The 115343-nt window shown below is 32.0% G+C and carries 97 protein-coding genes and 1 pseudogene (2 of these 98 cut by a window edge); 10 read left to right on the top strand and 88 right to left on the bottom strand.

Annotated elements, in window-relative coordinates; all coding sequences use genetic code 11:
- From glpX to BUA21_RS01705, 14 genes are all read right to left on the bottom strand, one after another.
- A protein-coding gene (gene glpX, locus BUA21_RS01640; RefSeq protein WP_072742778.1) for a class II fructose-bisphosphatase crosses the window boundary here: on the bottom strand, nucleotides 1–700 show its 5' portion. 269 nt of this gene lie to the left of the window's left edge; only the first 700 of its 969 coding nucleotides appear in the window; its start codon is at nucleotides 698–700; its stop codon lies off the left edge, out of view.
- Between the two features lie 11 nt (nucleotides 701–711).
- Entirely contained in the window at nucleotides 712–1359 is a 648-nt protein-coding gene (fsa, locus tag BUA21_RS01645) for a fructose-6-phosphate aldolase (RefSeq protein ID WP_072742779.1), read from the bottom strand.
- 11 nt (nucleotides 1360–1370) lie between these two features.
- The gene (locus tag BUA21_RS01650; protein ID WP_072742780.1) at nucleotides 1371–2222 is read right to left on the bottom strand and encodes a class II fructose-1,6-bisphosphate aldolase; all 852 of its coding nucleotides are present in this window, start codon (nucleotides 2220–2222) and stop codon (nucleotides 1371–1373) included.
- A gap of 45 nt (nucleotides 2223–2267) precedes the next feature.
- Nucleotides 2268–2912 (bottom strand): hypothetical protein, encoded by a 645-nt coding sequence (locus BUA21_RS01655; RefSeq protein WP_072742781.1) that lies wholly within the window; start codon nucleotides 2910–2912, stop codon nucleotides 2268–2270.
- Nucleotides 2913–3043: 131 nt separating this feature from the next.
- Nucleotides 3044–3787, bottom strand: a complete 744-nt coding sequence (locus BUA21_RS01660) for a sugar isomerase domain-containing protein (RefSeq protein ID WP_072742782.1) — start codon at nucleotides 3785–3787, stop codon at nucleotides 3044–3046.
- Nucleotides 3788–3790: 3 nt separating this feature from the next.
- On the bottom strand, nucleotides 3791–5083 hold the full coding sequence (locus BUA21_RS01665) for a PTS ascorbate transporter subunit IIC (protein WP_072742783.1): 1293 nt from the start codon (nucleotides 5081–5083) through the stop codon (nucleotides 3791–3793).
- 23 nt (nucleotides 5084–5106) lie between these two features.
- Nucleotides 5107–5394 carry a PTS sugar transporter subunit IIB gene (locus BUA21_RS01670; RefSeq protein ID WP_072742784.1) on the bottom strand — a complete coding sequence of 96 codons (288 nt, stop codon included), beginning with the start codon at nucleotides 5392–5394 and terminating at the stop codon, nucleotides 5107–5109.
- 13 nt (nucleotides 5395–5407) lie between these two features.
- Nucleotides 5408–5854: a PTS sugar transporter subunit IIA gene (locus BUA21_RS01675; protein ID WP_072742785.1), complete on the bottom strand. Its 447-nt coding sequence runs from the start codon at nucleotides 5852–5854 to the stop codon at nucleotides 5408–5410.
- A gap of 13 nt (nucleotides 5855–5867) precedes the next feature.
- The gene (locus tag BUA21_RS01680) at nucleotides 5868–7832 is read right to left on the bottom strand and encodes a BglG family transcription antiterminator (protein ID WP_072742786.1); all 1965 of its coding nucleotides are present in this window, start codon (nucleotides 7830–7832) and stop codon (nucleotides 5868–5870) included.
- Between the two features lie 175 nt (nucleotides 7833–8007).
- Nucleotides 8008–8820 carry a 3-keto-5-aminohexanoate cleavage enzyme gene (kce, locus tag BUA21_RS01685; protein ID WP_072742787.1) on the bottom strand — a complete coding sequence of 271 codons (813 nt, stop codon included), beginning with the start codon at nucleotides 8818–8820 and terminating at the stop codon, nucleotides 8008–8010.
- 25 nt (nucleotides 8821–8845) lie between these two features.
- Nucleotides 8846–9229: a 3-aminobutyryl-CoA ammonia lyase gene (gene kal / locus BUA21_RS01690; protein ID WP_072742788.1), complete on the bottom strand. Its 384-nt coding sequence runs from the start codon at nucleotides 9227–9229 to the stop codon at nucleotides 8846–8848.
- A 67-nt stretch (nucleotides 9230–9296) separates the two neighbouring features.
- Nucleotides 9297–9872, bottom strand: a complete 576-nt coding sequence (locus BUA21_RS01695; protein ID WP_072742789.1) for a TetR/AcrR family transcriptional regulator — start codon at nucleotides 9870–9872, stop codon at nucleotides 9297–9299.
- 15 nt (nucleotides 9873–9887) lie between these two features.
- Entirely contained in the window at nucleotides 9888–12941 is a 3054-nt protein-coding gene (locus BUA21_RS01700; protein ID WP_072742790.1) for an efflux RND transporter permease subunit, read from the bottom strand.
- Complete coding sequence (locus tag BUA21_RS01705; RefSeq protein WP_072742791.1) at nucleotides 12938–14068, bottom strand: efflux RND transporter periplasmic adaptor subunit; 1131 nt, start codon at nucleotides 14066–14068, stop codon at nucleotides 12938–12940. The genes BUA21_RS01700 and BUA21_RS01705 overlap by 4 nt, the downstream gene beginning before the upstream one ends.
- A 167-nt stretch (nucleotides 14069–14235) precedes the next feature.
- Here BUA21_RS01705 and BUA21_RS01710 point away from each other — a divergent pair, with 167 nt between their 5' ends.
- From BUA21_RS01710 to BUA21_RS01720, 3 genes are read left to right on the top strand one after another with little or no spacing between them, the layout of a single operon-like run.
- Entirely contained in the window at nucleotides 14236–14940 is a 705-nt protein-coding gene (locus BUA21_RS01710) for an ABC transporter ATP-binding protein (protein ID WP_072742792.1), read from the top strand.
- Between the two features lie 3 nt (nucleotides 14941–14943).
- Nucleotides 14944–17385 (top strand): COG1361 S-layer family protein, encoded by a 2442-nt coding sequence (locus BUA21_RS01715; protein WP_072742793.1) that lies wholly within the window; start codon nucleotides 14944–14946, stop codon nucleotides 17383–17385.
- Complete coding sequence (locus BUA21_RS01720; RefSeq protein WP_072742794.1) at nucleotides 17378–18727, top strand: ABC transporter permease; 1350 nt, start codon at nucleotides 17378–17380, stop codon at nucleotides 18725–18727. The genes BUA21_RS01715 and BUA21_RS01720 overlap by 8 nt, the downstream gene beginning before the upstream one ends.
- A 28-nt stretch (nucleotides 18728–18755) precedes the next feature.
- On the opposite strand, the gene BUA21_RS01725 is transcribed toward BUA21_RS01720, so the two are convergent.
- Nucleotides 18756–20360, bottom strand: a complete 1605-nt coding sequence (locus BUA21_RS01725; protein ID WP_072742795.1) for a CTP synthase — start codon at nucleotides 20358–20360, stop codon at nucleotides 18756–18758.
- 188 nt (nucleotides 20361–20548) lie between these two features.
- Between BUA21_RS01725 and BUA21_RS01730 the strand changes: the two genes are divergently transcribed.
- The gene (locus BUA21_RS01730) at nucleotides 20549–23536 is read left to right on the top strand and encodes a hypothetical protein (protein WP_072742796.1); all 2988 of its coding nucleotides are present in this window, start codon (nucleotides 20549–20551) and stop codon (nucleotides 23534–23536) included.
- A 13-nt stretch (nucleotides 23537–23549) separates the two neighbouring features.
- Here BUA21_RS01730 and BUA21_RS01735 read toward each other — a convergent pair.
- Nucleotides 23550–24662 (bottom strand): annotated as a pseudogene (locus BUA21_RS01735) (HD-GYP domain-containing protein); the annotation flags it as partial.
- 17 nt (nucleotides 24663–24679) lie between these two features.
- Complete coding sequence (locus BUA21_RS15030; RefSeq protein WP_072742798.1) at nucleotides 24680–25279, bottom strand: hypothetical protein; 600 nt, start codon at nucleotides 25277–25279, stop codon at nucleotides 24680–24682.
- A 274-nt stretch (nucleotides 25280–25553) separates the two neighbouring features.
- Here BUA21_RS15030 and BUA21_RS01745 point away from each other — a divergent pair, with 274 nt between their 5' ends.
- The 4 genes from BUA21_RS01745 to BUA21_RS01760 all read left to right on the top strand — a co-directional run bounded on the left by BUA21_RS01745 (nucleotide 25554) and on the right by BUA21_RS01760 (nucleotide 29177).
- Nucleotides 25554–26411 (top strand): BglG family transcription antiterminator, encoded by an 858-nt coding sequence (locus tag BUA21_RS01745; RefSeq protein ID WP_072742799.1) that lies wholly within the window; start codon nucleotides 25554–25556, stop codon nucleotides 26409–26411.
- A 116-nt stretch (nucleotides 26412–26527) separates the two neighbouring features.
- Nucleotides 26528–27928 carry an N-acetylglucosamine-specific PTS transporter subunit IIBC gene (nagE, locus tag BUA21_RS01750; protein WP_072742800.1) on the top strand — a complete coding sequence of 467 codons (1401 nt, stop codon included), beginning with the start codon at nucleotides 26528–26530 and terminating at the stop codon, nucleotides 27926–27928.
- Between the two features lie 27 nt (nucleotides 27929–27955).
- Nucleotides 27956–28678 (top strand): sugar isomerase domain-containing protein, encoded by a 723-nt coding sequence (locus BUA21_RS01755; RefSeq protein WP_072742801.1) that lies wholly within the window; start codon nucleotides 27956–27958, stop codon nucleotides 28676–28678.
- Nucleotides 28679–28691: 13 nt separating this feature from the next.
- Nucleotides 28692–29177, top strand: a complete 486-nt coding sequence (locus tag BUA21_RS01760) for a PTS sugar transporter subunit IIA (RefSeq protein ID WP_072742802.1) — start codon at nucleotides 28692–28694, stop codon at nucleotides 29175–29177.
- A 57-nt stretch (nucleotides 29178–29234) separates the two neighbouring features.
- Here the strand turns inward: BUA21_RS01760 and BUA21_RS01765 are convergent, their stop codons facing one another.
- The 49 genes from BUA21_RS01765 to BUA21_RS02005 form a co-directional block, all read right to left on the bottom strand.
- Entirely contained in the window at nucleotides 29235–29975 is a 741-nt protein-coding gene (locus tag BUA21_RS01765; RefSeq protein WP_072742803.1) for a GntR family transcriptional regulator, read from the bottom strand.
- Between the two features lie 130 nt (nucleotides 29976–30105).
- Nucleotides 30106–30903 (bottom strand): Cof-type HAD-IIB family hydrolase, encoded by a 798-nt coding sequence (locus BUA21_RS01770; RefSeq protein ID WP_072742804.1) that lies wholly within the window; start codon nucleotides 30901–30903, stop codon nucleotides 30106–30108.
- Nucleotides 30904–30943: 40 nt separating this feature from the next.
- Entirely contained in the window at nucleotides 30944–32389 is a 1446-nt protein-coding gene (gene pyk, locus BUA21_RS01775) for a pyruvate kinase (RefSeq protein ID WP_072742956.1), read from the bottom strand.
- A gap of 34 nt (nucleotides 32390–32423) precedes the next feature.
- A complete protein-coding gene (pfkA, locus tag BUA21_RS01780; protein ID WP_072742805.1) occupies nucleotides 32424–33383 on the bottom strand; it encodes a 6-phosphofructokinase in 960 nt (319 codons plus the stop codon).
- A 155-nt stretch (nucleotides 33384–33538) separates the two neighbouring features.
- Entirely contained in the window at nucleotides 33539–34711 is a 1173-nt protein-coding gene (nagA, locus tag BUA21_RS01785) for an N-acetylglucosamine-6-phosphate deacetylase (protein WP_072742806.1), read from the bottom strand.
- A gap of 18 nt (nucleotides 34712–34729) precedes the next feature.
- The gene (gene nagB / locus BUA21_RS01790; protein ID WP_072742807.1) at nucleotides 34730–35470 is read right to left on the bottom strand and encodes a glucosamine-6-phosphate deaminase; all 741 of its coding nucleotides are present in this window, start codon (nucleotides 35468–35470) and stop codon (nucleotides 34730–34732) included.
- A gap of 74 nt (nucleotides 35471–35544) precedes the next feature.
- Complete coding sequence (locus BUA21_RS01795; protein ID WP_072742808.1) at nucleotides 35545–36267, bottom strand: sugar isomerase domain-containing protein; 723 nt, start codon at nucleotides 36265–36267, stop codon at nucleotides 35545–35547.
- 157 nt (nucleotides 36268–36424) lie between these two features.
- A complete protein-coding gene (locus BUA21_RS01800; protein ID WP_072742809.1) occupies nucleotides 36425–37093 on the bottom strand; it encodes an HAD family hydrolase in 669 nt (222 codons plus the stop codon).
- Nucleotides 37094–37096: 3 nt separating this feature from the next.
- The gene (locus tag BUA21_RS01805) at nucleotides 37097–37801 is read right to left on the bottom strand and encodes an N-acetylmannosamine-6-phosphate 2-epimerase (RefSeq protein ID WP_072742810.1); all 705 of its coding nucleotides are present in this window, start codon (nucleotides 37799–37801) and stop codon (nucleotides 37097–37099) included.
- 77 nt (nucleotides 37802–37878) lie between these two features.
- Nucleotides 37879–38700 carry a PTS system mannose/fructose/sorbose family transporter subunit IID gene (locus BUA21_RS01810; RefSeq protein ID WP_072742811.1) on the bottom strand — a complete coding sequence of 274 codons (822 nt, stop codon included), beginning with the start codon at nucleotides 38698–38700 and terminating at the stop codon, nucleotides 37879–37881.
- Nucleotides 38700–39476, bottom strand: coding sequence for a PTS mannose/fructose/sorbose/N-acetylgalactosamine transporter subunit IIC (locus BUA21_RS01815; RefSeq protein WP_072742812.1), 777 nt, complete (start codon nucleotides 39474–39476; stop codon nucleotides 38700–38702). Before BUA21_RS01815 ends, BUA21_RS01810 begins: the two co-directional genes overlap by 1 nt.
- Before the next feature lie 31 nt (nucleotides 39477–39507).
- The gene (locus BUA21_RS01820; protein WP_072742813.1) at nucleotides 39508–40008 is read right to left on the bottom strand and encodes a PTS system mannose/fructose/N-acetylgalactosamine-transporter subunit IIB; all 501 of its coding nucleotides are present in this window, start codon (nucleotides 40006–40008) and stop codon (nucleotides 39508–39510) included.
- 38 nt (nucleotides 40009–40046) lie between these two features.
- The gene (locus BUA21_RS01825; protein WP_072742814.1) at nucleotides 40047–40457 is read right to left on the bottom strand and encodes a PTS sugar transporter subunit IIA; all 411 of its coding nucleotides are present in this window, start codon (nucleotides 40455–40457) and stop codon (nucleotides 40047–40049) included.
- Nucleotides 40458–40565: 108 nt separating this feature from the next.
- Nucleotides 40566–43421 (bottom strand): sigma 54-interacting transcriptional regulator, encoded by a 2856-nt coding sequence (locus BUA21_RS01830; RefSeq protein WP_072742815.1) that lies wholly within the window; start codon nucleotides 43419–43421, stop codon nucleotides 40566–40568.
- A gap of 24 nt (nucleotides 43422–43445) precedes the next feature.
- Complete coding sequence (locus BUA21_RS01835; protein WP_072742816.1) at nucleotides 43446–44744, bottom strand: neutral/alkaline non-lysosomal ceramidase N-terminal domain-containing protein; 1299 nt, start codon at nucleotides 44742–44744, stop codon at nucleotides 43446–43448.
- A gap of 77 nt (nucleotides 44745–44821) precedes the next feature.
- Nucleotides 44822–45697: a DMT family transporter gene (locus BUA21_RS01840; RefSeq protein ID WP_158281629.1), complete on the bottom strand. Its 876-nt coding sequence runs from the start codon at nucleotides 45695–45697 to the stop codon at nucleotides 44822–44824.
- Nucleotides 45698–45749: 52 nt separating this feature from the next.
- Nucleotides 45750–46541 carry a response regulator transcription factor gene (locus BUA21_RS01845; RefSeq protein ID WP_200796491.1) on the bottom strand — a complete coding sequence of 264 codons (792 nt, stop codon included), beginning with the start codon at nucleotides 46539–46541 and terminating at the stop codon, nucleotides 45750–45752.
- Nucleotides 46531–48243 carry a sensor histidine kinase gene (locus tag BUA21_RS01850; RefSeq protein WP_072742817.1) on the bottom strand — a complete coding sequence of 571 codons (1713 nt, stop codon included), beginning with the start codon at nucleotides 48241–48243 and terminating at the stop codon, nucleotides 46531–46533. The genes BUA21_RS01845 and BUA21_RS01850 overlap by 11 nt, the downstream gene beginning before the upstream one ends.
- A gap of 101 nt (nucleotides 48244–48344) precedes the next feature.
- On the bottom strand, nucleotides 48345–50000 hold the full coding sequence (locus tag BUA21_RS01855; RefSeq protein WP_072742818.1) for an ABC transporter permease: 1656 nt from the start codon (nucleotides 49998–50000) through the stop codon (nucleotides 48345–48347).
- Nucleotides 49984–51099 (bottom strand): ABC transporter ATP-binding protein, encoded by a 1116-nt coding sequence (locus BUA21_RS01860; protein ID WP_072742819.1) that lies wholly within the window; start codon nucleotides 51097–51099, stop codon nucleotides 49984–49986. The genes BUA21_RS01855 and BUA21_RS01860 overlap by 17 nt, the downstream gene beginning before the upstream one ends.
- A 20-nt stretch (nucleotides 51100–51119) precedes the next feature.
- Nucleotides 51120–52163, bottom strand: a complete 1044-nt coding sequence (locus BUA21_RS01865) for an ABC transporter substrate-binding protein (RefSeq protein ID WP_072742820.1) — start codon at nucleotides 52161–52163, stop codon at nucleotides 51120–51122.
- 259 nt (nucleotides 52164–52422) lie between these two features.
- The gene (locus BUA21_RS01870) at nucleotides 52423–53070 is read right to left on the bottom strand and encodes a rhomboid family intramembrane serine protease (RefSeq protein WP_072742821.1); all 648 of its coding nucleotides are present in this window, start codon (nucleotides 53068–53070) and stop codon (nucleotides 52423–52425) included.
- Between the two features lie 24 nt (nucleotides 53071–53094).
- Nucleotides 53095–53901 carry a pyrroline-5-carboxylate reductase gene (gene proC / locus BUA21_RS01875; RefSeq protein WP_072742822.1) on the bottom strand — a complete coding sequence of 269 codons (807 nt, stop codon included), beginning with the start codon at nucleotides 53899–53901 and terminating at the stop codon, nucleotides 53095–53097.
- A gap of 102 nt (nucleotides 53902–54003) precedes the next feature.
- On the bottom strand, nucleotides 54004–55080 hold the full coding sequence (locus tag BUA21_RS01880; RefSeq protein ID WP_072742823.1) for an SIS domain-containing protein: 1077 nt from the start codon (nucleotides 55078–55080) through the stop codon (nucleotides 54004–54006).
- A gap of 1 nt (nucleotide 55081) precedes the next feature.
- Nucleotides 55082–55564: a PTS sugar transporter subunit IIA gene (locus BUA21_RS01885; RefSeq protein ID WP_234973665.1), complete on the bottom strand. Its 483-nt coding sequence runs from the start codon at nucleotides 55562–55564 to the stop codon at nucleotides 55082–55084.
- Entirely contained in the window at nucleotides 55539–57395 is a 1857-nt protein-coding gene (locus BUA21_RS01890) for a BglG family transcription antiterminator (RefSeq protein ID WP_072742824.1), read from the bottom strand. Before BUA21_RS01890 ends, BUA21_RS01885 begins: the two co-directional genes overlap by 26 nt.
- 32 nt (nucleotides 57396–57427) lie before the next feature.
- Nucleotides 57428–57736 carry a PTS fructose transporter subunit IIB gene (locus tag BUA21_RS01895; protein WP_072742825.1) on the bottom strand — a complete coding sequence of 103 codons (309 nt, stop codon included), beginning with the start codon at nucleotides 57734–57736 and terminating at the stop codon, nucleotides 57428–57430.
- A 21-nt stretch (nucleotides 57737–57757) separates the two neighbouring features.
- Nucleotides 57758–58780 (bottom strand): PTS fructose transporter subunit IIC, encoded by a 1023-nt coding sequence (locus BUA21_RS01900; RefSeq protein ID WP_072742826.1) that lies wholly within the window; start codon nucleotides 58778–58780, stop codon nucleotides 57758–57760.
- 84 nt (nucleotides 58781–58864) lie between these two features.
- Complete coding sequence (locus BUA21_RS01905; RefSeq protein WP_072742827.1) at nucleotides 58865–59083, bottom strand: hypothetical protein; 219 nt, start codon at nucleotides 59081–59083, stop codon at nucleotides 58865–58867.
- Between the two features lie 103 nt (nucleotides 59084–59186).
- Entirely contained in the window at nucleotides 59187–60662 is a 1476-nt protein-coding gene (locus BUA21_RS01910) for a glycoside hydrolase family 1 protein (protein ID WP_327198025.1), read from the bottom strand.
- Nucleotide 60663: 1 nt separating this feature from the next.
- The gene (locus tag BUA21_RS01915) at nucleotides 60664–60966 is read right to left on the bottom strand and encodes a PTS sugar transporter subunit IIB (protein ID WP_072742828.1); all 303 of its coding nucleotides are present in this window, start codon (nucleotides 60964–60966) and stop codon (nucleotides 60664–60666) included.
- A gap of 18 nt (nucleotides 60967–60984) precedes the next feature.
- On the bottom strand, nucleotides 60985–61320 hold the full coding sequence (locus BUA21_RS01920; protein ID WP_072742829.1) for a PTS lactose/cellobiose transporter subunit IIA: 336 nt from the start codon (nucleotides 61318–61320) through the stop codon (nucleotides 60985–60987).
- 20 nt (nucleotides 61321–61340) lie between these two features.
- Nucleotides 61341–62441 (bottom strand): DUF871 domain-containing protein, encoded by a 1101-nt coding sequence (locus tag BUA21_RS01925; RefSeq protein ID WP_072742830.1) that lies wholly within the window; start codon nucleotides 62439–62441, stop codon nucleotides 61341–61343.
- A gap of 25 nt (nucleotides 62442–62466) precedes the next feature.
- Nucleotides 62467–63759, bottom strand: a complete 1293-nt coding sequence (locus BUA21_RS01930; RefSeq protein ID WP_072742831.1) for a PTS sugar transporter subunit IIC — start codon at nucleotides 63757–63759, stop codon at nucleotides 62467–62469.
- Between the two features lie 76 nt (nucleotides 63760–63835).
- A complete protein-coding gene (locus tag BUA21_RS01935; protein WP_072742833.1) occupies nucleotides 63836–65788 on the bottom strand; it encodes a BglG family transcription antiterminator in 1953 nt (650 codons plus the stop codon).
- Nucleotides 65789–66059: 271 nt separating this feature from the next.
- Nucleotides 66060–67262, bottom strand: coding sequence for a hypothetical protein (locus tag BUA21_RS01940; RefSeq protein ID WP_072742835.1), 1203 nt, complete (start codon nucleotides 67260–67262; stop codon nucleotides 66060–66062).
- Nucleotides 67263–67277: 15 nt separating this feature from the next.
- Nucleotides 67278–68408: a M20 family metallopeptidase gene (locus BUA21_RS01945; protein ID WP_072742837.1), complete on the bottom strand. Its 1131-nt coding sequence runs from the start codon at nucleotides 68406–68408 to the stop codon at nucleotides 67278–67280.
- A gap of 26 nt (nucleotides 68409–68434) precedes the next feature.
- The gene (locus tag BUA21_RS01950) at nucleotides 68435–69787 is read right to left on the bottom strand and encodes an amidohydrolase family protein (RefSeq protein WP_072742839.1); all 1353 of its coding nucleotides are present in this window, start codon (nucleotides 69785–69787) and stop codon (nucleotides 68435–68437) included.
- 89 nt (nucleotides 69788–69876) lie between these two features.
- Nucleotides 69877–71493 (bottom strand): PucR family transcriptional regulator, encoded by a 1617-nt coding sequence (locus tag BUA21_RS01955; protein ID WP_072742841.1) that lies wholly within the window; start codon nucleotides 71491–71493, stop codon nucleotides 69877–69879.
- Nucleotides 71494–71551: 58 nt separating this feature from the next.
- Nucleotides 71552–71689, bottom strand: coding sequence for a hypothetical protein (locus BUA21_RS14625; protein WP_158281626.1), 138 nt, complete (start codon nucleotides 71687–71689; stop codon nucleotides 71552–71554).
- Nucleotides 71690–71935: 246 nt separating this feature from the next.
- The gene (locus BUA21_RS01960; RefSeq protein ID WP_072742843.1) at nucleotides 71936–73009 is read right to left on the bottom strand and encodes an AbiH family protein; all 1074 of its coding nucleotides are present in this window, start codon (nucleotides 73007–73009) and stop codon (nucleotides 71936–71938) included.
- 109 nt (nucleotides 73010–73118) lie between these two features.
- Entirely contained in the window at nucleotides 73119–73406 is a 288-nt protein-coding gene (locus tag BUA21_RS01965) for a hypothetical protein (protein ID WP_072742845.1), read from the bottom strand.
- A gap of 796 nt (nucleotides 73407–74202) precedes the next feature.
- Entirely contained in the window at nucleotides 74203–75747 is a 1545-nt protein-coding gene (gene murJ / locus BUA21_RS01975) for a murein biosynthesis integral membrane protein MurJ (RefSeq protein ID WP_233242574.1), read from the bottom strand.
- 62 nt (nucleotides 75748–75809) lie between these two features.
- Nucleotides 75810–76958, bottom strand: a complete 1149-nt coding sequence (locus BUA21_RS01980; RefSeq protein WP_072742847.1) for an acyltransferase — start codon at nucleotides 76956–76958, stop codon at nucleotides 75810–75812.
- Between the two features lie 30 nt (nucleotides 76959–76988).
- Nucleotides 76989–77909: a sensor domain-containing diguanylate cyclase gene (locus tag BUA21_RS01985; RefSeq protein WP_072742849.1), complete on the bottom strand. Its 921-nt coding sequence runs from the start codon at nucleotides 77907–77909 to the stop codon at nucleotides 76989–76991.
- Between the two features lie 6 nt (nucleotides 77910–77915).
- Nucleotides 77916–78530, bottom strand: coding sequence for a chemotaxis protein CheC (locus BUA21_RS01990; RefSeq protein ID WP_072742850.1), 615 nt, complete (start codon nucleotides 78528–78530; stop codon nucleotides 77916–77918).
- Nucleotides 78531–78532: 2 nt separating this feature from the next.
- Nucleotides 78533–78892, bottom strand: coding sequence for a response regulator (locus BUA21_RS01995; RefSeq protein ID WP_199228942.1), 360 nt, complete (start codon nucleotides 78890–78892; stop codon nucleotides 78533–78535).
- A 70-nt stretch (nucleotides 78893–78962) separates the two neighbouring features.
- A complete protein-coding gene (locus tag BUA21_RS02000) occupies nucleotides 78963–79739 on the bottom strand; it encodes an S-layer homology domain-containing protein (protein WP_072742853.1) in 777 nt (258 codons plus the stop codon).
- A gap of 43 nt (nucleotides 79740–79782) precedes the next feature.
- On the bottom strand, nucleotides 79783–81825 hold the full coding sequence (locus BUA21_RS02005; protein WP_072742855.1) for a methyl-accepting chemotaxis protein: 2043 nt from the start codon (nucleotides 81823–81825) through the stop codon (nucleotides 79783–79785).
- Nucleotides 81826–82020: 195 nt separating this feature from the next.
- Between BUA21_RS02005 and BUA21_RS02010 the strand changes: the two genes are divergently transcribed.
- Nucleotides 82021–84039 (top strand): methyl-accepting chemotaxis protein, encoded by a 2019-nt coding sequence (locus BUA21_RS02010; RefSeq protein ID WP_072742857.1) that lies wholly within the window; start codon nucleotides 82021–82023, stop codon nucleotides 84037–84039.
- 30 nt (nucleotides 84040–84069) lie between these two features.
- Here the strand turns inward: BUA21_RS02010 and BUA21_RS02015 are convergent, their stop codons facing one another.
- The 10 genes from BUA21_RS02015 to BUA21_RS02060 form a co-directional block, all read right to left on the bottom strand.
- A complete protein-coding gene (locus BUA21_RS02015; protein ID WP_072742859.1) occupies nucleotides 84070–84402 on the bottom strand; it encodes a PTS lactose/cellobiose transporter subunit IIA in 333 nt (110 codons plus the stop codon).
- Between the two features lie 129 nt (nucleotides 84403–84531).
- Entirely contained in the window at nucleotides 84532–85446 is a 915-nt protein-coding gene (locus BUA21_RS02020; protein WP_072742861.1) for a pseudouridine-5'-phosphate glycosidase, read from the bottom strand.
- Nucleotides 85440–86528 carry a carbohydrate kinase gene (locus BUA21_RS02025; protein ID WP_072742863.1) on the bottom strand — a complete coding sequence of 363 codons (1089 nt, stop codon included), beginning with the start codon at nucleotides 86526–86528 and terminating at the stop codon, nucleotides 85440–85442. Before BUA21_RS02025 ends, BUA21_RS02020 begins: the two co-directional genes overlap by 7 nt.
- A 129-nt stretch (nucleotides 86529–86657) precedes the next feature.
- A complete protein-coding gene (locus BUA21_RS02030) occupies nucleotides 86658–87920 on the bottom strand; it encodes an FAD-dependent oxidoreductase (RefSeq protein WP_072742864.1) in 1263 nt (420 codons plus the stop codon).
- Nucleotides 87921–88130: 210 nt separating this feature from the next.
- On the bottom strand, nucleotides 88131–89375 hold the full coding sequence (locus BUA21_RS02035; protein ID WP_072742866.1) for an FAD-dependent oxidoreductase: 1245 nt from the start codon (nucleotides 89373–89375) through the stop codon (nucleotides 88131–88133).
- Between the two features lie 2 nt (nucleotides 89376–89377).
- Nucleotides 89378–90412 carry a helix-turn-helix domain-containing protein gene (locus tag BUA21_RS02040; RefSeq protein ID WP_072742868.1) on the bottom strand — a complete coding sequence of 345 codons (1035 nt, stop codon included), beginning with the start codon at nucleotides 90410–90412 and terminating at the stop codon, nucleotides 89378–89380.
- A 127-nt stretch (nucleotides 90413–90539) separates the two neighbouring features.
- Nucleotides 90540–90827, bottom strand: a complete 288-nt coding sequence (locus tag BUA21_RS02045) for a hypothetical protein (RefSeq protein WP_132995630.1) — start codon at nucleotides 90825–90827, stop codon at nucleotides 90540–90542.
- Complete coding sequence (gene hydG, locus BUA21_RS02050; protein ID WP_072742872.1) at nucleotides 90802–92301, bottom strand: [FeFe] hydrogenase H-cluster radical SAM maturase HydG; 1500 nt, start codon at nucleotides 92299–92301, stop codon at nucleotides 90802–90804. The genes BUA21_RS02045 and hydG overlap by 26 nt, the downstream gene beginning before the upstream one ends.
- 301 nt (nucleotides 92302–92602) lie before the next feature.
- Nucleotides 92603–93457 (bottom strand): SDR family NAD(P)-dependent oxidoreductase, encoded by an 855-nt coding sequence (locus BUA21_RS02055; RefSeq protein ID WP_072742874.1) that lies wholly within the window; start codon nucleotides 93455–93457, stop codon nucleotides 92603–92605.
- Nucleotides 93458–93472: 15 nt separating this feature from the next.
- Nucleotides 93473–95416 carry an NAD(P)/FAD-dependent oxidoreductase gene (locus tag BUA21_RS02060; RefSeq protein ID WP_199228941.1) on the bottom strand — a complete coding sequence of 648 codons (1944 nt, stop codon included), beginning with the start codon at nucleotides 95414–95416 and terminating at the stop codon, nucleotides 93473–93475.
- A gap of 143 nt (nucleotides 95417–95559) precedes the next feature.
- On the opposite strand from BUA21_RS02060, the gene BUA21_RS02065 reads away from it, so the two are divergent.
- Nucleotides 95560–97113: a PucR family transcriptional regulator gene (locus BUA21_RS02065; protein WP_072742878.1), complete on the top strand. Its 1554-nt coding sequence runs from the start codon at nucleotides 95560–95562 to the stop codon at nucleotides 97111–97113.
- Between the two features lie 58 nt (nucleotides 97114–97171).
- Here BUA21_RS02065 and pcp read toward each other — a convergent pair whose 3' ends face one another.
- From pcp to BUA21_RS14630, 12 genes are all read right to left on the bottom strand, one after another.
- Nucleotides 97172–97813 carry a pyroglutamyl-peptidase I gene (pcp, locus tag BUA21_RS02070; protein ID WP_072742880.1) on the bottom strand — a complete coding sequence of 214 codons (642 nt, stop codon included), beginning with the start codon at nucleotides 97811–97813 and terminating at the stop codon, nucleotides 97172–97174.
- A 12-nt stretch (nucleotides 97814–97825) separates the two neighbouring features.
- Entirely contained in the window at nucleotides 97826–98056 is a 231-nt protein-coding gene (locus BUA21_RS02075; protein ID WP_327198026.1) for a 5-oxoproline transporter, DUF979 family subunit, read from the bottom strand.
- 136 nt (nucleotides 98057–98192) lie between these two features.
- The gene (locus tag BUA21_RS02080) at nucleotides 98193–98864 is read right to left on the bottom strand and encodes a Crp/Fnr family transcriptional regulator (RefSeq protein ID WP_158281623.1); all 672 of its coding nucleotides are present in this window, start codon (nucleotides 98862–98864) and stop codon (nucleotides 98193–98195) included.
- A 114-nt stretch (nucleotides 98865–98978) separates the two neighbouring features.
- Nucleotides 98979–100019 carry an ABC transporter ATP-binding protein gene (locus BUA21_RS02085; protein WP_072742882.1) on the bottom strand — a complete coding sequence of 347 codons (1041 nt, stop codon included), beginning with the start codon at nucleotides 100017–100019 and terminating at the stop codon, nucleotides 98979–98981.
- The gene (locus BUA21_RS02090; RefSeq protein WP_143147117.1) at nucleotides 100003–101565 is read right to left on the bottom strand and encodes an ABC transporter permease; all 1563 of its coding nucleotides are present in this window, start codon (nucleotides 101563–101565) and stop codon (nucleotides 100003–100005) included. The genes BUA21_RS02085 and BUA21_RS02090 overlap by 17 nt, the downstream gene beginning before the upstream one ends.
- 175 nt (nucleotides 101566–101740) lie before the next feature.
- Complete coding sequence (locus BUA21_RS02095) at nucleotides 101741–102838, bottom strand: ABC transporter substrate-binding protein (protein WP_072742886.1); 1098 nt, start codon at nucleotides 102836–102838, stop codon at nucleotides 101741–101743.
- Between the two features lie 190 nt (nucleotides 102839–103028).
- Nucleotides 103029–106472: a 5'-nucleotidase C-terminal domain-containing protein gene (locus BUA21_RS15035; protein WP_072742888.1), complete on the bottom strand. Its 3444-nt coding sequence runs from the start codon at nucleotides 106470–106472 to the stop codon at nucleotides 103029–103031.
- A 188-nt stretch (nucleotides 106473–106660) separates the two neighbouring features.
- Nucleotides 106661–107695: an S-methyl-5-thioribose-1-phosphate isomerase gene (gene mtnA / locus BUA21_RS02105; protein WP_132995616.1), complete on the bottom strand. Its 1035-nt coding sequence runs from the start codon at nucleotides 107693–107695 to the stop codon at nucleotides 106661–106663.
- 109 nt (nucleotides 107696–107804) lie between these two features.
- Entirely contained in the window at nucleotides 107805–108551 is a 747-nt protein-coding gene (locus BUA21_RS02110) for a hypothetical protein (RefSeq protein ID WP_072742892.1), read from the bottom strand.
- Nucleotides 108552–109129: 578 nt separating this feature from the next.
- Nucleotides 109130–113158: a S8 family serine peptidase gene (locus BUA21_RS15275; RefSeq protein WP_072742894.1), complete on the bottom strand. Its 4029-nt coding sequence runs from the start codon at nucleotides 113156–113158 to the stop codon at nucleotides 109130–109132.
- A 25-nt stretch (nucleotides 113159–113183) separates the two neighbouring features.
- Nucleotides 113184–114536, bottom strand: coding sequence for an S-layer homology domain-containing protein (locus BUA21_RS02120; protein WP_072742896.1), 1353 nt, complete (start codon nucleotides 114534–114536; stop codon nucleotides 113184–113186).
- Nucleotides 114537–114789: 253 nt separating this feature from the next.
- Nucleotides 114790–115343 carry part of the coding region annotated (locus BUA21_RS14630; RefSeq protein ID WP_159429083.1) for a hypothetical protein on the bottom strand (this coding region is incomplete at its 5' end). 651 nt of the annotated region lie beyond the right edge of the window, so 554 of the 1205 annotated nt are shown.

The following is a 115343-nucleotide window of genomic DNA, read 5'->3' on the forward strand; positions in this document are numbered from 1 at the left end:
GTTTTCCTTGAAATTCGCCTTCCATACACTTTAGAGCTGCTGCTGCCAAAACCCCTTCAGGAGCTCCTCCTATACCCATAAGTACATCTACACCTGAATGTTCAAAGCATGTAGCTATAGCTGCTGCTACGTCCCCATCGCCAAATAGCTTTATTCTAGCTCCAGCACTCCTCACTTGTTTTATGAGTTCTTCATGTCTAGGTCTATCTTGGATAGTCACTGTCAAATCAGAAATATCTTTATTTAAAGCCTTTGCAATATTTCTTAAATTTTCCTCAACCGTAGCATTTATATCTACTGTACCTTTAGCTCTTGGCCCTACTGCAATTTTTTTCATATACATATCTGGTGCATGAAGTAAGCATCCTCTAGGTGCTACTGCTACTACAGATATAGCATTTGAGAGTCCTTTTGCAACAGATGTAGTTCCGTCAAGAGGATCTACAGCTATATCTAATTTTGGCGAATCTCCTACTGCTTTTCCTATTTGTTCTCCAATGTAGAGCATAGGAGCTTCATCCATTTCTCCTTCTCCTATAACTACAGTTCCGTCAATACTTAAAGTATCGAACATCTTCCTCATTCCATCTACAGCTGCTTGATCTGCTGCTATTTTATCTCCTCTACCTAAATATCTGGCACTTTCAAGAGCTGCTGCTTCTGTAACTCTGACTAAATTCAAGGCTAGATTTCTATCCATTTTTTCCCTCCTTATTTGTTTATTAATCCTTCCCAATCTTTTAAAAACTTTTCAATACCTAAATCCGTCATAGGATGTTTAACCATTTGAACAAATACACTATAAGGTATAGTTGCTATATCAGAACCTGCTTTTGCAGCTTGAATCACATGCATAGGATGCCTAATACTAGCTGCAATTATCTCAGTAGATATATTGTAGTTTTCAAATATCTCCTTTATATCTTTTATAATTGCCATGCCCTCATTTCCTATATCATCCATTCTTCCAACAAAAGGACTGACATAGCTTGCTCCAGCTCTTGCTGCAAGTAACGCTTGACTAGGAGAAAAAACTAAGGTTACATTTGTCTTTATGTTTTCCTTAGATAGTACACTTACTGCCTTTAAACCCTCTTTTGTCATGGGAATTTTGATTACAATATTTGGATGGATTTTAACTAGTTCTTTTGCTTCTTTAACCATTCCATCACATTCAAGAGATATAACTTCTGCACTAATAGGTCCATCTACTATACTTGTTATTTCACTTATGACTTCTTTAAAGTCTCTCCCTTCTTTTGCAATAAGGGAAGGATTTGTGGTTACACCACATATCACTCCCCAATCATTTATCTCTCTAATTTCATCAATATTGGCAGTATCAATAAAAAATTTCATATTTCCCCTCCCTATGCTCTTCCAACTGAGCCAAATACCTTCATCTTTTCCATAACTACTTCTTTCATGGACATTCTTGCTGGTCCCAAAATTTTCCTTGGATCTATATTATCTGGATTTTCTTTTAAGAAATCTTTTACAGCTTGTGCAAAAGCTGCTCTTATGTCAGTATCAATGTTTATCTTGTTTATTCCTAAGCTTACAGCTTTTTCTAAACTTTCATATGGAACTCCACTAGAACCATGAAGTACAAGTGGCATATTTGTCTTTTCTTTTATGATCTTTATCCTATCAAAATCTAATTTTGGTTCACCTTTATACACTCCATGAGCAGTTCCTACAGCTATTGCCAATGAATCTACTCCTGTTTCCTTTACAAATCGTACAGCTTCATCAGGATCTGTAAAAGTAGCTTCTCTTTCATCTACAACAATATGGTCTTCTACTCCTCCAATCTTGCCTAGTTCTCCTTCTACTGAAACATCTACTGAATGAGCTATATCTACTACCAATTTAGTTATTGCTATGTTTTCTTCTATTGGATGCTTTGAGCCATCAACCATTACAGATGAAAATCCATGTCTTATACATTTGATTACTTGATCAAAATCTGTGCCATGATCAAGATGTATAGCTACTGGAACTTTGGCCTTATGAGCAGCAACTTTTGCTAATGCTTCTATATATTCTATTCCAGCATATTTTAAACCACCTTGACTAGCTTGTAAAATAACTGGAGATTTTGTTTCTTCAGCAGCTTCTATTATAGCTTGTATTATCTCCATGTTATTTATATTAAATGCACCTACTGCATACCCATTTTTATGAGCATCTTCTAGTATTTCTTTACCTGTAACTAACATTTTTCCACTCTCCTTATTATTTTCTCATTTTATATTATATCATTTTTATTGTTCTTTGCCATTACTTCTCTTCACATCTTTAATTCTTTCTGCTATTGAATCTATATAAGAAATATTGTGAGCCTTAAGATGTATTTCCTCTTTTTTAAGTAATACAGCCAAATCTTCTTCTGTTTCTGTATAAATTATCTGTACACTTTTGCAATTCTCACATATAAGCTCTATTCTGTCAGAGAACAATTCCACCCTCATTTTATCGTTCCCACAACCACAAATAATCTTACCTTCTTCATTTAATTTTTCAAGTCTTTCTAAAGATGATAGGAGTATCTTGAATTTTTTTAAATAATTGTTAAATTCATCCTCGTCTTTAAGAACTGTCTCCTCATCATATCCTTTATTTTCTATAAAACAATTTTTATATTCATGTATGTTAGACCAATTGTCATCTTTAAGCATATTTTTTAAGCTATATCGATATATATGTGTACTTCCACATATAGGACAATGAGACTCTATAAAATAAGTTTTATAATCAAGAGTTTTTATGAAAACACCAGTACTATTAAAAGAAGATTTGTATTCAATTTTTTCTCCTTTAGAAATATTAAATAAATTTATATTATAAGTTTCAATTCTTCCACATATCTCACATCGTATAAGTAGAGTTTTCTGTACGGAAACTACCATATCTTGGCACCTCCCCTTCCTTCTCTACTATTCTTATTCTCCAAAAATTTATTAATTCCTTCAATTTGTCGAAAAATTTATGCTAAAAAACCCTATCTTAACTTCAAGAAATTAAGATAGGGTTTTCCAATCTACATATAAAATATTCTGTCTTTATATTTTTCTAGCATTTTCTTATTGAACTCATCCCCACCATCTACATTGGCGCTATGAAATATTGGTGGTTCTATTCCTTTTTCATACAATATACTTGAAGCTTTAACCACGATAGCATTTCCAATGGCTGCTCCTGCTATAGTAGATGTAGGACCTACTTTTTGTTTAAATCCTTTCATTTCAATTGCTGCATCTTCAAAATCCCCACAATTATCTATTACCAAATCAGACACTTCAAAGAGTCTCTTCCCACTGGAGTGCCTAGAAGTAACTAAAGTTGAGTACTTCATATTTGTTATTGCTATTACATAAGCATTTTTTTCTTTTGCTTTTATAGCTACATCAATCGTTACGGGATTCCTCCCAGAAACTGAATGAATGATTATAACATCTCCTTCACTTAATGGACTCTCTTGTATGATATCTCTTCCAAATTCCTCTAGCCTCTCAGCTTTAGAAGTCATAGTCACAGGTCTAGTATTTAGCATAAGCGTTGGATTAAATATAGGATTTATAAGAGCAAATCCACCAGTTCTATAAAACAGTTCTTCAGATACTATGCCTGCATGGGAACAGCCAAATACAAAAATACTATTCCCTTTCTCCACAGCTTCTGCTACTTTTTGAGCAGCATTTTTTATATTTTCATATTGAGTATCTTGAATTTTTTCTATTATTTTTTTTGCATATTCCAAATATTCAAATCCATAATCAGTCATAAGCTATGCTCCTAATCCAAATAATTTTGCAATACTTCCAGCAACTATAGACCACAATGAAAAATCATTCCCTCCAAATATAAGAATCCAATCAGATGCAGTATGTGCCAAGAATGGTATTGAAAATCCAACTAAGAATATCATCAAAACTCCTGCAACCGCTGACCCTATTATAGAGCCTCTTAATCCTCCAGTACCATTTCCTATAACTGCTGCAGTACCTATTTCAAAGAAACAAGTTATTGTCAAAGGCATTATTGCATATGAGAACAAGCCTGATTTACCCAAAATCATTATTGTAATAACAGAAGTAATCATGGATACTACAAATCCAATCAATACAGCATTTGGTGCATATGGAAATATAATTGGACAGTCAAGAGCTGGTATTGCATCAGGTATCAATTTGTCTGATATACCCTTAAATGCTGGTATGATTTCTGCAAGCATCATCCTTACACCTGACAAAAGCACAGTAAGCCCTGCTCCAAATAAAACTCCTTGCATCAATGAATATACTACTATGTTTTTATCTGTAGCAAATACTTCTTTAGCTTGACCACCCATCATTGCTCCAACTATAAGATAAACTATAAACATTACCAATGATGAAGTAACAGTTATTTCTCTTAAAAAACCCCATTTTTCACTTATTTGTAAATCTTCTGTTGAACGTTCTTTATTTCCAAAAATCTTTCCAAGAATTCCTGAAACTAACGAAAGTATTACTGTTGGATGGCCTAAAGTAAAAGAGTCATCACCCGTTACAGCTCTAACATAAGGTCTGATAATGGCTGGTGCAATAATAATGTAAATTGATAAAAATATTGTACTGAATAAAACAAGGCTACCACCTGTAAGACCTGCTTCTACACCTACAGCTACAAATATAAATGCAAACCAGAATAAATGATGTCCTGTCAAAAATACATTCTTAAATCTTTTATTCTTTACAAATTTGGCAAAGAAAACATTAACCAAAAAAGCCAAAAGCATAGCAAGTCCTATTTCCGAACCAAATTGTGAAATAATTTGATCCGCCCCCATAGGATTTAGAGCTGCCTCATCATTCAATCCATATAATACATTGAATCCATTGCTAAGAGGCCCCATTGAGTTGACTAAAATAGATGTACCCTGTGTTAATATAACAACACCTAAAATTGTTTTAAAAGTCCCTTGAAAAACTTCAGAAGCAGATTTTCTTTGTAATAGCAAGCCTATCAATGCAATAAGGCCTAAAAACAAAGCAGCTTCTCTAAAAATTTCGTTTATAAGAAACATTAAAAACTTCACTTATAAAACCTCCCTTTAATTTATTAAAGCAAACTTCTTATTGCTTCTAATCCACTTTCTTCAATTTCTTTTTTGTTTATAAAGTTTTTAATCCCTATAACTGGAACATTAACTTTTTCCTTAATTCCTTTTTCTAATTCTTTTGATGTGAAAATTATATCTGCTGGAGTTGAACTCGCACTTCCTACATCTGCAGTTAAAACAGTAGCATTAATATTATTTTCCTTTAATACCTCCTCTATTTTCATCTTTAGAATCATCGATGAACCTACTCCAAATCCACACACAGCAAGTATTTTTATTTTTTTCATAAAATTTTCCCCCTTAATTTTTATTTAGTAAATTATATACTTCATTTATATCTTCAGTATTTCTTAGTATATGAATATTTTCTCCATCTTCTAGCACTTTTGCCAAATGCTCCAATGCTTTTAGGTGAGATTGTTGAGACTTAGCACATAATGAAAAAACTATATCAACCGGATCATTTTCTTTGTTCCCAAACTTAATCGGTTTTTCTAAAATTGCCAAGCTCATACCATCTTTCAAAACGTCATCACTTGGCCTTGCATGGGCAATGGCTATATGAGGCGATATAACTATATAAGGTCCTAAATTTTCTACAGCCTTTATCATATCCTCAATATACTTGTTCTTAACATAGCCATTTTCTTCTAAAATCCCTCCTGACTTTCTTATAGCTTCTTTCCAATCATTAGCTTTAACCTTCAATTTAATGTTTTCTATATTCATAATTTTTTCTTCTGCCATTTAATCCCCTCCATCAATTTCTCAAATACATAATTTCTTCATAGCTATCTGCATTTATCAATATATCAGCTGCTGCTTCTTGTTCTAAAATTTCCACCAATTTCACTAGTTTTTCCATATATAATTCTGGATTCAGACTAGCTAGAACTATTATTATCCTTACTTCCTCATTTCCTTTATCTCCGAATTTTATATTTTCTTTTAATGTAAGTAAACTCATAGAATCTTTCAAAACTCCATTGTGATTAGAGGCATGAGTAAGAGCTACCTGTGGAATAAAAACCATATAAGGTCCCAATTCCTCAACTGCTTTTATCATAGCGTCTATATAATCCTTTGTAATACTTTTTTGTTCTATAAGAGGTTTACTTGCCAAATGAATTGCTTCTCTCCAATTCTCACAGTCAACTTTCAAATTAACTTCTTCACTATTAAGAAGCTCTCCTAGATAATTCACTTTTCTATAAGCATTTGCTCCATTTATATCAGATATATAATCTAGTTGTTTTCTAACAGTATTCTTAAATATGAGAGTTTTCAATCTGCTTAAATCTTCATTGTCAAGAAGAGGATTTATTCTTATAACTTCTATTCCAGAAATTTCTAATGGACTAGTACTAATTACAAAATCTACATTATTCTTTTTTATGCATTCATCTACTTCATGGGCAGAAACCGGCCCCATATATTTCAGTTCTGGCAACATAATATTCAATCTAGTCTTTAAAAGATTTGAAGTCGCAAAACCACTTCCACAAACTAAAAGTACATTTGGCATAAAACTCGAACTTTTATTTCTTTCAAAAGCTGCTCCAATATGCATTGCCACATAAGCTATTTCATCATCTATCAACTTTCCTCCCAAAAATGTTTTGTGCTTATTTAATATTTTTCTCGACATTTCAAATATAAAAGGGTATCTATATTTAATCTGATCCGTAAGAGGATTTTCTATTGTCAAATTATTGCTAATTCTATAGAAAGCCACTTCAAGATGAGTTCTTAGACCATTTATAACCTCCACATCCTTTTCAAGATCTATACCTAAATATTTTTTTACATCTTCAACTATTTCTTGAACAATAATATTCACATTTTCATTTTCATACTCTCCTGGAAAACTTATAGAATCTCTGATTTTTGCTCCTTTAAATATTTTATCTAAATAGTTAATTTCATTTTCATCAAATACAATGTCATCAGCCTTTTCGATTATTTCCAAGGCCTTTTTTGTAGTAGCATAGCCTCTATTATCTTTATCTAAATCGTAGACACATTCTATACTTTTGCCTTTTTTAACTCTTTTTATGGCAACAGCTATATTAACAATTAACTCTTTTATGGATTCTTCCGTATAAGAAATCTCAAGAAAATTTTCTTTTTCTTTAATTGCTTTTAATATTAGAGCTTTATCTATATCTTCGAATAAATACTCAATTTCATAGCTACTCAATAATCCTTTCTTTAGCCCTTTACCTATCAATTTAGAAGTTTCATTTCGTATAGAGCTTTCTTTCCCCAAAAACTTTATTCCATAATAAGTTTTCCTATCAAGTGAAATTTCGCTTTCATAAAACTCTTCCTCTATTTTGTCTAAATCAGAAATAATAGTATTTTTGCTAACCTTTATAATTTCAGAAATGTCTTCTAATGTAATATAATTTGCCGATAAAAAAAGTAAAAGCTTTATATGAAATTGTCTTTCCTCGGCTGAGTAATCAATATTTTCTAAACTTGTCAATTCATTTAATATCTCATGTGCATTTTTGTTCCCTAAATCAATCCCAACTCCCAATCTAGGTTTTCTAATTAAATCAACATTTTTTTCTTTTAACCAAGCTTCTATAATATCTAAATCATAGCGAATAGTTCTTTCGCTGACATTAAAAATCAAAGCAATTTCTTTGATAGTAGAGTTTTCTTTGATTTTTAATAAATAATGAATTATATCTTTTTGTCTCTTTCCCAAGGTAACCATAAATATCACCTTCAACCTTCCCACTTATTATTATATATAAAAAATCATATTATTATAATTCCAATCTAGTTCTATACAATGTGGCAACAATTTAAATAATGTTTATTAATCAAAAAAATAAAAAACCCCTTCCAGAATTCTATGTTTTTTTGAACTCTGAAAAGGGTTTTCCAATCTATTTAAGACCTAATATTTTTCTTGCTTCATCTGGTGTAGCTACTTCTCTTCCTACTTCTCTTGAGATTCTAGCAACTTTTTCTACCAATTCAGCATTGGATTTAGCTAAAACACCTTTTGATAAGTAAACATTGTCCTCAAATCCTACTCTAGCATGACCGCCCATGATGATTGCTGCCACAGCCATAGGAATCTCATGTCTGCCTACTCCAGCTACCGTCCATGTAGAACCTTCTGGCAAACTATGAACCAAATAAGCTAAATCTCTCACTGTTGCATCCATTTGTACTCCAAGTACAAAATCAAAATGCATAGGGGCTTTTATAAATCCTTGTTTATGATACCTTATAGCTAAGTCTACCATTCCTTTGTCAAACACTTCAATTTCTGGCTTAACGTTCTTTTCATTCATAACGTTTGCAAAATTTTTGATAGTGTTCTCAGTGTTTACGAATATTTCATCTCCACCAAAGTTTAATGTACCACAGTCAAGAGTTGCCATTTCAGGATTCAATTCAACTGGTTGAAGTCTTTCTTCATCAGTCATTCCAACTGCTCCACCTGTTGAAGGTTGAACGATTACATCAGGACATCTCTTCTTTATTTCATCAATACAAGCTTTAAATCTTTCTTTGCTTTGAGTAGGAGTTCCATCGTCTTCTCTTACATGTAAATGTATGATGCTAGCTCCAGCTTTGTATGCTGCTTCAGCTTCTCTACCTATTTCTTCTACTGTATAAGGTACACTTGGATTGTTTTCCTTTGTAACTTCCGCGCCACATATAGCTGCTGTAATAATTAATTTTTCCATAAATATCACCTCAACTTTTTAAATATTACTTTCTTTGTTTATCCTTTGGAACTACACAAGTTCCCACAGCTCTACAAACTACTATAGGTTCTTCCAATACATCACACGCTGAATCATTGATATCTGGTCTTGGAGCTATAACCTTTCTAGCTTCAAATTCCATTTTTCTTGAGCTATTTCCAGTCTTAACTATTTCTCCAACAGCTTCAATATAATCTCCCGCAAAAACTGGAGCTAAAAATTCAACCTTTTCATAACCTGCAAATAAACCTTCATCTCCATCATTTCTTATAAGCAATTCTGTAGCTACATCTCCGAACAATTGTAGCATCTTTGCACCGTCTACAAGATTCCCACCATAATGGGCATCTCCTGCACTCATTCTTACTCTGATAATAGCTTTTTCCATGGTCCATACCTCCAATTCATTAGTTTTCCTTTACAGCCAATATTATATCATACCCTTCAATATTTAGCTATATATATCCTTTAAAGAGGATTTCCACCATAGGTTCTGGAGAAATCTCATCATAGCTATAATTATCAAAAAATACTTTTTTCCCATAAAATTGACTTATAGAGCCTGCTATAGAAAGAGTAACCAATTCTTCATCTAAATCATCTCTAAGTTCTCCATCTTTTTTGCCTTGTTCTATCATTTCCTTTAGCATAGAAAACAATTTCATCTTTTCCTTTAGCATTTCTTTCCTCAATTCCTTGGGAAATACTGCTTGTTGATTTATAAAAATCTGAGCAATATCTATATATTTGGTCAAAAACTTTCCATGATATTTAAACAATTCTATAGTCTTCTCTTTCACACTACCCTTTCCCTTAAGGACCTTTTCCATTCCTTCTTTGTACTCTTCTATTCCATATTTAAGTAGTTCATGAAAAAGTGCTTCCTTGCTATCAAAATATCCATATACTGTACCCTTTCCTATTCCTGCTTGCTTTGCTATATCCTCCATTTTAGCTGCATAAAATCCATTTTTAGAAAATACAATAGCTGCTGCTTTTAGTATTTCTATCTTTTTTTCTTCTCTAGTCATCTATTTCACCTACTCTTAATTGTTTCTATTTCTCAAATTGTCAAACATTATATATAAAACAGGTTCCAGTACTAGTGTAAGTAGAGTAGAAAGAATAAGTCCTCCTATTACAGCTATAGCCATAGGGCTTTGTATTTCAGAACCTTCTCCTCTTCTAATAGCCAAAGGCAAAAGTCCCAATACAGTTGTAAGGGTAGTCATAAGTATTGGTCTCAATCTAGTAGGCCCTGCCTTTCTCACCGCCTCGTCTTTTTCCATACCATTTTTCCTCAAAGTATTTATATAATCTACCAATACTATAGCATTATTAACCACTATTCCTGCCAATACTATTCCCCCCACTATAGCTGGAACGCTCAAACTCTTTCCTGAAAGCAACAAAAATAGTGCTGCCCCAGAAAAAGATAGTGGAACACTTAGAATAATAATGAAAGGATATATAAAAGATTCAAATTGAGATGCAAGTATTATAAATACAAATACCACAGCAAGTATTAGGACCAAAGTCAAATCCCTATAAGCTTTAACTAGTTGTTTATGCTGTCCTTCAAAACTATAGCTATACCCCCTAGGCATATGATAATCTTTTAACTTTGCTTCTATATCTTCTATAGTGCTTTCCATATCTCTATCATAAATTTGACTAGTCACACTGACCACTCTAGATTGATTTTCCCTATATATATTTACAGGCCCCTTCTCTACTTGAATATCCGCTATTTCTAAAAGAGGAACACTACTTCCCAAAGGAGTTGGTATGTTTAAAGATTTGAGTCCTTGAATAGTTTCATCCTTTGAGCCTTCCTTTTTCACGACTATATCTATTTCTGAACCTTCATATTTGTATTTACTAGCTACAACTCCAGAAAGATTTCCCCTCACTGAATTAGCTACTTGATAAGTACTGAGCCCAAATTGGCTAGCCATATCTCTATGGAGAACTATCTTTACTTCTGGTATTCCATCTTCATAATTTGACTTTACTTCTCTAGTACCAGGTACAGTTTTCACAATTTCCTTAAAATCTTCTCCAATACCTTTTAATGTATCTAAATCATCTCCCTTAATAGAAATATTTACAGGATCTCCACCGAGACCTCCCATCAACTCTGAAGACACATCTACACTTATATCTGCCCCTGCAATATCCTTTTTTATATTTCTCACTTCATCAGCTACTTGGAAGGTGCTTTTATTTCTTTCATTTAAAGGCTTCAAAATAACGGTGATACTTCCTTTGTTGGAATTGGTACTACTACTTGACGTAGACACAAGAGAACCTGCACCAATAGTTGAAAATACTGTATCAACTTCTTCAATATTTCCAATTTCACCTTCAAGTCTTCCAAGAACTTCATTTATGTCTTTAAAACTAGAACCTTGAGGAAGACTTATGTTTACCACAAATACTCCTTCATCAATTGGGGGGAAAAATTCTCCTCCTATAAGAAATAGTGGAGTAAGAGTAAATATAAATATTAAAACTGCAATGCATACTGTCCATCCCTTATGTCTAAGAGCCCAATCAAGTATATTTTTATATTCCTTCTCTACTTTTCCATAAAATTTATAGAAGATATCTTTTCTCTCAATTTTCTTCTTTTTTCTTAAAGACCTAGAAGAGAGCATTGGAATGAGCGTTAGAGAAACCAACAGAGATATCAAAAGTGAAAATACAACTGTATAGGCCAATTCTTTAAATATAGTAGCTGTAAAACCACGAACAAATACCATAGGCAAAAATACTACTATAGTAGTAAGAGTAGAAGCTATAACAGCCATACTCACTTCTTTTGCCCCTTCTATAGCAGCTGTATCAGAAGGTTCTCCTCCTTCACTCATTCTATATATATTTTCAAGCACTACTATAGAATTGTCTACAAGCATTCCTACTCCCAATGCCATTCCTCCCAAAGTCATGACATTAAAAGTTATATTTCTAAAATATAGCAATATAAAAGTTGCAACAATAGAAACTGGTATAGAAACAGATATTATCAAAGTAGTCTTTAAATCCCTCAAAAATATATATAGGACAATTATGGCAAATGCAGCACCCATCAAAGCATTTTTAAATACATTGATGATACTGTCCTTTATATATTTTGCCTGATCCAATACAATTTCCATTTCCAATGAAGGATATTCTTTTAGTATTTCATTTAATTCTTTATTTATCTCTTCACTGACTCTAACAGTATTGGCCCCAGATTGTTTTTGAATAGACATATTGATGCCATCTTTTCCATTTATTCTAGAGATAGTGTTTATTTCCTTATCTTCAAGAGAAATTTGAGCAATATCTTCTAAATGAATAACTCCCCCTGTAACAAGAGGTATGGGAAGAGCCTTTATTTGTTCAATGGAACTAAACTCTCCTGAAGTCTTCACTGTAAGCTTTTTACCCCCACTATGCACCTGACCTCCAGGAAGATTTAAATTTTCAGCCCCTATTGTCTGAGTAATTCTATCCATACTCAGCCCATATCTTTCAAGTTCTCCTTCATTTACAACTATAGCTACTTCCTTTTCATTTCCTCCGGTCACCGCTACACTAGCCACTCCTTCGATTCTCTCAATTCTTGGTTTTATTATTTCCATAACCTGAGATTGAAGTTTTCCCAAATCCTCGTCACTATAAAAGGCCAATTGCAAAATAGGCAATGCATTGGGATCTACTTTGACCACCATGGGATTTGAAACTTCTCTAGGAAGATATCCCTTTACCAAATCTATTTTTTCCCTCATCTCAAGATTGGCAAAATCCATATTTGTACCAAAATTAAACTCTATCACTACAAGAGAATTTCCATCCATAGAAATGCTCTTTACATTTTTCACACTTCCTACAGTAGCTACAGCCCCTTCAATAGGCTTTGTCACCAATTTTTCAATTTCTTGAGGCCCTGCCCCTTTATAACTTGTAGATACTACGGCTATAGGAATTTCTATTTTAGGAAGAAGATCCAATGGAATTCTAGTCAAAGAAACTATACCAACAATTAAAATTACCAATGTAATCATCAAAATAGTGATAGGCTTTTTTACAGAAAAACTATATAGATTCATTTACCTTCACCTCTCACTACTTTGACTGTAGTACCATCTGATACATAATATTGTCCTTTAACTATGAGTTTTTCTCCACCCTTAAGTCCACTTTTTATCTCAACATTATCTCCTCCATCCAATCCCTTAACTACTTTTACTTTCTTGGCTTTCCCATTTTTCACTATATAAACTACGCTTTCATCATCTATATCCAATACTGCATCATTTGGAATAGTTACGACATCTTCTCTTTTGTCCGCTTTTATCGTGACTTTTCCCAATGCTCCAATGGGAATATTTAAATCTTTCGTATCAACAGTTATTTTTATTGGATAAAGACCAGTTTTTACATTTGGACTCAAAGCCATGTATTCAATCTTCCCCACGACATTTTTCTTATCTAACGATGGAATATCTACAAATACCTCATCATCTTTTTTTATTTTGTTCAAAAGCTTATCAACTACATTTATTTCCACATACATATTGTCAAAATCTGATATCATCATGGCAAGTTCACTATTTGTAGCAAATCCACCTTCCTTAATATTTACAGAAGAAACTACTCCATCTGTTGTAGCTCGGACTTTTAATTTTTCTAAGGTATCCTTGGCTTGTTTGTATCCATTTTCTACTTCTGAAAGCTTGCCATCCAATTCTTTTGAAAGCTTATCTAATTCTTCTTTTTTCCCTTCAATCTCCACCATTTTTTTAGTCCTTTCCTCATTTGCTCCATCAACTACATTGACAGATGGAAGTTGGGACTTGGCCTTTTCAATTTCATTTTTCTTTGACTTCAAATCATCTAAGGCCTCTTTTGCCATATTTACCTGTTTATCTACTTCTTCATTTTCAATGACAAATAGTAAATCTCCACTTTTCACTTTGTCCCCAGGCTTCACTTCTATACTCTTTATTTCCCCTGGAATTTGAGGAAGAACAATAGAGTCTTTTTCTGAAAAAAACCTACCTGAAATGCTTATTTCATCATATATTTCTCCAAGAGAAACATCTTCTACTTCAACAGGTATGTACTCTTCTTTTTTGGCTTCTTCAACTTTATTTTTCTGAAAAGGTGAAGTACATCCTGAAAAAGCAATGGAAAGTACAATACTTAAAGCTAAAATACATGCCTTTTTCTTCATTTTTAAACCTCCAATGCTATTGACTGACCAGTCGGTCGGTAAGATTATTCTAATTTATACGAAAAGATTTGTCAACAAGAACAAATATTATTGTAACTATTTTGTTCCTTTTGAATACACTTTTTATATGGTAAAATGTAGATACATAATTGTAGGGAGGTGAAAACATGGACCCGCTTATCAGCTTAAACCATGTGAGAAAAGTATATAAAATGGGAGATGAAAAAATAATAGCTCTAAATGATATAAGCCTCCAGATAAGTAAAGAGGAATTTGTATGCCTTTTAGGTACTTCTGGCTCTGGAAAGAGTACTCTTTTAAACATAGTTGCTGGCCTCGAGAAGCCTACAAAGGGCGAAATCATTATAGATAACCATCATATAGAAAAGATGAATGAAAAACAGTTGGCCAAATTTAGACAATTGTACATAGGATTTGTTTTTCAGTCATACAATCTAATTCCTACTCTTTCTGCTCTGGAAAATGTCAGTCTCCCCCTTACCTTTCGTGGAATTCCAAAAGGTACGAGAGATAAAAGAGCAAGAGAAATGCTTAAAGCAGTAGGCCTTGGAAATAGGCTGAATCACAAACCTTCTGAAATGAGTGGTGGGCAACAGCAAAGAGTGAGTATTGCAAGGGCTTTTGTAGGAAAACCTAAAATAGTATTTGCAGATGAACCTACAGGAAACTTGGATACAAAGACTACCATGGAAGTAATGGATCTCATGACTTCTATGGCAAGAGGATACAATCAAACCCTTATCATAGTCACTCATGATGTTGAAATATCTGATTACACTCATAGAATAGTCTATATAAGAGATGGAAGTATTGAAAAAATAGTAGAAAATACAAATAAGGGGGACTCATAAGAAATGAAACGTAAATTTAGCTTTTTGCTTATAATGATTTTAATATTAGCACAAATACCAAGTATTAGTTTAGCTAATAATTCTACACCAAATACAATAAACGAAAGAGATATCATCATTAGTTCTGTAGATACAGGTTCAAAAAACATATATGAAGGTGAAAAATTCAAAGCTACTATCACCTTAGAAAATAACTCCAATGCAGATTTAGAGGATATAACTGTCATGGTAGAAAAATCTTCCTCCTTTATTTTAGTTGGTACAGGCTCAAAGAAAAATGCAAATCCCAATAGTCTTAAACCATCAGAAAAAGCAACTGTTGAATTTGATCTGTCCTATACAGGTGGAGAAGATATTCAAATTCCTATTACAATATATTATAAAAAAGATACAAACAACTCTAGCTTATCTGATTATATAGGTGTTAATAATGCAATGCCAAAGAGCAAAGAACCAAAACCAGAACCCATAGATACGACAAAACTTATACCTAAATTATCTATAGTCAGCTCAAAATCTATACAAGGTGAAGCAGGTCAATATGTATCAGTACCTATCTCTATTAAAAATACCAGCCAATATACAGCAACAGATATAACTATAACTTCTGAATTAGATAGTGGTGATAATAGCTATTTATCCTTTGATGATTCTGGCTATTCCAACAATATATCAAGAATCAGAAGGGGCAAAACTGAAGATATAGATTTGAAAATTTATATTGACCCACAGGCTCAAGAAAAAAGTTATCCTATAAAATTACATTTTCAATATTATAATGAACACGGTGATCCTGCACCAGTGTCATCAGATGTAGTTTATGTAAAAGTCTCGAACAATAATACTCTTCCTATACTATCAGTAAATAAGGTAGACATTACACCACAAACCATAGAGGCTGGTAAAAAAACTACAGTAGGTTTTGAGATAGAAAATAAAGGCAGTATAGATGCAAAAGATATAAAATTATCTCTTGACGGTTTAAGTGGTGACACTTTTATTCTTGCTTCCGGAGCAAATAACAAGTATATAAACAAATTAAAGGGAGGTCAAAAATCTTATATCTATTTTGAACTCCAATCTTCAAACAAACTAGCAGGCGGCAGCTATGGCTTAGAACTAAAATTAAATTACAAGGACATGAAAAATCAACCTTATGAAGATTCTAACAAATTTTTCTTAACAGTAGCCTCAAAAGAAGGAAAGGCTTCTAATATAATTATAGAAAATTTAACTTATCCAGAAAATGAAGTAAGTTTAAATAAAGATTTTAATATTGGATTCAAATTAAAAAATATAGGTAAAATGGATGCAAAAAATATAAAAGTGACTGTAGAAAGCTCAGAGCCAAATGCAGTTGTACCTAAAACTGCAAGTATCAAAAAAATTAATTCCATTGCTCCAGGAAAATCCCAAAATCTTAGTTTTTCATTTTTAGCAACAAAAGATGCAACAACTAGAAATTATCCTATAAACATAACTGTAGAATATGAAGATGAATTAAATGCTGGAAAAGAAAAATATACCCTTACCCAATATGTAGGAGTATATGTGGTAAAACCCGGAGAAGAAATAAAAACAACGCCAAAATTAATCATAGACAAATATAGTTTTGAACCTGCATTAGCAAAAGCAGGAGAAAATTTCACCATGAATTTATCCTTTTTCAATACAAATGCAAAAAAAGCTGTAAAAAACATAAAGATTTCCCTTGTTGTAGATGAAAAAACAGAAGAAACAGGAAATGTATTCACTCCTGTAGGTAGCAGTAACACCTTCTATATCGATTCCATTCCACCAAAGGGAAGAGTAGAAAAAACTATAACCATGTTTACAGTACCTGATGCAAAAGCAAAATCCTACAATATCACTGCAAACTTTGAATATGAAGATTCTAAAGGTGAACAATATACTGCCACAGAACTCATAGGTGTACCTGTAGTACAACAGTCAAAATTAGAAGTAGGAGAACTAAATATTCCTACTGAAAACTACGTAGGACAACCTATACCTATAATGGTAGATTTCTACAATATGGGAAAAGTCACATTATATAATACTATGGTTAATATTGAAGGAGATTTTCAAACTGAAAACGGAAACTACTATGTAGGAAACTTTGAATCTGGAAATAGTGAAACTTTTGAAGGCACAATCATACCTGATGCTCCTGGAGAAATAAATGGAACCTTGGTGTTTTCCTATGACGATACTTCTGGTGAACATGTGGAAATAAGAAAAGATTTCAAATTAAATGTAGAAGATGCTCCACCTATGGACGAATTCCCAGACGATATGAATCCAGATATGAATAAATCTAAAGGAATTTTAAAAAGTAAAAAATTCTGGATAATATTAGTCCTAATTGTTGGTGGGGGAATAGGTGGAATCAAATTCTACAAAAATAGAAAAAAGAAAAAGGAAGGTATGGCATTAGATGAATAGCAAAGACTTAGTTTCCATGGGAATTAAAAACCTGTGGAGAAGAAAGCTTAGAACCTTCTTGACAGTACTTGGTGTAGTCATAGGAACAAGTTCCATCATTGTCATGCTTTCTCTAGGATTTGGAATGAAAGAAGCCTTCAAACAACAAATAAGTGAAATGGGAAGCTTAAATATCATCACTGTAAGTCAAGGATATCGTGGATATGCAGAACCAAATATGAATGCAGCAAAAAAGCAAGAAGAACTAAATGAAAAATCTTTAATCTCCTTCTCAAAAATAGAAGGAGTAAAAGCTGTAACTCCTATTGTAGAAACTTCCGGCAAAATAGTAGATGGAAAATACTCATGCTATTTATCCATTAGAGGTGTAGACCCTAAAAACATGGAAGACTTCGACTATAAATTAGCAGATGGAAGACTTCTAAAAAGTAGTGATGATTTAGCAGTAGTATATGGTGGAGAAGTAAAAAATATGTTTTATAATGAAAACAGTTCAGGATACAACTACAAGGAACCAAAAATAGACTTGATGAAAGATAAACTCATTTTCACATTTGACATGGAATATGGGTCTAAAAGAAAGGGACCTCAAATTCCTCAAGAAAATTCAAAAAAGCCGAATTATAAGACCTATAAGTTTAAAACTGTAGGTGTACTGGCTGAGGGAGATTATGAAAAAGGATATTATGCCTATATGCCTATTGATCAAGTAAAAAAACTTATACAAGAAAAAAACAAAGCTGAAGGAAACAAAATAAGTCCTGAAGAAAGGAAAAGGCAGAGAGGATATCAGACAATCCTCGTTAAAGTAGATGATATAAACAAAGTTCAAGAAGTTCAAACTCAAATAAAAGACATGGGATACAATGCCTATAGTCTTTCTGATTATCTAGAAAGCATGAAGAAGACCTCCAATACAATTCAAGCAATACTTGGAGGAATAGGAGCAGTATCACTTCTTGTAGCCGCTATAGGTATTACAAATACTATGGTCATGAGTATATACGAAAGAACCAAAGAAATTGGAGTCATGAAAGTTATAGGAGCATCCCTTAGGGATATAAAAAGACTATTCTTATTTGAATCTGGAATGATAGGCTTATTGGGAGGAATCATAGGCGTAGGACTTAGTGAATTGTTGTCCTTTGTCATAAATAAAATAGCTCCTAGTATGGGTGGAGATATTGTAGGCCCTATGGGAGTTACAAAGATAAGCATCATCCCAGTATGGCTCATACTTGCCGCCATGGCCTTTGCCACATTTGTAGGACTATTATCAGGATACTATCCAGCAAAAAGAGCCATGAATTTAAGTGCCCTTGAAGCTATAAAGACAGAATAGGAAAGAGGAGCAATTGCTCCTCTTTTTTCTAACAACTATATTCTTTACATGCCTTTATAAAATCTCTGAATAGTGGATGACATCTAGTTGGTCTAGATTTAAATTCTGGATGAAATTGTACTGCTACAAACCAAGGATGATCTTTAAGCTCAACTATTTCCACAAGTCTTTCATCAGGACTTATTCCACTTATAACAAGTCCATTTTCCACTAATGTATCTCTGTATTCATTGTTGAATTCATATCTATGTCTATGTCTTTCATATATGAGTTCATCTTTATAAGCTTCAAAAGCCTTTGTCCCTTCCTTAAGCTTACATGGATATAGTCCAAGCCTCATAGTTCCACCCAATTCATCTATATCCCTTTGTTCTGGCATAAGATCTATCACTGGATAATTGGTATTTGGATTTAACTCTGAACTATGAGCATCCTTTAACCCTGCTACATTCCTTGCAAACTCTACTACTGCCAATTGCATTCCCAAACATATTCCTAAATAAGGCACATTGTTTTCTCTTGCAAATCTAGCAGCACAAATCTTTCCATCAATTCCCCTATCTCCAAATCCACCTGGAACAAGTATTCCATCTACACCTTTTAGAACCTCACAGCAATTTGATTCATCCAAATCTTCAGAGTGAATCCATTTAATATCAACATCTAAATCATTTTCAATTCCACCATGTTTCAAAGATTCAGCTACTGAAATATATGCATCCTTAAGTTCCACATATTTCCCTACAAGAGCTACTGTCACTTTTCCCTTTGGATTTTTTACTTTTTCTACAATACCCTTCCATTCTGCCAAATCCAATTCATTGCATTCAAGTCCCAGATGATCAATGACAAGCTCTGGAAGTCCTTCTTCTTCAAGCATAAGTGGTACTTCATATAGAGTTTCTGCATCTAAATTTTGGATAACTTCTGATGGCTCTAAATCACAAAATAATGCTATTTTGTCCTTTAGATCTTCTGAAAGGGGTCTTTCTGTTCTACAGATAAGAACGTCTGGTTGAATTCCAATACTTCTAAGTTCCTTCACACTGTGTTGGGTAGGCTTTGTCTTTAATTCTCCAGCTTTTGAGAGATAAGGAACTAGTGTCACATGAATATACATGACATTTTCTCTTCCTATGTCAGTTTTAAATTGTCTTATAGCTTCTAAAAAAGGTAAACTCTCTATATCACCAACAGTTCCACCTATTTCTGTGATGACTACATCCACTTCTTTTTCTTTTCCCGCTCTTTTAATTCTCTCTTTTATTTCGTTGGTAATATGAGGAATAACTTGTACTGTTCTGCCTAAGTATTCCCCTTTTCTCTCTTTGTTGAGAACTGACCAGTAAATCTTTCCTGTAGTCGTATTGCTATTTTTACTCAAATTTATGTCTATAAATCTTTCATAGTGACCTAAGTCCAAATCTGTCTCTCCACCATCATCCGTAACAAATACTTCTCCGTGCTGATAAGGACTCATAGTTCCTGGATCTACATTTATGTATGGGTCAAATTTTTGAATAGTCACTTTGAGTCCTCTACTCTTTAATAGTTGACCTAAACTTGCAGCTGTAATACCCTTGCCTAGTGATGATACTACACCGCCCGTAACAAATATATACTTAGTTGGCATCCCAAAAAACCCTCCTTATTTTTAGTACATTAACTATAGTATTCTATCTCAATGGTCTTTATATGTCAATAAAATTTAGGTAGTTTTCATAGTCTAAAAGGCCTAAAGTAACCTTATTGTAATATTTAAATCAACCTATTTGTAGTATAATCTAATTAAATAAAGATTATGAAAGGGGAGAAAAAATAATGAAAAAATCAATAGCATTAGTACTATCTATCGTACTAGTATTACTTACTTTAACTCCAGCATTAGCTAATTCTACTCAAGATGAACTATACAACCAATGTGGAGAAATACTTGGTTCTTCAAGAATACTTCAAGGAAATGCTAGTGGAGATCTCATGTTAGAACAAAAACTCAAAAGACAAGATATGGTCGTTTTAGTTAGCAGACTATTTAGAGAAGAAGATAAAGCAAGATATAGCAAAGCCGAAGTTCCTTTCAAGGACGTGACAAATCCTTTCTACAAATCATATATAAATTGGTCAATGAACAAAAAACTAATAGAGGGAAAAACTCCAACTAAATTTGGATTCAATGAAATTGTCACTGTTCAACAACTTCAAGCAGTTCTTTTAAGAGCACTTGATTACAATGAAGAAGCATCAAAATGGGGAAAAGTTCCAGATGAAGCTACTAAACTTGGGATCATGAACAGTATAGAAGCCATGCCAGCAAACAAAGAAGTTGAAAGAGGCCTTATGGCTGTTATGACCGTAAATGCCCTCAGGATAAACAAAAAAGGTACCAACACTACATTAGCTGAATTTTTAAATATGAGTATTCCTGATGCCTTCACTGTAGAAAATAAAGTTATAGTAAACAGAGACGCAGTTCAAATAGAAGGAATAGCTACAGGAGTTAAAACACTCAAATTAAATATAAAACCTGTATCTTCAAATATCACCACAGGTGAAAAAATAGTAGATGTACCGCTTGATAGCAATGGAAGATTTTCTGTAGAAGTCAAAGGACTACAAAGTGGAAACTACAACTACAGATTTTCAAATGGCAACTCTTACACTAAATATGAAAGTTTCACTATAAAAGAACTACCTTTTGAACTATCAGATGTAAAAGGGGACAATCTAAAAGAAATAAAATTGACTTTCACAAAAGCTGTAGATAAAAACACTGCACTATTTGCAAGCAACTACTACACAAATGCAGGAACCATAAAGAAAGTAAGACTTGAAGATGGAGACAGACAAGTAATTTTAACTCTTGACAACAATATAAATATGACAAATCAAAAGAACTATAAAATATCTATATACAAGATAAAATCAGAAAGTGGAGAAGATATATCTATTAAAGATAAAGAGTTCACAGCATTTGACAACAAAGTGCCTGATATAGTAAAAATAAAACAATTAGGAAACAAAGTAATTAAGGTATATTTTTCTGAACCTATAAAACCTGCAACAAACTCTAATTTTAAAATTGATGGAAAAAGATTTTCAGGTTCAGTAAGAACTGAAGACCATATAGTATATTTGACATTCTTTACTTCACAAAAAGAAGGCAAATATGTTCTCACAACTACAAATATAGAAGACTATTGTGGATATAAAGCTATTGAAAAAGATACACCTTTTGAAATAGTTTTAGATAAAGAACCTCCAAAATTAGTAAATGCAAGAGCTACTCTAGAAGAAGTAGTACTTAAATTTGATGAAGACATAAATCCAGATACTTGTTCAAAAAATAACTTTTATTGGCAATATGGATCTATGAAAAGATATCCAACACAAGTAAGAGTATGTGGCGATGAAGTAATACTGGATTTCTCAAACAACAGGCTTTTAGCAAATGTAGAAACTACTATATATGTAGATGGAGCAGAAGATTATTCAGGAAACAAAATAAGAAATGAACAAACCAAAATAACTCCCGTAATTGATATGACTACACCAGAAGTTGTAAGCATAAAAGTTTCTAATGATGGAAAAGACATTACTGTATATTATAGCAAAAGTGTAGTAGGAGATAATAAAAATTTTTATACTATAAAAGATAGAAATAATAAAATTGTAAATATAAAGGAAGTAACAGGTTCAGGTAGAGAATATACTATAAAACTATTTACTCCATTGCCAGTAGACACAAATAGTTTAAATATACAGGGAGTATATGATACTACTACTCTAAAAAATACTATTATACCTTATTCAACAACTATAGAGATGAAAGACCTAACGAGACCAAAAATAACTAGCTATTCAGGTAATGGTAGACAAATCATGCTACAATTTAGCAAAAAAATGGATATAGGCACCCTTGTAGATCCAAACAACTATCTGATTTCTTTAGGAAACTATAAAACTTATATGCCAAAAGATGCTGAATTTAACCCATTAAATGATGGGCAGACATTAGTCATACTCTTACCTGAGAAAATTGATGGGAAAGATGTAAATGTAGGTTTACGTGGAAACTTGACCGAGCTACAAATAATAAGATTAGCAGATCCAATTGGAAACTATATAGAACCAGATGTAGTCAATTTGACATTTGATTATAATACTAGCGGAAAAGCAAAAGTTGTAGATTTCATAGAATATCCAGGTTATCAAGGTCTAATGACTGAATCAAATAAAATCCAAGTTAGATTTTCTGAACCTATAGTTTCTGCTTCACCATATGATTTCAAAATATATGGCAGAACTATCTATGATGTACAAACAGATGGCACAGATGTAGTCACACTGCTATTAGATGATACAAATGATACTGCAAGCCCAAATTCCTTGACTGTAAATAGCAGAAATGATATAAAAACATTTATAGGAAATGAAGTGCAATATGGTGGAATTACTGTAAAAGACAAAGTTTCACCACATCTTAAAGATGACAATTACAATTTGACAATATACAGAAATACAATAGAATTAACTTTTAGTGAACCTCTTGAAAGCAAAGTAGAAACGCTATTTGCTAATGATTTAATCATCACAAGCGAAAGTACTAGAAAACCTCTTTCACCATCTGAATATGAAACTAAGTTGAAAATGGGTAATCCTGATACTATAGTCATCACAATAAAAACAAGAAGAGCAGACTCTTATTCTATAATGTTGGCAAGTGAACCAAAATATATAATGGACAAAAGCGGAAATATCATAGAATCTAGCGGGCAAGTATTTTACACAAATACAATAACTAGTTACTAATATAAAAATCCCCTCAATTTAGGGGATTTTTATTTGCGCTACACATCTTCCTAAGTTCAATTTGTTTTTTGAACAATTGCCTAAATATCTTATCTCTTTTGAAATCCGGTATATTCCTATACTGAAAATCACAATAGTATCTATGACCCAGTTTATAAGTCTTCGAAATAGTTCCAGTTATATCTACTGTATAATCAGAAAACAATATATCCAATCTTAACATTTTATTTTTTAGACTACCAAATATATCAGACTCATCTGAAGAAAAACGTAGTTGATCTCCACCTATTTGCAATATATTTACTGACATTTCATGGTTTGCTATAGGAAGATACAATATCCCCTCCAGATTCCAGAGTAAATTAAAACCGTCAGGAGATTCTTCCAACTCAATAGATGATATGTAAAATTTGTTATCCTTAATATCAGCTATTTTAATTTTATAATCAAACACAGTTGTAGAATCTTTTACAGCCATCTCACATGAAATTATCTTGCCTAGTTCTATTTTTGCCGCCTTTATCTCATCATTTGGGCTAAAAATATAATAGTTTCCATTTTTAGTCAATATTCCTTCAAATATATAAACATCCTCTTCATAATTGACCATCAAATGGCACAAACTTAAATGACTATCAAGTAAAGACTTATATTCATTTTGAACCTTTGACAACATATCAATCATCACATCAACCAATTTTGGATGAAATTGCTTTCCTCTATTTATCTGCAATTCTCTAATTACTTTTTGAACACTGTATCTCTTTTTATATGGTCTTTCTGAAAGCATGGCATCTACTGCATCACAAATAGATATTATACAACTATAAAATGGTATTTCCTTTTCTTTTAGCCCTTCCGGATACCCTTGCCCATCATATCTTTCATGATGATATTTAATGACCTCAGCTATGCCACTAAGTTCCGAATACTCATCCAATATTTTTCTTGTCATATTGTAGCTATATAGAGAATGTTGTTTAACCACTTCATATTCTTCCATAGTTAACTTTCCATTTTTATTTATAATAGAATCATCAATAAGAGCCTTACCCACATCATGAAGTAAACCCGCTATATAAAGTTTTATTATTTCATTTCCATCAAGATTTACCTCATTTCCAAGTCTCTTACACCAATTAGCTACATTGTAGCTATGAGAAAAAAGTGTATTGTCTTTTTTTCTAACACCATCATCAGCACATGAATAATATTGATCATAGCACGTGCATTTTTCCCCTCTACAATTGAATGATCTAAAAGAAAGGACATGTTGGAAATATATTCATAAGACTGGACTTTTTTAGATAATGTATCAAGGTCAAAATCTATATTTCTATAAGTGCCAAAATAAAGGCAGCCAATCAGCTCCATGGTTTTATCTTTTGAGCTAAACAATGGTACATATATAGCTTTTTTAATTCCAGCAAATAGACATCTACTATTGTCTTCATGAAAATATTCTATTATTTCCTTGTTCTCTATTAGATCATTAAAGAGATAATTTGAATTCTTTTCAAAAAAAATCGAGTGAGGAATTTTCTCATTAAATTTCTCTACATCTTTTAAATAATAGCTTTTAGTAACTGCCACATTTCTATTAGAATTGAATTGGAAAACTATATAAATATCATAATCAAGAATTTTATCTATCTCTTTAAGATAATTTTTCAATTTATCCTCAACAGAACCTCCTTGACACTTTAAGAATTCATTGGTATCCCTTTCTATCGTAATAGACATAGACAGACCCTCCTTTGCCAAATTAAGTCCCAGTTTTTTATAGTCCATTGGGCCTATATTCGACATTCGACAAATCTCTTGGAAATCCTTCAAAGAAAGCAAAGATTTTAAAACAACGTTTTCACTATTGACAAAGCTATATTTCTATGTTAAACTTTTGTTGATTAAATTAATATTGATGGTGTGTTACTGATAGTTTTTCAGGCATTAACCAAGATAAAACTCATGGCATGAGTTTCATTCTTGGTTTTTTTATTTATTGGGAGGGCTAAAAATGTTTTCTAATGGTGTTCAATGCAAAATAATTAAAATATTAAATAACAATTCTATATTAGCTTATGATATGGACAAAGATCAGGAATTGATCATAATAGGTAATGGCATAGGATATGGACACAAAAAAAATGAAATATTTGCACTATCCAATAACGAAATAGAAAAACTGTTTGTTACTTATGACAAAAAATTTAAAAATCAATATTATCAGCTAATAAATTTCCTAGATGAAAATGTGATGAGGGTCAGTGAAGAAATCATATCTATGGGAGAAAAAAAATTGGGTTCTTTAAATCCCCATATTCATATAGCTTTAACTGATCACATTGGTTTTTCTATAGAGAGATTGAAACAAAATTTAGAAGTAAACAACCCGTTTCTAAATGAAATCAAGCTTTTATATCCTGAAGAATATGAAGCCAGTATAGAGGCAAGCAAAATTATAAAAAAAGACCTAAATGTGGCTATCCCCGAATCGGAAATCGGTTTTATAGCATTGCATTTTCACTCTGCTAGGCAAAACAAAGAAGTAGGCGAAACCGTTAAATATACTTTTTTAATCAAAAACCTTATTCAAATTGTAGAAGAAGAATTAAATATTAAATTTGATTCTTCAGATTTAAGCTATATAAGACTAGTAAGCCACTTCAGATTTGTAATAGATAGACTTGAAAGAGGTAAAACTGAAATAAATCCAATTCTAAATAGAATAAAAAACGAGTATAGAGATTCTTTTGAAATATCTAAAAAAATTGGAGCATGTATAGAAGATACTCTCTCACTACCTGTTAGTGATGATGAACTTGGATATATAACTATACATATCCAAAGAATAAAATTCAATATAGACAAATAATATTGAGCGTGTTACTGAGTAAAATCAGGCATAAGCTTATGAGGACAACAATCCTTGTAGCCTTATGCCTTTTTATTTATAAAAATATTTATAATTTAAAAGGAGGATTTGCAATCATGAAAAAACTTTTTTTCAGGCTTCAAAGAATTGGTAAAGCATTGATGTTACCAATCGCAGTATTACCAGCGGCTGCACTGTTATTACGTTTAGGTGCAGAAGACCTATTAAACATACCTTTTGTTAACCAAGCAGGTGCCGCAATTTTTGATAATTTAGCATTATTATTTGCTATTGGAGTAGCTGTTGGATTGTCTTTTGACAACTCAGGGGCTGCAGGTCTTGCAGGAGCTGTAGGATATTTTGTTATAACAAGAGGTACACAAACTATAAATCCTGATATAAATATGGGAGTTCTAGCAGGAATTATAGCAGGTTCTGTAGCAGGACATTCGTACAACAAATTTTATGATATCAAACTACCAGATTTTCTTGGATTCTTTGGTGGTAAAAGATTTGTTTCCATTGTCACAGGTGGTATTTGTATAGCATTGGCAGCAATATTTGGTTTTATTTGGCCACCTATTCAAAATGTAATATTCAAATTTGGTGAATGGTTGACTACATCCGGTTCAGTAGGACTAGGTATATATGGAATATGTAATCAATTGCTAGTTCCTACAGGACTTCATCACATTATCAACAGTTTAGTTTTCTTCGTATTTGGTTCATTCACCGATGCAGCAGGTCAATTGGTAACAGGAGATTTATCACGTTTCTTTGCTGGAGACCCAACTGCAGGAGCATTTTTGGGAGGTTTCTATCCAATATTTATGTTTGGTATGCCAGCAGCAGCTTTGGCAATGTACAATACAGCTAAAAAAGAAAATAAAAAAGAAGTTGGTGGAGTACTTTTAAGTTCAGCTCTAACCTTTGCCCTAACAGGTATAGGAGAACCATTGTTGTTCAGTTTTTGTTTTGCTTCACCACTTTTATACCTTATTCACTCAATATTGACAGGTTCATCGCTAATTGTTTGTAATCTACTTGGAATAAAACACGGTTTCGGCTTTTCTGCAGGTTTAATTGACTATGTATTAAACTTTGGATTAGCAACTAAAGCCATACTTATAATCCCAGTAGGAATAGCTTATTTCTTTATTTACTACTTTGTATTTAAATTCTTCATACTCAAATTAGATCTAAAGACTCCTGGAAGAGAAGACTTTGATTTAGATGATGGAGGTGCAGCAATATCTACAGCTTCTTCTAGTATTTCAGATTCTGAAAAAGCTCAAAAATATATAGAATATTTAGGTGGAAAAGAAAACTTAGAAGTTGTTGAAGCTTGTATAACTCGTCTTCGTTTAAAACTAAAAAATCCTGAATTGATAGATGAAAAAGGATTGAAAAGCTTAGGCTCAGCTGGAGTTTTAAAAGTTGGAAGCAGTATTCAAGTAGTAGTAGGAACTAAAGCTGAACAAATAGCTGGAGACATTAAAAAAGAAATGAAAAAATAAACAATAAATAAAATGGAGGTATAAAATATGTCAAGTTCAAATTATATTGATGCAGTACAAAATTTAATAACTGAAATCAAAGAAACACAAAGTGAAAACATTGCAAAAGCAGCAGAAAAATTTGCAGAAGCAGTAAAAAATGATAAAATAATTCACGTATTTGGGACAGGCCACTCCCATATGATAGGAATAGAAATGTTCGTAAGAGCAGGTGGACTAGCAAATGTAGAAGCAATGCTAGACAACACAATCCTAACTAATTTTGGAGCTAGAAAAAGTGGAAATATAGAAAGATTAAGTGGACTAGCAGAAGTAATCTGGAATGACTATGAAATCAAACAAGGTGATATCATGGTTATAGTATCCAACTCAGGAAGAAACGCAGTACCAATAGAAATGGCAATGCTTGCAAAAGAAAAGGGAATATACCTAATAGCTTTAACTTCCTTAAAACATTCAAAGAACTGTGAATCAAGACATGAAAGCGGCAAGAGATTGTTTGAATTGGCAGATTTAGTTATAGATAACTGTGCTCCAAAGGGAGATGGACTACTAGATTTTGACGGAATACAATCAGGGGCTAGCTCAACTATAGCAGGTTCTGTGATAGTAAATAGTATAGTTGCTGAAACATTAAGCATGTTATCCAAAGAAGGATACAAAGCACCTGTATATGTAAGCCAAAATGTTGATGGCTACAACAACGATGATATATATGCAAAATATGAACATAGAATAAAACATATTTAAAGGGAGATATCTTATGTTTAAATTTTTTACCCACAAAAAAGTCACAATTAAAGCTCCTATATCTGGAATAGTTTCAGAATTAAGTGAAGTACCAGACGATGTATTTGCTCAAAAAATCGTAGGAGACGGTATTGCTATAAATCCAACAGATAACACATTATATTCTCCTGTAAAGGGAAAAATAGTACAAATATTTCCCACTCTTCACGCACTAGGAATTGAAACTGAAGAAGGACTTGAAATATTAATTCACTTAGGAGTAGATACAGTTGAGTTAAAAGGCGAAGGGTTCACTTCCTTTGTAGAGAAAGATCAACAGGTTGATGTAGGAGATAAATTGATTGAAATTGATTGGAATTCAATAAAACATAAGGTTCCATCTATAATGACCCCTATACTCATTACAAATATGGACAAAGTAGACAAAATAGAAATACTAAAATCAGGAGAAATAAAAGCAAAAGAAGATTTATTGTCTGTAACCATTGAAAGAGCTTAATAAGTGTAAAACCCCTTTACAATATGTAAAGGGGTTTTACATGAAATTTATTTATAATCATCTTTTCAAGGTGTACTCCAGCTTATATATATCACTTCTATAAATAGATTTTGTATACTCAATTGCTTCATCATCTTCACTATAAGTAATTCTTTCAAACAACAAACCTAAATTGTTGTCCTTGAGATTTATATTCATCAAATCTCCTTCATAAGATGTCAAAACTACAGGTTGTATACTTTGCTTGCCATAAGACAATTTAATCCCATATTTTTTCTCTATTAGCCCATATAGGGAATGTTCTTCAATATCTTTTCTTGCCAATCCAGGTACAACCTTTTCAGGAATATGAGCCATTTCAATGGCAAGAGGTAGACCATCAACTATTCTGAGTCTCTTTATTACATATATAAGATCTATAGAATTGTCAATCTCTAAGATTTCAGATTCCCTTTTATTTGGAACTTTTTTCTCAAACAACAATATCTGATTGTCAACTTGTTTGCCATTGGCCTTCATCTCTTCCGTAAAACTCAGAAGTTGAAACACATTTCTTCTTTCTTTCGGATAAGCAACATAAGTTCCCTTGCCCTGTTCCTTATATAGCAGCCCTTGATAAACAAGATCTTGTATAGCTTTTCTTGCAGTCATTCTACTGACATTATGATATTGACACAATTCCATTTCAGTAGGAATAGCTTCCCCAGGTTTTAATTCTTCATTTTCAATCATTTCTCTTAATATTTCTTTTAATTGATAATATTTGGGAATAGGGCTGTCCTTGTTGATCTTTTTCATTTAATTCACCAGCCTCGCTACATATTGTAAATCTTCAATGCACTAGGTATATTTATCATTTTAACCCTAAAACCTATTTTATAAAACATTTCAGCTTATGTCCATATAAAAAGTTAAATATATGAACAAACTATAGAATGAACTTTTCAATAGCTTCTTTTACGCCCTCTTCGTTGTTTGAGTTTTGAGTCACATAATCGGCATGAAGTTTTACATCATCAGGTGAATTTTGTATTGCTATACCTACATTAGACATCTTAAACATCTCTACATCATTGTAATAATTCCCTATAGAAATAATTTCTTCTTTCCTAAAGTTTAATTTATCAGCCAATATTTCCAACGCATTTCCCTTGTTCACATTTTCACCCATTACATCTATACTTTCTTTATCTGAATTTGTAAAACTAACTTTCATATTATTCTTCACAATAAATTCTGATATTTTGTCAACTTTTCCTATACCAACTAAATTTATAATATCTATATCCTCTATTTGTCTAGCATCCCTTATTATATTGGGATGTATATTCTGTTTTTCAACAAATTCTTTTACAGCTTCATCCATAAAATTTATTCCCCAATAAGTTCTGCCAAAGACATGGAGAGGAAGTTTTTCTCTTATACATAAATCCACTATCTTCTGAGCAGCTTCCTTTTCCATAGCCTTTGAAAAAATCTCTTCATTATTTTTTAAATTCACAATTAATGCTCCATTAAAACATATCAAATAGCAATCAAAATCATATTTATCTATAACCCTTAAAGCATTGAAAAAGGCTCTTCCTGTAGCAATAGCTATTGTTGTATTCTTTTCGCTTGCTTTTTTGAGACTTTTGAGATTCCCTTCCGTTATATTCCCATTATCTGTTAACAGTGTACCATCTAAATCTATTGCCAACAATTTTTTACAATCACAATTTATCATATAAATATTAACTCTCCTTTTACAAGAAAATAATTTTGAATTATAAAGTATTGGTTCTGCCCTTATATATCAATCCTGTAAGGCTGTTTACAGTTATCATTTCATCATCTTTAAGTATTCTAGTTGCACCATTTGCTCCTATAATCGTTGGAATTCCAAGATTTATTCCGATTATTGCAGCATGAGATGTAAGCCCACCTTGCTCAACAACAATAGCAGAAGCTTCCTCAATGTATTTCATCATGTCTCTATCTGTAGCAACGCTTACCAATATATCATTCTTTTCAAATTTTCCCTCAATTTCCTTTGGACTACTTCCAACACATACCTTTCCAGTCACTGCACTATTTCCTATACCTATACCTTTCAAAAGAACTTCTCCCACTGTATGAACCTTTATCAGATTGGTTAAGCCAGAAACTCCTACTGGCACACCCGCCGTAATAACTATCAGATTTCCTCCCTCAATATAGCCTTTCTTCAATGCTCCATGTATAGATAAATCAATTACCTCATCTGTAGAATTGCTTTGAGCTATCAAAACAGGACATACTCCCCAAATTAATGATAGTCTTCTCATGACTTTCTTTGATGTAGTTGCCCCAACAATAGGTGCCCTTGGCCTAAATTCAGATACTGCCCTAGCCGTATAGCCAGATGAAGTCACAGAAATAATAGCATCAGCTCCCAAATCTTTGGCTATAGTACAAGTAGCTCTACTGATAGCACCTGTAGTAGTATTTTCCTTTTCTACACCTTTAGAACATAAAATTTCACTATAGTCTAAAGAAGCTTCTGTCCTTAAGGAGATATTGGACATGGTCTTTACAGCTTCTACAGGATATTTTCCTATAGTAGTCTCTTCTGAAAGCATCAATGAATCACTTCCATCTAAAATAGCATTTGCCACATCAGTTGCCTCAGCCCTTGTAGGTCTTGGGTTTCTTATCATAGAATCTAACATTTGAGTAGCAGTGATCACTGGCTTTCCTGCTTTGTTGCACTTCTTTATAATATTTTTTTGAAGAATAGGTATCTTCTCTGTCATTATTTCTATTCCTAGATTTCCTCTTGATATAATTATTCCATCAGAAACATTGATTATTTCATCTATATGGTCTATCCCTTCTTGATCCTCAATTTTAGATATTATCCATGTATCTCCAACTTCATTTTCTTCAAGTACCCTTCTTATTTCCAATACATCTGAAGCTTGTCTGATAAAGGAAGCAGCAATAAAATCTACACCATTTTCAATTCCAAATTTTATATCATCTACATCCTTTATATCCAACATTATCCCTATTGGGCAATCCACTTCTTCCCTTATCTTTTTTATAGTATCTATTCTCTTTTTGTGATTTTCTTGATCTTCACACGAGAAATCAATTCGTGCAATGTTTAGACCATTATCTATCAATTCCCTCAATACCTCTTCTGTTTCAGAAGCAGGCCCTATAGTACAAACTATTTTAGTTTTTTTCATAGCTTCACTCCCTTTTCCATACTCATAAAACCTACTATATGGATAATACTTTCGCCATTTCATACATTTCATTGTTAAAAACTCTTTCAGTTGAAAGGGCTTCGTCTAAATCAAAATCAACTATTTCGTTTTCCCTTATCCCAATAGCTCTTTCTGTTTTCCCTTGAAGTAGCAAATCTACCGCCTTGTTTCCCATCTTACTTGCCATCACTCTATCAAAAGTACTAGGAGTGCCTCCTCTTTGTATATGACCCAATACTGTAACTCTAGTTTCTGTCCCAGTTTTTTCTTCTATATTTTTAGCTACTTCATATGCATTGCCAACACCTTCAGCAAGAACTATAATACTATGAAGTTTTCCTCTGTTCTTTCCCTGTATAAGACGTTTACAAACATTGTCTATATCAACTTCTACTTCTGGAATTATGATACTTTCTGCTCCTCCTGCAACCCCTGAATAAAGAGCAATATCTCCACAATTTCTACCCATTACTTCTACAATATTAGCTCTTCCATGAGAAGTTGAAGTATCCCTTATTTTGCTTATTGAATCCACTACTGTCTCCACTGCTGTAAAAAATCCAATTGTATAATCTGTATAGCCCATATCATTGTCAATAGTACAAGGAATACATACCGTTGATATACCTCTATCACTCAAACATTTTGCTCCTTTAAAAGACCCATCTCCACCCAAGATTACTAGTCCATCTAAATCAAATACATTTAAAACATTAAGCGCCTTCTCTAACCCTTCTTCTGTAGCAAACTCATCACATCTTGCAGTTCTAAGAATAGTTCCACCTCTATGAATAATATCAGCTACACTAGAAAGAGTCATTTCTTTTATTTTCCCATTTAAAAGTCCATTATAACCTTGTTCTACTCCAAATACTCTCATATTGTTGTATATAGCACTTCTAACCACAGCCCTTATACAAGCATTCATTCCTGGAGCATCTCCTCCACTAGTCAATATTCCTATGTTTTTCATGTAAAATTCCCCTTTCTCTTTATGAAAATAATATATTAATGTAGAAATTTCTTAAACTTAAAAAAAGGTTTCACCCCACAAACATTGAATATACAAATAGCAACCCAATGCTTAAAAGGAGTGAACCCAATATAAAAATAATATAGGTAAATTTTTTACTTAATTTCCTTTATCTTCCCTTTAATCAATGCTTTCGAAACTTTTATGTCTTCATCAAATATAATCAAATCTGCATCTTTACCTATCTCTATACTACCTTTTCTATCATCCATTCCTATAGCTTTTGCTGGATTTAAGCTTGCCATTCTCACTGCATCATTTAGTGGTACATTAACCATATGAACCATATTGTAAACTGCTTTGTTAAGTGTCAAAGTTGAACCTGCCAAAGTTCCATCTTCAAGCCTTGCTGCCCCTTCTTTTACATATACATCTTGTCCTCCAAGAACATATTTACCATCCTGAAGACCTGTTGCCATCATTGCATCTGATATCAATATGATTCCTTCCTTGCCCTTCATCTTTACTGCTAAATCCATAGCTCCTGTATGCAAATGAATGCCATCACATATCATTTCACAAGCTACTCTTTCATCTGTCAATACTGCTCCCACTACTCCTGGTTCTCTATGAGAATATGATCTCATGCCATTGTAAAGATGAGTTCCTTGTGTTATACCTAAATCAATACCTGTTTTAGCTTCTTCAAAAGTTGCATTGGTGTGCCCTGCTGAAATTGTTATTCCTTCATTCTTTAAATATTTTATAGATTCTTTTGCTCCTTTAAGTTCAGGAGCTATAGCTACTACTTTTATATTATTTTTTGAAAGCTCTATAAGTTCTTTTATTTCATCTAAATCAGGATCCTTTATATATTCTGGTGGCTGAGCTCCCTTCTTTTCCATAGAAAAATATGGGCCTTCCAAATATATTCCCAATACTTGAGATTTTACTTTAGAATCATTGCTGCCACTTTCAATATATTCTCCAATGTTTTTTACAGCTGCTCTAATCTTTTCAGGATGTTCTGTCATAGTGGTTGCTAAATATGCTGTTATACCGTTTTTGATGTGAAAATCCGCCATAGATTCTAGAGCTTCATAGCTTGCTTCCATAGCATCATGACCAAAATTTCCATGATTGTGAAGATCTATAAATCCTGGAGATAGATATTTACCTTCTGCATCTATTATCTCATCATAAGAATCTACATCTTTTATTTCTCCACTAAATATATCTGCTATTTTCCCATCTTCAATTGCTAAATTGCTACACCTCTTAATTTCATAAGGCGTAATAATATTTGCATTTTTAATCAATGTTTTCATTATATAGCACCTCAGCTTTTATAAATTTTTTTTGTATAGCTCTGCCGCTTCTTCATCCATTATCACCGTTACATCTGGATGCAACAACAATAGGGATGCTGGAAGATTAGTAGTCACCTTATCTTGTTTAAGCAATTCACCCATTATTTCAGTTTTGTTCTTTCCATTTGCCAAAAGTATTATTTTTTTAGCCTTCATTATAGTTCCTAATCCCATAGTTATAGCTTTTGTTGGAACTTTGTCTATAGAATCAAAAAATCTAGAATTAGCATCTATTGTATCCTTAGTCAATCCAGTTAAATGAGTTGAAAGTATAAGTTCATCATCTGGTTCATTGAAAGCTATATGTCCATTTCTTCCTATGCCTAATATTTGTATATCTATTCCGCCTTGCTTTTGTATTTTTTCATCATATTCTTTTCCATATGCATTTGGGTCTTTAGCCAATCCATCAGGTACATAAGTATTTTCTTTCTCAATATTTATATGCTTAAACAAAGTATTTTCCATAAAATATCTATAACTTTGATCATCCTCTGGAGATAAACCATAGTATTCATCTAAATTAAAAGTAGTTACTTTTGAAAAATCTAATCCTTCTTCTTTATGCATTCTTATTAGTTCTTCATATGTTCCAATAGGTGTACTTCCTGTAGCCAATCCCAATATCAAATCTGGCTTTTTCTGAATAGCTTCACTGATTAAACTAGCAGCTTTACTACTCATTTTCTCATAATCTTTTTCAACAATTATCTTCATATAAATTCCTCCTATTCTTATAATTCAAGGGCTAACTTAAAAAGTTAAACCCTTGAATTAAAATAATCATTTATTTAGATATGTTTTATTCTATGTTCATATTTTGCATATATATCATCGTTGTTGTAGCCATCAACATTTTGGCTTACATATACAGGTGCTTTGTATCCTTCTTTGGATAACATGCTTAATGTTTCAGCAACTATACTATTTACTATCACAGAACCTGCTATAGTTGAGCTAGCCCCTGATTGTATTCCGTCAAAATCTAGTAGCCCATCTCCCTTTGGAGCACAGTTATCTATAACTAAATCTGCCAATTCAAACAATCTCTTGCCGCTTTCATGTCTTGATTCACAGTTCTTTGAATGTTTTAAGGAAGTTAAAGCTATTAGATAGATTCCCTTTTCTTTTGCAAGCATTGCCATTTCTATTGGTACTGCATTTCTTCCTGAGTTGGATACTATAACCATGATATCACCTTGTTTGATTTCATAGTCATTCCAGATTACTTCTGCTAGTCCACTTAATCTTTCTATATTTCCACTTTTTCTAGCTCCAAAATTAGTTAAGATTGTGTTGTCTAGCATTGCTTCTACATTTGCTAGTCCACCTGCTCTTACGAACATTTCTATTCCTATCATATGAGAATGGCCTGTCCCAAACACGTGAATTATCTTATCATTTTTTACTGCTTCTGCAAACTTTTCTGCTGCTTTCACAATGTTTTCACTTTGTGTTTCTTTGATTTCAGTTATTAAATTTTGTACTGCATCAATATAATTTGAACTTGACATATTCTAATACCTCCGTTATAAGTATAATATTTGGTGTGTTGTATGATGTTATGTTGTATATACATCTTATCAACACAATTCTAACACATATATTTTCGAAAATCAAGGTATTTATAAGTTTTTGTGATATTATTCGACATATTTCTACATAATAAAATTATTTTTTCAGCAAATTATCTAATACATCATAATCTATTTCATGAAAATCATCTATAGTTAAGTCAGCATTTTTAGGTATGCTTTCCTCCGACATTGCATATTTTTTATATGCTACAGACTTTATATTGGCTCTATTGGCAGCAGTTATTCCATTGCGTGAATCCTCTATGACTATAGTTTTGTCTAAAAAAGCTCCCAAAAGTTCAGCCGTTTTTAGAAAAATATCAGGTTCAGGCTTTCCTTTTTCCACGAGCTCCCCTGAAACTAAAAGATCAAAGTATTCATATATATTAAGTTTTTTAGTTATAATATCTACTATACTCCTTGGAGAAGATGAAGCTATAGCAATTTTCACATTGTGAGATTTTAAATCTTTGATTAAATCAACTAGCCCTTCGCTAATTTTTAAGTTTTTCTCTTCAATTAATCTTTTTTTAAATCTACCTATTTGCATTTTACACAATTCTTCTACTGTATAATCATCTAATTTGTGATTTTTCTTTATTTTTGTCCACATATCCACTGTAGTTCCACCTACATATGAATAATGTTCCTCTGGGCTCACACTTATCCCCAAAGTTTTAAACAATTCCCTTCCTTCTTCTACATATATGGCTTCGCTGTTAAGTATTACTCCATCCATATCAAAAATAACTGCCTCTAACATCCTTTATTCTCCTTTTGTATTGTATTCATTCAATCTATCTGCAAATCTTTTGGTTATTAATTGTGGTCTTGTTATAGCACTTCCTATAGTTATCATCCATGCTCCACATTCAAAAGCCTTTATCATTTGTTCTGGCTCCCAATAGCGACCTTCAGCATTGATAGGTTTGTCTATTTTTTCTGCTAATTGTTGCACCAAATCATAATCTGGTCCACTAGATTGAGTACTATATTTTGTATACCCAGATAAAGTAGTAGAAACAATATCAACTCCAAATTTAGCAGCATCTATTCCTTCTTCCAAAGTACTTATATCCGCCATTATCATGACATCTAATTCTGACTTTATTTTATATATTAATTTTTCAGTTTCCAAACTACTTCTTCTCTTCGTACAATCTAGTGCAATAATATCAGCACCTGCATCATAAATTTCTTTAGCTGTTTCAAAAGTAGGAGTAATGATTATATCTCTTGATACATCTGTATTCTCATCCATCACTTTATAAATTCCTACTATAGGTAAATCAGTTGCTTTTTTCATTGCCTTAATATCATTTGGCCAACAACCTCTTAATCCAACAGCACCTCCCATTTTAGCTGCTACAGCCATTTTAGCCATAGTATCAGAACCATGCAAAGGTTCATCTTCAAATGCTTGGCAAGAAACTATTAGCCCATTTTTTAGTTTATTTAATAGCTCATTCATATTTTTTTCCTCCTTAATTTATGTTTGATTTTTTAGTTAGAACATATCCCAGCATAAAATGCTGGGATATATTAAATTTAAGGTACTAAAATTCCTGTCAAAGAACCAACAATTGCTATTCCAATAAATATAGCAAATACCCATCCAATATTCATCTTTCTCTTATCCAATAGTCTCCAACTCATTATAGTCAACAACAATGGAACAAGGGATGGAAATATTCCATCTAACATTGGTTGAAGTTCCAATACCATATCTCCAGAAGCATAGCTTAGTCCAATATTTGCTCCTACATATTGAGCGGATATTCCACCTAAAACTATTAACCCAACTATATTAAATGCTCTTGTTATAATATCTTTTTTACCGCCTGCTAGAATAAGCTCTGCAGATTTTAGACCTGTAGTATATCCCTTGTTAAATAAAAACCATGTAAGCGGTATCATAATACCCAAATAAGCTACTACATAAAAGATAGGTCCTGCTATACTTCCTGTATCCTTTGACAATCCCAATGCAATACTTAACAATATTGGCACTAATGTTCCAGCCATTAGAGAATCACCAATACCTGCCAAAGGTCCCATCAAGGCAGTTTTTATGCCTCCTATCAATTCATCTGGTATATCTTGTCCTGATGCTTTTTGTTCTTCCATTCCTAGTACAATACCTGGTATGATAGATCCTATAAGAGGTTCTGTATTGAAAAATTGAGTATGTCTTGCTAAAAGTTCTTTTTTATCTTCTTCATTGTCATAAAGCTTATCTGCAACTACTCCCATACTTCTAACAAATGCTGGGGCTTCCATACGTTCCATGTTTTGACATGACAAACTATACATTACCCAGTTGCGATATACTTTACGTAAATCTTTTTTAGATAATTTTTTATCAGCCATTATGCCACCTCCCCATCACCGTCATTTTTGTTAGTCTTATTATATTTAATATCCATATATGCAAATAACAAAGCTATGATAGTTGCTGGTATGATGGAAATTTTAAATACTGAAACCAAAACAAATCCAAATAGGAAGTATAGTATTTCTATATTGTCTTTTAGCATGAATTTTAGCAACAAACCAAAACCTACTGCTGGCAACATACCACCCAATACTATAAAGACATTTCCTAAAGATTCAGGTATGATACTTACCAATTTAGATATATATGGAGCACCATAATAGTTTGCTAAAAGTATTGGGAAAAACCTAACTATAAAGTTAGTTATGTTTCCGAATACTGGTACAGCATTGGCAAGTTTAAATTTACCTTCTTCTATCCACTTTTCTTGTTTATGCACAAATACAGTATTTACAGTAACTACTAAATACACAAAAGCAACTCCAAGAAAACTCAATGGAACTGAAAGGCTAACTGCATATTCTGGAGAAGCACCACTCACAATAGCTAGTGGAATTCCTATATATGCAGCAAAGTTTATATCTCCAGGCATAGACAATCCAGGAGTTACAAGACCAATATATAATGCCTGTATAGCTGCTCCTATCAATATACCAGTTTTAATATCACCTAGTATAGCTCCTATAATGGCTCCTGCTATAAGTGGTCTACCTATTGTATACCATCCACCCATTGTTCCTAAAAGCCAAGGTCCATAAATAGAGCCACAATAACCTATAAGAGCAATTAAAAACGCTTGAAAAAAGCTCATAATAATACCCTCCTTGTATTAATTTTTCTGCTTATTTTATTGCCTCCAAAACTTTATCTCTAATAGAACTCCATTCAATTTCCTTTTGGTCTGTTACTTGTTGAAAATATACTCTAACTCCCATTTGATGCAATCCTTCAATTGCTTCTGCTTCTTCTTTTAGAAGATTGGAAAAATATGTGGCTTTAATAGTGTTTTTCCTGCTACTCATAGGTCCAATATTTAGTTCTTTCTTTAGCCCATCTACATTTTTAAAGATTTCAAAAGCTACTTTAGGATCCTTAATAAGAATTAAATTGCTTACTTCATTGCCAATAGCTTCCTTTATTTTCTCATAAGATTCAGATGGTTTTAAAACTTCTACTTTTACACTTGGTGGGACAGCCATTTGATAAACACTTTTAATCACTGGATTTGTTGCTGTAAATTCATCCACCAATAAAATCTTTTTAACATGGAAATCATTTAAAACTCTAACAATGCATTGACCATGTATTAATCTGTCATCACATCTAAAAATACTGATACTCATCTTTCCACCTCCTTTCACTTATAAATATAATTAAACTTTTATTCTTCAATATTATTTAAAATAATATCTCTATCTATATACCTAATATCTGATTTTCCTACATTTAACAAAGAATCTATAAATTCATCTCTTTTTAAACTGTCCCTTGATACAAGAGTTTCTATAATCATTCCTAGATTTGCACCAGTTACAACAACAGCATCATATTTAGTACAAACGATAGAGGCTACATTTGATGGTGTATCTCCAAACATATCTGTAAATATAACCCATTCTTCACATGTATTCTTTAAAATCACATTTTCAATTTTGTTGTATAGATCTTCTAAAGACTCTCCTACATAATAACCAACTGCAAAAAATCCTTCTTTTTCTCCTAATATCATTTCAGCAGCATCTTTTATCCCTTCTGCCATATTTGAATGTGTGACTATTATTATTCCTGTCAAAACAATTTCCCTCCCAATTTTCTATTTGTTTTTCTGTCCTTATATAAAGCAAGAACCATGCCAAATAGTTTTATACTATTTAAAGCATGGTCCCAAAACCCTCTTATATCAACAACTAGTATCAAGTTTTACATTTAAAATTTCATACAAATAATATATCTCACTAATAGGTATAGTAACACTATAATAATTTTCTATATCACTAAAGCTCTTTTTTATAACACTAATAAAATATTTATTTTTCTCTTTGAAGGCTTCAATATCATCTATTCCCTCTTCTTCCAATTGTGTTTTAGTCACTAATCTTTCAACCAGACAACTCAAATGAATATATAAACATATTATAGTATCTACAGAAAATTGTTTTCTCATTTCATATTGCAATGTCTCAATAGCAACTTCTACCTGATCAATTATCTTATCTGGATTTAATATGGTGATATAGCTCAAAACGCTTTCCAAAGTAAAATACTTCATTATAGATTGTTTTACTTGAGGAATTTTTTCTTTAGGAATAACATCCTTAAGTATATTGCTTACAATATAACCTTCATTGGTAGATATTATGTCCTCAAGATATAAAAACGGTATTTCAGAAATTTTAGGATCCTCTGTACCAATGATAGCTACTACATCAAAATCTTTAAAAATATTGTCATTGTATTTGTTTTTTTCAAGTTCTAAATAGCTATATGCTATAACTTCTACATTCTCAGCATATTCTCCTAAACTTTTAACTAAAAGATCTCTGATTTTTATAGCAGTTCCAATACCAGTAAAACATGTAACTATCAAAGCTTTTTCTTTTTCGTTTTTAGGACATATAATTTTGCATTTATAGCACTCTCTATCTTCCACATCTTTGATTATTTCTTCTACGGCTAGACCTTTTTTTATACCGCTCCCTACTTTCAAAGCCAATTTCGTAGTCAAATTGTTGACAATTCCAATTGTACCATGAGGTATACCTTCCAATCCCTTATATATCTCTTCCAATGAACCCATATCCACCAATATAATGATACCCTTTGAAGTATTTACTTCCTTAAAATATTGTTTTATCTTATCTACAATATCTTGAGTTTTAGTCTCAATAGGCATATCAAAAGATTCAAAAATACTAGAACCCAATAAATGATTTGTCACATTGGCGATACTACTAGCCGTAGAATATCCATGAGCTATCAAAATAGCTTTTACACTTTCAACATTTCCTTCTCCTGTCAAACTAATAAAATATAAAACCATAATGACCATCTCTAAATCTCCAATAGAGAGATCCAAATTAGATTTTATGAAATCTGCAATTTTATACGCCAACTCATATTCCTCTGAATAACTATCCTTCAACAAGGTCACATATTTTTTAACTTCAAATTCATAATTTTTAAGAACTAAACTATAATAATCTTCCATAGTCTTTTGTAAAAAACATGTAAGCTTATAAACCTGATTGTCATGATATCTAATATCATATCTAGTCTTTAAAGTAGAAAATATATCATGAATACATTTATATAGATTGTCAAATCTAATATGTCTAATATCTTCCTTGCTATAAGAATTTATATTAAGTATCAATTTTCCAAAATAATCATCTATTAAATTTCGAATTCTTTCTATTTTTACTGGATCTTTCTCATCCGGATCCATTTGAGAAAGAAGCTCTAACAAATCATCATAAAATTTTTCATGAACCTTGTTTTCATGCTTTCTATCTATTATTTCAATGTTGTTGTTTGATTCACCAACTATTAAATCCTGTAAAATATAACCACTATAGAAACTATCCATATAATTTACTTTACTTTTCATGACATCATTCGTAAGATTGTCAGAAAGAGACATCAAATCCACATCTATATATGCATCTTCATTATCTTCAATAGAATCGTTTTTGCTGTAAGCTCTAGCACACGCAAGTTTAATCTCATTTTCCAATTGTCCTACATTCCCAGCAAAATCAGCATCAATCAATATCCTCAAAGCATGTCTGGAAACCCTTATATTATATCCTATGGACATAGCCTCTTTCCTAAAAAAATAATGTATAAGTTTAAACTTTTCATTATTTGGTCTCTCATTCAGTGATGGCATTTTTATGACTATAGGTATTCTCCTTAAAAAGGTATTCAACAATGTACTATCTGGATCTTCAGTTGTAGCAAATATAAATCTGACATCCGAATGTCTATATATATCATTTTCCCCTACTCTTCTAAATTCACCTTTATCCATAAAATAGAAAAGTAACTCTTGACCTTCTTGAGATAATCTGTGTACTTCATCTAAAAAAACATACCCCCCATCTCCACTTTCAATGATACCTTTTCTATCTTCTTCGGCACCAGTAAAAGCCCCCTTTTTATATCCAAACAAACTAGCTGCAAGTAATTCTTTATTGTTTGAATACTTAGCGCAATTAAAAACTAAAAAAGGTGCATCCTTTTTCACATAGCCCTTTGCCTTGGCATATTCGCAAATCTTGCTGGCCAAATAGCTTTTTCCCGAACCAGTAGGTCCTTCGATGAGCATTGCCAACCCTTTAGGTGGATACTTTACAGCTGCTTTGCACTGTTCCAGTTGATAGCTTAAGCTACCATTATAACCTATCAAATCCTTAAATATATCTTCATCAGTATGAAAATGAAGCTCATTGTTTTTTGTTTTATCTTTCACTTCCATCAATTCTTCAAAACTATTATAGACCAACTCACCTTTCATCTCTACTTTAAAGTATTCCTCGAAAACTTTTAAATCAATAAAATATACTGGTCTTGTATTGATCTTTATTGATTTCTTTTCTTTGTTTAAAATATTTAGACAATGGCTTATCAAAGTTCTATTTAAAGATGTGATTTCAGAAAGTTCCTGAGCATTAGTTCCCATTTTTTTTATATCATCGCTTATAGTTTCTAATGTAATCTTTTTTAATTGTTCCATTATTATTTCTTTATTTGTCATTGCAGCAACCACCTTTTTTTAATATTAGTCACGCAATTTAATTATATCTTCTATCAATTTCAAAGACTTATCTACGACAAAATCTCCAGCTATTCCTCCAAATATTGATGACCAAGCCTCATAATCTCCATTTTCATAAGACTCTTTTGTATAAACATATCCTAGCATACCACTAGTATATCCTACAACTAAAGTATTTTTTACCTTTGAATTATTTTTAATTGAAACACCAAATTCATTAAACAATTCAACTGGTACACCAACTATCGCAACACCTCCTACTTTCACAACTTGTATTGGAGCATTTATTTCATAATCATTGCCTAAAGTATCTATCAATTTAAGAGTTATAGCTGCTCCTTGATACTTGGTTTCAGCTAATCTCTTATCATCAGAACTAATTTCTCCCTGCAAAGCCAATTCCCTATTACTCTTAGCTTCTTCATAATGTTTCATAGCTACATCACGATTAGGAAGTTCTTTTTTAGGAAAATTAAAATATTCTTTAACGCAATATATTTCATTGCAATCCAATTCTAAAGAGTTGTCCATAGCTTCCACAACCTTGTCAAATAGCAACATACCTTTTCTTTCCACTTCATCGAAATCTTGTGATTTCCTTGTAAATCTTGTACTTATATCACCACAAGCTCCATTCATAAACATGCAGATGCAATTTTCTCCATATTTTTGTTCAATTTCTCTTTGCACAACTCCTGGATAATCAGCCGAAATCAACAAATTATCTAAACCCAAAATTGTTGGATGACATCCATGATTCACTATCACACCTACAATTTTGTCCTCTTCAGTATTAAAACTTATGACATTTACTGAATTGTCAAAATCCGCATCCTTATCTATTCTATTACTTCCCAATCCATTGATTTCAGATTTCCCAAATTTCATATAAGAAAGTATTAAGTTTTTAGTAGATTCTATTGCATTTTTTGCAATAATGTCTATGATTTTTTCTTTTAATTTCTTATGTTCATCATCTATGTAGACTCCAGGCATCCACTTTATAATTTCAGGGCCTGAATGAGTGTGGATAGCACACACAAAAACATTCTTTTCCTCTATGTCTATTTCTTCTTTAATCTTTGATACAACCTTTTTAACCATTTCTTCATCTACACACAACATATCATTAGTTATCAATATAGCTTTTTCTAAACCATTAGAAATTGTCATGGCTTTTGTATAAATAGAATCATGTGTTCCTATATTTCCTTGATCTCTACCCATATAACCCGCCATTTTCATACCTTCAGGAACATCTATTTCACTTTTAGATACTCCAACAAATAATTGTCCTTTCATCTAATCACCTCAATCAAAAATATTGTAACAACAGGGACGCTACTCTCACTGTCATATTTATTTATTATATTATATACTCATTCCCTCTTACCTTCAAATACTGCTATCAAAATAACTGAGATCAAAATAAGTATGCAGCCCATAAATAACTTTATACTGAATTGTTCCCCAAAGATTAATATACCTATTATGACAGATGTTATAGGCTCAAATGTACCTAAAATAGCTGTATTTTGAGGACCTATAATTCTTATCCCAACATTCATCAAATTTACAGCTCCCAAAGAGACAATTATAGACAAAATTGAAGTAAGTAGCCATGCCATTGTGTTCATCTTTACAGTGAAATTTCCCGTCAAAACACTAAAAACAAACATGACTGCCGAAGAAATTAGACATATATAAAATGTCAATTTGATAGAATTCATAGATTTAAGTCCACTTTTGTCAAGATACATCACATAAAAAGAATAGGTAATTCCTGAAAAAAATGCCAATCCTATTCCCATAGGACTCATATCAGAACCTCCTCCATATAAGAGCAAAATCCCTATAGTACACAAGACAGTACAAAATATTTTCATAGGGTCTACTTTCTCATGGAAAAATATAATACTCTCCAATATTACAAACACAGGATACATAAAATGTATTGTAGTTGCCACTCCAGTTGAAATATAATTGTAAGACAAAAAAAGTAGTACAGCAGTACCTGCAGAGCCTATACTGCCAACTAAAAGCAATTTTTTCAATTCTTCCTTACTCAGCTTAATGGATATATCATTACTTCTAAGCATCAAATATAAAATTGGAACTGAAATAAAAAACCTCCAAAAAACTAAATTTGGCGGATTTCCTCCATTGGCATAGATATTTTTTGCAAGTAGTGGCATACAACCAAAAATAATTCCTGCAAATATTACTGCCAAAAACCCTTTTCGTCTATCTTCCATAATCTGCCTCATCTCCATCTTGCATTTTATGACATCCCAATCTATAATATAATTATTTATTTTTAAAATACTCCAAAAATTCACTCGGGGTGGCTTTAGTGTATTTTTTAAATACAGAGATAAAATATCTATAATTGCTAAAACCTACATCATAAGCTATAGTATATATTTTACCTTTGCCTGTTTTCATTATATTAATAGATTTTTGAATTCTATATCGATTTACAAATTCATTAAAAGTATAACTAGTTTCTTCTTTGAATTTTTGGTTTAAATAGGTATCACTCATTCCTGTTAATTCCACCATATCTTTTATACATATCTTTTCACTATAATTTTCTTCTACATACTTAATCATATTTCTTACATGCTTAGAACCTTTAAAATCACTATTAATAAAATCTCCCCTTACTACATCCACATCTTCAATATCTTCTAGTTTGTCTTTTACTAGTTCATATCTTTTCTTAAGTTCTACCTCATCCTTTGCTATATCTAAAGCTTCAAACAATTGTTTTTTATCTACTGGTTTGAGTAAATATTCACTAACCCCTAATTTAATTGCAGATTTAGCATAATCAAACTCATCATAACCTGATATTATTATGGCACTATAAATATATTTATCAATACTTTTCTCAAGCATTGTAATTCCATTCATTACAGGCATATTTATATCTACTAAAACTATATCTGGTTCTAATTCTTTTATTTTTTCTAATCCCTCTTTACCATTTTTAGCCTCTCCTACTACCACGCAATTGGCACCTATCCAATCATAGGTATAATGTATCCCTTTTCGAATCATTTCTTCATCTTCTACAATCAATACCTTATACATCATCCTTTTCCCTCCCATAAGGTAAATAGGGTATTTTTACAGTAACTATAATGCCTTCACCATAAACATTATCTATTTCTATTCCGTAATCATTGCCATACAATAAAATCAATCTTCTATGAATATTATAAAGCCCACTATGTTTACTTAAGTTTTCCTGACTATCTAAAATTTTTTTAATGATAATAAGTTCTGCTTCAGATATTCCACTACCATTATCCTTTACTTGAAATACCACATTCTTCTCTATTCTCTCTCCAACTATATCTATATTTAAGAAATCCTTTTCTCCATAACCATATTTAATAGAATTTTCTATTATAGGTTGCAACAACAGTTTAGGAACATAGGAGTTTTTTACTTCATTAGATATATTTATGGAATAATTCAACCTTTCTTTAAATCTAATTTTATGTAATCTTAAATAATCCTCTATATAGGCCAAATCTTCCTTAAATAGTACATTCTGTTCTTCGTTTTTTATACTATAACGAAGTATTCTAGATAAACTCATTATAATCTCTTGAGCTTGAACTGGATCAATAATTATAGTATATCTTAAAGTTTCCAAGACATTAAATATAAAGTGAGGATTAAATTGAGCCTGTAGCTGCTTAATTTCATTTATTCTTCTTATATCAGATAGTTCTTGATTTTTTTTCATTAATTCATTAAGCCTGTCCAACATAATATTATATTGATTTGCCAATATTTCTAATTCATCCCCAGTATCTAAATTCACATAAGAATCCATATTGCCATTTTGTAAGTCTTTCACAGCAATTAATAATTTATCTATGGATTTAGTATTTTCAGAAGACATTCTCTCTGCTAAATAATTTATTAAAATATATAATAATAAAGAAACAATTCCTGCAAATATCCCATAATATATAAAAGTTGCTCTATCGTATTTAATAGAATTTAGTGTATAAATATTAATATTGCCCCCTGGTAGCGTTTTCTTAACCATATGATATTTACCACTCCTAATTTTTACATATCTCATAGCATCCGTATATTCAGGGGTAAATTTATTCAAAAGTCCTTTTACAATATTGTTTGTAGTTGCAATAATTCTATCATATTGGTCTGTAACTACTACAACTTCTGCATCTTGGACAAAGATTAATTTCTGAATATCTTCCTCATACAATTGATATACTATATAACCTATAATCTCTTCATCCTTATATATTGCCTTGCCAAAAGTATATACAGTGTATCTATCATGGGGAAATTTTATTTTATTAGCTTCAGTTAAAACTTCTTTAGGATTTTTATTAATACTTGGTATTATATCTTTTAAAATAATATCATTAATATCTGGATCAGAAGGTGTAGTATAAGCTAAAAACAAGCCCTCACTATCTACAATATGAAATGTAGATTTGACTTTTTGGCTATTATTAAATTTATAAAATTCTTCATAAACTAAATTACTATTTAAATAGGTATCTACAAAATCAATTACAGTATTAGACTTTGCCATTTTTTCTATTTCATTATAATAATTATCATATACTTCTAAAACAATTCCCCCTATTAAATCTCCAGACCTAGTGGCATCATTTACCGCTCTTATTTTAGTAGTAAATATAATAAAAATTAAAAACAAGATATAAAGTATTAAAATAGGAATAAAAGCGTATCTTAAAAAAAAGTATTTGATTTTTTCTTTATAATTCCTATTTTTAATTTCCATGTATATTCTCCTTAAAATAAACTCCAATTTATTATAACATAATCCTATATATAAAATAATAAGCAATCTTTATCCATTTTAAAAGATTGCTTATTTATATACTACATTGTAATTTCCTTTTCTCCTGTTAACTTAAAGAAAATCAATAAAGATATAATAGTAATTAAGGAAAGTATAGTAGCTAAAGCTGCTGCTACTCCAAAATTACCACGAATTACCTCTGTATAAGTGGCAATCGTCATAGTTTTAGTATTTCCTGTGTAAAGAATTATAGAAGTACTTAATTCTGAAATAATAGTTACCCAACTTAAAATAGCTCCCGATATAACTCCTGGTAACATCATAGGTAGTACAATTTTAAAAAACGCCTTAATATTTGAAGCCCCCAAAGATATAGCTGCTTCCTCTACACTAATATTTATCTGATGAAGAATTGCAGCACTGGAACGAATTGTATAAGGTAACCTACGAATTACAAAGGATATAATCATAATTAAGGCAGTCCCACTTAGTAGTAATGGTTTCTTGTTAAAACTTAAAAGTAATGCAATTCCTAAAATAGAACCTGGAACTATATAGGGAAACATAGTTAATATATCTAACATATTCGTAATAGGATTGCACCTTCTAACAGTAATATAGGCTATCAATATAGCAAGTAATATTACAATTATTATAGATACTCCTGCAAGACAAAAAGTATTTGCTATGGAATCTCCCATTTTAGAAAAAGCTATTTCATAACTTTTTAGTGAATATCCTCCTGAAAATACTCTCCCCGTAGTATCTAAGAAAGATGTATATATAACAGTAATCTGTGGAAGTAATGCTATTATAGTAAAGCCATAAACATAAATATGAGCCAATACATTTTTTAATCCTCTTTCTTTCTTTGCCTCTATTGGATGTAAAGCACTCATAGAAAAAGCCTTTTTATTAGAAATATATTTTTGTAATAAAAATATAGCTGTAGCAAATATAATTACTATAACAGATATGGCTGCAGCAAAACCGTCATCTCCACCTACTTCAGATATAAATTCGTTAAATATAAGAACGGGAACAGTTCTATAGCCTTCACCAATAAGCATAGGGGTACCAAAATCCGCCAAAGCCCTCATAAATACCAATAAAGCTCCTGCTAATAAAGTAGGTAGAATTAGTGGAATAACCACTTTAAATACCTTCTTAACGCCTGTACAGCCCATACTTTCTGCAGCCTCTAATAGAGATTTATCAATACTTTTCAATGCTCCATATAAGTACATATATATTAATGGTACCAACTGCAAAGTTAAAACCAGCAATATTCCTGTAAAGCCATAAATATCTGGCATTGCAATATTAAAAACATCTTTCATGAAATTTGTAATTACTCCATTTCTCCCCAATAACAATATCCAAGAATATGCCCCTATAAAAGGTGCCTGCATGGAAGATATTAAAATTAATACTTGAATTATAGACTTTCCTTTTATTTTAAAAGTAACCATAATATACGCTAAAGGTACTGCAAGTATTATTGTCAATATTGTGACCCATGTAGTAACCTTTAAACTATTAAATAAAGAGCCATAATAATATTTTTTACTGAAAAATTGTTTAAAATAAGCTAAAGAAAAACTCCCTGTATTCCCATCATGAATGCTCTTTGAAAGTATTGTGAATAATGGAAACACTAGCATAATAATATATAAAATAAATATAATTAAAGTAATAATTGACCAAATATCATATCTTTTACTTTTGGATAACATGATTCACAACTCCTTCAGTTAAATTTAACTGAGATTCCTTGTTAAATATATTTATTTTTTCTTTTTTTATTTTTAAACCTATTTCAGTATTAGGCTTAAGTATTTCTCCAATTGTAGACTCTTGGACTATTTCTGCCCTTTCTCCAGTTTCCAGTTCCACAAAATAATGGGTATTTAGCCCTAAAAATATAGAATCTAATATTTTCGCCTTAATACCTTCTCCATTTTTTTTAATAATAAATTCCTCTGGTCTTACAGAGACTTGAACTGGAATACTATCTGCAATTTCCCTAGAAATAATTAAATTATCTACAATTTCCGTATATCCTCCAATTTTTAAAATAAATCCATTATTATTAGGTATTAATTTTCCATCTAATATATTTGTTCTACCAATGAAAGTTGCCACAAATATATTGGCTGGCCTTTGATATATATTTTGGGGAGTTCCCACATGTTGTATTTCCCCATGATTCATAACAGCTATTCTATCTGATACAGCCATGGCTTCCTCTTGATCATGGGTTACATATATGGTGGTAATACCAATATCCTTTTGTATATCTTTAATAGCATTTCTCATTTCTATTCTAAGTTTTGCATCTAAATTAGACAGTGGTTCATCCATTAATAGCACATCTGGTTCAATAACAATTGCCCTAGCAAGGGCTACCCTTTGTTGCTGTCCACCAGATAAATTTTCAGGTAATCTATCTTTGTACTCGTAAATTTTTACTATTTTTAATATTTCATCTACCTTTTCTTCTATTTCTGCCTTAGGTACTTTTCTATTTTCCAAACCAAAGGCTACATTTTTTGCCACTGTTAAATGAGGAAATATAGCATAATTTTGAAATACCATGCCGATATTTCTATCCTTTGGAGGCACATTATTTATTATTTTTTCATTAAAATAAATCTCTCCATCTTCTATGGTATTAAATCCTGCCACCATTCTAAGTAAAGTAGTTTTACCACATCCAGACGGTCCAAGAAGGGTAAAAAACTCACCCTTCTCAACCTCCAGTGACAATCCTTTTATTACTGTATTATCTCCATATTTTTTAACCACATTTTTAAAATCTATAGATATACTCAAATGATTCACCTTCTAACTATTTATTTTTGCAGTGATGTAAACAAATCAATATATCTTTCTACTATTTCATTTTTATGTTCAGTAACATATTCTATATTTTCTTCTAAAGTAGAAATATTTTCCAACGGTGTCATAGAATCACTTAATTCTGCATCTGCTCTCAAAGGCCTTATAAATATTTCTGTTCCAAAAGCATCTTGTATTTCCTTTGAAGTGACAAAATCAATAAACTTTTTAGCATTTTCTAAATTCTTAGCACCTTTTATTATAGCTAAATGTGCATCTCCATATATAGTACCTTCTTTTGGATATACTACTTTAACTGGCGCGCCATCTCTTACATAGGATACAGATGGGTCTTCATAAGTTAATGCCACTACATATTCTCCATCTGCTACAGACTTATGAGCTGCACCAGAGCCACCGGATACTTTCCCATCTAGGTTTTCAATTAATTTTCCTACATAATCCCAACCTTCTTGTGATTCATAGTCTCCACCCATAGCAACTAACATATTGGTCAATTGATTAAAAGCTGATGAAGAACTAGCAGGGTCAGGATATGCGATTTTGCCTTTTAGTTCAGGATTTAATAAATCTTCATATCCTTCAATTTTTATATCTCCAATAAGATCTGTATTAACAAGTAAACAAGAGCCATCAGAATTATATGGTGTCAAATATCCATGTTTGTTTTTATGACCTTCTAACATATATTGATCATTTGGCGAAACGTATTCCTGATATAGATCAGGATTCTGTGCAAATTGAGCTTCAGCTATTCCAAATATTACATCTGCATAGGGATTTTCTTTTTCTGATTCAATACGTTTCATTAATTCTCCTGTACCTGCACTAATTAATTCTACCTTTATCCCTGTTTCCTTTTCAAAAGCAGGAATTACTAAATTAATAATATCTTCACTATTAGGTGAATAAACTACTAGCTCGTCCGATGTATCATCTGATGTATTACCATCAGTAGTATCTGTCTTGCCACAAGCAGCTAATAGCCCCATAGCTAATACTAAAACCATTGTTAAAGCAATAAATTTTTTATTCATTATATAACCCCCCTCACTGTTATGTATTTAATTTGATTTTATCTAAATAGTGAAACAATTTAAATACTGTAAAAGGAAAACATTGTCCAAAATAAGCAAGTCAATTAAGTTTCTGATAAAAAAGACTATTTGGCCACCTTGCCATATCAGAAGCAGTAATTTAAAAAGGATAGCAAGCATGCTATCCTCTAAATCTTCTTTTTTTAATATTTTATAGAAAAATCATGATTTAATAATAATTTACGGTTCGCCTATCGTATTACTCTCTTCTGAATTTTTTATATAGTATTATTCCCCCCAAAAATCCAAAAATATGAGCCCACCATGCCACTCCACCTACAGTTCCAGAAATACCTGACATGATTCCCGAACGAAGTTGAGTTATAAACCATATGAGTAAAAAAATTTGAGATGGCACTCGTATGAAAAATGGGAAAAATGGAATCAATGTTATTATTCTAGAATGAGGAACCATTATGAAATAAGCCCCCATGACTCCTGCAATAGCTCCAGAGGCTCCTACAGTTGGCAAATCTGACATAGGATTGAAAACAAAATGAGCAAAACCTGCTATTAGGCCAACCAATATATAAAAGACAATAAAACGAAAAGTCCCCATATAATCTTCCACATTGTCCCCAAATAGCCACAATGACCACATATTACTTAGTATATGAAGTATATCTCCGTGCATAAACATGCTTGTAAATAGCGGAATATAAGATTCAAGATGATTCATTCCCTTAAGAAATCGTGAGGGTATAAAAGCATATTTATATATCATACTTAAAGATTCATCATAAGGCATTGTCACTTGATTTATAAACACTATTACATTTATAGCTATAATAAACAATGTAGCCACGGGAACCTTTTTACTCTGCACAGTATCCCTAAGTGGAATCATACTATCCCTGCTTTCTTATCTTTTTTACTTGCTCATCTCTCTTGATTTATCTGCACATTTTTCCATTGCTGCCAAAACAGCATGCCTAAAACCTTTTTCCTCCAATGTAGCCACTGCCTCTATAGTAGTTCCTCCAGGAGAACATACATTGTCCTTAAGCTCTCCAGGATGTAAACCTGTTTCTAAAACCATCTTTGCAGAACCAAGAACTGCTTGAGCTGCAAATTTATAAGCCATATTCCTTGGCATACCTTCCAATACCGCTCCATCTGCCAAAGCTTCTATAAACATATAAACATATGCTGGAGATGAACCACTTACAGCTGTAACTGCATCCATTAAATTTCTACTTACAACCTCTGCCTTCCCAAAACTCTCAAAAATACTTATTATCTCTTCCAATTCTTCCTTTGTAACTTCCTTGCTAGGACTTATTGCAGACATTCCTTCCCCTACCATGGCTGGAGTATTTGGCATAACCTTCACTACCTTTACTTTTCTTCCAAAAGCAGCTTGAGTATCTTCAATATCCTTCCCAGCAGCTATAACCACTATTATAGCCTCTTCTTTTATATCATTTTTGATTTGTTCAATAACCATTGGATATATATGAGGCTTTATCGACAAAACTATTATATCGCATTTTTTTGCTATTTTTAAATTATCCGTAGTAATATTTACCCCATAAATTTCTTTTACCTTATCTAACTGCTTTTCATTGAGATCTGCAACTATAATATTTTCTGGAGATACTAGATTTGAGCTTGTTATCCCGCCAATCATAGCACTCCCCATATTTCCTGAACCTATAAATCCAATTGTCTTATTCATGTCATACTTCCTCCCATTGTTTTTTATGTCATCTTAATTTTAACACAAAAATTGAAAATATACTACAAAACCAGCCAAACAAAACATATGGCTGGTTTCATTTTATTCAACTCTTGTATTTGCAAGTTTAGTAAAAGAATCATTGGCTTGTCTATTTGGATCAAGTCCTAAAACTTCTGGAAGATATGTTGCAATTGCTTGGATACACACAGAAATGTTTATAGAAGACTTTGTATATGGATAGTAATTTACTTGTATTTTATTCTCATCTTGAATACTTTCATTGTTTGCTTCAATCACTAACATATGATTGACTTTATCCTTAAAATATTCCTCTATTTTTTCATATTCGTTAAATTTGTCATCAGAGATCTTTAACAAAATCAAATTAGAATCATGAGCTATCATTCTATGAATACCATGGGAAAATTCACCTATATCGCAAAATGTAGCTGGAATACAAAGAGTTTCCATTATCTTTAGCATTCCTTCCATAGCTGTTCCAAAATTGGGTCCATGACCTATAATTAAGAAATGATCTATTTTAGCCCATTCCTTGTTGCCCTCTAACCAAACGATTGTATTCTTTACATTATCCTCAATATTTCCAATAGATGATCTAATTTCATCCATTATTTCATCATACAAATTAGTTTCTATAGTCTTCTTTTTCATTCCCAATTCAAGAGCCAATAAATAAAGTTTTAGCAATGATGAACTGTATCCCTTGGTCTTGGCATTAGAATTTTCTTGTCCACAATCAAATTTAACAAAATAATCAGATTCCTTGCAAACAGGAGAATTCACATTTTCAGACAAAGCCAAAACCTTGAAATGATATTTGTGAGCTTTTAAAATACCATTGACAGTGCCTGTACTAGTTCCCGTTTGAGAAATAGCAACAATCAATGTAGTATCAATATCAAATAAATTCAAATCTAACTCTTCAAATTCTTGAGGTGTATATTGTCTAGTCCTTATATTTGCATATTCCTCATAAAAATGTTTAGAAATATAGCATATATTCAATGAACTCCCAGATGCAACAAAAATAATTTCTCTTATCTTTTCAGCTTCAATCTCATCTACAATTTCCTCTATATCCTTATTTTTCACAATGTTTTCTAATACAGAAGGAGTTTCTTCTATATATTCCCACATAATACTTTTTGATTTCATACTAGTTCTCCTTTGCACTGATAGTTTTTAGAATGACCTTGCAAATTTCCTCTTTATTTTTTTCTGTTTTCAAGAACCTTACAAAATCATCATCCATCAATTTGGCTGACAATTTAGATAGCAAAGTCAAATGTAGATTGTCCTTATTTTCTTTTGGTATCAATAAACTAATGATCAAATCAACTTTTGCATCTCCCCAAGGAATTATCTCTTTTGTTGTAATCATTAAAATAGATGCTACCTTGATAGATTCAGACTTGGCATGTGGAATAGCCAATATTGAATCAATAGAAGTTGCAAAAGAATTTTCTCTCTCCCATAAATCTTTTTCAGTTTCCTCAGAATCATCTGAAATACCCAATTGTTCAGCATTTTTTGCAATGAATTCAATGACACTATCTCTGGTCTTTAAATCTTCATCTAAAAAGATATGATCCTTGGAAATTATGTCCATAATATCACCTTTCTCTAAATAATATTTCATACAAATAATCATAGGATTTATTCTTAACAATATTCATTATAGTTGCTTCATCTCTAACCAAATCATATAGATAATTAAATACCTTTATACTAGAAGTATCATTTTCACTAAAACAAATAAAGATTATCATCTGTATCTTCTCGTCATCCCATACAACTGGTTCCTCAGTCAATCCTACAGCAATTAAAGAACTTGATTGACTAGACGAAACGCAGTGAGGTATAGCCACTAAATTTCCTATTTTCGTAGACGAAACATGTTCTCTTTTTATCACTTCATTCAATGTATTTTTATCAATTGCATTTTGAGCTATTAGTTTTTCTCCAATTTCATCAATTAGATCATATTTATCTTGATTTTTAAGATCTGTAAAAAAGCGTTCTTCACTAAATAAGCTCTTAAATGAATCATAGGGTTGGCTATTTTCAATGATCACCTTGTCAATGCCTTTATATAGCTCATTGCTGAAAATATCATCCACCAAAACTACAGGAATATCAACATCCAAATCTATTGGCGTTGTAGTGATCAACAAATCCGCATTGCTATTATTTATGGAATCAAAATATTTCCCAGGATATATTTCAATAATTTTAAAATTTTCATATCTGCTATTGATTTTTTCTTTCAATAAATGGCAATATCCTAATCCTAAATGGCACAATATAATCACTTTATAATTGTCTGTACTAGTAGACTTTTCAGTATAAGATGCCAAATGCAAAGCAATAAATCCTATCTCATTCTCATTCAAATTTATATTATAATAATGATTTAATTTGTTGATAAGCATAACGGCAATATTGAATTCAACAGGTATATTTGCCTTTATTTCCTTAATAATAGGGTTTTCAACAAACACATTTTTTTCATTTCTTTTAATTAACAATCCAATATGCATTGAAAGTCTCTCTAAAAAATCCTTATTTATAGGAACTTTATCATCAAAAAAATTTAGTGATTTCAAGCATTCATAAATTATTCTTTCTAAATCCCTATCTTTGATGAATTGACTGTTCTTTAATACATCGTCAATATAATTGCTAATATAAAATATATCATAATCAGTAAAATTTATATCATATTTCCACTCAATATCTCTCAAAATATCATTAATAATAGGGTTTGCCAAATTAGACATGTGGGAACTTTCGCTATGCTTTTTACTTCTCAAGATACATATAAGTATCAATTTATTTAAAATTTTAATATCAAAATCATTTAAAAGAACACCATTTGAATACAAATTGTTGGTCAATATCTCATCAATTCCAGCAATCAAAGCATCATCAATATTTCCAACTTGATAGTATATAGAAGGAACTTTCATCAATATATCTAACATTATCTTTCGAATATCTGATTCAATTCCTTTAATATGCCATTCCAAATCATCTCCTATTACCAATTCTAAATTGTAATTGGCCAATAACTCAATCAATTCATTTTTCAACTGATATATAGATGATGAGCTAAAATGCAATAGTTCAGATAGACCATAAATTGTTTCACCTTCTACATTCAAAAGATGTATAACAATCAAAAACAATCTATGGTCTTTATTGTTTATATCAAAGCTCATTTTGTATTGATTTAACATTGCATCAAAATCACTTTTTGCATAATTTGGAACAAACAATTTATAGCCCAGGCCCTTAAATGATGCAATATTGCAACCCAATGTATTTATCATAGAATTTATATCACTTATATATCTAATAACCGTTCTTTTAGATAAATCAAATTGATTTGCCAATTTGTCAGCTGTCACATATCCATCGGGATTATTGCTTATAGATATCAATAAATCTAATTTTTGAGAGTCTAGCATTTTTCATCCCACTCCTAATTTTTATTAAACAATTATTCAATACTTTCCAAAGCTTTTTTCATAGATTCATCTGCATTTTTGATGAAGTCATTTGTTTGACATCTATATATTTTAACTCCTTCAAATCTTTCAGCTTCCCTCAATGCTACATCTGTAGCCATAATGATTAAATCTGCTTCTTCAATCTCTTTTTTGCTCAATCTGTTTTCAATTCCCAATGCACCTTGAGTTTCAACTTTTGCTTTATAGCCTAATTTCTTTGCTGCCTTTTTTATTCCTTCTGCTGCCATATACGTATGAGCAATTCCTGTAGAACATGATGTCACTCCAATAATCTTCATTTTTCATTCCTCCATTTATTATTAATCCTCTTCTACATAATCTTTCTTTAATGCATTAACCATGAGTGCTGTAACCAATGATCCGATGAATATTGCTAAAGCATACCATACTTTATGAGTTGTAACAAATATAACTATTGGTCCTCCATGAGGTGCATAACATTCAACTCCTGCCAACATTGAAACAATGGCACCAACAGCACCACCTACACATATACTAGGCAATACTCTAAGAGGATCCTTTGCTGCAAAAGGTATTGCCCCCTCTGAAATTCCTATCATTCCCATAGCCAATGCTGCTTTCCCCGCTTCTCTATCTTCTTCAGAATATTTTTTCTTATTCAACAATGTTGCCAATCCCATTCCTAGTGGAGGTGTACAAATAGCAACGGCAACTGGACCTGCCAAAGTATATATCCCCTCACTAAACAATGACCAAGCAAATAAACATGCTACTACATTTATTGGTCCACCCATATCAAATGCAGTCATGACACCTAATATAATTGCTAAAACGATTGCATTTCCACCTTGCATACTCTTTAAGAAATTTGTCAACGCTATATTCAACGAATTCAATGGAGCTGTAACAACATAATCCATAATAAGCGCAACAGATATTCCACCCAACAAAGGTATTATAAAAATTGGCATTAGAGCTTTTATAGAATAATGTACTGGAATTTTCTTGATTGCATTAACAATATAACCTGCAAGTATACCAGCTATAATACCACCTAAAAATCCTGCACCTTTTGATACTGCAATTGCTCCACCCAACATTCCAGGCATAATACCACTTCTATCAGCTAAACCAAAAGCAATAAATCCTGCAAGAATTGGTATCATATAACCCATAGACATTCCGCCTAGTTCTTCCAACCTTTTCAATACTGGGCTAGTTATGACTGCTCCTTCTCCAGCCTCAATCCCACTAAAAGCAATAGATACTGCAATAAATATACCGCCAAATACAACAAATGGAATCATGTAACCTACACCTGTCATAAGTGCTTCTTGAATTTTTTTTAGTTCATCTTTCAAAATACTTCCTCCTCTGCTTTTTATTTTGTATTCATTAGTTTCTTCCACTTGAATATATTATAGCAATTTAAAATCTCTGTGATATTAACGTTTGCCAAAGAAAGTGACACATAAAAAAACCCCCTTGGGAAATCCAAAAGGGTTCTTAGAAAATGCATTTTTAGCTGTCATCATCTCTATTGTATTAAAATCAGGATGTAGACCTTCTACTTCATCATATGCTACTTGAATTTCAGTATGAAGTTCATCTATCTGTCCATTTAGTCTTTCCAGCAATTCCAGTCCCTTGTCATCCTTATTCATCCACCCACTGAGCTTTCGGTTAAATAAATTATATCATTCTTTTATAAATTTATACAGTAAAAAAATTTGATGCGCTGAGAACCATCCCCAGCGCATCTTAGTTTTATGCCAAATTTTCACCATTACTTTCTATTACCTTCTTATACCAAATGAAAGAATCCTTCTTCAACCTTTTTAAGCTTCCATTCCCATAGTCATCCTTATCCACATAAATAAATCCATATCTTTTAGACATTTCAGATGTAGAATCACTCACTAAATCAATTGGTCCCCAAGTTGTATAACCCATTAGATTTACTCCATCTTTAATGGCTTCCCTCATTTGAATTATATGTTTCTTTAAATAATCAATTCTATAATCATCATGAATCTTATTGTCATATTCTAATCTATCATATGCACCCAAGCCATTTTCAACTATAAAGATAGGCATTCGATATCTATAATATAAATCATTCAAAGCCCATCTTAAACCTATTGGATCAATTTGCCATCCCCAATCAGTCGTTTCTAAATACGGATTTTTCACTCCTGTAAATAAACTATCAGATAATCTTTCTGCATTAGAATTTGAACTTTCTGTAACTGATTTATAATAACTTATTGAAATAAAATCCACTGGATGGAGTTTTAAAATTTCATCATCTCCAATCTCTTTTTTTATATAAACATTATTTTCTTTGAAATATCTTAAAATATAACCCGGATATTCTCCTCTTGCTTGAACATCTGTAAAAAACAAATTCATTTGATTTGCCCTTTGAGCTTTTATAATATCTAAAGGATTGTTGGTTTCTGGATAAATTACAGTTCTTGCAAGCATACATCCAACTTTGTTTTTAGGATTAATTTCATGAGCTATCTTAGTTGCCAATGCACTAGCAATAAATTGATGATGACCTGCTTGATAGCTCAATTCTAGAGGATTGTCACTATCTTCTAAAAACACCCCTCCACCAATATAAGGATTCTTTGCTATGACATTTATTTCATTAAAAGTCAACCATAGATCTACCTTATCCTTATATCTTTCAAATACTGTTTTTGCGTATTTTATAAAAAAATATATCAATTTTCTATTAGACCATCCATTATATTTTAATGCTAGATTTAATGGCGTATCATAATGAGATAATGTCACTAAAGGTTTAATATTATATTTCTTACACTCATCAAATACACTGTCATAAAATCTCAAACCTTTTTCATTGGGTTTTTCATCATCTCCATTTGGAAATATTCTACTCCAGCTTATTGATAGTCTAAAAACATTAAATCCCATTTCAGCAAATAATTTTATATCTTCCTTGTATCTATGATAAAAATCTATACCGTATCTCTTTGGGAAATAATAATTGCCTTCATTGTTTAACATTTCTTGGATTTCTTTTCTAGTCACATTTGGTGGCCTATCACCTTTTCTTTGTTCCTTTGGAACAAATTTGACCATATCCGCTATTGATAAACCTCTATTATCTAGATTATATGCTCCTTCTATTTGACAAGCTGAAGTTGCTCCTCCCCACAAAAAACTTTCTGGAAATCTATTGCTATTCATGTTCTTCTCCTTTTTACACATTCTACAATTCTCCAAGCAATTTTCTAGCTTGATTTAATGCTTTCTCTCCATCCATCATTCCATATGCAGCCATATCCACTACACCAACTGGAATATTTGTCTCTTTTTCTACTCGTTCTTTATCAAATCTAACTTGAGGTCCCAGCAATATAACATCCGCTTTATCTTTTATATCTTTCAAATTAGCCAATGATGAGGCAGCAATATCACATTCATAACCTTGCTTTTTTGCAGCTTCTTTCATTTTACTTACCAGCAAGCTAGTTGACATTCCTGCTGAACATAACAAAAATATCTTCTTCATATCTAGCGTACCTCCCATTTAATCTTTTTTATTTTCCATGGTTTTGTATAAATCTATAAGCTCTCTTGCCAACTCATTAAATGTTATACAATTCATTAAATGATCTTGAGAATGAACAATCAATAAATTTAATTCTATCTTCTGCCCATCAGATTCCTTAGCTAGCAATTGAGTTTGTGCATTGTGGGCCAGTAGCTCAGAATCTTGTGCTAATTTCAAATTTTTTTCAGCCAATTCAAAATCAAAATTTTTAGCAGCTCTAATAGCATTCATTGCATCAGATTTGGCGTTTCCTGCATTAATTATTATATTCATTATTATTTCCATTAAATCTTGCTCTGTATTTTCTCCCATACAATCACTCCTATAAATAATTAGTTATGACCTATAATAAAATTAAATTTTTGATTTGGTTTTATAAAATCTAATATAAAAACTTCTTCATCTTTAATTTTAGCAACCACATTAGATTTTCCACTATTCTCAAAATCTTTCAAGGCTATTTCCAATTCTCCTTTGTAATTTCCATATTCATCACTTTCTATTAAAATATCTCCTCTTTTTATATTTTTAGGTGCATTGTGTATAACAAAACTCTTATCCTTATATTTATCCCTACTACTTTTAGTCGATCTAATGACTGTATCAGAAATATCTCCCCTTCTAAAATGGATTTCATCTAGTAATATTGTTTTCTCAATTTCTGTAACATCCTTTTCAAGAACTATTTCAAAAGATACCATATCTAATCTCATATTTTTTATTTTTGAAAATTCTTCTTCACTTGCAAAGCAGTTAGATATAATCACGTCATCAACAATATCTAAAGATATCATGTGCTTCAACTGAACTTGAATTGGCATATATCTGTGCATTTCCAAGGTTGGAAGTTGATTACCGATTGGCCAAGGCCCAAATGCACTACTATTTTGGCTTGTAATAAAAGCAGCTGTATTCAATCCATATTTTTTAAAATTGTAAGTACATTTTTCAAAATAATCTAATGGTAGTCCCGTATATTTATGTGGATAAAAATTATGACAACCTATTAGATTATATCTGTTTGGCATATAATCCATAATTGTATCTATATATTTAGTATCATTACTCATATTGATTTCAACTTTTAAATTATAATCATTATATGTCATCATAGCCTCTTCATAACCAGAGTATCCCCTGTCCAATCTAAATCCGCTTGCTCCAATATCTCTAAAAAATGATAAATTTTCACTATCAACCTTTAATCTTTTTAGTACGAATGGATTGACATCTACAATCGTTTCAAATCCCCTTTTATTTCCATAGTCTATAATACTGGAAAATTTATTTATAATCTCATCCTTTGATTTTTCCGTTGACAGTAAACAGGAAAATATTCTTTTAAACCCAGCATCCTTTGCCATATCAATATAATTAAACAATTCACGGTTTGTAGATTTTTCAGGATAAATTGAAATTCCTAAACTTTTCATATATGCCTCCTTGTTGTAATAGCTTTTATAAAGATTCTTCTTCTAAAGATTCTTTTTCTAATTCCAACTTATCAACCACTTTAAAGAATGGATAATAAATTAATCCATCTATACCCATCAATACAACTTGATGCAAAGCTCCTCTCCACCCAGATATAATCAAACCAGATATAATAGGTGGTGTCGTCCACTGAATATTAATTCCATTAGCTAATGGTACAATTCCTACAGACATAACAAAATAAGTTAATAATATATTTACCAATGGCACTATTATAAAAGGTATAGCCATAACTGGATTTAATACAATTGGCAATCCAAAAATTACTGGTTCATTTACATTAAATATACCAGCACCAACTGATAATTTACCCAATGATTTAAATCTTTGTGACTTTGCAAAAAATAGGATTATTAAAACTAAGGCCAATGTTGCTCCAGCTCCACCAATACAAACATAATTGCAATAGAACTGATAATTTAAAATATTAGGTAATGCTATTCCAGCTGCAAATGCTTCAGCATTTTCGGCTGTTTGAGCAAACATAATAGGTTTTGTAATTCCATCGGTTACATTTGACCCATGGATACCAAACAACCACAATATTTGTTGAATAATTACTACTACAATTAGGAAAGCTAAATTCTCGCCAATATGGGTCAATGGCTTTTGAAGAATAGTATATACAAAAGATTGTACTGTATTAAAGCTTGTAAAAGAAAAAACAATCCTAATGACTGTAAATATTAGAATAACAAACAACTCAGGTACCAAAGCATTAAACGAAGTAGCTACATTACTTGGAACATTGCCTGGCATTTTAATAGTCCAGCCCCTACTTTCTATTAAAGAAAAAATCTTAATTGCAAATATTGTCGTAAGTATACCGACAAACAATCCAGTCGCCGTAAAATTAGAAACAGGTAATCCTGCACCACCATCATTTACAAGCTCTCCCACTGGGGTTAAGATAAAAAATGCTACAAGAGCTGTTACAATACTCGTTACATCATCAATATCAAATGACCTTCCTAAACTTTTAGCCATACCAATAATTACAAAAATGGTCATCAAATTCATAGTCGCACTGAATGGAATTAAAATGTAATTTACCCAATTTTCTCCCAACTTTCTTGCCATAAAATTTTGATATGCTTCAATGGGAATATAAGGTATTAAAAGAAAAATTGAACCCACTATCAATAGTGGCATTACAGCAAAAAAGCCATCTCTAATTGCAGTTAGATATCTATTCTGATCCAGCTTTCTTGCAACTGGTACTAACTTAACCTCCAAAAAATTCATCAATGCATCCATGCAAATTCCTCCTTAATTATATTATTAGCTAATCATAGGGCCCTACAACCAGCATAAATACTACAACAATTTTAGTTTATGACTTCATAGACTTCATAAATTCATCAAAATCTTTAGATTGTAACATATTTTCAACAATAACTTTAGACTCTATTATTTTTTGGAGCATTCCATACAATACTTTCATTTTCTTGTCCTCTTTTATATTGACAGCAAATAAAAGAATCATCTTTACTCTTTTCCCACAATGTACAATTGGATTTTTAAATATTCCAACTGCCACTACTGTGGTTTCAGACATAGACTCCATTGGATGCGGTATAGCTATCATATTTTCTAGAATCGTTGAGTAAAGGTTTTCCCTTTCAAGAACGGAACTATAAAATGTTTCTACATCATCTATATAACCTTGGCCTTTGAGCTTTTCAGTAAGTTCTAATATAGCCTTGAAAAAATCCTTTTCATCATCAAAATATTTAAACAACTCTCTACTAAAAAAATCACCTTCTATTTCTTTTATGCCATGATTTTTAAATGTTATTAAAGGGCTGTCTACATATTGCCTTATCTTTAGCAAATCATCTTCATTAATTAATGGACTTATTTGTATCGCAGAAACATTTTTTTCAGTATTTATCGGAATAGTAGAAATTATCAAATCTACTTCCCCATATTCTCCATTTAAAACATTTTCTAATTTATATATAGGAAAATATCCTATGATATTTACTTGCCTATTATAATAGGATAATATTTTGCTTCTTATAAGTTGAGCCGTGCCTAAACCTGAACCACAAATAATAGCAATATTTGTTTTGTCATTAACTTCATTTAAGGCCACTGCGACATGTAATGCTATATAAGACACTTCTCCTTCACTAATTATCACATTTAATCTTTTTTTAATTATTGCAACCATTAATGTAGAAATTTCAAAAGCAAAAGAATAATTTGTCTTTATTTGATTTTTCAAAGGATTATCTTCAAAATAATTATCCTTTATCCTTTCAATCATAGGATTTATATGAAGTATCAAGTTTTTCTTAAAATTGGTAGCATCTGAAAAATCAATATTAAATTTGGCTTTCACTTCCTTCAAAAATTCATATACTATCTTTTCTGCTTCTTCTTTTAGCACATAATTTTTACTAGTAACATTCAACAATCTTTTAGCATTAAAACTTTGTTGAAAATATTCAAGTTCCTTATTGTTTAAAGAAATATTGAAAAAATTCTGAATTTCTTTTTTAAAAGCTTCCACAATTGTTAAATCCAAATCTTCTTTTACTTCTTCCTCAATAACAAAACCCATCTGTATCCTCTTTATACTCACTAAAATATCTTTTACCAACAAACTTATATTAGAATCTGTTAAAATATATCCATATTCATTTAAAACATTAATAATAGTTTCATATAAAAATAATATTTCTTCATCTAAGTTTAAGTTTTTATCACCAAAAACATAGTAGAAACTTCTGCTTAACATTAAGTTATCATTTATTTTTTCATTTTTAAGTACATTTGAAATTAAAAGTCTTTTGGATCTTTCATCACCTTCTAATTTTAAGCCTTTTATAGGAGATATTTCTAATCTTAAATCTGAAAAATAATCTAAAAAACTAATTATTTCTTTAACATCTAGATAAATCGTTGTCTTTGACACATACAACATATCTGCAAGCTCTTCCATGCTTATATAATCTTTTGAAAAAGATAATTTAAATATTATAAAGGCAAATCTTTCTGAAGGTGTATTTGGAACTCTATTTAAATTTTCCTCTTTAATAAAAATTTTTTTAACTACTAATATTCCTATATCTTTTTGTTCCTCTGGTATAAAATATCCTCCTTGTTTTGAAGAACATATGCTAACTCCATATTCCTTAGTTAATTCATTTAAAAATTTGATATCCGATCTAATAGTCCTAGAACTAACGTTGAATTTTTTAGCTAGCTCATTCCCTGATAAACCTATATCTGAATTCAGTAAATATACGAATATATCTTTTTGTCTTTCATAAGCCATATTTATCACCACACTCTTTAATCTTATTTTATAATAATTGTTGAACTTATGCCATCAAGTAAATTTCCTTAACTCATAGGAAATCTACTTAATAGATTTACAAAAAAAGCTTCCAACGGAAGCATTAAAAAACCAAGGAAGCCTTTTTTGAAATCCATGTCAAAAAGTTTTATATTAAAGAAAACTAGAATTTCCCTATGAGTTATAAAAAAACCTTAAGATTTATATAAATCTTAAGGTTTTTGTAATATAGAAAAACTATACCCTTGTGTTAAAACCAAGGAAGTACCTTGATTACAACAGATACTATTATAGTTGTAACTCCCATGGAAGTTACATTTCCTATAGTAGGATGATACCCTTCTGGAAGCTTATCGCAAAAATACTCTGCCAAAGCTGGTCCTATTATTCCTCCTAATATACCTGCCGTAACAGCAACTCCTACTGATGAACCAAACATTAATACACAGGCAGGTCCAACACTTACCACTGGTACATAAGTACCATACCATCCCTTTTCTACATACTTATTAAAATACAAAAATACTCCTACTGATGAACCGATAAATTGGGATAGTATAATAGCTGGAATTGCCCCTGCCCCATAAACACCATGATTTACATTTAATATCCAGTCTAAAGATGCTCCCAATATTATCAACAACCCAGCTATTTCATTGCCATAAAATTGAGCTTCAGAAAAATCTGCTAAAACCCTTCTTACAAACCATAGCGGTTTCTCCATTTCCTTTAAAGTTTCTTCTTGAGACTTTTCTTTTCGATTGCGAGGTTTAGCCGGTACTTTTTTCATCCAAGGCAAAGCTTTACATATAGCACAAACCAATACTCCTGTAATAGCCATTGTAAATACATTGGATACTACTCCTGGCACATCTAATACAGGAATAATATATTTGCTAATCCACATAGCCACTGGAAATCCCATAGCTCCTCCAAGAATAGAACCAGTAAATAGAGCTTTCCAGCTTGGCCCATATAACAACATTATTGCTGGTGGAATACCTACTACTGTAATAAAAGTTGGCAGCCAAGTATATTCTCCTGAATCAAAAAATCTAGTATAGTTTAAAACAAATATTGCAACAAATAATGACAACAATTGAGCGCCCAATACCCATGGCCATAGATTAGAGCCATAAGAAACATCAAATCCTCTATATTTAGAATTTTTAACATCTAGTCTCCAAGCTATAAATCCTCCTATTATCACACCTAAAGAAGCAAAAAAACCTGCATAAAATTGAGCTTCTGTAAAGTTCATAATATACCATATGAATTTATATAATAGATTATGCCCTGCATTAGCTACTATAGTATTATAATCCAGCCAATTACTCACAACATTTATATTGCTTAGAACAAAATATATTAGAAGTCCTATTCCAACAGATATTATAAGTCCCGCAACCGAACCAGTGCCATACTTTTTATTTTTAGCTTTTACATCTTCCATACTAATCCTCCCTTTCTAAGAGTTAGTAATATAAGAAATATAAAACTTAGTCATCCTTATAATTGATTCTATCTTTATCCTTTCATTTCTCTGATGACACATATTCTCCTCACCAGGCCCCAATATGACAAAGGGTATATTGTGAAATGGTATAAGTTGAGATGCATCAGTGTAGAAATTTATTCCCTTAAACTCAACTGGATAAAATAATTTTTCATATGTCTTTATTATATCTTTTATGAAAACATCCTCTTCATCCATAGTTAATGGCGGCCTATTATTCTCCACCTGTATCTCCATGGACATTCCAATGTTTTCCTCTTCCATACTCTTGCCAATACTAAAAGCCTTCCTTAAAATTTCATCATGGTCAAATCCAGGTATAGTCCTTATATCTACTGAAGCATTTGCTTCTTCTGGTATAATATTGGTCTTAACCCCCCCATGGATTAAGGTAATAGCAAAACTAGGTTCTCCCAATAAAGAATGGCTTTCATCTAAATCTATAATATCTTTAAGTCTATTTATATACTCATATAACTTTTCTATAGCGTTAATGCCTAATTCCGGTTTAGAACCGTGGGCAGATTTGCCTTTTACATAAATATTTAGCCATAAAGCCCCTTTCTCACAAATGCCAATTTTTTCATCAGAAGGCTCTGCAATAAATACTTTGGCTATATCTTCCAAAAGGCCTTTATTCCTTAGAGCTTGTACACCTATGCCTCCTGATTCTTCATCAGCTGTAAATACAAACTTAAGAGTATGAGGAGGAGTTATATTATTTTCTATAAAATATAGAGCTGTCAATATCATAGCCGTAACCCCACCCTTCATATCAGAGGTGCCTCTTCCATACATATAGCCTTCTTCAATTACACCATCGAAAGGCGGATATATCCAACTAGATTTATCTGATACTGGCACCGTATCTAAATGACCTATAAAACCTATTTTCTCTTCATCTTTTCCCTTTATCTCCATTAACAAAGAACCTCTATTGTCTCCATGATCTATTATTTCATAGTCTACTTCTTTAGGGAAAAAACTTAAAATGGTTCTAATGGCATCTATTTCATTGCCAGGTGGATTGGTGGTATTTGTATTAATCAGTTTTCTTAAAATATTCTCCGTTCTTTCCTCCAAATTAAACTCCCCCTTTAAAATAATCATTATCTTCTATAAGAAAACATTACTAAATCTCCTACTCCCATTCTCTTTACCATACCAAATTTACTTACAAATCCTCCTGCTCCACTACCTCGTCTTACTGTCCTACTTTCAAAACCCACTACTTCTCCATTTACTATAGTGTAAGCTGTAGATTTTACTTTATCGTTTATGACAGTCACATTGGCTAAAGCACCTTTTCCTAAATGACCAACTTTTTCTGTCCACCAACTGTTTCCAGTTCTTTCTGCAATTAATCTTGCTGGGTTATAAGTCATAGTAGCTACTGAATTGGATAAACTCAATACTCCCATTTCAGCTAATTCTAATATAGCTGGTATATTATCCCTTGTATCCCCAAAGCCTTTCATAGTCGCATCATTTTGCCCATCGGATATTAAAATATCTACTATTCCTTTCTCCAATGCCTCATAAGCTAACTCTTGTGATTTTTTAGGTAAAATAAGCCCTTCTCTACTTCCGCCACCTTTTCTCAACATGGTAGTTACAAATTCTCCAGTTACATTTTCTTCTTTACATAAGCCTATTATGAATTTCATAGATTCTGCTGCATCCTTATGGGTACCACATCCAGCAGCTGTTGCATGACCTAAGTGGATTGGTCTACCCTTAGACAATTCAACTAATCTTGAAGCATGATCTGGATCTTGTGTATGAGTCATGTACATTAATTTAGCTTTAGAAGTTATTTCAAATATTTTATCTATATTTTCATCAGACATTATAAAATGACCCATATGATCTTTAATTCCAACAATCAAAGGTGCTGTAGTGTTTGTAATTCCATTTCTTGTCATCTTAGATGAAGCTATATCCTCTTCCAATTCACCTTTATATAGCTTTATCAATTCTTCTACCGATAGCATAGTAGATAAAACACTTCCAGCTCCTTGGTATAGCCCTATATTTATTGGCAAACCTCTATCTACCTCTGCCCCTAATAAAGCTGGTGCCATAAAAGTATTTCCTGCTCCTGGAGAAAGCCCCATAGTCACTCCGTTAGCTACTGCACCATAGATTGGATCTGTACTTACTTCAAATAAATCTCCTAGATGAAGATGCATATCCACCAATCCTGGCACAACCAACAAACCTTCACAGTCTATTACTAAATCTCCCTTTTCTACATAAATGTCCTTTCCTACTTCTACTATTTCATCTCCCAATATAGCTACATCCAATACTTCTTCTACTTGGTTTTTAGGATCTATTACCAATCCATTTTTCAAAATAACTCTTCCAGTCTTATTTAACTCTTTGTTAGGGTCTGATAAATTGCCATCTTTAACTGAAGCCAAAACATCCTTTAACATACCTACCTTTGTCCCATACATACAATTACCTCCTTGTTAATTTTCTACTTAATAGCATTTTACAACTAGTACAAATTATAGTCATTGTCTATAAGGTATAAAAAAGAAGACTATATACTAGTCTTCATGTACAATGAATATTGCCTGCTCATGTTCATTAATTTTAAGCAAAGCTCTATTTTAAATTTATCTTCCCTATTATTTAAATCTAAATTGACTATCGCACTAATCTTAGTAAATCTATATTTCATAGTATTATAATGAATAAACAAATCCTCTGCTGTTTTCTTTAGATTCCAATCATTCTTCACCAAACGCCCTAAAGTTTCCAAATATTCTCCATTATTTTCTCTATCATAATTCATTAGTTTCTCTAAATATTGACTACAAAAACTATTTGCCTCATCTTCTAGAGAAACATCATAAAGCATTTTATAAACTCCCAAATCAGAATAAACATGGGTATTGTCCTTATCATAAATAGTTCTACCTATTCTTACAGCTTTTTGAGCCTCTATAAAACTAATGTATATATCTATTACTGACTCCTTATAACTTCCTATACCTACAGTTGCTGTAAACTGGCTATTTTCTCTAACCTCTTTTCTTACTTCCTCTGATATCCTTTTAAGTTTTCTAAAAAAATCTTCCATAGAATTTACATCTGGCTCTATCAAAAACACTATACTGTCACTATAATTAGTATAAAAACATTTATAAAAACTTTTTTTCATTTTTTCTGCAATTAGACGGAATATATTGTCCCTTTTTTCTTCCAACCCCTTGGTTTTTTCTAAAGATATAAATCTATCTTTAAAATCATCTATATCTACAATCAGACAGACAAGACCCTTATCCATTTTCCAACCATATAGTGCTGCCCTATTGTTTGCCTCTTCAACAGTCTTTATATTATTTACTAATAAATCTTGAATAAACTCATCCCTATATTTTTGCTCTATTTGGTGATTAGAAATCTCCTTTTGTATATTTAGCTTGAGAACTGTGCTAGCATGTTCTATAGTTATCCTATCTAAATCTTCTAGAGAATTGTCGTCTTTACCTTCCTCAACTATTATATATCCATAAATAGAACTGCCAATTTGAACGGGATAATTATAATATTTATCTAGCACAGTTTTAAGTCCTAAATCTTCTATATCATCTTTGAATTTGTTCGATTTACTTCTTATATAGTTTCTATTAAAAACCAAATCCATAAAAGCTACATTTCTATCCAATATTCCATATAGAGTTTCCACTATATGACCAGTTCCTTTGCCTTCAATTACTATTTGAGTAAAAGATTTATGAATTTTTTCCGACATCATCAGTTTTTTAGCCTGAGCATTAACTATTTTTGAAAGTACAGGATTTATTACATCACTAAAGGCTAAATTAGTTGGTATATAGATAATAGGAAAATTCAAGCCATCCCCCGTTTCCTTTACCTCTTGAGGCAGTTTTTCAATAAATCTACCTATTTTAATTCCTAGGGCAGATGCCCCATTTTCATTTAATTTGATCACTAAATCCTTAAGTTCTAATGGATTATCTTTCATTATATATGCTGTTGTAATTAAAAATTCTCCTCCCTTCATCCAATTGTATATATCGGGAGCATCCATGACAGTCACAGTGCTTACTCTTCTATCCAAACCACCTTTCCCTGCCAGTACCTCAAATCCTTCAAATTGTTCCATTAAATTTTTAACCTTCATATCCATATTATCCACTCCCAAAATTATAGTTCCCATAAAATTATATAAAAAAACTTAAGACTTTTCAAAAAATCTTAAGTTTTTTGTTATGCTTCATATCTTCATTGTCAAGTATCCCAATCTCACCTGCAAGTTCATAGCTCATTGCATTGAAAAAATTTTTATCAACTACTTCTTTTTTCTCTTTGTCCTTCTCTTTCAATATCCTCACCTCATATATAGTTTTTGAACAATTTGTGATTACATACGAGGTAAATTAAGGAGACCATCAAGTCACATAAAAAACGCTATTTTGTTCCTTTTATTATTCTTATCTCAACATCTTGTTTTTCAACCTTGTTGTCAATTTCATCTTCCTTTTTTCCGAGTACACTTAATTTTTCATAAGTTTATTTATAGCCATCATATAAAACTTTATGGTTTGCGTCCATTTTATCTTCAAGTCTAACTATGGATACGTGACAAACAATGCAATCTGCTCCACCTTTATGCCCATTGCACCTGCAAACATCTTAATACTTTCTATATTTTGGACACTATGACAGCTAATAAGCCATTCAATGTTATTCTGATTTTTGTTTACGCTGATTATCTTTTTAAAATAGTCCCAGTCCACAGGAGAAAGTGAATGCCCAACAACGATTATCCGGCTCAAATTCGACAGTCCATCAAAGAACTCTTGATGGTTCTTTATAATATCCTTGCAGTTCTTTGTGGTTTCTTCATCGTACCAAGAAAGGTTTCGTGCCGCCGTATCAATCGCTGCTTCTACCATCTCGCGTTTCCGACTGTTTTTGTACTTCGGCAATCTGAAATCACCAACTAAATCATCGTCTCCTGCACCAGGAACATGGCCAATTATCAACTTATCCTTCGGGTGGTATTTCTCTTTTCGTCTGCAACCATGAATATAACAAACATTCTCTTTTTCTACGCCATACAGATCTTCTATGAATTCCGTATAGTTAAAGTTAAGCGTTTTGGAATTACGAATTACTCCATTGAGCGGTGTGTAAGCCATATCCGGCACTTTCAATGATTCTACCCACATACGAAATCTTTGAGGCAAATCATTAATTATCGTTTGCACAGGTCCAGTCGCTGTATCGACAGCTGCAAAAAAATCTGCCGCCTGTGCATTCGAGTCATAAGCGTCGAAGTCGTCAAGCCACATATCAACAACACCAAACATGGCATCACTATTGATATAAGCTAAAGCATCCTCAAAATCAGCCCACAAATCTTCAACATTCAGGTAGGTTTCAAGAGCAAAACGCAATGAATTGTTTTTCCCAAGCGTATCTCTGAAATTGTAATAGCTGGACTTGACACCATGCATCAAATCAAAGCCATTGCCTATGATATTAAGTGTGGCTAATGGGTCACCTGTTGGGAAGTTATCCATGCTTACGATCTTGTATGGTTCAGCGGTTAATACCTGTTTGAAAAGTTTAGCTTGTTCTCCAGCAGTAAAGAAAGGAGCGCCGCAATCTTCACATATTCTTAGGTATTCTTCTGCCAAGTGCATCACCTCCATTTGTATTTTAAATGTTTTTGCCTACTGGCACAAAACATAAACTTTCTCAAAACATCACGGACTATTTCCTTCACCCCATTCTTCGCCTTCCAACCTAATGTTCTATAGGCTTTATAAGAATATCATTTCTTGATATTCTAATTTTTTCAAAGTGAGAATGCAGCCTTTCAAAGAACTTATTTTGGATTTTAACAATTATAAAAACTGGCTGTTCTTCATCAGATAATTGATTAATTTCATCTCTACTTTTATATTTATAAAAATCTCTGAAATAATCTAATTTTACATAGAAAACATTTGTGCATTTATTAGTTTCATGGAAATAACGATATTCAAAATATGTATTATAAAGTCCAAAAAGACAGAAACAACGTAAATCCATAATATCACTACTACTAAGGTAAGTTATTTCATTATCTCTTACAATTTCATTGTTTTTTCTTAGCTATTTTAGATATGAATAATTCGAAATATCTACTGTAGGATAAGAACTGTATACACCTTCAAGTAAGTCAACACACCCAACCTCTTCCTAAAATATACTATAATCACAATAAACAGGCGGTACCAGGTACCTTTGCGGCTCAAAGAACAATTGTTGATAAATAATAGGTATAAATCTAAAATTGTAGAGAATAAGGATGATAAGCAATTAGTCAATTTATCAGATTTTTGTCTTCTTTTATTCATCTTTTTCTTTCTTTTTTTCATTTCTCTCAACACATGTATATTAATCATTGGCACTTTAACCGGTGGATTTATTCCATTATTACTTTAAAACTCCACCCTAATTTTTTAGAAATTTTCCATAATTGTTCCACTGTTGGATTATATTCTCCACTTCCCTTATCCATATCATCACCCCCATGAAACAATTATACAATAACCGAACATATGTTTCAAGTAAAAAATAATTTGCTTTATACTTTTTATAGTGTTATAATATTCACATAGTTTGTTATTTATTTAACCATTTATTTGTTTAAACATAGCTAGAGGAGGATTTATTTATGTATAAAGAAAATTTTAAATATATAGAGGCAAAGAAAATAACTTTGATTGTATCTTTAATTGTCGTATCTTTAATTTTTATATTGAGTCATTAGGAGATCGTATTCCTGATGGGTGTTTATTTAACAATTAAGGGACAGAAACCTGTCCCTTTCCCCTAAAAGTATTTATTTTTTCAAAAGTCTCTTCATTATGATTCTCATTTCTTTTATTTTAAATATCGAACAAAGTATAAAGTATATTCCTACTCCTACAGCTACAGACAATATGAGTATTAGTAGCTCTACTATAAACATATTTGGAAGAAGTCCAGTGAGTCCAAAATATACTAGGTAAACTGCTAGTCCCATAACTATAGAAGCTGCAAGAGTCTTTAAAAAGCATACTAAATACTTTTTTAGTCCTATCTTGCCTAATTTTTTTCTAAGATCTATAAATAAAAGTATAGTGGTTATAGTGGCTGAAATACTTGTAGCCAATGCAAGACCTGCATGTCCCATATATCCTATCAATGCATAATTAAGTGCTACATTTATTCCTACAGCTATCATTCCATTTATCATAGGTGTTGTAGTGTCCTGAACTGAATAAAAGACCTTGTTGAGCATAAGTCTTAAGGAAGAACCTACAAGACCTAGAGAATAATATATAAGTGCCTGAGAAGTCATATAAGTTGCCACTTCATCAAAGGCTCCTCTTTGGAAAAATACTTTTATTGCTGGTTCTGCAAGTATGACTATGCCAATGGTAGCGGGAACAGTTATGATGAGAATTATATTTATACCTTCTCCCATGAGTTCCTTTCCTTCTCTTGTATCTCCCTTTGTAAATGCCTTTGAAAGCATTGGAAATATAACTGTTGTGATAGCCATGACAAATACTGTAATGATGAGATCATTTACACGAGATGCATAATTTAGTGCCGAAATACTTCCTTCTTGCAAACCAGAAGCTAGAGTTCTATCTATGATGACATTTATTTGCTGAACTGCAGAACCTATAAGTACTGGACCTGTCAGTGTAAGGGCCTTGTTTAGGTATTTATCTTTTAAATCCATGGAAAGCCCATAGCTATATCCCATCTTTTTCGTAGCAGGTACTTGAATGAGCCACTGAAGTGCAGCCGCTACAATACTTGTAACCATAAGCCCTGTTACGCCAAATTTTTTACTTATAGTGAAAAGATATATTATATACACTAAGTTGAAAGGGATACCTGATATAGCTGGAGGTCCAAATATTTCACTGCTCTCAAGAAGTCCTTGATATACATAAGTAAATCCCATGAATATGATGATGGGAAGTCCAATTCTATTTAATTTTACAGCTAATTTATATTGTTCTCCTGTAAATCCCTTTGCCAATATTTTCACTACCAAGGGAGAAGCAAAGTATCCCACAACTACCAATAAAATAGTTATTAAAAACACTACATTAAATACATTGTTCATGTATTTTAATTTTTCTTCTTTGCCTTTTCTCTCTTCAATCTCAGAAAATATGGGAATAAGGGTGGTTTTAAGAGCTGCTCCAATTGTAGTCATGACTATGACTGTGGCTGTCATAGCTACAAAATAGGTGTCTGTTTCATATCCAGAACCAAATTTAGAAGCAATGAGTACTTCTCTTAAAAACCCTAAAAATTTGCTGAAAAGCGTCACTCCTGCAATCATTGCGGCAGATTGAGCTGCTCTTTTTTTGCTACTATTCAAGTATAAGACCCCCCGATGTAATAATATGGTCTAATATATTATAATTGAAAATTTTGACGTTTTCAATGGGATTTTGTAGAACTCAATTGGTATTTAGGAATTTTCCCAATAAACAACCATCTTATATTTAAACTTCCCAATAAAAGAACCAACAAATAGGTGAAAATTATTCCAAGTCCTACTATTAGTACTAATGAACTAAGTCTACTATAGCCAATGACACTAGAAAAATTCCCCACAAGTTTCAGTTTTAGTTCTTCTAAAACCAGTGGATGAGAAAAATATACTCCAAAAGAATAGGTTCCAAAGTTTTTTAAATATCTTTGGAAAAAATTGCCCTTCTTGGCTATTTTTCTTGTTATATATATGAGCATAGCCATGGTGAAAAAGGCATATATCATAGTATGTGGCCTTATGGAACCAAATTTCCCGTAAAAATTTCTGCCTTCATTTATATATATATTGAAATAGACTTGTCCTAGATAAAATGTTGAAACCAATATGTAAATAATGCTTATACCCTTTATATGTTTTTCTATATAGTCTACAAAATTTTCATAATGAAGACCAATGAGCCCTCCAGTCATGAAGTATGAGGACCAACCAAACACAGTTTTCCAATAGTATCTATTGAACAATTTCATAAATCCTTCTGCATTAGGATTTCTAAAATAGTATTCATAAATAAGTATAGCCCCTTGGATTAAGGCAAATATGAAAAACACTTGAATTGGTTTTTCTTTCATAGGCTCTATGAGGTATTTAAGTATTAGTGGTACCAGTATATAAAACTGAAATATTAAAAATATAAAATATAGATGGGAATAGTTTTCTCCCAATAGAATTCCTCTTAAAAATTTAGGCATTTCCCCTTTTAAAGGTATATTGTTTACATAATGAGCATATAAAAAATAAATTGCTGACCAAATTGTATAGGGTAGAAATATGTACTTGAGTTTTTTCTTGTAGAATCTCTTCGTATCAAATTCATCAAAGGATCTATAGTTGTAAAACAGTACTAAGCCAGATATCATCATAAATACTGGACTTCCAAATCTAAAAAATTGGTTTAAAAATACTCCTACATACATGGCTCTTGAGCCATATTCTGAAAGTACTGCAAAGCTTCCTGTAGCATGAATAATGAGAATACCCAAGGCAGCCAATCCTCTTATATAATAGAGTTCCTCTATTTCCTTTCTTCTTGCCATAGTTAACACTCCTTTATACTATAGAAGGTGCTACTTAAAGCAGCACCTTTCATTTCTTCCTTTGTCTCTATAGAGTTCTTTGTCCGCAACTCTAAAAAGCTCGTCTATATTGGTACCATCTTCTGGATAAAGGCTCATTCCAAGACTCACAGAGGGCTTAATTATTTTGCCTTCTACAACTACAGAAGAATTTAAACTATTCAATATTCTCTGAGATAACTTTCTCATATCTTTTCTTTCCTTTATATTGGGAACGAAAATCAAAAATTCATCTCCTCCATACCTTCCAACTAAATCTCCATCTCTAGTTATTCTATTTAGTCTTTCTCCTGTAATCCTTAAAACCTCATCTCCAAAATAATGACCATATGTGTCATTTATCTCTTTAAATTTATCTACATCCAGTACTGTAAAGACACCTCTGAAATCAGTTTCTCTATTTTTTTCTATAAGCTCTTCTACTTCTTCAAAAAAGACTCTTCTATTGTATACATTGGTCAATTGATCATAATCTGCTAAATTTTTGATTATCTCTTGAGTTTCTTCTAATCTTTGAATATAGCTTTTTAACTCTTCTACTCTGATGTACTGACCAGTCACATCTACAAATTCCATTAGAATGTGATTTTCATCATTTACCGAAATGGTACTCAATTTTAAATTTTGTCTTAAATTGCAATTTCCATATCTTTTTATATCCACAAATTTTTTATGCAGTGCAGCTGAAAAAAAGTATTTTTGGTTGCTTTTAAGCATATATTTAAATATATCAAGGAAAATTTTCTCTTTAAATTTAGGAAGTACTTCGCAAATGTATTTTTCTTCTACCTCATCTCTAGATAAATCCGTAATGTTTTCCATATATTTGTTCCAAAAAACTATATTTAAATCTTTATCTAGTACAACTATACCTTCATCTACTCCATCTAACACTTTTAGATAATCTTCCATAGCAAATTACAATCCTTTCTCCACTTCATCTAATTTGTCCATCAAATCCCTCATAGAATCTATCGTGAAAGTAACTATAAGGGCTCCATTTACTTGAGTTCCGCCTATCTTGAAATTTACAAACAAAATAAGTATATTAGCTTTTTTCTTTTTTTTGAGTACTTCTTGAACCTCTATGGTATCAAACAATTTTACCTCAGGCATAGAATAGTCTATAGCCATATTCAAAAAATTTCCAAGGCCTCCTATGACTGCATTAAGTATTATATTCCCCAATTCTTTTATTACATCAAAATCTGTATCTGTAAAAGTTTCTAAATCAAAGCATTCTTCTCCTGTACAAAGAGAAGTCAATTCTTTTATATGGTTTGCCGGGAAAATGAGTTCAGCTTTGCCATTCAGTTCATTTTCAAATTTTATGCTAGATACCATAAGAGCACCTTTTAAAAGATTGGGACAATCTGTATGTGTAAAATCTGTTTCCCCATCTAAAATTCTTAATTTGGGTACTTTTAATTCGATTTTTTTATTTACCATTTCAGATAAAAGACTTGCGGCTTGTCCCACATTGATATTTATTATTTCTTTTAAAATATCCTCTTTTATACCAATTTTATCCATATCTACATCCCCACTATATTTAAAATTTCTTCTATTTTTGCCTTGTTTATAGGTTTATTTACAAAGGCAAGAGCTCCCAAGTCATAAGCTTCTTGTTTTACTTTTTCCTGCACATCAGCTGATACTACAACCATTTTTGCATCCTCATCTATATCCTTTATTTCTTTTAAAAGCTCCATACCTGTCATATTGGGCATGAGCAAATCTACAATGGTTAAATCTGGATGTATTTCACTATATTTTTGAAGACCTTCTTTTCCATCATTAGCACAGTATATTTCTAAATCTGGTATTACTTCCTTAAAAAGATTTCCTTCTACTTTTTGAGTAAATTTAGAATCATCAACTATAAGCAATTTCAACCTTTTTTCCTCCTTCATCCCCTGTTCCCTATACATTATATACTCTATGTCAAGGGTACTCAACAATATTTTAATAAAGTTCTCTTCTCATACCTCTTGCAAATGAATTGTATTTGGTACTAAAAGTATAAGGTCCTTCTTTTAAATAAGATTTATCTAATTCTATAGTCATTGTTTTATATGTCAATACCTGTGGTAGAATACTTCCCTCTTTTGGTGGAACTATGTTTAAATATATGATTACATCCTTGTCATTTTGTACCACTACATCATCTACCCCCATAGAATAGCCTGGAGTAGGAAAACATTCTACTATATTCACTTCATAATATTTATCATTTTCATCTAATATAATCCCCTCTGTGGCACCACTATAAACCTGATCTACATTTTTCACTTTAAAGGGTATACTTTCCCTCTTCATATTCTCCAATACTCCTTTCAATCTTTCCAATACAATTTTAGACTCTTCTCTGGTTAATTGCCCCTTTGGATCAAAGATATTTTTATTTCTTCCTTTTAATATATTGTTTTTATAAAGTACCCCTATATACATTTTTTCTTCTTCTTTAAGGGTTGATATGTCTTTAAAGGGAAGAGTGCTCTCTTTAAAGTCAATTATCTTCTCGTCTATAAGAATTTTACCAACTACTGTAGCCATTTCACTTCTAGTTAAATTTCCCTTTGAATTTTTATCAATTTTTGAATAGCCATATTGGCTTAACAAGGTGTCAAAAGAAGCTAAAAATTCTTTCTTTGCAATGGGTTCACATCCCTCAGCATACGCCTGAAGGCCAATAGTCAAAAGAAAGACTAGTATCAGCACCGCTAAAAGAACCCTTTTCATAAAAACACCTCCTCTTAATATAAATATACCCTAAAGGATAAAATTATTCGCACTTTTCTACTTGAAATTCTTTTATTAAGCTTTCTAATTTATTTGCCATATCTTTCAATTGTTCTGTCATTTCAGCTATTTCTTCTATAGTTGCCGTTTGCTCTTCTATGGAAGCAGATACTTCTTCTGTAGCTGCTGAAGATTCCTCAGCTATAGATGTTATAGATTCAATAGAAGCTACAACTTCTTCTTTTTCTTTGCCTACTCCTGTGATTATATTGGCTAATTCATCTATTTGCCCAAGAGTATCTTCTGTGATTTCATTTATTTTTTCAAAAGAGGATATAGTTTCCTCAACTACTTCATTGGATTTTCCAAGAGTTGTATTGGCTACATCCATTTGTTCTTTAGTCATTTGAATTTCATCAATTATTTCTTCTATAATCTTGTCTACTTCAGAAGTACTTTGATGAGTTTCTTCTGCAAGTTTTCTTATTTCCTCTGCTACTACTGCAAATCCTCTTCCTGCATCTCCGGCACGAGCTGCTTCTATAGCTGCATTAAGTGCAAGTAAATTGGTTTGTTCAGCTATATCATTTACAGTATTTACAATGTCTTTTATGGAATTTGAACTTTCTGAAAGTGAAAATACCTTTTTAGCTATTTCAGAAATCATTTTGTTGTTTTCATCTATGGTTTCTCTTAAGTCTTTGAGTACTTCTACATTTTCACTATTTGCTCTTGAAGTTTGTATTGCATGTTCTTCTAGTACTTTGGAGCCTTCTATGGCCTGTTCAAAGTCTTCAGATAGTCTATTTAATTTTTCAAATCCATTTGAAGACTCTTTTGCCTGCTCACCAGCCCCTTCTGCCAATTCACCTACTGCTTTTGCTACTTCTTCTATGGATACAGAAGTTTCATTGGAATTTTCAGAAATATGCTGAGAATACTTGAGAAGCTCCGTAGATGAATTGTATATATTGTTTATGACTCTTTCTAAATTTCTTCTCATATTGTCAAGTTCTGTAGCCATGATTCCTAGTTCTGTTTTGTTTTTAGATAGTATCTCATAGTTTTCATCTTTTCTCAAATCTAAATTAGAAATCTTCAAAACCAAATCCTTTAGCTTATTTAATGGATTCAATACATTTTTCTTGATAAATGCAGTCATAATCCCCAAAGCCATAATAGCCACTACAATTCCAACAATTACAGTTTTTATGATATTGTCTTTTACAGCTTTTTTCACATTGTCCACAGAAAGACAAATATTTGTAGCTCCTGAAAATCCTCCTGAAGAACTTTCATTTGGAACATACACATTATATACTTCTTTTTTCAAATCTTTATCCCATTCCAAGGTAGCATAAGTTTTCCCTTTTTCTAAGCTTTCTTTTGAAGCACTGGAAAGTACTAAATTTTTTGTCCCATTTCCTCTATTATCTACAATAGTATTGTATCCCTTGTCCATAATGACTATATGATATATTTTTTTGTCTTCAGCTATTTCTTTTACAATGTCTTCCACATTTAAATTTTTCTTCATCGAAATAATTTCATCTGCGAACATACCGATTTGTACAGCTCCACCTTCTATTTTTCTTCCGCCATATTTGTACATTTTGTCATTAGTAGTACTCTTTCTTGCTTTCTCTATTATACTATCTGCATGACCTATGAGTATTTTCCTCATAGAATGTTTCTCTGGATAGACATATCCAATATTTTCTGGCAAATTTGAATAAACTATTACTCCACTTTTATCTACTATATTTATTTCAGCTATTCCAATAGCCTCTGCCAATTCTTCTAATTCCTCATTTGAAAAATACTCTTTGTTCCCGATGAGAAAAGCTATATCATTTATGTAGTCTTCCAATATAGTATCCATATCCCCTTCAGCTTTATTTAAAGTATCTATTTCACGAGCAAGAATATTTGCTATTTGAAGTGCACTTTCATCTAATTCATTGTACAATGCTTTCTTTGCATCCTTAACTGAAAAGTATGTGGTCAAAGCTATGGAGGCCACCAATGAAATAAGAACTACTATGGCTATTTTTCTTCCAATAGAACTTTTTTGCAATTTGTCCATATCCCATCCCCCTAAACTTATATTTCCAAAGATATATGTATTAACATTATACTACAATATTTAGAATTTTTCTTCTAAAATTTGCACTATGTCTACAAATATTATATATTGGATATATTGTACTATTCTCTTTTTTTCTACATGTTGTATAATATATGTATAATTTTCAACATATTTTGACAAGGAGGTTTTTGTGTGGGCAAAGAAAAAATTAGTCGTAAAAAAAGTATCAGTTCTGTCCTTTTAGTTTCTATCACAGCTTTAATCCTTGTACTCTGTGTAGCGCTAGGTTCTATATCTTTTAGTACGGGTAGAAAAAATATAACTCAAATGACCTACAGTGAGCTTACAGACGATGCACAGGATTCAGGAAAACTTGCTGATGAAAGAATAGAAAAACTTATTTCAAATTTAGAAAGTTCAAGCAGAATAAAAAGAATTTATGACAAAGAAGTACCTTGGGAAGAAAAATCCATGGCACTAAAAAATGAAAAAAGTGCATTAGAATTGCTTGATCTTGCAATAGTTGATTTAGATGGAAATTTAACTTCTGCTGATGGAAAGACAACAAATGTAAGTGACAGGGAGTATTTTTCTTTAGCAAAAAGTGGAGAATCCACCATTTCAGATCCCGTACTTAGCAAGACAAGAGGAATTATGCAAATAGCCATAGCTGTTCCAATTAAAAACAACAATCAAATTGTTGGAGTATTGGTTGGATATGAAGAAGCAGAACATTTTTATGAGATTCTTGAAGATATAAAGGTTGGAAAAACAGGTCATGCTATGCTTTTTAACAAAAATGGAGAACTTCTCTATCATCCAGATTTAAAAGTAATGGAAAGCGGAGAATTGAATCTTTCCAATGCCAAAAATGACAGCTCTCTAAAAGAATATAGCAAATTGATTGAAAAAGCCACAAAAGGTGAAACTGGAGTTGGAACATATACATATAAGGGTGAAAAAAAATTGGTAGCCTATGCTCCTATGGGAGAAAACAATTGGTCCATAGCTGTAAATGTTCCTGAAACTGAAATGCTTTCTCAGTTGAATTCCCTCAAAATAGCGACAATCATAGCCACTATAATTGCTACAATCATTGGAATATTGTTCTCTGTACTATTTAGTAGAAGTATATCAAAACCTTTAGCTGCAGTAGCAAATAGAGCTAAAAATATAGCAGATTTGGATTTGTCAAGAGATATAGATGAAAAGTTTTTAAATAGAAAAGATGAGATAGGTGATATTGCCAATTCTTTTGATATAGTCATCAAAAATTTCAGAGGATTTTCAAGAGAAATTTCTGATACTTCTGAACAGGTAGCTGCCTCATCACAAGAACTTGCTGCTACTTCAGAAGAAGCTGCTCTTGCTTCTTCACATATTGCTGAATCTGCCAATGAAATAGCTAGTAGTTCTGATGGACAATTGAATGAAGTAGACAAAGTAGCAACTGCAATGGAAAAAATGTCTACTCAAATAGACAATATTTCTAATCAATCTATCGAAATGACCGAACTAGTTGACAATGTCTATAATCACACTATGGATGGAAAGGATAAAATAGATAGTGCAATTGTCCAAATGAAACATATTACCGACAGTACAGATTTAGTTAAAAAATCCCTTATGGAAGTAAATGAAAGCTCTAAAAAGATGGATGCTATAATCAATGTAATTCGTGCTATAGCAGAACAAACCAATTTACTTGCTCTAAATGCTGCTATAGAAGCTGCTAGAGCTGGAGAAGCTGGAAAGGGATTTTCTGTAGTAGCCGAAGAGATAAGAAAGCTTGCTGAAGAAACTTCGAGATCTACTGAAGAAATATACAATATTATAGTAGAAAATCAACAGACAATTGATGAAGCCAATGAAAATATGGACTCAAGTAAGGAAGATGTGGATAAAGGTGTAGAAACAGTAAATATAGCTAAAAACTCTTTTGAAGAAATTTCAAATGTAATACTTGATGTGAGTAGAGCTATAAACAATACTATAAATTCTATAACTGAATTGGGAATGGGTGCCAACGAATTGGTAGAGGCTTCTAATTCCGTAGAAAATTTAAGTAAACAAGTTGCTGGAGAAATCCAAACTATATCTGCATCTACTGAAGAACAAACTGCATCTATGGAAGAAATAACTGCTGCAAGTGAATCCCTTGCAAAACTTGCAGAAGGGCTTCAGATGCTCATTTCACAGATAAATCTCTAAAATAAAAGCTCTTGGAAATTCCAAGAGCTTTTATTCATTATTTTTTAAAGCATATATTTCCCTATAAAGATTTGCTATATCTTCAGCTAAATCTCTAGCTAGCATAGATGTCATGAGATGGTCTTGAGCATGAACCATAAGCATGGATACAGAATCATTGTTTCCCATTATTTCTTGGCGTATAATATCTGTCTGAAATCTATGGGCAATATTGAGTTCACTATCAGCCATATCTAACAATTCATCTACCTTTTCAAAATTGTACTTTTTTGCTTCCTGCAGTGCTTCAAATACATGACTTCTAGCTGTTCCAGAACTAGATATTATTTCTACAATCATTTTCTCATACTCTGAGTCAATCATTAAAAAGCCTCCTCTATTGTATATATCGACATATATTTAACAACATATTTAAGAATATGTTATAACATTGAAACAGTTAAGTCAATTGTGAAAAGTCCCTTAAAGAATTCTTTAAGGGACTTTTGTGAATTATAGTTTTGACAATTCTATGGCTAAATTTGCTCCTACTTTGGCATTGTTGTAGACCAATTCTATATTTGACTCAAGGCTATCTCCACCAGTTTTGTCCTTTACACTTGACAATAAAAATGGTGTGACTTTTTTGCCCTTTATACCTTTTTCTTCTGCTTCTTTCAAGGCTTCTTCTATTGCCTTATCTATTACATCCTTATCCATCTCATATTCTTCAGGAATTGGATTTGCTACTACTATTCCACCCATTAGTCCTAAATCCCATTTTGCCTTTATAGCTTTGGCCAATTCCATTTCACTATCTACTCTGTAGTCCACACCATATCCGCTTTTCCTTGTAAAAAATGCTGGGAATTCATCAGTCTTGTATCCTACAACTGGTACGCCGAAAGTCTCAAGATACTCAAGAGTAAGACCTAAATCAAGTATGGATTTAGCTCCTGCACAAACTACTGCTACATCAGTGTGAGCAAGTTCTTGAAGGTCAGCAGAAATATCAAAGCTCTCCTCTGCACCTCTGTGAACTCCACCTATTCCTCCTGTGACAAATACCTTTATGCCAGCCAATTTTGAAATAATCATAGTACTAGCTACAGTTGTAGCACCACTGAAACCCTTTGCAACTATAAAAGGTAAATCTCTTCTGCTTACTTTGTAGACATCTTTAGCCTTTCCCAAATACTCTATTTCATCTCTGGAAAGTCCTACTTTTATCTTTCCATCAAGTATAGCTATAGTTGCTGGTATTGCCCCCATACACTTAATGATCTTCTCTACTTCTAGAGCTGTCTCTACATTTTTGGGATAAGGCATCCCATGAGAAATAATGGTGGATTCCAGTGCTACCACTGGCTTTTTCTCCTCTATAGCAGTTTTTACTTCTTTATTTATTTCCATATAATTTTCTAACATATTTCCATCTCCATTCTTTTTTTGATTTTTTCAGGTGAAATATTGGGATTTATAGTGTTTTCATCTTCCAAGGTAAGAATGGAAGCACCTATGGCAAAGTTCAAAGTTTCCTCAATGGAAAAATCATTGAAATATGAATAGGCAACTCCTGCAAGAAAAGCATCTCCTGCTCCTGTGGCATTTTTTATATTTGCCTTAGGTGGGAAAACATATCTTTCTATTTTCCCATCAAAATAATATATGCCCTTTTCTCCTAAGGAAATGAAAACCCTCTTTACACCCTTTTCTAAAAGATAATAGGAAGCTCTTTTTAAATCATCTTGTGAATTTATCTCAATTCCTGAAAGTATTTCTGCTTCAATTTTGTTGGGCTTTATGGTGTGAAAACTTCCTATGATGTCTTTAACTTTTTGAGCCTTTGTAGTAGATACAGTATCTAAAAAATAATCAGCTTCAATATTTTCAACCATATATCTAATCACTTCTTCAGGTATATTGGTATCCACTACACAGAGTCTGGAATTTTCAATGATATCTCTTTTGCTCTCAATAAATGGAACACTAAGATTTTCAAATATGTCCATAGAAGAAAGGGCCAATTTCATATCCCCATTTTCATCTAGTATAGCAAGATAAGTAGAAGTATCTTTATCTTGAACAATGAGAGAATCAGACATATCCAACCCTATTTTCATTCCGTCTTCAACTATTTGTTTTCCATAGATATCGCTTCCAAGAACAGTTATAAGTCTTGTATCTATACCAAGTCTAGCCAAGTTCTCTCCAATATTTCGACCTACACCTCCCAGGGAAATAGTAGTGTTGCCTGGATTGGAATCTTCCATGATGAGACTTTTATAGGGAAGACCTATTATATCCACATTGGCTCCACCTACAACGGCTATATAGGGTTTTCTCTTCACAATATACCCTTTCCCAATGATATAGCCTTTTTTCATAAGATTCCCAATATGAACTCCCACAGAAGAACGGGTTATCCCTAGTTGTTCTGCTATTTCTTTTTGGGAGATAAGTGGGTTCTTAGAAATCAGCTCCAATATTTCTTCTTCTCTTCTAGTCATAAAAATCCCCTCAATATTTGTTTATATTCTAAACTTATGCTTATTCTCATAATACTACTACTCTTTTCTTTTGTCAAGACAACAAAAAAGATGCCTCAAATTTGAGACATCTTTTCATTACTGGTATTGTTAGAAGAAACGGTCAACTACGAATTTAGAATAGCAAACAGATTCTTCTATATTTCCAAAGCTCATAACTTCTCCTGCATAATAAGTATTTCTTTCTCCTTGCATTCCTTCAACTTTGTTATACCAACCATTCTTCAATTCATCAGAATTTACATGTGGGAAATATCTCCATGATTTATACATTACAACGTCTTTTATGTTCATTCCGAACAATTTTGCATCTTCAAGAATAAGTCTCTTACAATCTGCTTCGTCAACTTTTTCTTGAGGATTTCCAAGAACATAGAATGTAATTATTTGCTCTGGATTATTTACCCATCTGTCATAATAAACCATTACATGGCCTGCTCTTGATTCAAACATGTTTCCTGGAATGTATCCAGAAATTTCAGGATAATTTTCTACTGTAGCTGCCAATACTTTGTAGTCTTCATATTTAATCTTTGAGAATAGATGCTCTTCTTCTTCAGTAGTATCTGCATAAAGATGTAAGTCTTGTAGTGGTGATGTAAATATGATAGTATCATATTCTTCTTTGCCCATATTTGTATAAACATAAACTTTGTCATCTTTTCTAACTACTTTATCTATCTTTGTGCACATTCTAGGATGTCTATTTAATTTAAGAGCAAGTTTTTCCCAAACAGTTTGAGTTCCATCTGCCCAAGTAATAAGTTCTTTCTTAACAAAGTGCATCATAGTTTCAAAGTCTAAATATTTAAATACATAAGCTGCTGGAACCAAATTGAAATATCCATACCCATAAGCTGTATATGGGTTTATCCATATTTTCATACATAGTGGAACTTCATTCATCATACAGAAATCATAGAATGTTTCTGTCATATCTGGATGTACATTTAGATAACCTGGATCTGTATATCCTTTATATTTTGTAGCAAGAAGTTGACCCAATTTTTCTACTTGAGCTTTTACTTCTGGCATTTCTTCTTTGCTGATTCCCATTATTTCTTCTCCAGTTCTTTCGCTGTAGAACTTTCTGTCTAGTTTTGGACCATCAGCTTCAACTCCAGCTACTTTCATCAGTTTTATAGTTTCATCATAATTTGGAACACCCATGATTGCTCCCATTTCGTAATGTTTGCCATCATATACAGGTGAGTTACATTTTCCTCCAAGTCTATCCAATCTTTCAAGCACAGTTACATCTTTATAGCCTTTTTCTTGAAGATACCATGCAGCTGATATACCAGATGGACCTCCACCAACAATACAAATCTTTTGATTTAAATCTTTACTCATAACATACACTCCCCCTTTTTCATTATTTAATTTAATTATATCGGTATAAAAAGTATCGTCAAAAAAACTACAACCTCTATTTTTCAAGGTTGTAGTTAATTACGCTTTAGTTCCGTTTACATTTCAATTGTTAAAGCTTTAACTATACATCCATCCATTCAAGCCTGTTTCAGAAAATTTAGAAATAATTACTGTAAACACCACTTGAAATTAAAAGAATTTTTCTACAAAGTATTTGCAATAGCATATACACTCTTCTATGATAGAATGATTCATTATTTCTCCTACATAATAAGTATTTCTTCCCCCTTGGAGCCCTTCAAGTCTATCATAATATCCATTTCTTATATCTTCTCCACTTACATGGGGAAAATGTTCCCATTTAGTATAAGTATATAATCCTTCTACTTTGACTCCTAGTCTCTTTAAGTCATCTTCTACTCTCATTTTTACATCTCTTGGGGAAAGATTTTTATTTCCCAGGGCATAAACTGTGACTAAATCATTTTCGGCCATATCTTGCCATCTATAATACCAGACAAGAAGATGACCTACTCTGTCTTTTTTGAAATTTGCAGGTATGTATCCACAAACTCTTGGAATATTTTCAAGCTTGTAGGCAAATACATAAAAATCATTATATTCTATTTTTGAAAACAACTCTCTTTCTGTTTCACTGGCATCCAAAAATTCCAAGGACTTTTCCAATGGACAAGATATGATCAATTTGTCAAACTCCAATTCCTCTAAATCTGTCTTTACATAGACTTTTTCTCCTCTTTTTATCTCCAATATATTTGTAGAAAGTCTCAAATCATTTAAAGATGAACCCATCTTTTCCCACAGTGCTTCTAATCCATCTACCAATGTAATAAGATGATCTATTTCTATAAAATAGTTCAAAAGTTTGAAATTCAATAGTTTCAATACATATATAGCAGGAGTATCTTCAAAATATCCATATCCAAAGGCATTAAAAGGTGGACTATATACTTTCATTACAAGAGGTATCTCATTTTCTTCACACCACTGCTTAAAAGGAACTGTAAATGAATCTGGTATATTTCTATATCCAGGTTCCCAAATATCATTGTAATCTTTCAATATTTCTGGAAGTCTGAAAAACTGATTTTGGAATTCTTTTGCCTCTTCTACATCTATTTGGGCTATCTGATTTCCATCTGGATCAAAGAAACCTCTATATAGTATTGGCCCAAGACCTTCTACTCCGAATTCTTTCATAAGTTCAAGTACATTGCGATTGGAATAGACTCCAAGCATGGCACCCAATTCATAGGTCTTTCCTTTATAGTTTATAGTATGGCATTTTCCTCCCACTCTATTTTGCTTTTCCAGTACCGTCACATTTGTATATCCCATTTGCTCTAAATAATAGGCAGTGCTAAGGCCGGAAACTCCAGCTCCAACTATACATATTCTTTCATCTTTATCCATCTCTAACCCTCCCTAAAATTGCTAGTATTTACGAAAAACCAAATAGGCATGGGACCATTTAAATTGTACTCTCCTATCAATCCTTGAAGAGGACTTTTTCCCATATTTTTCCCTCTATCTATTTTCTTTTCTAAATTGTAATAAGTCATATATAATTGTAAATCTCCTTGGAGTTCATCTATGGTATTGTACCTATTATCTTTAAGTACCTCTTTGTAAAATTCATCGTGAAGTGTATCGTTTAATTCTTGGAGACATTTGGGTTCGTCTTCATGATTGGCAGGTATAATATAGTGTTTTGTATTGTATTTCTCTAAAAGTCCATCAAATTTGTGCTCACCATTTTCCCAATTGGTAGTATATTCTCTACTTCCATTTGTAATTATATTTTCAATATCTATATGAAAACTCTTCATTATTGGTATGAGTTTTGTTTCTAGCAAATCTTTTACGTTTTCAAAAGATTTGTTGCCATATACTTTGGCTGCAGAAAATTTAGAATAACAATCCACAATAGATATCATATACATCTTCCCTATATTGTTAAGTTTCCCAATATAGCTCGTCCCAAGTTGCAATACATATCCTGGATAATATTTTTCAATATTTTTATAATTGGGCAGTTTCTTCTTTATCTTTTTAGGACTAGATGAATAGTTGTTCTTTTTTGAGTATTTTATTCTTTCTTCTGCTATATTTAAGCCATTTCTTTTAAGGGCATTGTATACTCCTGTCTCGCTTATATCTATTCCTATGTCATTTAAATCATAGGAAAGCCTTCTAGGGCCATCCTTGGGATTTTGAATGACCAATTCAAGTATTGTATTTTCTACTTCTTTAGATATTTCATTGGGCATTTTGGGCTTAGCTCTCTCTTTGTCCTTTAGTCCCTCAACACCACATTCTTTGTATCTTTCGTACCATTTATAGTATGTAGTTCTGGATACACCAAACAATTTGCATGTTTCTGAAACATTTCCTGTCTTTATGCCATGCATAATGATTAAATATCTACTATTTACATCCTTATCCTTCATACAACCACTCCTAATTGTTTCATTTTTAACAATAGGGTATAAAAAAATATTAGTTACTTATATTATACATCACTGCCAAAATTTTTTCACAGAAAAAGAAGGAAAAGCATGGTAGCTTTACCATGCTTTATGCAATCACTTTTTTTATAGCTTGTAATATTTCATTCCAATTCTCTTCGTCAACATTTTCAGCGAGTAATCCTAAGTCTTCTGTAAGCACTATACGGTATTTTGGCATTATTAAATTTTTGTTTCCTGCACAATAAGACCAGCGATTGCCAAATATTTTGCAGAAATTTATCTTGGTCCCATACTCTTTATATATATAATCTGCTATATCATTTAATTCATCCTCTAAGGATTTATCTTTACTTATTTTTAGTAGTTCTTTATAAATACACATCTCTCTCTCCATCCGAAATCCTCTCATAATATTCATCAAATTTTTCTATCAAATTATGTTGCTTATAAAAAGGCATAGATTTAATCTCTTCAATTTCTTTTAATATCAGCTGCTCTCCTACTATCTTTGTTTCTTCAGAAGCATAATCGTCAAGATATTCTCTAAATGTAAGCACTGCATTTAACTTGCAAAATTTTCCTTCAGTACAATTTCTTAATAAGCACATTATTTTATCTCCAGTTCTTCCACATCTATATCCCGCCGTACAAAATGAAGTAATCATGCCTTCTTGTGCAAGTTCCCTTATGACATCATCCAATTTTCTTGTATCTCCAAGCATAAACTGTTGTTTATCCTGTCTCTGCATATTGGGTGCTTCACTATAACCACCAATATCAATTTTAGTCGATGCATCCATTTGAGTACATCCTACTTTAATAGCCTCTCTTCTCACTTCTGGTCTTTCTCTAGCTGTTACAATCAAACCAGTATAAGGAACCGATAGACGCAATACAGTAACTAGTTTTTTAAAATCATCATCATTAACTAAATATTTTGATTGAGTACTAAAATCCGAACCAATGGCAGGAGTCATTCTAGGAAAAGAGATAGTATGTGGTCCAACTCCACCAAATTGTCTTTCCAAATCAATAGTATGATACATTAATCCCATAACTTCAAAGCGCCAATCATATAGCCCAAACAATGCACCTATTGCTACATCATCAATTCCAGCATCTAAAGCTCTATGCAATGAATACAATCTCCACAAATAATTTGCTTTTGGCCCTGCTGGATGCAATTTCTTATATAGTTCATGATTATATGTTTCTTGGAAAACTTGATACGTGCCAATTCCTACTTCCCACAATTTATGCAAATCTGCTATGGACATTGGTGCAGCATTTACATTTACTCTTCTAATATTGCCATATCCATTTTTACCTTTCTTTTTAACACTATATACTGCTTTAATTGAATCAGCCATATAATCGACATCCGAAAGTGGATGTTCACCATATACTACAATCATTCTCTTGTGTCCTTCGTCAATAACAGCTTCTGTTTCTCTTCTTATCTCTTCCATGTTTAAAATTCTTCGTTTTTCCTCTGGATTTTCTTTTCTGAATCCACAATATATACAACTATTAACACAAAGATTGCTACAATATAATGGTGCAAAAAAAACAATTCTATTATCATATACTTTATGTTTCACTTCATTTGCAGCTTCGTACATCTCCTCCCACAATTCCTCATCCTCTACATTTAATAATGCAGCTGTCTCGTCTGGCTCTAATCTAGTTATTGAAAGAGATTTTTGTATTATGTCTCTTATAAATTTTTTATCTGGTTTTTTATTGTTAAGTAGTTTTTCATGGATTGCTTCTTCATCAATAAAATCTTTCCCCTTAACTAAATACTTGTCAATCTCATCTTGCTTTACTACTTGTTCTGCCCATTTACTAGGCTCTAATCTTGACATTTTTCTACCTTCTCCCTATAAAAATTTATATTTATTAAAAATCAAAAAAACTTTCCATGGAAGGAAAGTTTTCTATGCAAAACAAATCACAAATCTTTTCCCTTCACAAATCAGAACAATCTTCTTTGTAAGGTCAAAAATATCATATTATTAAACAAATCATTAAAGAATTCTCTCTAATAGTTTGAATAATTGAAATTTTCACTTGTTTTACTTCATTTTATCAATTAGTTTAAATCTTGTCAAGAAACAAAAAACAGGGTTGCTGCTTTAAAGCAACAACCCCGTCCCTATATTCTTATTATTTAAAGAAGTTTACATCTGGATTTTTCATATCTAATACATTCTTAACTCTCATTCCTATTATAGGTAAGTATTGTGGATGTGTTAGAATATAGAATTGTTCATCTTCTATAGCTTGGAATACGCTCATTCCAATGCTATCAATTGGTATTCCTGTAGTTATGACATGTGTGTTTTTTATATATCCTTCCTTATAGGATTCACTTTGATAATATGGGTCTTCCCAGTCAATTTTGAACTTTTCTGGTCTTCTCTTATCACAGTTATGCAAATCTGTTTGAACAAATCCTGGACAAAATACTGACATCTTTATCTTGGAGCCTTTTTCTTGTAATTGATAATTTACAGCTTCAGAAAGTCCTATATTGCCATGTTTAGTCATAAAATATGTTGGTGCTCCTGGACTAGTAATAAGTCCTGCCACACTTGCAGTGTTGACTATATGACAATCTGTATTTTGTTTTTCCATGATAGGTATAAATACCCTTAATCCATATGCTACACTGTATAAATTTGAATGAATTATATAATCTATATCATTTATTGGCAATTCCCAAATAGCTCCCATGACAGATACTCCAGCATTGTTAAATAAAATATCTACTTGGCCATATTTGTCTATAGTCTTTTTAGCCAACATTTCCATATCACTATATTCAGTTACGTCCATATATACAGTCATAAAATCTGCATTTAGGCCTTTAAATTCACTTTCTACTCTATCTAAACCTTCTTTATCAATATCTGCTATAACTACTTTCATTTCTCTTTTTGCAGCTTCCTGTGCCAATGCATGACCTATACCATTGGCTCCGCCAGTCACAACAGCTACTTTGCCTTTGAATTCCTTCATCTAAACTACCCCCTTTTATTCTAATGTATATGCCTTGTCGAAACCTGTTTGTACTGCGTCATAAACTTTTCCTGGTCTTTGAGAATCTCCAAGAATTCTTACATTCTTAAAGTTCTTTTCTACATCCCCTACAAATTCATTTACTTGAGGACGTACTCCCAAGGACAATACTACGCAATCTGCATCCATAGTCATTTTAGTGTTGTCATAAGTGTTTAGTAGATGAATTTTTCCTTCTTCAACTGCAACTAATTGTCTTCTTGTGTACATTTTTACTCCATACTTCTTAAGTCTAGTAGTTACATCATATAGTACTGGAGCATGTACACCAGGTCCTATATTTTTTTGCATTTCTATGACTTCTACTTCATTGCCTTTTTCAGCTAAATATTCAGCTGTTTCAAGTCCAGTCATTCCTGAGCCAGCAACTACAATTTTCTTTCCTCTTATGTCCATCTTTTTATCTAGTACATCTGTTGCTATCACCACATTTTCTCCATGAATTCCTGGCATTTCTGGAACTATAGCATTTCCACCCATAGCTACAAATACTGCATATGGATTTAAAGCCTTTAAGTCTTCAATAGTTGGTGCACAATTTAGTCTTATATCTACTCCCAATTGTCTTATCTGATATTCCATATTATTTACTAGAGCTTTCAATTTGTCTTTGCATGGTGGAATACTTCCTAGATATACACTTCCTCCTAGATGGCCTTTCTTTTCGAACAATACTACCTTAAATCCTCTTACAGCTAATACTCTTGCTGCTTCCATTCCAGCAGGTCCTCCACCAATGACTGCCACTACTCTTCCATCTCCATCTTTTTCATAATGAGCATATTCCCCTTCATATCCAAGTCTTGGGTTTACAGCACATTCTACTGTTTTGGCATTCATTACTTGTTCTATACAGTGCAAGCAAGATATACAAGGTCTTATTTCTTTTTCTCTGCCTTCCATAGCTTTCTTTCCAAATTCAGGATCAGCTAATTGAGCTCTACCCAATGCTATAAAGTCACAACTTCCTTCTGCCAACAATTTTTCAGCTACTTCCGGAGTTTTTACATTGTTACAAGCTATAACTGGAATTTTTACACTTTTCTTTATTCCTTCAGCTAAATGTTTTTTCCATCCTTCAGGATAGGAAACTGGTTCTATAATAGTTACTGCTGATTCATAAGTTCCTGAACTTACATTTATAGAATCTACTCCTATACTTTCTAAATATCTAGCCATCTTTATAGCTTCTTCTTGACTGATTCCACCTTCTACAAATTCATCTCCATCAATTCTCACACTGATTGGAAAATTTGGTCCACAGATATGTCTTATACCTAAAATAATTTCTGTAACAAATCTCATTCTATTTACAAAACTTCCACCATATTTATCTGTTCTCTTGTTTGTCAATGGACTCATAAATTGGCCTATCAAATATCCATGAGCACCATGAAGTTCTACACCGTCTATTCCAGCTATTTGTGCAATTTTAGCTCCAGCTACAAATTTCTTTACAAGTCCTTCTACTTCTTCTGTTGTCATCTCTCTTGGCATTTCCCCTATAGTCTTACAAGTTATTGCACTTGGTGCAGCAATTTGTCTTCCTTCAATAAGTCTACTGTGAGACTGTCTTCCTGGATGATGAAGTTGCAAGAATATCTTTGTATCATATTTGTGAACTGCTCTTGCCAATCTTTCTAGTCTTGGAATTTGATTCGCATTTGTAGCACACAATTGATTTGGTGTTCCTACACCTGTTTCATCATCAATTCTAGTTATTTCTGTGATTATGAGACCACAGCCACCCTTTGCTCTTTCTTCGTAGTATTTAATCATTCTGTCACTTGCTTCACCTGTAGATGAGGCCAAAGAAGTTCCCATAGCAGGCATAACTATTCTGTTTTTTAAAGTCAATCTTCCAATTTGGCCTTTTTTAAATAGATAATTGTATTCCATCATAAGCACCCCCGTTATTTATTTAACGTTCTTATATATTACTTTAATACAATGAAACTCCATTTTCTATAGGCCTCAAATACAATAATTCTTGCTTTTTTTGTGCATCATGCACTATAATAATTACAAAGGGGGAAAACGCTATGGCTATAAAACTTATTGATGTTTATAACAATCTCAAAGATTGTTCAAAAACCTTGTATTCAAGGCAAAATGGTGAAGAATTTCTCGTTGATTCAGAATTGTTGAGTAATGAAATAAGTATTTTACGGAAAAACATACTATATGTATGTGAAGCTTCGGTTTTAAATGAAATGAATGTGGAAAATATTCCCAAATGCAATTTGTTGATATTAAAAGATGAGGAATATGATTTAGAAAAACTTATAAATAGAAAAATAAGTATTATAGAATGTGATTCTAATACAGAATTCCAAGAGTTGTTCGATAGTATAAAAGATATGTTCTTAAAAGACTATATGCTATTGGACAGTTCAGCCATATTGTTAGATGCCCTCATAAAAGAAAAAGGACTTAAATACATTGTAAATATTAGTTCTGAAATATTTGAAAATCCTGTAATACTCATAGATTCAGGATTCAAAGTATTAGCTCATTCAGATGTAGAAGAAATAACAGAGCCCTTCTGGCTCAACAATATAAATATGGGCTATTGTTCCTATGAGTTCATCTCTGCAGTGAAAAAGATAAAATCCTTCCAAAGCTCTCCAAATACCAATGAACCCTTTATAGTCATCTGCCCTGAGAGTCCTATACGAAAACTAGTCAGCAAAGTAATTATAGATGGAAACTCTGTAGGTTCTGTCATTATTCTAGAATCTAATGAAAAGTTTACAGACAATACTTATGAAGTGATAAAACTTTTGAGCAATGTCATCTCGGAAGAACTAAAAAAAGACCAAGTTTACAGAAATTTAAATGGACTTATGTATGAAAATTTAATTGTTGATGTATTAGAGAAAAGTGTTGCTGATGAAAAAACCCTCAAAGAAAGAATGAAATCTGCAAATTGCAACTTTGGAGACAATTTGTATCTACTGGTAGCTGAAATATCTAGTTACAATACTACAAATGCTCCTTCCAATTATTTAAAACAATCTTTAGAACAAATATTTGCTGAACACAAATCTCTGTTTTATAAAGACCATATATTGATATTGGTGGATTTGAAAAAAGACTCTTCTATAAGCCCCGATACAAAGAAAAGACTTGTAGATTTTCTTGAAAAGCACGATATAACACTGGCTGTAAGTTCTAATTTTCACAATATTCTAGATATAGGAAACTCCTATAAACAGTGCAAAGATACTTTGGAATTGGTCTCAAAACTAAATCTAAATGGGAATGTATTTTTCTATGAAGATTTTAAATTCTACCATCTCTTGTGCAATACCAATCCAAATATAAACCTTTTGAACTTCTGTAGTGATGGACTATTGAAACTCATTGACTATGACAAAGAAAACAACACGGAATATTTTAAAACCCTAAAGGCCTATATTGCTGCAGATAAAAATGCTGTACAAACTGCAAAAAATATGTATATTCATAGAAATACTATAAACTATAGGCTAAACAAGATAAAAGAAATTTCAAATTTAGATTTGGACAATGGAGATGAGATTTTTAGACTTACTATGTCCATGAAGATATTGGAATTCAGTGAACAACACTAGAAAACTGTGGGGACGGGATTGTTCTTTTAAATAACAATTCCGTCCCCACAGTTTAAGATTAATGAGTTTGTCCTTCTGAAACTTTTATGTCTTCTTTGTTTTCTACTACTGCTTCAATAGCAAGAGTTAGAGCTTTGATGATATCGTTTAAATTCATACTTGCTGTAGCTCTTTTGTCAATTACTTGTTCTGGAAGGAATGGAACATGAATAAATCCACCCTTTATATTTGGATATTTTTTGTCAATCAAATAATGTAGCCCATACATGATGTGATTGCATACATAAGTTCCAGCAGTATTTGATATACTAGCAGGTATACCACCTTCTCTTATTTTTTGTACCATAGCTTTTATAGGGAGCTCTGAGAAATATGCTGGTTCTCCATCTCCAAATATTGGTTCATCTACTGGCATATTTCCCTCATTGTCCCCTATAGGTGCATCGCTTATATTTATAGCTACTCTTTCAACTGTCATGTCAAATCTTCCACCAGCTTGCCCTACACATATGACAACATCGGGATTTTCTCTTTCTATAGCTTCGTCTAATTTTTTTATAGATTTTCTAAATACTGTAGGAATTTCTACTTTGACAATTTCTGCTCCAGCAATTTTACTATCTAATCTCTTTACTGCCTCATAAGCAGGGTTTATGCTTTCCCCACCAAATGGATCAAATCCAGTAACTAATATTTTCATTTTTAAACCTCCTTAAAATGCCCAAACTAGCATGAGTACTATGTGTATAATTAAAAGTATCAATGCTATTGGTGCTTGAGTTTTCATGACTCTATTTTTATCTTTTATTTCAAGTATTGCTGTAGGTACTATATTGAAATTTGCTGCCATAGGAGTGAGTGGTGTAACCGCATTCTCAAAGAAAGAGCTGCTGATATTGTTCTTATGACCATATAAATTGATAATATCTTTCCAATAGGCCAATGATTGGCAATGCGACAAAGAATACTGTCATATAACGATTTGTCACAAAAGCCTCTCCTCCCTCCATTGTTTTTATTTTCAATTAATTTAAATATATAATATGTGGGAATTCATTTCTGTATACTAGACTACAATTTCACTTCCATTTTATATATTTTTCTAAATTTTCTATATCCCTAATGACTATTTCACCGCTCACAATGTCTATAATCTTTTCATCTTTGAATTTCTTCAATGCTCTAGTCACTGTCACCCTTGAGCAACCTATGAGTTTAGCAATTTCTTCATGAGTAAACCTTTCATTTATCTTTTTGCCTTGATCAATCTCTTCTCCTTCTTGATAATACAATCTAATAAGTGTATCTGCCACCTTGCCAACCGAATCACTAAATGCCATATTAGCCATTTGAAACATGACTATTCTAAACTTCCTTGTAATACTGTGGATTATATCTCTATAAATATGAGGGTCCTCAAGGAGTATTTCTTCAACTATTCTTTCATCTAATATAGATATAGTACTATCTTCTAGAGCTTTTGTCACGAGCTTGGATTCTCCACCAGAAAAATAGTCCATTTCCTTAAATATTTCCCCTCCTTGAAGTAGATAAAGAATTTTTTCCTCTCCTTCCATACTGTAAATAGACTGTTTGAGATTACCACTCATTACAATACATATTACATCCCTACCGTTCATCTTAATCAAACTATTTTTAGGATATTTTCTCATCTCCCCCCTTTTCCCAATTTCTAAAAATGAGCTTCTCATTTTTTCTTGCCGCTCTAAATCAAAATACTCATCATACATCCCTTTCACCTCCAAATATTTTATATTATTTATATTATATCCTAGAAAAATACGAGTAAGCATAAAAAATTAAACCCTTGAAGAAAAAAATCTTCAAGGGTTTTTGGTTCTCGTTTATTCTGCAGGAATTAAATGTATTCCTTCTTTATTAAACTTAATATACACCTTTTCACCAATTGAATATGTTTTGCTAGTAAATCTATTTAAACTATCGACTATAATTTTATCATATTCTTGAACTGATAAGGTATATCTTAAAATATTACCTAAATTCGACACTTTCTCTACTATTGCCTCTACTCCTCCTTTCTCAAAATATATTTCTTCAGGCCTTATCATGACTTCTATTTCTCTTTTCCCCTTGTATTCTGCTGGAATTTCTATTTGTTGGCCTAGTAGCTCTACATACTGGAAGCTTTCTCTTTTAATTGGAAGATTAAATATATTTGCTTGTCCAATAAAGTTAGCTACAAAAGAATTTAAAGGTTTATGGTATAATTCATATGGTTTTGCAATCTGCTGTACTTTTCCATCCTTCATAACCACTATTCTATCTGCTATAGCTAAAGCTTCTTCTTGATCATGTGTTACATATATACTAGTTATACCTAGCTCTTTTTGAATAGATTTTATCTCTTCCCTCATACTAGTTCTAAGCTTTTCATCTAAATTGCTTAGAGGTTCGTCAAACAACAAAAGCTCTGGTTTTATTATTAAAGCTCTTGCCAAAGCTACTCTTTGCTGTTGACCACCACTTAAATGCTGTATTTTCCTGTGTTTGTATTCTTTTAAATTTACTCTTTCCAACATATCTTCGACTAAAAAATCTATTTCCTTGTTGCTCATTTTTCTAATTTTTAATCCATATGCTACATTTTCATATACAGACATATGAGGGAAAAGGGCATAGTTTTGAAAAACTAAAGCTGTATTTCTCTTTTGTGGAGGAAGACTCGAAATGTCCTTGTCATCTACCAATATTTTACCACTATTATGAGGAATTAATCCTGCAGTTATCCTCAACAATGTAGTTTTTCCACAACCAGAAGGCCCTAATAGAGCAATTAATTCACCCTTATCAACAGAAAAATTAATATTATCCAATGCTTTTACATTGTCATAGTACTTGCAAATATTTTCAAATAGAATTTTCACCTTTATCCCTCCTCATTTTAAATATATTGTCTAAATTAAAAATTAGATAAAATAGTCCTAAAAAAGCAAGGCTAGTAAAGGATAACAACAAAGACATAGCTGCGGCTGCACCTATTGTATAACCATATGTTGAAAGAAAAATCATCTGAACCGCTACCTTATTGCTAGGTATCATCAATAAAATTATAGCACCTAATGTTACCATCCCGGAGCTAAAATTCTTCATAAAAGAATTTACAAATGCCGGTTTAAGTTGGGGCAATGTTATCCAAGCAAAAGTTCCTATTTCACCCATTCCTAAGTTAAAAGAAGCTAATTCCATACTTGGATCTATATGAGAAAGCAATGCATATCCAGTTCTTAACCCTACATTCATAAACCTAGTGATACATATTATATATATTACGATTTTAGTCCCAATCAAAACTAAAGGTTCTTTGTTGAATGTTGTTAAATATGCCATCCCATACAATATTCCTGGCACAGCTGCTGGCAAAGTAGCTATAAAATCGATAATTTGAGATGTTTTAAAATTCTTTCTATACATCAAATAGGACAAAAATACTCCCAACAATGAGGATATAGAAGCTGATACAAGTGCAAGTTTAATACTGTTTCCAAAAGCACTAAAATCTCTTGTAAATATGGCCTTAAAATGATCTAATGTAAATGTGTAATCATGTCCCCATTGGACTGTAAAACCACCCATAACTATAAATAAATACTTTACACAAATCAACAGTATATATAGCATAGTTATTGCTATTAATATATATTTTACAAACTTATTAATTCCTTTATATTCAATGTCTTCAGAACTAATCCTATCTGAAAAGTATAATCTTTTACTCACAACATATTTTTGTAGCATAAAAGCTAATAAGCAAGGGAGCAATAGAAGAGTTCCCAACAAAGCACCTGTTCTCAAATCAAATAACCCAGTTATTTCAATATAAAGTTGAGCTGCTAAGGTTCGATAAGATCCTCCTATAATTATAGGGGTGCTAAAGTCTGCCATGGATGATAAAAATATCAATAAGCTGGTATTTGTTATTTCTGGCAACATGGTTCTAAATGTTATAGTCTTAAACACGTCCCATTCACTAGCTCCCATGTTTCTAGCAGCTTCTTCTAAACTTGGATTGATTTTGTCTATAGCACTAGATATGAGTATATAAGCTAAGGAGATTAGACCTAAGGACTGCATGATTACTATCCCCTTAAATCCAAAAGGACTTATGGACAGACCTAACAATTTGTTGGTAATGAGTCCCCTTTTCCCAAATAACATTATATATGCAATACTACCTACAAAAGGTGGATTTATTAGTGGAGTTAGCATTAAAATTCTCAATAGTTTTCTACCTCTAAAATTGATTCTCTTCAATGTTAAAGCTGCAATAAAGCCAATTGTAGTAGAAATAATAGTCGTAGTTATGGATAAAAGCAAACTATTATTCAAAAGTTTAAGACCATTGTTCAATTTTTCATGAGAAACTTGAAAAATACTATTTTTATCAACACTGTAGATTATTATATTTAGCATAGGATAAAGTATAAAACAAATTAAAAGTATACTTATCAGTATATATATTATTTTAACAAAAGTTGTCGGTTTATTTTTTTCCAAATCTATCACCTATGATATCTAATATTTTGCCTACTTAAATGAAATTTGCATGTAGAAGATTAAAGTCTTACTACATGCAAACTATTATTTTCTATCTACCTTTTTCTTGCAACAAACTGTTCCATTTCTCAATTATTGCATCTCTGTTTTCTGCTCCAACTTTAAAATCTGATGGGAACAATTTTACATCTTTTATATCAACTATACCTTCTGGCATTTCTACATCTTCTCTAGCAACTGCTGCATGTCTTATCTTTGCAATTTGTTCCATTCCTCTTTTTGATAATAGCCATTCAACTAAAATTTTAGCAGCTTCTTCATTTTTTGAACCTTTTACTACTGCTACTGGTTGAGGCCACCATCCTGTCCCATCTGTTGGATAAACTAGTTTTACAAAATCATATTGTTCTTCTAATTCTCTATCCCCATCACTTGGATTGATACCAACTATTGCTTCACCATTTATAACATTTTGAGAAGGTCCGCCACCCTTTGGTGTAAAGAAAGGTACTTGGTCCATTAATTTGCTAATGTATTCCCAACCTTCTTCTTCTCCTTTACTTTGAAGAATAGCTGAAACTATATTATATGCAGTTCCTGAAGAAGCTGGGTCTGAAAGAGATACTTCGCCTTTTAAACCTTCTTGTAGAAGATCATCCCATGTTTCAGGCATTTTCAATCCTCTTTCTTCAATTAAATCTTTGTTAACGACTAAATTAACCAATGTTAAAGATGTTCCATACCAGTATCCATCTTTATCTTTCATATTGTCTGGTATGTTCTTGCCTTCTATAGAATCATAAGGCAAAAGAACATCATTACTTGCTGCATCTATAAATGCATCTGCCCCACCTGTAAACCATACATCGGCAATAACTGTATTTGCTTCTTTTTCATTTTTTAACCTTTGTAAGATTTCGCCATTACTCATAACTAAGCTTTCAACTTTTATTCCCGTATCTTCATAAAAAACATCACAAATAGGAGCTACAATATCAGCAACACAATATACATTAAGGGTTACATCTTTGTATTTTTCTTTATCAAAGTTTTCGAAATCTATTGCTTCTGTAGTTTCTTCTTTAATTTCTTCTGCAGTTTCTGGTTCAGTTTGTTCAGTTTTCCCACAAGCTGTTAGTGACAAAATCAAGACCAAAGCTAAAATTAGTGATAAAATTCGTTTAGACAATTAAAATTACCTCCTCAATTTTATTATTATGTATATTTTTTCAACATCACAGTAAAAACTATAATAGAAAAAATTCATAGTTACAACTAATATAAACAATTTTTATAGTCATAAAAATACTCATTTATTTTATCTATAAGTACGAAAAAACCCTTGAAGAAAAAAATCTTCAAGGGTTTTTGGTTCTCGTTTATTCTGCAGGAACAAGTATTTTTTGTCCTGGGAATATCAAGTTTGGATTTTTAAGTTTGTTGTATTCAGCTAATCTTTGCCAAGTTGTACTAAATTTCTTTGCTATTCTCCACAATACATCGCCAGGTTTTACAACATAGGATTTTTCTTTTGCTTCTTTGCCAGGTACAACAACTGGTTTTTCTTCCTGTTTACCTTCTACAACAGTCATTCTACCTTCAACCTTCTTGTCTATAGTTCCTAATTCCTTGATATATTCCATAACTATTTCATCAAGGCCTGGGTATTCTGCCAACACTTTCCCGTCTTTAAGCATTTCATATCCGTCTCCACCTGCAGCCATGAAGTCATTTGTAGCAAGTTTATATGTTCTATTTATATCCAATGGTTTTCCACCTATCATTACATCAGATATTCTCTTACCTGCTTCTTTTGAAGGATCTAGCTTAAATATCATTCCACCTACTTGTGGAAATCCTCCTGCTAGCTCTGGATATGATACTACACCATGTTCCAATGCATTTAGTATATCAATTCCTTTTACTTCTTTTAGAACTAGATAGTTTCCAAATGGTAGGACTTTGATTACATCGCCTTTTGTTATATCTCCAGTTTCTATGGAAGCTCTGATTCCACCACCATTTGTAATGGCTAGCTCTGCACCGCCTGCCTTTATCATTGCATCTGTTATGATGTTTGCAAGATTTGTTTCTCCGCCTCTTACTTGTTCTCTTTCACCATCAAGTTTAACTGCTGTCTTTCCTACCAATACTGATAGTACTTCTTCATTTGCCTTGTCAATTTCTTCTATCAATGCTTTAATTTCTTCATCTTCTTTTGTTTCAGCAGCTTGTTCTTTAGTGAATAAGCTTGCAGTTTTGTTAACAATCTTTCCATCTTTAAATTCCACATTTACTATACCTAAATTCTTGTCATATTCACCAGTTTGAACAATCAATGTATCTCCTACTACTTTTCCATTTTCTAATACTGTGTGGCTATGACCATCAACGATTAGGTCTATTCCCTTTACTTTTGCTGCTACATCGGAACTCTTTACATCACTTTCTTCATCTAATCCCACATGGGATAAAGCTATGATCATATCAACTTTTTCTTTCTTCAATTCTTTTACCATTTCTTCTGCTACTTTGACAGGATCTTCTATATTTACTCCTTCAGTATTCTTTGGATTTGATTTGTATTTTGTTTCTGGAGTAGTCAAACCAAATATACCTATTTTTATACCGTCTACTTCTTTTATTGTATAAGGTTTTAAATCCCTTGTTCCATCTTCTTTAACTACATTGGCAGCTACTATTGGGAATTCTGTCTTCTCTGATAATTCTATTAATCTATCGTATCCATAGTTAAAGTCATGATTTCCTGGAACCATTACATCATATCCCATGGCATTCATTACCTTAACAATACTATCACCCTTTGAAACAGTAGCTATTGGAAGTCCATGTAGTGTATCTCCTGCATCTAGTAATAAAGTATTTGGATTTTCACTTCTCAATTCTTTTACTTTTGTTGCTATTTTGGCAAATCCCATTCCATCATAATCTCCTTCTTTTAGTCTGGAATGAGTGTCATTTGTATGAACTATTGTGATTTCCTTTGGAACTTCAATATTATGTTTCTTTAGAAGTTCTTCTGGAATCTTGCCTTGTTTTGCTAATTCATAGATGTTTAATGATTTCGTATTGACACTTCTGCCATCTTCTGATTTTGGTATTTCAATCTTTCCATCTTTAACTTGCTTTATAACATAATCTCTAAGAGGACTATTTAAATCTGCTCCAATGATTTCCCAGTTGTTATCAACTTTTGGTTCTATAGTCCCTTTTTCTCTAATATAGTCTGCAATATAGCTTCTTAAAGATTTTGGATCAGAATTAAAGTATGGTTCTCCACTTATAATTCCTTCATTCTTAAGTCCATCATATCTGTAATTATTTAGAGCTAGTTTAAATTTGTCATCATCTTTTACAGCTTTTCCTTTAAATTTAAGATCAACTATTCTTTGTCCCGCTGGTTTAGATATATCAATTTTATAATCTACTCCTTGGAACATATCATATTTGTATCCTCTTATATTTTCATTGAAACTTATAGTTAAATCACCATCTTTGTAAGTGTTGTAATATGCTGCTGACCATTCCATATAATTTTTGAGTTCTTTCCCAGTTATCTCAACACCTAACAAAGTATTTGGATACTTGTAAATATCAAATATACTTGCATAAGTTATATCACCTTTTTTAAGATTTGAAGTTGATTTAAACAATGCTGCTGCAGAAATATCTGCCCCTGTATACTTAAGTTGTACATCGTTTATAAGATCTATAACAGCAGTATCTCTTATATAGCCTTCTGGTATATCATCTAATTCATTCACTGGTTGGAAATCTTCTTTTGCAGTTCCTATTACTTCAGTAATGAAAGCTAATGTGTTTTCATGATATTTTTTCGCATGTTTTATGACTTCCTCTGAAGCTTCATAGTCTTTTACTTCTATGATATTTGATTTGCTATCTGCAACTTTCCATGTGTTTTTATCTTTTTTAAGTTTTAAATCAAATCTAACTACTTGTCTTCCACCATCTCTTGCTCCACCTACTACAGTGTTTCCTACTTTTTCATTTACTGTTCCATGAGTATGACCAACTAATATAGCTGCAATTTCTGGACATTTTTCAATTACTTCTTTTACTCCATCATTCCCATATTCTTCATCTAGTCCAGCATGAGCTGTAGCTATAATTATATCTACTTTTTCCTTTTCTTTTAATTCTTTAACAGCTTTTTGAGCTGCAACTGCCATATTATCAAATTTAAGTTCTGTAACTTTTGAAGCATCCCATCTTGGTATATTAGGATTTGTAAGACCTAGTATTCCAACTTTAACTCCTGCTACTTCTTTTACTATGTATGGTTTTGTAAGGTATGAACCATCTTTTTTGTAGGTAGCATTTGCTGCAAGTATTGGAAATTCTGCTTCTTTCTCCATCTTTTTAATAAGATCAATTCCAAAATTGAACTCATGATTTCCTAATGTCATGACATCATAGCCCATTAGATTCATGATATCAATCATTGGATGTGTTTCATCTAATTTTGTATTATATAAATCATCTGTAAGAATAGTTCCTTGAACCATATCTCCATTGTCTAGAAGAATAGTATTTGGATTTTCTTCTCTTACCTCTTTAACTACTGAGTAAACCTTTGCAAGCCCTAAATCATCTTTTTCTTTTCCATCTTCATAAGACCAATTATAAATATTGCCATGAACATCTGTTGTTCCAAGTACAGTAATGTTCACAGCATCTCCTTCACTGGCAAATGCTATATCTTGTAGCGGTGCTACAAGTATACCTAGTACTAATGCAAAGGATAAAATAATACTAAACAGTTTTTTGTTTTTGAAACTCATTTTTATGCCCCCTTGTTTTATTTATTAATTTAATATACTTTCTTAATAAAGTATTTCTTCTACAGATACATGAAAAAATCCTCTTTTATTTCTAAAATGTATTAAAAAAGCTTCAAGATTGTTACTAATATATAAACTTTGGGTTAATTATTTAAGTCCCTTTTATAACTATTTACCAAACTATAAGATTAATCAAACAATTTCTTCAAATTTATATCATATGGTGCTCTCACTATACCCTTTTCCGTAATTATGCCTGCGATTAATTCATGAGGCGTTACATCAAATGCTGGATTGAACACCTTTACATCTGAAGGAGCTGTTTGTTTTCCAAATCCGCATATTATCTCTTCTCTATCTCTTTCTTCTATAACGATATCTTCTCCAGTAGCTGTGTTTAAATCTATAGTAGTAGTTGGACCTGCTATGTAAAATGGAATATTGTGTGCCTTGGCAAGTAATGCTACACCATAAGTACCAATTTTGTTGGCTACATCTCCGTTGGCAGCAACACGATCGCAACCTACTATGACTACATCAATCCATCCCTTTGCCATAACCATTGCAGCCATATTGTCTGTGATAAGAGTTACATCTACGGAAGCTTCATTTAATTCAAAAGCTGTAAGTCTTGCTCCTTGAAGTAGGGGTCTTGTCTCATCAGCAAATACTTTTATATTCCATCCCTTTTCCTTGGCAAAATAAATTGGTGCCAAAGCTGTCCCATATTTAGAAGTAGCCAATACTCCTGCATTGCAATGAGTCAAAACAGTTGAGCCATCTTTTAGCACATGAGCACCATTTTCTCCAATTTTCCTGCAAATTTCTTCGTCTTCTCTCTGGATGGAAATAGCTTCATTTTCTAATATCTTCTTTATTTCTTCCACTGGCTTTTCCTTGTTCTCCAAGGCCTTTTTCTCCATTCTATTTAATGCCCAAAATAGATTTACTGCTGTTGGTCTTGAAGAAGAAAGATATTCAGTGACCTTTTTTAATTCTTTATAGAAACTGTCGAAATCAATTTCTTTTAAATCCGCTATACCCAATACAACTCCATAAGCCGCTGCAATTCCAATAGCTGGAGCTCCTCTAACTTTCAATTTCTTTATAGCGTCAAAACATTCCTCCACTGTTTCAATAGCTATTATCTCATTTACTGTTGGCAATTTGGTCTGGTCTATAATATAAACCTTCCCATCTCTATACTCAATTGTCCTTAGCATATCATTCTCTCCTTTCCAGCAGAGGGACGTCATTTCGTTTGGCTGGATGTTTCCCATCCAGCCAAACGAAACGTCCCCGTGGCTGCTTTTGTTATATAGATATATTATACTATATTTTTGTGTTTTCATTTATATATGTGTAATTTGCAACTATTGATTCTAATTTTAATTCAATTTCAATTAAATCTTTATCCTCATGGTATGCTTTAACTTCGACATCTCCTATTTTGCCTTCAAAAGGTATTTTATTTTCCTTAAAAATCATATCTGAAATTTTTCCATCTAAAATTGTATTTAAACACTCCGCTTTCTTATCATCACCAAAGAAAAAATCCTCTTCACTCATTATTACTCGCTGAATAAGCCTAACACCATACTCTTTAGATTCATTTGTTGATATTAATATTACTTTATCTTCTTGAAATTCCAATTTAGTATTAAATAATATTTTAAACCATTTTTTATATAAAAATTTTTTCAAGGTATTAAAGTAATAACCATAATATACTATATTGAAGAATCCCGATAACAGCCCACATAAACTAATTATTAAAGCATACACCCTAAAAACTACTAGCAACATTATAATTCTTGTTATTGCAAGTACAACTAGTATAAAAGAAATTATTAATGCAAACTTTCTTGGATAATTTTTTTTTATATTACATAGACCAACTATCCCAAGCAATACCATTATAATAGTAGATATTAAATAATAATAATCTGGCATAATAATCGCGTCTATACAGCCTAAACATCCAACTATAATTAAAAAATAAGACAACATTTTTATAACAGTAACTTTTCCTTCTGAATTTACAATTTTCCCAAAATTAATTTTTTCTTTTACATTCATATCCTAAAAACCCCCTTTAATAACCTCAAAAATAAGAAAAATATATAAATACTATAAACATAAGTTAAATATACTACTACTTTTTTGGCAAATCAATATATTTTAAGTAAAGACACTAATCCAGCTTTTTCAAGCCTAGTATTAGCAATTGACATGGTCTTTCTACTTTACTTTTATCAGTATTAACTATCAAGTTTAAGGTTTTGTTCAATATATTTTGTAATACTTTGCATTACTCTGTCAGCAGCTTTCTTGCTTTTAACATATATGTTACAGTTGTTTGCATATCTTGCAAATTTTAGACTTCTTTTAGTGAGTTATTTATCAAGCTCATTTTGCATTATATTGCTGAGTAAGGGCGATAAATTTTCACCTTGTGGTACTCCTAATGTTGTTGTATTTACAACTCCATTAATCATTTCAGTCCTTCCTAAATGTATACACGAGACCTTGCCACCGACTTCCTTCAGATTACATCTCACAATGGATGCCCATGCTAGACACACAAAAACGAACAGATAGCTATACTCTATCTGTTCGTTTTTGATTTTATATTATGAACTTTTGCAGCAGTAAAACTACTCTTCTATTTGCTCTTCAATTGGTTGTGTAACTATTGGATTTTCTGGTTCTACTTCAGTTTCTTCAACTATGCCATTCGTTCTATTGACGTTTATAGTCTTTACAGTTTCATTTCCTGCAAAATCAATTAATTTAACTGTTATAGAATTGTCTCCTTCTTTTAATGGAACCTCTACTGTTATAGTCTCATCTACTGGATGTACGTCCGAACTAAGTTCCATGCCATCAAATCTAAATTCTTCACTATCTCTTACATATAGTAGAAGGAATGGGAATTTATCTTTCATATTTATTTCAAGCTCTACTTTGTCAGAACTAGAATCTCTTTCTTTAACTTTTATATTTAATTCTGGTGGTGTTGAATCTACATAAAATCTTCTTGCAATACTCATAAATCCACCATTAGATGAAAATACTTCTACACTCACATTGTTGTATCCATCTGGGAAATTCATAGTCGTTGAATATTTATAGCCTGCTCCAGTTCTTGCTACCTCCTTTGGATTGTCTGGATTTAGAACTGTGATATTTTCATCATATACAGTTTCTATTTCTACTCCATTTATTTTAACTATTGGATTTTCTACATCAAATACCGCTCCTTCAACCAATATATCTCTTTCTTTATATGGATCCAACAATGTTGGACTTGTCAAATAAATAGATGGAACTGCATAATCAACAACTATACTTTTCATTCCTGCATTTGCAGCATAGTCAAATCCAACTACGGTCACTTCAGGATTTGTCATTCCATGAATTATCTCTTCTATTGGATATTCATATTCTCCTTTGCCTTCTTGAGCCTTTATTCCATTTGCAACCTTTTCATTGCCAACCCATATATCAAAAGCCATCAATCCTGAAGTTTCATCAGTAGCCTTCCAAGAGATATTGCCTGTAGTTGGATTGTATATTACATCTGTAATGATTGGAGCTTCTGTATCTACATATACTGGTATATTCTTTTCTTGCCAAGAATCACTGTTTTGAATTTTTGCCTTTATTTGATAATAATATAATCCATCTTCTACTATTTCATCTCCAACTTTTCCATTCCAAATTCTATCTGTTCTAAAAGAATATTCAGGTCTTTTTCTAGAACCATCTATATAATTTTTCCTTACAAACTGTTCAGTCTTTATAGTTCTTAAGTTTTCTTCATCCTTATTTAAAATATTGTATTGTACTTCTTCTGCATTTCTCAAGAAAGATAACAAAGGTGTTACTGTATCTGTGCCATTTAATTTTCCTGCTGGCGTTCCAGGACTTATAGCAGCTTTTCCAGGAATCATAAAGTAATTTTGATTATCAAGCATACCTGTCATTTTATAGAAAGCTTCTTCACCCAAATCTTTAAATCCATCAACAATGCTTGGTTCATCCCAATTTCCATAAAACCCTACATATGGAACAGTTAAATTTGGATGTGTATTAGTCACTTCTTCAAGCCTCACAAAACCTTCAACAAACATATTTCTATATGCTTCTGGATCGTTTGAAAAATCAACTGAAACTGTAAATTCTGTAGAACTATTTGCTGGAACTGTTATATCCCCTAAAGGTGATACATCTGCAACCATTTTTCTTGTCTGTAGCAAATTATATTCAGTTCCTTTATAGTTATAAATTAAATCTGTCAATACATCTACTTTTACTTTGTAAGTTATATCTTCATCTGAATCATTTATAGCTTTCAAATTCATTGAGAAATTGGTACTTTCAAAATCCTTCAATTCTACTTTTGCTTCACCATTATTCACATTGATTACTCTCACAGGAGTAGAAACTGCTCCATATAAGTTCATAATACCTGCACCTTGTTTTCTTGGAGAATATGGCATCCCATCTTCATCAGATACTACTTCAGCAGTATTCATCAAAAGCACTTTTGCAAGTCTTGCTTGCTCTCCTACAGACAGGTCTTTATATCTATCATCTTGTTTTATATACTGCCTAACTAATGCTGAACCACCTGTCACATGAGGTGCTGCCATACTAGTTCCACTCATTACCCCATAATTATTATTCTGAAGAGTTGAATAAATTTGTCCTCCAGGTGCAGTAATTTCAGGTTTCAATTCCAATGTAGGTGTTGTTCCCCAAGAACTAAAATCTGACATAGTTCCACCACTTGGATTTGGAGTCTTCATTACATCATCATGGAACTTAATATATTTTTCTTCAAGTTCCAACAATGCCAATCCTCCATTGTGACCTATGAATACAGCTGGAATATTTCCCTTTGGTGGATACATCATGCTCACTAATTCTTCTCCGCCATTAGCATGATTGTATACGATAACTCCCTTAGCTCCAGCATTTTGTGCATTCACTATTTTTTCTGTAAATGGAAGTCCTCCACGTATTATCAAAGCTACTTTTCCCTCTGCATTTTCAAGTTCTGCTGGTGTACCTATACCACAATCAACAAACTCTATTTTATCCTTGATAACTTTTGCTGGATTTATACTTCCTGCAACCATCATAGGGATCTTTAAAAAATTTCCACTTGGAGTTATCATCTCGCCAAACAATTTATATGATTTTTGCCCATTTGGATAGAAATATTCTACTTCCTTATTTTCTACTTCTATTTCTCTACCATCCATATCTACTATCTTTTTTTCCCCTAATTTCAAATAAACTTGACCATCAACTTTTCTTGTATCTACTACTGCTTTTTGTGCAATTGGAGTCATATTTAGATATCCAAAATCATAGGCATCATCACCTACTATAGCAGAATTTTTGGGAAGAGATTCTTCACCTTCATCATTCTCATCATTTTCTTCATAAGATAGATATGGTACTGAAAGTTCCAAATTCTCGATTGATGCAACTTGGATAGAGTCATAGGAAAGACCAGGTGCTCCAACAAGTCCTATATCTGGGTTTTGCTTTATAGGATTGTCATAGCCATAGCTTAAATAACCTGAGTTTCCTGCTGATATAGAACAAACAATTCCATTATTTACAGCATTGGTAATAGCCACATTTACAGGATTCTCTTGTTCATAAAAAGATGCTGTAGAACCTAAGCTCATATTCAATACATCTGCCCCAAGTTTTATAGCTTCATCTATAGCATCTAGATATATATCATCAAAAGTAGTTGAATAAATTGGATCATTGCTGAAAACCTTCATTGCAAGTATTTGAGCTTCTGGAGCTACTCCACGTACTCCACCTTCATCTGGGTTTCCATTGGCACCAACGGTTCCTGCCACATGCATACCATGTTCTGAAGCTTCTGGACCTAAATCCAATATTTCATTATTTAAATCATAGTAGTTATATCCATATGGAACTTTAGCCGTATAATAGTTTCCTTTCAAATTGTCTTCCTTTATTTTATTTGCTACGTCCTCTTTGGTAAGTTTTGGTTCCGTTTCTTCACTCAAAACCATATCTTTGTGTCTAGGATCAACCCCTGTATCTATTATGGCAATCACAGTTCCTTCACCTTTATATCCTAATTCCCAAGTAGGAACAGCTTTGACCATTCCCGTAGAAGAACTCATCTCTAGAACCGGTCTTTCATATTCATTTGAAATATATACTTTTTCTACCCTTGGAAGTTCCTCTATTTTTTCAATATCCTCATATTCTACAAAGCCAGCAAAGCCATTGAAAGCTGTAGTAAATCTAGGCAATTCTTCCTTCTTGTCAAATTCAATTGCAATATTTTTTGATTCCATATCATTTAAAACCGCATTCTGCTCTGATAATATTTCTCCTTCAAGTTTCTGTCTTTCACCTTTATTTAGTTCTGCGTATTCTATACCTTTTGCTGCAGCTAAATTGATTGCTGGTTCTTTTTTAAGTTCTACAACAACTCTTACTTTCCCTTTGATCTCTATATCTTGTTTTCCCTCGAATTTTTCTTTTCCCGTTTCTTCAAGCACCTTAAGATTTTCGTCTACCTGCACTGTCTCAAAATCCACACTTTTTGCACTGGCCAATGTAGGTATAAATAATGCCAACGCAAGAACTATTGACAATATCTTCTTTATATTTCTCAAAGAAGATCCCTCCTTCTATCCCCTTTTATTTTTTATTTAAATATACATTTTTAAATACATGTAAAACCTCTCCATTATCTTTATATACAGTGATATTTACAGGATGCTCTCCATTGTAATAAATCTCCGTAGTCTTCGCAGCAGTATTTACAGGCCCCAATGTATCTTCTTTTTTACCATCCGAATACTTAAAATTAACTGAATACTTTTTAGCTCCTTCTAGCCCTTCAAGATCAATTGATACTCTCCCAAAGTTTTCAAGCTGTGACTTGTGGAAATACGCTGATATTTTCGGTTCAACTGTTGGGGGAGTTGGGTTGTTCTCTCCACCTGTGTTTTCACTTCCTCCTGTACTAATACCTCCTCCTGAAATATTGTCTTTCTTTTCAAAATACTTATCTAATCTTTCTCCTTTTTCAAATACCATATTGTTTAATATCATTCTCCCTCTTGAAAAAACCTTTTCTATCTTCAAATCGCTATTTATAAATACATTTTGAGACAATATTTCTGCTTCCAATACCTTTGTCTTCTGAAGATTTACTTTCACTTCATCTTTTCTAACCACAATACTCCCCATAGTTGATTTTTCAAAAGAAATACTTCCCTTTTCTCCGCCCATAATATATACTTTGCCTTTAACATTTAAGTTAGATGCCTTAAAACTTCCCTCACAAACAATATATAGATTTCCTTCAACAGTCATATTTTTTAATACTACATCTGAAGAAGATACAACTAAATTACCTTTTATATCTTTTCTATATTCCCCTTTTACATCCAGTATTTCATTCCCAACACCCATGATTATCTTTGCAGCCTCAGCTCTAGTTATATTTTTCTTCGCCCTAAATGTTCCATCTGAATAACCAGATATATATCCTTTTTCCACCATGCCTTTTAGATATATTTCTACAGATTTATCTATTTCTTTATAATCTTTAAAATTCAATTTATAATCTTCGTTTTTTATATCAAATACTATACCTATTATCTTGACTACTTCTTCTCTTGTTATGGGTTCATTTGGCTTCAATGCTTCACCTTTCTCAATATATCCTGCCTTCACTCCCTTTTTTACTTCTAAATAAAACCAATCTTTACTACTTACATCCTTAAATTCAACATTTTCTTCTTCTCTAATTTTCATCATATAATTTACAATTTTGTAGAATTCAGCACGGGTAATATTGTTTTCTGGTCTAAAAGTTCCATCCGAATAGCCTTTCACTATTTCTTTTTCTACAAGCTCTAAAATATATTCCTTTGCCCAATGTCCTTCAATATCCGTAGGTTCAGCAAAGGTCAATACACTATTTAGTAGCATAATCAAAGATACAAACGCTACTACCAATACCTTTGTTCTTCTCTTCTGCATCTACATATCCCCCTTTTTTAAAATTGTACAAATAAGCTCAAATCCTCCTTTCTCTAAAAGGTTGTACAACAAATATTTATGCTTTGTCCTTTAAAAAAATGACTGATATTTTATGTATTAATATAAAAAAAGCAGCCAATAAACTATCAAAACCTACTAGAGTAGCACACAAAGAAAGACCCCAATAGATTTTAACTCCATTAGGGTCTTTCTTTAATCCCTACACTATACGTTAGTATTAGGTGCAATATTCTTAATTTTTATAACCAGTTGTATCTACATTTAACAATTGACCTATTTTAATAATTGTGTCGGTTGAAGCTGTATATTCATCTAAAAATTGTGTTAAAATATTGTTTCGTGCATTATCATCTTCTAGATCATTAAATGCCTTTAGTATATTATCAAGTATTTCTAACTTTTTAGTGATAAGTGCCCTTGAATGATATTTATATGAAACGTTAGAAAATCTGTCCTTCAATATTTGAACAAACTCTAAACCATTTAGGGGCTTTACATTGTTTTTAGCGTTGTTTACCAAATCTACTGATTCTTGTGTTACATGTCTTGTTTCTACGATTTCGTTGAAGTATTTTTGCAATATAGCAAGATTATAACCCTCTCCTTCAGGTCTGTTATAGTATAAATCTGTAGCTACTGATGGTCTTCTTCCCTCAATAAGCCCATTGTATCCACTACCCACTCCAGTTTCAAGACCTAATATTTCTACTTTATTGCTATCTGCTATAATAGCCTTCATTTGACTCTCATCTGCAGCGTTTACTTCATTTAGTGCAGCTTCTATTT

The organism is Sporanaerobacter acetigenes DSM 13106 (assembly GCF_900130025.1).
GTDB classification, from domain to species: Bacteria; Bacillota; Clostridia; order Tissierellales; family Sporanaerobacteraceae; genus Sporanaerobacter; species Sporanaerobacter acetigenes.

Coding starts and splice junctions, on each gene's coding strand:
- fsa (WP_072742779.1), bottom strand. CDS start 1,359: ATGAAATTTTTTATTGATACTGCCAATATTGATGAAATTAGAGAGATA.
- BUA21_RS01650 (WP_072742780.1), bottom strand. CDS start 2,222: ATGTTAGTTACAGGTAAAGAAATACTAGAAGATGCTCATAAAAATGGG.
- BUA21_RS01655 (WP_072742781.1), bottom strand. CDS start 2,912: ATGGTAGTTTCCGTACAGAAAACTCTACTTATACGATGTGAGATATGT.
- BUA21_RS01660 (WP_072742782.1), bottom strand. CDS start 3,787: ATGACTGATTATGGATTTGAATATTTGGAATATGCAAAAAAAATAATA.
- BUA21_RS01670 (WP_072742784.1), bottom strand. CDS start 5,394: ATGAAAAAAATAAAAATACTTGCTGTGTGTGGATTTGGAGTAGGTTCA.
- BUA21_RS01675 (WP_072742785.1), bottom strand. CDS start 5,854: ATGGCAGAAGAAAAAATTATGAATATAGAAAACATTAAATTGAAGGTT.
- BUA21_RS01680 (WP_072742786.1), bottom strand. CDS start 7,832: ATGGTTACCTTGGGAAAGAGACAAAAAGATATAATTCATTATTTATTA.
- kce (WP_072742787.1), bottom strand. CDS start 8,820: ATGGAAAAATTAATTATTACAGCAGCTATATGTGGCGCGGAAGTTACA.
- kal (WP_072742788.1), bottom strand. CDS start 9,229: ATGGAAAAAGCTATTATCAGAGTAAGAATGAGTGCAGGAGATGCCCAT.
- BUA21_RS01695 (WP_072742789.1), bottom strand. CDS start 9,872: ATGACTAGAGAAGAAAAAAAGATAGAAATACTAAAAGCAGCAGCTATT.
- BUA21_RS01700 (WP_072742790.1), bottom strand. CDS start 12,941: ATGAATCTATATAGTTTTTCTGTAAAAAAGCCTATCACTATTTTGATG.
- BUA21_RS01705 (WP_072742791.1), bottom strand. CDS start 14,068: ATGAAGAAAAAGGCATGTATTTTAGCTTTAAGTATTGTACTTTCCATT.
- BUA21_RS01710 (WP_072742792.1), top strand. CDS start 14,236: ATGGACCCGCTTATCAGCTTAAACCATGTGAGAAAAGTATATAAAATG.
- BUA21_RS01715 (WP_072742793.1), top strand. CDS start 14,944: ATGAAACGTAAATTTAGCTTTTTGCTTATAATGATTTTAATATTAGCA.
- BUA21_RS01720 (WP_072742794.1), top strand. CDS start 17,378: ATGAATAGCAAAGACTTAGTTTCCATGGGAATTAAAAACCTGTGGAGA.
- BUA21_RS01725 (WP_072742795.1), bottom strand. CDS start 20,360: ATGCCAACTAAGTATATATTTGTTACGGGCGGTGTAGTATCATCACTA.
- BUA21_RS01730 (WP_072742796.1), top strand. CDS start 20,549: ATGAAAAAATCAATAGCATTAGTACTATCTATCGTACTAGTATTACTT.
- BUA21_RS15030 (WP_072742798.1), bottom strand. CDS start 25,279: ATGTCTATTACGATAGAAAGGGATACCAATGAATTCTTAAAGTGTCAA.
- BUA21_RS01745 (WP_072742799.1), top strand. CDS start 25,554: ATGTTTTCTAATGGTGTTCAATGCAAAATAATTAAAATATTAAATAAC.
- nagE (WP_072742800.1), top strand. CDS start 26,528: ATGAAAAAACTTTTTTTCAGGCTTCAAAGAATTGGTAAAGCATTGATG.
- BUA21_RS01755 (WP_072742801.1), top strand. CDS start 27,956: ATGTCAAGTTCAAATTATATTGATGCAGTACAAAATTTAATAACTGAA.
- BUA21_RS01760 (WP_072742802.1), top strand. CDS start 28,692: ATGTTTAAATTTTTTACCCACAAAAAAGTCACAATTAAAGCTCCTATA.
- BUA21_RS01765 (WP_072742803.1), bottom strand. CDS start 29,975: ATGAAAAAGATCAACAAGGACAGCCCTATTCCCAAATATTATCAATTA.
- BUA21_RS01770 (WP_072742804.1), bottom strand. CDS start 30,903: ATGATAAATTGTGATTGTAAAAAATTGTTGGCAATAGATTTAGATGGT.
- pyk (WP_072742956.1), bottom strand. CDS start 32,389: ATGAAAAAAACTAAAATAGTTTGTACTATAGGGCCTGCTTCTGAAACA.
- pfkA (WP_072742805.1), bottom strand. CDS start 33,383: ATGAAAAACATAGGAATATTGACTAGTGGAGGAGATGCTCCAGGAATG.
- nagA (WP_072742806.1), bottom strand. CDS start 34,711: ATGAAAACATTGATTAAAAATGCAAATATTATTACGCCTTATGAAATT.
- nagB (WP_072742807.1), bottom strand. CDS start 35,470: ATGAAGATAATTGTTGAAAAAGATTATGAGAAAATGAGTAGTAAAGCT.
- BUA21_RS01795 (WP_072742808.1), bottom strand. CDS start 36,267: ATGTCAAGTTCAAATTATATTGATGCAGTACAAAATTTAATAACTGAA.
- BUA21_RS01800 (WP_072742809.1), bottom strand. CDS start 37,093: ATGTTAGAGGCAGTTATTTTTGATATGGATGGAGTAATACTTAACAGC.
- BUA21_RS01805 (WP_072742810.1), bottom strand. CDS start 37,801: ATGAATGAGCTATTAAATAAACTAAAAAATGGGCTAATAGTTTCTTGC.
- BUA21_RS01810 (WP_072742811.1), bottom strand. CDS start 38,700: ATGGCTGATAAAAAATTATCTAAAAAAGATTTACGTAAAGTATATCGC.
- BUA21_RS01815 (WP_072742812.1), bottom strand. CDS start 39,476: ATGAGCTTTTTTCAAGCGTTTTTAATTGCTCTTATAGGTTATTGTGGC.
- BUA21_RS01820 (WP_072742813.1), bottom strand. CDS start 40,008: ATGAGTATCAGTATTTTTAGATGTGATGACAGATTAATACATGGTCAA.
- BUA21_RS01830 (WP_072742815.1), bottom strand. CDS start 43,421: ATGACAAATAAAGAAATAATAATGGAACAATTAAAAAAGATTACATTA.
- BUA21_RS01835 (WP_072742816.1), bottom strand. CDS start 44,744: ATGAAAGGACAATTATTTGTTGGAGTATCTAAAAGTGAAATAGATGTT.
- BUA21_RS01840 (WP_158281629.1), bottom strand. CDS start 45,697: ATGGAAGATAGACGAAAAGGGTTTTTGGCAGTAATATTTGCAGGAATT.
- BUA21_RS01845 (WP_200796491.1), bottom strand. CDS start 46,541: ATGATGTATAAGGTATTGATTGTAGAAGATGAAGAAATGATTCGAAAA.
- BUA21_RS01850 (WP_072742817.1), bottom strand. CDS start 48,243: ATGGAAATTAAAAATAGGAATTATAAAGAAAAAATCAAATACTTTTTT.
- BUA21_RS01855 (WP_072742818.1), bottom strand. CDS start 50,000: ATGTTATCCAAAAGTAAAAGATATGATATTTGGTCAATTATTACTTTA.
- BUA21_RS01865 (WP_072742820.1), bottom strand. CDS start 52,163: ATGAATAAAAAATTTATTGCTTTAACAATGGTTTTAGTATTAGCTATG.
- BUA21_RS01870 (WP_072742821.1), bottom strand. CDS start 53,070: ATGATTCCACTTAGGGATACTGTGCAGAGTAAAAAGGTTCCCGTGGCT.
- proC (WP_072742822.1), bottom strand. CDS start 53,901: ATGAATAAGACAATTGGATTTATAGGTTCAGGAAATATGGGGAGTGCT.
- BUA21_RS01880 (WP_072742823.1), bottom strand. CDS start 55,080: ATGAAATCAAAAAGTATTATGTGGGAATATATAGAAGAAACTCCTTCT.
- BUA21_RS01885 (WP_234973665.1), bottom strand. CDS start 55,564: ATGAAATATTATTTAGAGAAAGGTGATATTATGGACATAATTTCCAAG.
- BUA21_RS01890 (WP_072742824.1), bottom strand. CDS start 57,395: ATGCTAGACTCTCAAAAATTAGATTTATTGATATCTATAAGCAATAAT.
- BUA21_RS01895 (WP_072742825.1), bottom strand. CDS start 57,736: ATGAAGATTATTGGAGTGACATCATGTTCTACAGGAATTGCTCATACG.
- BUA21_RS01905 (WP_072742827.1), bottom strand. CDS start 59,083: ATGAATAAGGATGACAAGGGACTGGAATTGCTGGAAAGACTAAATGGA.
- BUA21_RS01910 (WP_327198025.1), bottom strand. CDS start 60,662: ATGTGTAAAAAGGAGAAGAACATGAATAGCAATAGATTTCCAGAAAGT.
- BUA21_RS01915 (WP_072742828.1), bottom strand. CDS start 60,966: ATGAAGAAGATATTTTTGTTATGTTCAGCAGGAATGTCAACTAGCTTG.
- BUA21_RS01920 (WP_072742829.1), bottom strand. CDS start 61,320: ATGGGAGAAAATACAGAGCAAGATTTAATGGAAATAATAATGAATATA.
- BUA21_RS01925 (WP_072742830.1), bottom strand. CDS start 62,441: ATGAAAAGTTTAGGAATTTCAATTTATCCTGAAAAATCTACAAACCGT.
- BUA21_RS01930 (WP_072742831.1), bottom strand. CDS start 63,759: ATGGATGCATTGATGAATTTTTTGGAGGTTAAGTTAGTACCAGTTGCA.
- BUA21_RS01935 (WP_072742833.1), bottom strand. CDS start 65,788: ATGGCTTATGAAAGACAAAAAGATATATTCGTATATTTACTGAATTCA.
- BUA21_RS01940 (WP_072742835.1), bottom strand. CDS start 67,262: ATGGAAGATGTAAAAGCTAAAAATAAAAAGTATGGCACTGGTTCGGTT.
- BUA21_RS01950 (WP_072742839.1), bottom strand. CDS start 69,787: ATGTATGGGACAAAGGTAGGTATGTTAAAGGATGTTTTGGCTTCAGTT.
- BUA21_RS01955 (WP_072742841.1), bottom strand. CDS start 71,493: ATGGATATGAAGGTTAAAAATTTAATGGAACAATTTGAAGGATTTGAG.
- BUA21_RS01965 (WP_072742845.1), bottom strand. CDS start 73,406: ATGGATTTACGTTGTTTCTGTCTTTTTGGACTTTATAATACATATTTT.
- BUA21_RS01980 (WP_072742847.1), bottom strand. CDS start 76,958: ATGGCAAGAAGAAAGGAAATAGAGGAACTCTATTATATAAGAGGATTG.
- BUA21_RS01985 (WP_072742849.1), bottom strand. CDS start 77,909: ATGGAAGATTATCTAAAAGTGTTAGATGGAGTAGATGAAGGTATAGTT.
- BUA21_RS01990 (WP_072742850.1), bottom strand. CDS start 78,530: ATGGATAAAATTGGTATAAAAGAGGATATTTTAAAAGAAATAATAAAT.
- BUA21_RS02000 (WP_072742853.1), bottom strand. CDS start 79,739: ATGAAAAGGGTTCTTTTAGCGGTGCTGATACTAGTCTTTCTTTTGACT.
- BUA21_RS02005 (WP_072742855.1), bottom strand. CDS start 81,825: ATGGACAAATTGCAAAAAAGTTCTATTGGAAGAAAAATAGCCATAGTA.
- BUA21_RS02015 (WP_072742859.1), bottom strand. CDS start 84,402: ATGATTGACTCAGAGTATGAGAAAATGATTGTAGAAATAATATCTAGT.
- BUA21_RS02020 (WP_072742861.1), bottom strand. CDS start 85,446: ATGTTAGAAAATTATATGGAAATAAATAAAGAAGTAAAAACTGCTATA.
- BUA21_RS02025 (WP_072742863.1), bottom strand. CDS start 86,528: ATGACTAGAAGAGAAGAAGAAATATTGGAGCTGATTTCTAAGAACCCA.
- BUA21_RS02030 (WP_072742864.1), bottom strand. CDS start 87,920: ATGAGTAAAGATTTAAATCAAAAGATTTGTATTGTTGGTGGAGGTCCA.
- BUA21_RS02035 (WP_072742866.1), bottom strand. CDS start 89,375: ATGGATAAAGATGAAAGAATATGTATAGTTGGAGCTGGAGTTTCCGGC.
- BUA21_RS02040 (WP_072742868.1), bottom strand. CDS start 90,412: ATGAAGGATAAGGATGTAAATAGTAGATATTTAATCATTATGCATGGC.
- BUA21_RS02045 (WP_132995630.1), bottom strand. CDS start 90,827: ATGGAGAGAGAGATGTGTATTTATAAAGAACTACTAAAAATAAGTAAA.
- hydG (WP_072742872.1), bottom strand. CDS start 92,301: ATGTCAAGATTAGAGCCTAGTAAATGGGCAGAACAAGTAGTAAAGCAA.
- BUA21_RS02055 (WP_072742874.1), bottom strand. CDS start 93,457: ATGAAGGAATTCAAAGGCAAAGTAGCTGTTGTGACTGGCGGAGCCAAT.
- BUA21_RS02060 (WP_199228941.1), bottom strand. CDS start 95,416: ATGGAATACAATTATCTATTTAAAAAAGGCCAAATTGGAAGATTGACT.
- BUA21_RS02065 (WP_072742878.1), top strand. CDS start 95,560: ATGGCTATAAAACTTATTGATGTTTATAACAATCTCAAAGATTGTTCA.
- pcp (WP_072742880.1), bottom strand. CDS start 97,813: ATGAAAATATTAGTTACTGGATTTGATCCATTTGGTGGGGAAAGCATA.
- BUA21_RS02080 (WP_158281623.1), bottom strand. CDS start 98,864: ATGTATGATGAGTATTTTGATTTAGAGCGGCAAGAAAAAATGAGAAGC.
- BUA21_RS02090 (WP_143147117.1), bottom strand. CDS start 101,565: ATGCTAAATATAATAATCTACAGTGTTGATAAAAATAGTATTTTTCAA.
- BUA21_RS15035 (WP_072742888.1), bottom strand. CDS start 106,472: ATGAGTTTCAAAAACAAAAAACTGTTTAGTATTATTTTATCCTTTGCA.
- mtnA (WP_132995616.1), bottom strand. CDS start 107,695: ATGCTAAGGACAATTGAGTATAGAGATGGGAAGGTTTATATTATAGAC.
- BUA21_RS02110 (WP_072742892.1), bottom strand. CDS start 108,551: ATGAATGTAAAAGAAAAAATTAATTTTGGGAAAATTGTAAATTCAGAA.
- BUA21_RS02120 (WP_072742896.1), bottom strand. CDS start 114,536: ATGCAGAAGAGAAGAACAAAGGTATTGGTAGTAGCGTTTGTATCTTTG.